The sequence below is a fragment of the Mesorhizobium sp. M0587 genome (assembly GCF_040320945.1).
Taxonomy (GTDB): domain Bacteria; phylum Pseudomonadota; class Alphaproteobacteria; order Rhizobiales; family Rhizobiaceae; genus Mesorhizobium.
The window spans coordinates 111,192-224,007 of the sequence record NZ_JAMYQP010000002.1 but is presented as its reverse complement, the minus strand read 5'-3'; the positions used below and the strand labels follow the sequence as shown (position 1 = coordinate 224,007).

The 112,816-nt window shown below is 63.4% G+C and carries 105 protein-coding genes and 1 pseudogene (2 of these 106 only partly in view); 47 read left to right on the top strand and 59 right to left on the bottom strand.

All coding sequences use genetic code 11. The features are described from left to right. The 4 genes and pseudogenes from NKI49_RS02765 to NKI49_RS02750 form a co-directional block, all read left to right on the top strand. Window positions 1-123: the 3' portion of a GNAT family N-acetyltransferase gene (locus tag NKI49_RS02765; RefSeq protein ID WP_352598455.1), read on the top strand. It extends 870 nt beyond the left edge of the window; only the last 123 of its 993 coding nucleotides appear in the window; the start codon falls outside the window, past its left edge; its stop codon occupies window positions 121-123. Further along, window positions 90-893, top strand: a pseudogene (locus tag NKI49_RS02760) (class I SAM-dependent methyltransferase); the annotation flags it as partial. The gene NKI49_RS02765 and the pseudogene NKI49_RS02760, both read left to right, overlap by 34 nt. 222 nt (window positions 894-1,115) lie before the next feature. Further along, window positions 1,116-1,334 (top strand): hypothetical protein, encoded by a 219-nt coding sequence (locus tag NKI49_RS02755; protein WP_027027909.1) that lies wholly within the window; start codon window positions 1,116-1,118, stop codon window positions 1,332-1,334. A 174-nt stretch (window positions 1,335-1,508) separates the two neighbouring features. Continuing rightward, entirely contained in the window at window positions 1,509-1,685 is a 177-nt protein-coding gene (locus tag NKI49_RS02750; protein ID WP_352598456.1) for a hypothetical protein, read from the top strand. Here the strand turns inward: NKI49_RS02750 and NKI49_RS02745 are convergent, their stop codons facing one another. The 4 genes from NKI49_RS02745 to NKI49_RS02730 form a co-directional block, all read right to left on the bottom strand. After that, window positions 1,686-2,249, bottom strand: coding sequence for a sigma-70 family RNA polymerase sigma factor (locus NKI49_RS02745; RefSeq protein WP_352598457.1), 564 nt, complete (start codon window positions 2,247-2,249; stop codon window positions 1,686-1,688). Between the two features lie 337 nt (window positions 2,250-2,586). Further along, window positions 2,587-3,000 (bottom strand): hypothetical protein, encoded by a 414-nt coding sequence (locus tag NKI49_RS02740; RefSeq protein WP_352598458.1) that lies wholly within the window; start codon window positions 2,998-3,000, stop codon window positions 2,587-2,589. A 161-nt stretch (window positions 3,001-3,161) separates the two neighbouring features. Continuing rightward, on the bottom strand, window positions 3,162-4,478 hold the full coding sequence (locus NKI49_RS02735; RefSeq protein ID WP_352598459.1) for an Nramp family divalent metal transporter: 1,317 nt from the start codon (window positions 4,476-4,478) through the stop codon (window positions 3,162-3,164). 318 nt (window positions 4,479-4,796) lie between these two features. Beyond that, on the bottom strand, window positions 4,797-5,483 hold the full coding sequence (locus tag NKI49_RS02730; protein WP_352598460.1) for a D-lyxose/D-mannose family sugar isomerase: 687 nt from the start codon (window positions 5,481-5,483) through the stop codon (window positions 4,797-4,799). 189 nt (window positions 5,484-5,672) lie between these two features. On the opposite strand from NKI49_RS02730, the gene NKI49_RS02725 reads away from it, so the two are divergent. After that, window positions 5,673-6,731 carry a D-TA family PLP-dependent enzyme gene (locus NKI49_RS02725; protein WP_352598461.1) on the top strand — a complete coding sequence of 353 codons (1,059 nt, stop codon included), beginning with the start codon at window positions 5,673-5,675 and terminating at the stop codon, window positions 6,729-6,731. 50 nt (window positions 6,732-6,781) lie between these two features. On the opposite strand, the gene NKI49_RS02720 is transcribed toward NKI49_RS02725, so the two are convergent. From NKI49_RS02720 to hutI, 8 genes are all read right to left on the bottom strand, one after another. Then, on the bottom strand, window positions 6,782-7,534 hold the full coding sequence (locus tag NKI49_RS02720) for a heme ABC transporter permease (protein WP_352598462.1): 753 nt from the start codon (window positions 7,532-7,534) through the stop codon (window positions 6,782-6,784). 101 nt (window positions 7,535-7,635) lie between these two features. After that, entirely contained in the window at window positions 7,636-9,408 is a 1,773-nt protein-coding gene (locus NKI49_RS02715) for a glucan ABC transporter ATP-binding protein/ permease (RefSeq protein ID WP_352598463.1), read from the bottom strand. A gap of 372 nt (window positions 9,409-9,780) precedes the next feature. Continuing rightward, a complete protein-coding gene (locus NKI49_RS02710) occupies window positions 9,781-18,339 on the bottom strand; it encodes a glycoside hydrolase family 94 protein (RefSeq protein ID WP_352598464.1) in 8,559 nt (2,852 codons plus the stop codon). 266 nt (window positions 18,340-18,605) lie between these two features. Then, window positions 18,606-19,193, bottom strand: a complete 588-nt coding sequence (locus NKI49_RS02705) for a HutD/Ves family protein (protein ID WP_352598465.1) — start codon at window positions 19,191-19,193, stop codon at window positions 18,606-18,608. A gap of 12 nt (window positions 19,194-19,205) precedes the next feature. Continuing rightward, entirely contained in the window at window positions 19,206-20,879 is a 1,674-nt protein-coding gene (gene hutU, locus NKI49_RS02700) for a urocanate hydratase (protein ID WP_352598466.1), read from the bottom strand. 22 nt (window positions 20,880-20,901) lie between these two features. Continuing rightward, on the bottom strand, window positions 20,902-21,720 hold the full coding sequence (gene hutG / locus NKI49_RS02695; protein WP_352598467.1) for an N-formylglutamate deformylase: 819 nt from the start codon (window positions 21,718-21,720) through the stop codon (window positions 20,902-20,904). Window positions 21,721-21,757: 37 nt separating this feature from the next. After that, window positions 21,758-23,293, bottom strand: a complete 1,536-nt coding sequence (gene hutH, locus NKI49_RS02690) for a histidine ammonia-lyase (RefSeq protein WP_352598468.1) — start codon at window positions 23,291-23,293, stop codon at window positions 21,758-21,760. Further along, window positions 23,290-24,525 (bottom strand): imidazolonepropionase, encoded by a 1,236-nt coding sequence (hutI, locus tag NKI49_RS02685; protein WP_352598469.1) that lies wholly within the window; start codon window positions 24,523-24,525, stop codon window positions 23,290-23,292. Before hutI ends, hutH begins: the two co-directional genes overlap by 4 nt. 98 nt (window positions 24,526-24,623) lie before the next feature. Here hutI and NKI49_RS02680 point away from each other — a divergent pair, with 98 nt between their 5' ends. Both NKI49_RS02680 and hutC read left to right on the top strand, forming a co-directional pair. Continuing rightward, on the top strand, window positions 24,624-25,976 hold the full coding sequence (locus tag NKI49_RS02680; RefSeq protein WP_352598470.1) for a formimidoylglutamate deiminase: 1,353 nt from the start codon (window positions 24,624-24,626) through the stop codon (window positions 25,974-25,976). A 2-nt stretch (window positions 25,977-25,978) separates the two neighbouring features. Next, a complete protein-coding gene (gene hutC / locus NKI49_RS02675) occupies window positions 25,979-26,713 on the top strand; it encodes a histidine utilization transcriptional repressor HutC (protein WP_352598471.1) in 735 nt (244 codons plus the stop codon). Window positions 26,714-26,947: 234 nt separating this feature from the next. Here the strand turns inward: hutC and NKI49_RS02670 are convergent, their stop codons facing one another. Continuing rightward, window positions 26,948-27,292, bottom strand: a complete 345-nt coding sequence (locus tag NKI49_RS02670; protein WP_352598472.1) for a RidA family protein — start codon at window positions 27,290-27,292, stop codon at window positions 26,948-26,950. Window positions 27,293-27,645: 353 nt separating this feature from the next. Here NKI49_RS02670 and aztA point away from each other — a divergent pair, with 353 nt between their 5' ends. The 4 genes from aztA to NKI49_RS02650 all read left to right on the top strand — a co-directional run bounded on the left by aztA (window position 27,646) and on the right by NKI49_RS02650 (window position 30,802). Beyond that, the gene (aztA, locus tag NKI49_RS02665) at window positions 27,646-28,464 is read left to right on the top strand and encodes a zinc ABC transporter ATP-binding protein AztA (protein ID WP_352598473.1); all 819 of its coding nucleotides are present in this window, start codon (window positions 27,646-27,648) and stop codon (window positions 28,462-28,464) included. Then, window positions 28,464-29,339, top strand: a complete 876-nt coding sequence (aztB, locus tag NKI49_RS02660; RefSeq protein ID WP_352598474.1) for a zinc ABC transporter permease AztB — start codon at window positions 28,464-28,466, stop codon at window positions 29,337-29,339. The genes aztA and aztB overlap by 1 nt, the downstream gene beginning before the upstream one ends. A gap of 32 nt (window positions 29,340-29,371) precedes the next feature. Next, on the top strand, window positions 29,372-30,313 hold the full coding sequence (gene aztC, locus NKI49_RS02655) for a zinc ABC transporter substrate-binding protein AztC (protein ID WP_352598475.1): 942 nt from the start codon (window positions 29,372-29,374) through the stop codon (window positions 30,311-30,313). Between the two features lie 150 nt (window positions 30,314-30,463). Continuing rightward, window positions 30,464-30,802 (top strand): protein tyrosine phosphatase family protein, encoded by a 339-nt coding sequence (locus NKI49_RS02650; protein ID WP_352598476.1) that lies wholly within the window; start codon window positions 30,464-30,466, stop codon window positions 30,800-30,802. Here NKI49_RS02650 and NKI49_RS02645 read toward each other — a convergent pair. Next, window positions 30,799-31,266, bottom strand: a complete 468-nt coding sequence (locus NKI49_RS02645) for an Lrp/AsnC family transcriptional regulator (RefSeq protein ID WP_027027888.1) — start codon at window positions 31,264-31,266, stop codon at window positions 30,799-30,801. The genes NKI49_RS02650 and NKI49_RS02645 overlap by 4 nt on opposite strands. Before the next feature lie 136 nt (window positions 31,267-31,402). Here NKI49_RS02645 and hppD point away from each other — a divergent pair, with 136 nt between their 5' ends. The 3 genes from hppD to NKI49_RS02630 all read left to right on the top strand — a co-directional run bounded on the left by hppD (window position 31,403) and on the right by NKI49_RS02630 (window position 33,185). Continuing rightward, window positions 31,403-32,515 carry a 4-hydroxyphenylpyruvate dioxygenase gene (gene hppD / locus NKI49_RS02640; RefSeq protein ID WP_352598477.1) on the top strand — a complete coding sequence of 371 codons (1,113 nt, stop codon included), beginning with the start codon at window positions 31,403-31,405 and terminating at the stop codon, window positions 32,513-32,515. 83 nt (window positions 32,516-32,598) lie between these two features. Beyond that, on the top strand, window positions 32,599-32,814 hold the full coding sequence (locus tag NKI49_RS02635) for a type II toxin-antitoxin system Phd/YefM family antitoxin (protein WP_502899454.1): 216 nt from the start codon (window positions 32,599-32,601) through the stop codon (window positions 32,812-32,814). Next, window positions 32,811-33,185 carry a type II toxin-antitoxin system VapC family toxin gene (locus tag NKI49_RS02630; RefSeq protein ID WP_352598478.1) on the top strand — a complete coding sequence of 125 codons (375 nt, stop codon included), beginning with the start codon at window positions 32,811-32,813 and terminating at the stop codon, window positions 33,183-33,185. The genes NKI49_RS02635 and NKI49_RS02630 overlap by 4 nt, the downstream gene beginning before the upstream one ends. Here the strand turns inward: NKI49_RS02630 and NKI49_RS02625 are convergent. From NKI49_RS02625 to hmgA, 4 genes are all read right to left on the bottom strand, one after another. Beyond that, the gene (locus NKI49_RS02625; RefSeq protein ID WP_352598479.1) at window positions 33,164-33,724 is read right to left on the bottom strand and encodes a DinB family protein; all 561 of its coding nucleotides are present in this window, start codon (window positions 33,722-33,724) and stop codon (window positions 33,164-33,166) included. The genes NKI49_RS02630 and NKI49_RS02625 overlap by 22 nt on opposite strands. A gap of 90 nt (window positions 33,725-33,814) precedes the next feature. Continuing rightward, entirely contained in the window at window positions 33,815-34,828 is a 1,014-nt protein-coding gene (locus tag NKI49_RS02620; RefSeq protein ID WP_352598480.1) for a fumarylacetoacetate hydrolase family protein, read from the bottom strand. Between the two features lie 111 nt (window positions 34,829-34,939). Next, window positions 34,940-35,809, bottom strand: a complete 870-nt coding sequence (locus NKI49_RS02615; RefSeq protein ID WP_352598481.1) for an MBL fold metallo-hydrolase — start codon at window positions 35,807-35,809, stop codon at window positions 34,940-34,942. Then, window positions 35,806-37,119 (bottom strand): homogentisate 1,2-dioxygenase, encoded by a 1,314-nt coding sequence (gene hmgA / locus NKI49_RS02610; protein WP_352598482.1) that lies wholly within the window; start codon window positions 37,117-37,119, stop codon window positions 35,806-35,808. Before hmgA ends, NKI49_RS02615 begins: the two co-directional genes overlap by 4 nt. Before the next feature lie 89 nt (window positions 37,120-37,208). Here hmgA and NKI49_RS02605 point away from each other — a divergent pair, with 89 nt between their 5' ends. Continuing rightward, window positions 37,209-37,646: a MarR family winged helix-turn-helix transcriptional regulator gene (locus NKI49_RS02605; RefSeq protein WP_352598483.1), complete on the top strand. Its 438-nt coding sequence runs from the start codon at window positions 37,209-37,211 to the stop codon at window positions 37,644-37,646. 96 nt (window positions 37,647-37,742) lie between these two features. On the opposite strand, the gene tdh is transcribed toward NKI49_RS02605, so the two are convergent. Then, complete coding sequence (gene tdh / locus NKI49_RS02600; RefSeq protein WP_352598484.1) at window positions 37,743-38,777, bottom strand: L-threonine 3-dehydrogenase; 1,035 nt, start codon at window positions 38,775-38,777, stop codon at window positions 37,743-37,745. A 52-nt stretch (window positions 38,778-38,829) separates the two neighbouring features. Then, entirely contained in the window at window positions 38,830-40,017 is a 1,188-nt protein-coding gene (locus tag NKI49_RS02595) for a glycine C-acetyltransferase (RefSeq protein ID WP_352598485.1), read from the bottom strand. Window positions 40,018-40,340: 323 nt separating this feature from the next. On the opposite strand from NKI49_RS02595, the gene NKI49_RS02590 reads away from it, so the two are divergent. Together NKI49_RS02590 and NKI49_RS02585 are read left to right on the top strand one after the other, a co-directional pair. Beyond that, window positions 40,341-42,413: a putative bifunctional diguanylate cyclase/phosphodiesterase gene (locus NKI49_RS02590; protein ID WP_352598486.1), complete on the top strand. Its 2,073-nt coding sequence runs from the start codon at window positions 40,341-40,343 to the stop codon at window positions 42,411-42,413. Between the two features lie 23 nt (window positions 42,414-42,436). After that, window positions 42,437-43,210, top strand: coding sequence for a polysaccharide deacetylase family protein (locus NKI49_RS02585; RefSeq protein WP_502899455.1), 774 nt, complete (start codon window positions 42,437-42,439; stop codon window positions 43,208-43,210). A gap of 34 nt (window positions 43,211-43,244) precedes the next feature. Here NKI49_RS02585 and NKI49_RS02580 read toward each other — a convergent pair whose 3' ends face one another. Next, the gene (locus NKI49_RS02580; RefSeq protein ID WP_352598487.1) at window positions 43,245-43,643 is read right to left on the bottom strand and encodes a MarR family winged helix-turn-helix transcriptional regulator; all 399 of its coding nucleotides are present in this window, start codon (window positions 43,641-43,643) and stop codon (window positions 43,245-43,247) included. Between the two features lie 149 nt (window positions 43,644-43,792). Here NKI49_RS02580 and NKI49_RS02575 point away from each other — a divergent pair, with 149 nt between their 5' ends. Continuing rightward, complete coding sequence (locus NKI49_RS02575; protein WP_352598488.1) at window positions 43,793-44,200, top strand: hypothetical protein; 408 nt, start codon at window positions 43,793-43,795, stop codon at window positions 44,198-44,200. A gap of 130 nt (window positions 44,201-44,330) precedes the next feature. On the opposite strand, the gene NKI49_RS02570 is transcribed toward NKI49_RS02575, so the two are convergent. After that, the gene (locus NKI49_RS02570) at window positions 44,331-46,376 is read right to left on the bottom strand and encodes an oxidoreductase (RefSeq protein WP_352598489.1); all 2,046 of its coding nucleotides are present in this window, start codon (window positions 46,374-46,376) and stop codon (window positions 44,331-44,333) included. 81 nt (window positions 46,377-46,457) lie between these two features. Here NKI49_RS02570 and queF point away from each other — a divergent pair, with 81 nt between their 5' ends. Further along, window positions 46,458-46,919, top strand: coding sequence for a preQ(1) synthase (queF, locus tag NKI49_RS02565; RefSeq protein WP_010915503.1), 462 nt, complete (start codon window positions 46,458-46,460; stop codon window positions 46,917-46,919). Window positions 46,920-46,927: 8 nt separating this feature from the next. Here the strand turns inward: queF and NKI49_RS02560 are convergent, their stop codons facing one another. The 4 genes from NKI49_RS02560 to NKI49_RS02545 form a co-directional block, all read right to left on the bottom strand. After that, the gene (locus tag NKI49_RS02560; protein ID WP_352598490.1) at window positions 46,928-47,536 is read right to left on the bottom strand and encodes a hypothetical protein; all 609 of its coding nucleotides are present in this window, start codon (window positions 47,534-47,536) and stop codon (window positions 46,928-46,930) included. Window positions 47,537-47,540: 4 nt separating this feature from the next. Then, window positions 47,541-48,020: a DUF3828 domain-containing protein gene (locus tag NKI49_RS02555; RefSeq protein WP_352598491.1), complete on the bottom strand. Its 480-nt coding sequence runs from the start codon at window positions 48,018-48,020 to the stop codon at window positions 47,541-47,543. A gap of 96 nt (window positions 48,021-48,116) precedes the next feature. Further along, the gene (locus NKI49_RS02550; protein WP_352598492.1) at window positions 48,117-49,766 is read right to left on the bottom strand and encodes an ABC transporter substrate-binding protein; all 1,650 of its coding nucleotides are present in this window, start codon (window positions 49,764-49,766) and stop codon (window positions 48,117-48,119) included. Window positions 49,767-49,807: 41 nt separating this feature from the next. Further along, window positions 49,808-51,358: a trimethylamine methyltransferase family protein gene (locus tag NKI49_RS02545; RefSeq protein ID WP_352598493.1), complete on the bottom strand. Its 1,551-nt coding sequence runs from the start codon at window positions 51,356-51,358 to the stop codon at window positions 49,808-49,810. A gap of 91 nt (window positions 51,359-51,449) precedes the next feature. Here NKI49_RS02545 and NKI49_RS02540 point away from each other — a divergent pair, with 91 nt between their 5' ends. Further along, on the top strand, window positions 51,450-52,352 hold the full coding sequence (locus NKI49_RS02540) for a LysR substrate-binding domain-containing protein (RefSeq protein WP_352598494.1): 903 nt from the start codon (window positions 51,450-51,452) through the stop codon (window positions 52,350-52,352). Window positions 52,353-52,439: 87 nt separating this feature from the next. Next, a complete protein-coding gene (gene mutL / locus NKI49_RS02535) occupies window positions 52,440-54,326 on the top strand; it encodes a DNA mismatch repair endonuclease MutL (protein ID WP_352598495.1) in 1,887 nt (628 codons plus the stop codon). Between the two features lie 34 nt (window positions 54,327-54,360). Here mutL and NKI49_RS02530 read toward each other — a convergent pair whose 3' ends face one another. Next, window positions 54,361-55,254: a DMT family transporter gene (locus NKI49_RS02530; RefSeq protein ID WP_352598496.1), complete on the bottom strand. Its 894-nt coding sequence runs from the start codon at window positions 55,252-55,254 to the stop codon at window positions 54,361-54,363. 91 nt (window positions 55,255-55,345) lie between these two features. Here NKI49_RS02530 and NKI49_RS02525 point away from each other — a divergent pair, with 91 nt between their 5' ends. Beyond that, on the top strand, window positions 55,346-56,272 hold the full coding sequence (locus NKI49_RS02525; RefSeq protein ID WP_352598497.1) for a LysR family transcriptional regulator: 927 nt from the start codon (window positions 55,346-55,348) through the stop codon (window positions 56,270-56,272). A 39-nt stretch (window positions 56,273-56,311) separates the two neighbouring features. On the opposite strand, the gene NKI49_RS02520 is transcribed toward NKI49_RS02525, so the two are convergent. Beyond that, window positions 56,312-56,896 carry a hypothetical protein gene (locus NKI49_RS02520; RefSeq protein WP_352598498.1) on the bottom strand — a complete coding sequence of 195 codons (585 nt, stop codon included), beginning with the start codon at window positions 56,894-56,896 and terminating at the stop codon, window positions 56,312-56,314. 126 nt (window positions 56,897-57,022) lie between these two features. On the opposite strand from NKI49_RS02520, the gene NKI49_RS02515 reads away from it, so the two are divergent. Both NKI49_RS02515 and NKI49_RS02510 read left to right on the top strand, forming a co-directional pair. Further along, the gene (locus NKI49_RS02515; RefSeq protein WP_352598499.1) at window positions 57,023-57,256 is read left to right on the top strand and encodes a DUF2093 domain-containing protein; all 234 of its coding nucleotides are present in this window, start codon (window positions 57,023-57,025) and stop codon (window positions 57,254-57,256) included. A gap of 29 nt (window positions 57,257-57,285) precedes the next feature. Then, entirely contained in the window at window positions 57,286-57,678 is a 393-nt protein-coding gene (locus NKI49_RS02510; RefSeq protein ID WP_352598500.1) for a hypothetical protein, read from the top strand. Between the two features lie 21 nt (window positions 57,679-57,699). Here the strand turns inward: NKI49_RS02510 and lpxK are convergent, their stop codons facing one another. The 6 genes from lpxK to NKI49_RS02480 form a co-directional block, all read right to left on the bottom strand. Then, a complete protein-coding gene (gene lpxK, locus NKI49_RS02505; RefSeq protein ID WP_352598501.1) occupies window positions 57,700-58,725 on the bottom strand; it encodes a tetraacyldisaccharide 4'-kinase in 1,026 nt (341 codons plus the stop codon). Window position 58,726: 1 nt separating this feature from the next. Continuing rightward, window positions 58,727-60,043 (bottom strand): lipid IV(A) 3-deoxy-D-manno-octulosonic acid transferase, encoded by a 1,317-nt coding sequence (waaA, locus tag NKI49_RS02500; protein ID WP_352598502.1) that lies wholly within the window; start codon window positions 60,041-60,043, stop codon window positions 58,727-58,729. Then, entirely contained in the window at window positions 60,040-60,831 is a 792-nt protein-coding gene (locus NKI49_RS02495) for a lysophospholipid acyltransferase family protein (RefSeq protein ID WP_352598503.1), read from the bottom strand. The genes waaA and NKI49_RS02495 overlap by 4 nt, the downstream gene beginning before the upstream one ends. Window positions 60,832-60,836: 5 nt before the next feature. After that, complete coding sequence (locus NKI49_RS02490; RefSeq protein ID WP_352598504.1) at window positions 60,837-61,082, bottom strand: DUF4170 domain-containing protein; 246 nt, start codon at window positions 61,080-61,082, stop codon at window positions 60,837-60,839. Window positions 61,083-61,158: 76 nt separating this feature from the next. After that, window positions 61,159-61,962, bottom strand: coding sequence for a 3'(2'),5'-bisphosphate nucleotidase CysQ (locus NKI49_RS02485; RefSeq protein WP_352598505.1), 804 nt, complete (start codon window positions 61,960-61,962; stop codon window positions 61,159-61,161). Further along, window positions 61,949-63,292 carry a TldD/PmbA family protein gene (locus NKI49_RS02480; protein WP_352598506.1) on the bottom strand — a complete coding sequence of 448 codons (1,344 nt, stop codon included), beginning with the start codon at window positions 63,290-63,292 and terminating at the stop codon, window positions 61,949-61,951. The genes NKI49_RS02485 and NKI49_RS02480 overlap by 14 nt, the downstream gene beginning before the upstream one ends. A 168-nt stretch (window positions 63,293-63,460) precedes the next feature. On the opposite strand from NKI49_RS02480, the gene NKI49_RS02475 reads away from it, so the two are divergent. Next, complete coding sequence (locus NKI49_RS02475; protein ID WP_352598507.1) at window positions 63,461-63,871, top strand: VOC family protein; 411 nt, start codon at window positions 63,461-63,463, stop codon at window positions 63,869-63,871. A gap of 25 nt (window positions 63,872-63,896) precedes the next feature. Here the strand turns inward: NKI49_RS02475 and epmA are convergent, their stop codons facing one another. Continuing rightward, the gene (epmA, locus tag NKI49_RS02470) at window positions 63,897-64,943 is read right to left on the bottom strand and encodes an EF-P lysine aminoacylase EpmA (protein ID WP_352598508.1); all 1,047 of its coding nucleotides are present in this window, start codon (window positions 64,941-64,943) and stop codon (window positions 63,897-63,899) included. A 123-nt stretch (window positions 64,944-65,066) separates the two neighbouring features. On the opposite strand from epmA, the gene efp reads away from it, so the two are divergent. Both efp and NKI49_RS02460 read left to right on the top strand, forming a co-directional pair. Continuing rightward, a complete protein-coding gene (efp, locus tag NKI49_RS02465) occupies window positions 65,067-65,636 on the top strand; it encodes an elongation factor P (protein WP_027027854.1) in 570 nt (189 codons plus the stop codon). A gap of 331 nt (window positions 65,637-65,967) precedes the next feature. Next, window positions 65,968-66,510, top strand: a complete 543-nt coding sequence (locus NKI49_RS02460) for a dihydrofolate reductase family protein (RefSeq protein ID WP_352598509.1) — start codon at window positions 65,968-65,970, stop codon at window positions 66,508-66,510. Window positions 66,511-66,593: 83 nt separating this feature from the next. Here NKI49_RS02460 and NKI49_RS02455 read toward each other — a convergent pair whose 3' ends face one another. The 5 genes from NKI49_RS02455 to NKI49_RS02435 all read right to left on the bottom strand — a co-directional run bounded on the left by NKI49_RS02455 (window position 66,594) and on the right by NKI49_RS02435 (window position 73,290). Further along, the gene (locus tag NKI49_RS02455; protein WP_352598510.1) at window positions 66,594-67,442 is read right to left on the bottom strand and encodes a patatin-like phospholipase family protein; all 849 of its coding nucleotides are present in this window, start codon (window positions 67,440-67,442) and stop codon (window positions 66,594-66,596) included. Between the two features lie 192 nt (window positions 67,443-67,634). Then, the gene (locus NKI49_RS02450) at window positions 67,635-68,957 is read right to left on the bottom strand and encodes a M16 family metallopeptidase (RefSeq protein WP_352598511.1); all 1,323 of its coding nucleotides are present in this window, start codon (window positions 68,955-68,957) and stop codon (window positions 67,635-67,637) included. Between the two features lie 118 nt (window positions 68,958-69,075). Beyond that, window positions 69,076-70,464 carry a M16 family metallopeptidase gene (locus NKI49_RS02445; protein WP_352598512.1) on the bottom strand — a complete coding sequence of 463 codons (1,389 nt, stop codon included), beginning with the start codon at window positions 70,462-70,464 and terminating at the stop codon, window positions 69,076-69,078. A gap of 137 nt (window positions 70,465-70,601) precedes the next feature. Then, window positions 70,602-71,156: a 16S rRNA (guanine(966)-N(2))-methyltransferase RsmD gene (gene rsmD / locus NKI49_RS02440; protein WP_352598513.1), complete on the bottom strand. Its 555-nt coding sequence runs from the start codon at window positions 71,154-71,156 to the stop codon at window positions 70,602-70,604. 13 nt (window positions 71,157-71,169) lie between these two features. Continuing rightward, a complete protein-coding gene (locus NKI49_RS02435; RefSeq protein WP_352695518.1) occupies window positions 71,170-73,290 on the bottom strand; it encodes a pseudouridine synthase in 2,121 nt (706 codons plus the stop codon). Between the two features lie 182 nt (window positions 73,291-73,472). Here NKI49_RS02435 and NKI49_RS02430 point away from each other — a divergent pair, with 182 nt between their 5' ends. Next, the gene (locus NKI49_RS02430; protein WP_352598515.1) at window positions 73,473-73,922 is read left to right on the top strand and encodes a nucleoside deaminase; all 450 of its coding nucleotides are present in this window, start codon (window positions 73,473-73,475) and stop codon (window positions 73,920-73,922) included. A gap of 33 nt (window positions 73,923-73,955) precedes the next feature. Here NKI49_RS02430 and NKI49_RS02425 read toward each other — a convergent pair whose 3' ends face one another. From NKI49_RS02425 to NKI49_RS02415, 3 genes are all read right to left on the bottom strand, one after another. Beyond that, complete coding sequence (locus tag NKI49_RS02425) at window positions 73,956-74,636, bottom strand: hypothetical protein (protein ID WP_352598516.1); 681 nt, start codon at window positions 74,634-74,636, stop codon at window positions 73,956-73,958. 205 nt (window positions 74,637-74,841) lie between these two features. Further along, on the bottom strand, window positions 74,842-77,817 hold the full coding sequence (gene ileS, locus NKI49_RS02420; protein ID WP_352598517.1) for an isoleucine--tRNA ligase: 2,976 nt from the start codon (window positions 77,815-77,817) through the stop codon (window positions 74,842-74,844). 287 nt (window positions 77,818-78,104) lie between these two features. After that, window positions 78,105-78,917, bottom strand: a complete 813-nt coding sequence (locus NKI49_RS02415; protein WP_352598518.1) for a MipA/OmpV family protein — start codon at window positions 78,915-78,917, stop codon at window positions 78,105-78,107. A gap of 187 nt (window positions 78,918-79,104) precedes the next feature. Here NKI49_RS02415 and NKI49_RS02410 point away from each other — a divergent pair, with 187 nt between their 5' ends. Then, window positions 79,105-79,659, top strand: a complete 555-nt coding sequence (locus NKI49_RS02410) for an HdeD family acid-resistance protein (protein WP_352598519.1) — start codon at window positions 79,105-79,107, stop codon at window positions 79,657-79,659. A gap of 79 nt (window positions 79,660-79,738) precedes the next feature. On the opposite strand, the gene NKI49_RS02405 is transcribed toward NKI49_RS02410, so the two are convergent. Both NKI49_RS02405 and NKI49_RS02400 read right to left on the bottom strand, forming a co-directional pair. Continuing rightward, window positions 79,739-80,719 (bottom strand): bifunctional riboflavin kinase/FAD synthetase, encoded by a 981-nt coding sequence (locus NKI49_RS02405; protein WP_352598655.1) that lies wholly within the window; start codon window positions 80,717-80,719, stop codon window positions 79,739-79,741. A 6-nt stretch (window positions 80,720-80,725) separates the two neighbouring features. Next, a complete protein-coding gene (locus tag NKI49_RS02400) occupies window positions 80,726-81,586 on the bottom strand; it encodes a TIGR01459 family HAD-type hydrolase (RefSeq protein ID WP_352598520.1) in 861 nt (286 codons plus the stop codon). A 253-nt stretch (window positions 81,587-81,839) separates the two neighbouring features. On the opposite strand from NKI49_RS02400, the gene NKI49_RS02395 reads away from it, so the two are divergent. The 3 genes from NKI49_RS02395 (at window position 81,840) to NKI49_RS02385 (ending at window position 86,832) form a co-directional block, all read left to right on the top strand. Continuing rightward, on the top strand, window positions 81,840-83,804 hold the full coding sequence (locus NKI49_RS02395) for a TadE/TadG family type IV pilus assembly protein (RefSeq protein ID WP_352598521.1): 1,965 nt from the start codon (window positions 81,840-81,842) through the stop codon (window positions 83,802-83,804). A 189-nt stretch (window positions 83,805-83,993) separates the two neighbouring features. Further along, window positions 83,994-85,979: a pilus assembly protein TadG-related protein gene (locus tag NKI49_RS02390; protein WP_352598522.1), complete on the top strand. Its 1,986-nt coding sequence runs from the start codon at window positions 83,994-83,996 to the stop codon at window positions 85,977-85,979. Window positions 85,980-86,199: 220 nt separating this feature from the next. After that, on the top strand, window positions 86,200-86,832 hold the full coding sequence (locus NKI49_RS02385) for a LysE family translocator (RefSeq protein WP_352598523.1): 633 nt from the start codon (window positions 86,200-86,202) through the stop codon (window positions 86,830-86,832). 165 nt (window positions 86,833-86,997) lie between these two features. Here the strand turns inward: NKI49_RS02385 and NKI49_RS02380 are convergent, their stop codons facing one another. Beyond that, on the bottom strand, window positions 86,998-87,825 hold the full coding sequence (locus tag NKI49_RS02380; protein ID WP_352598524.1) for a DUF2189 domain-containing protein: 828 nt from the start codon (window positions 87,823-87,825) through the stop codon (window positions 86,998-87,000). Between the two features lie 315 nt (window positions 87,826-88,140). On the opposite strand from NKI49_RS02380, the gene NKI49_RS02375 reads away from it, so the two are divergent. Beyond that, window positions 88,141-88,656 carry a CAP domain-containing protein gene (locus tag NKI49_RS02375; RefSeq protein ID WP_352598525.1) on the top strand — a complete coding sequence of 172 codons (516 nt, stop codon included), beginning with the start codon at window positions 88,141-88,143 and terminating at the stop codon, window positions 88,654-88,656. A gap of 16 nt (window positions 88,657-88,672) precedes the next feature. On the opposite strand, the gene NKI49_RS02370 is transcribed toward NKI49_RS02375, so the two are convergent. The 3 genes from NKI49_RS02370 to NKI49_RS02360 all read right to left on the bottom strand — a co-directional run bounded on the left by NKI49_RS02370 (window position 88,673) and on the right by NKI49_RS02360 (window position 92,162). Beyond that, window positions 88,673-90,205 (bottom strand): DHA2 family efflux MFS transporter permease subunit, encoded by a 1,533-nt coding sequence (locus NKI49_RS02370; RefSeq protein WP_352598526.1) that lies wholly within the window; start codon window positions 90,203-90,205, stop codon window positions 88,673-88,675. A gap of 302 nt (window positions 90,206-90,507) precedes the next feature. Continuing rightward, entirely contained in the window at window positions 90,508-91,686 is a 1,179-nt protein-coding gene (locus NKI49_RS02365) for an HlyD family secretion protein (RefSeq protein WP_352598527.1), read from the bottom strand. Then, entirely contained in the window at window positions 91,683-92,162 is a 480-nt protein-coding gene (locus tag NKI49_RS02360) for a MarR family winged helix-turn-helix transcriptional regulator (protein ID WP_352598656.1), read from the bottom strand. Before NKI49_RS02360 ends, NKI49_RS02365 begins: the two co-directional genes overlap by 4 nt. Before the next feature lie 235 nt (window positions 92,163-92,397). Here NKI49_RS02360 and NKI49_RS02355 point away from each other — a divergent pair, with 235 nt between their 5' ends. From NKI49_RS02355 to NKI49_RS02330, 6 genes are read left to right on the top strand one after another with little or no spacing between them, the layout of a single operon-like run. Continuing rightward, window positions 92,398-93,006 carry a CDP-alcohol phosphatidyltransferase family protein gene (locus NKI49_RS02355; protein ID WP_352598528.1) on the top strand — a complete coding sequence of 203 codons (609 nt, stop codon included), beginning with the start codon at window positions 92,398-92,400 and terminating at the stop codon, window positions 93,004-93,006. Between the two features lie 39 nt (window positions 93,007-93,045). Next, complete coding sequence (locus tag NKI49_RS02350; protein ID WP_502899465.1) at window positions 93,046-94,830, top strand: bifunctional alpha/beta hydrolase/class I SAM-dependent methyltransferase; 1,785 nt, start codon at window positions 93,046-93,048, stop codon at window positions 94,828-94,830. A gap of 5 nt (window positions 94,831-94,835) precedes the next feature. Further along, window positions 94,836-96,158 carry a phosphatase PAP2/dual specificity phosphatase family protein gene (locus NKI49_RS02345; protein WP_352598657.1) on the top strand — a complete coding sequence of 441 codons (1,323 nt, stop codon included), beginning with the start codon at window positions 94,836-94,838 and terminating at the stop codon, window positions 96,156-96,158. Further along, window positions 96,155-96,592: a hypothetical protein gene (locus NKI49_RS02340; protein WP_352598531.1), complete on the top strand. Its 438-nt coding sequence runs from the start codon at window positions 96,155-96,157 to the stop codon at window positions 96,590-96,592. Before NKI49_RS02345 ends, NKI49_RS02340 begins: the two co-directional genes overlap by 4 nt. Beyond that, window positions 96,589-97,251: a lysophospholipid acyltransferase family protein gene (locus NKI49_RS02335; RefSeq protein ID WP_352598532.1), complete on the top strand. Its 663-nt coding sequence runs from the start codon at window positions 96,589-96,591 to the stop codon at window positions 97,249-97,251. Before NKI49_RS02340 ends, NKI49_RS02335 begins: the two co-directional genes overlap by 4 nt. Next, entirely contained in the window at window positions 97,251-98,186 is a 936-nt protein-coding gene (locus NKI49_RS02330) for a phosphatidate cytidylyltransferase (protein WP_352598533.1), read from the top strand. Before NKI49_RS02335 ends, NKI49_RS02330 begins: the two co-directional genes overlap by 1 nt. 149 nt (window positions 98,187-98,335) lie before the next feature. On the opposite strand, the gene NKI49_RS02325 is transcribed toward NKI49_RS02330, so the two are convergent. The 4 genes from NKI49_RS02325 to NKI49_RS02310 form a co-directional block, all read right to left on the bottom strand. After that, window positions 98,336-99,271, bottom strand: a complete 936-nt coding sequence (locus NKI49_RS02325) for a bifunctional helix-turn-helix transcriptional regulator/GNAT family N-acetyltransferase (protein ID WP_352598534.1) — start codon at window positions 99,269-99,271, stop codon at window positions 98,336-98,338. A gap of 130 nt (window positions 99,272-99,401) precedes the next feature. Continuing rightward, the gene (locus NKI49_RS02320; RefSeq protein ID WP_352598536.1) at window positions 99,402-100,547 is read right to left on the bottom strand and encodes an alanine racemase; all 1,146 of its coding nucleotides are present in this window, start codon (window positions 100,545-100,547) and stop codon (window positions 99,402-99,404) included. Further along, a complete protein-coding gene (locus NKI49_RS02315; RefSeq protein ID WP_352598537.1) occupies window positions 100,544-101,824 on the bottom strand; it encodes a D-arabinono-1,4-lactone oxidase in 1,281 nt (426 codons plus the stop codon). Before NKI49_RS02315 ends, NKI49_RS02320 begins: the two co-directional genes overlap by 4 nt. Window positions 101,825-101,890: 66 nt before the next feature. Beyond that, window positions 101,891-103,078 carry an MFS transporter gene (locus NKI49_RS02310; protein WP_352598538.1) on the bottom strand — a complete coding sequence of 396 codons (1,188 nt, stop codon included), beginning with the start codon at window positions 103,076-103,078 and terminating at the stop codon, window positions 101,891-101,893. Between the two features lie 127 nt (window positions 103,079-103,205). Here NKI49_RS02310 and NKI49_RS02305 point away from each other — a divergent pair, with 127 nt between their 5' ends. The 8 genes from NKI49_RS02305 to NKI49_RS02270 all read left to right on the top strand — a co-directional run bounded on the left by NKI49_RS02305 (window position 103,206) and on the right by NKI49_RS02270 (window position 110,359). Then, window positions 103,206-103,832, top strand: coding sequence for a TetR/AcrR family transcriptional regulator (locus tag NKI49_RS02305; RefSeq protein ID WP_352598539.1), 627 nt, complete (start codon window positions 103,206-103,208; stop codon window positions 103,830-103,832). A gap of 136 nt (window positions 103,833-103,968) precedes the next feature. Then, complete coding sequence (locus NKI49_RS02300) at window positions 103,969-104,154, top strand: hypothetical protein (RefSeq protein WP_352598540.1); 186 nt, start codon at window positions 103,969-103,971, stop codon at window positions 104,152-104,154. 182 nt (window positions 104,155-104,336) lie between these two features. Further along, a complete protein-coding gene (gene groES, locus NKI49_RS02295; RefSeq protein WP_006203049.1) occupies window positions 104,337-104,633 on the top strand; it encodes a co-chaperone GroES in 297 nt (98 codons plus the stop codon). A gap of 63 nt (window positions 104,634-104,696) precedes the next feature. Further along, window positions 104,697-106,352: a chaperonin GroEL gene (gene groL / locus NKI49_RS02290; RefSeq protein ID WP_027027821.1), complete on the top strand. Its 1,656-nt coding sequence runs from the start codon at window positions 104,697-104,699 to the stop codon at window positions 106,350-106,352. 412 nt (window positions 106,353-106,764) lie between these two features. After that, window positions 106,765-108,795 carry a pilus assembly protein TadG-related protein gene (locus NKI49_RS02285; protein ID WP_352598541.1) on the top strand — a complete coding sequence of 677 codons (2,031 nt, stop codon included), beginning with the start codon at window positions 106,765-106,767 and terminating at the stop codon, window positions 108,793-108,795. A 26-nt stretch (window positions 108,796-108,821) separates the two neighbouring features. Then, window positions 108,822-109,397 carry a TadE/TadG family type IV pilus assembly protein gene (locus NKI49_RS02280; protein ID WP_352598542.1) on the top strand — a complete coding sequence of 192 codons (576 nt, stop codon included), beginning with the start codon at window positions 108,822-108,824 and terminating at the stop codon, window positions 109,395-109,397. Then, a complete protein-coding gene (locus NKI49_RS02275) occupies window positions 109,394-109,834 on the top strand; it encodes a TadE/TadG family type IV pilus assembly protein (RefSeq protein WP_352598543.1) in 441 nt (146 codons plus the stop codon). The genes NKI49_RS02280 and NKI49_RS02275 overlap by 4 nt, the downstream gene beginning before the upstream one ends. Before the next feature lie 171 nt (window positions 109,835-110,005). Next, entirely contained in the window at window positions 110,006-110,359 is a 354-nt protein-coding gene (locus tag NKI49_RS02270) for a hypothetical protein (RefSeq protein WP_352598544.1), read from the top strand. Window positions 110,360-110,531: 172 nt separating this feature from the next. Here the strand turns inward: NKI49_RS02270 and NKI49_RS02265 are convergent, their stop codons facing one another. The 6 genes from NKI49_RS02265 to NKI49_RS02240 form a co-directional block, all read right to left on the bottom strand. Next, a complete protein-coding gene (locus NKI49_RS02265; protein ID WP_352598545.1) occupies window positions 110,532-111,143 on the bottom strand; it encodes a LysE family translocator in 612 nt (203 codons plus the stop codon). 77 nt (window positions 111,144-111,220) lie between these two features. Beyond that, a complete protein-coding gene (locus NKI49_RS02260) occupies window positions 111,221-111,568 on the bottom strand; it encodes a YkgJ family cysteine cluster protein (RefSeq protein ID WP_502899457.1) in 348 nt (115 codons plus the stop codon). A gap of 4 nt (window positions 111,569-111,572) precedes the next feature. Then, the gene (locus NKI49_RS02255; protein ID WP_352598546.1) at window positions 111,573-111,740 is read right to left on the bottom strand and encodes a hypothetical protein; all 168 of its coding nucleotides are present in this window, start codon (window positions 111,738-111,740) and stop codon (window positions 111,573-111,575) included. Window position 111,741: 1 nt separating this feature from the next. Next, the gene (locus tag NKI49_RS02250) at window positions 111,742-112,149 is read right to left on the bottom strand and encodes a hypothetical protein (protein WP_352598547.1); all 408 of its coding nucleotides are present in this window, start codon (window positions 112,147-112,149) and stop codon (window positions 111,742-111,744) included. Then, entirely contained in the window at window positions 112,149-112,376 is a 228-nt protein-coding gene (locus tag NKI49_RS02245; RefSeq protein ID WP_352598548.1) for a hypothetical protein, read from the bottom strand. Before NKI49_RS02245 ends, NKI49_RS02250 begins: the two co-directional genes overlap by 1 nt. Window positions 112,377-112,687: 311 nt before the next feature. Continuing rightward, window positions 112,688-112,816, bottom strand: partial view of a cold-shock protein gene (locus NKI49_RS02240; protein WP_010915421.1) — the 3' portion only. The gene runs 81 nt beyond the window's last position; 129 of the gene's 210 nt are visible here — the last part of the coding sequence; the start codon falls outside the window, past its right edge — the gene reads right to left on this strand; its stop codon occupies window positions 112,688-112,690.

The following is a 112,816-nucleotide window of genomic DNA, read 5'->3' as shown; positions in this document are numbered from 1 at the left end:
ATCGCCGAGTCGATCCGCGAAGGTGCGCGTGAGTTCGATTTCCTGCGCGGCCAGGAGGCCTACAAATACGGCTGGGGTGCCGTCGACAGATGGACGGTGCGAAGGGTTTGGACGCGAACATGAGCGCGACAGGACCGACATCCGCGCGTCGCCGGACAGCGGTCAGGCTGGCGGTGGAAGACTGCATGGCGGACGGCGCTTGCGCAGAGGCAGTCATCGCCAGGTTGGCGCTGCATCTCGATACGGGGATCGGGGCAGCGGAATTGGCGGAGATCGTGCTGGACATCGATCCGGTCGACGTCCGGGACATAGCAACGCTGCGACGGATCGCCAACGTGCTTCGCCGCAGGCCGGATGTTTTTGCCACGCTGCGGAAGACGGGTGCCGCCGTTCGCCACGAACGCGACAGGGACGAGACGGATGCCGCTGTCGTCAGGCGGCTGGCCTCGGGCTTCGACGCCGCGGCGGCGATTTCGCGAGCGGCAAGCGTGCAGTTGTCATCCCTCGGCGATGATCAAAAGCTGTCGGCCACGACCGCCGAGATCGTCGCGTGGCTGGAAGCGCAAGACTTCACCGGAAGCGGACGAAGCATTCTGGATATCGGCTGCGGCATCGGGCGTTTCGAACGCGCGCTGTCCAAATCCTTCGGCCAGGTGGTCGGTATCGACATATCGCCGCGGATGGTCGCCATCGCCCGCGAGCAATGCGCCGCGCTTGGCAATGTGGAGTTGCGGCAAACCTCCGGCCTCGACCTGGCCGAGTTCGGCGATGCATGTTTCGATTGCGTGCTGGCGGTCGACAGCTTCCCCTACCTGGTGCTGGCTGGCGTGGCCGAGCGGCATTTCGAGGAAATCGCGCGCGTCCTGAAAAGGCCGGGCAGACTGGCCTTGCTGAACTACTCCTATCGCGGATCCCTGTTCTTGGACCGCGCCGACATCCGTCGCCTAGCCGAAACTCACGGATTGCAGGTCGTCATCGATGGCGAAAAGCCCTTTGGGTTGTGGGACGGCGATGCGTTCCTGCTTGCACGGAGCGACGGAACATTACCGCCCAATACCAGTTCGGACGTCGAGCAAGGGGACACCGCGCAGTATCGCCAATCGAAGGAGACCAGCATGGCATCCGGCGGCAAGAAGCACATCGGCAGCGGCAGTCAAGGCAAGGGCACCGGCGCCGGCGCAATGACCGACCTGGCCAAGGATAGGATCGAGGAAAACGCGGTTCTGTCCAACCGGGACAAAAAGCAGCACAGCGAGGAACGCGGGCAGGACGGCAATCGAATCAAGTCCGATCAATACCAGGATCATTCCGCGGACCGATTGCCCGAGGACTGAATGCTGACGCGCCGTTTTGGGGGACTTCGGCCGGGCAAGGAATGAGGAAATAAATCTGTGCAAGGGGGCGGCCGGTGACGGGATCGCGCTGCGCATAAGCTTGCAAAGCCAGGTGCTGGGCACCACACTAAGAGGAGGGGAGCAAAGTGAGGGGCTCACGTCCAAGAGAATAATATGTCTCGTTCGAGCGATGATAGCACAGACCCGCATATCGGCATGGCGGTGGATAGGGAGATTGCCTCTCTGCTGACTGCCATCGAGCAGGAGCAGGTTCCCGATCGATTGACCAAGCTGGCGATCGAACTGCAGAATGCGCTCGTTGAGAAACGTCGGCGTGACGTGAGGAACTAGCTATCTGCGACCATCGACTTCCATGTCGAACTGCCCTTCCGACAGGTGATTTCGTCTTTCCATAAGCGTCTGCAACGAGCTTTCTCCAAGAAATTCGAGGACGTTGGCGCGAGCGCGGTTCAGCCGGCTTTTCACCGTTCCCACCGCGCAACCGCATATCTCGGCCGCTTCCTCATAACTGACGCCCAGAACGCCGATCAGCATCAAGACCTCGCGCTGATGTTCCGGCAGCCTCTGGATAGCGCCGTGGACCTCCTTGCTCTGAACGGACCATTCCTGAGTGGCTTCCGAAATTGGTCTCAGGGATGCGCAGTCAAGCAACCCCGGCGCTTCCCTGGCCGCGGCCTTGGCGCGCGTGTAATAGGTATTGCGCATAATGGTGAAGAGCCACGACTTCATGCGCGTCCCGGGCTCGAACTTATCGATGTTGGCGAGACCCTTGGTCAACGTCTCCTGCACCAGATCGTCGGCATCGTCGGGGACGCGGCAGAAGGTGCGAGCGAACGCCCGTAACGCGGGTATCAGGTCAACGATGGAGATTTCGCCGCTTTCCTGATTGGCCAAAGCATAGCCTCTGGATGACAATGGTCCAGCTCCCAAGAAACCAATATATGAACCCCGCCCCCGCTAAATGCATAGAAGTTTGTATCGTTCCGGGTATTGAAGGTAACTCCTTAGAAAATTGCCCGCCGGCCGAGACATCGGCCGAATCCGGCGTGTTCGCATCGCCTCACCTGCACCTTCTGCGGCTCGGTTCACAGGCTTTGCGCGCGTTTCTTTCGGGGACAATGCACCCGGACGCGTATGGAACGCTGATGACGCTAGGCACCGCGGCTTCGGCCCGGGAAGCAGCCGTCAGGCTGTGATGAACACCACGCCGGTGGCCCTAGATAGACGCAGGCTAGCGGCCGTCTGCTCCGCTGTTCTCTTGCCGCTGCTTCTTCAGAACCTCATCGGTGCCAACCAGCTTCTTCGCCCGGCCGGCGATGGTGGTGGACACCACGGCCGGCGGGTCGCTTGCGGGAAAGGAATCCTCCAGCCCTGCCTGCAGTTGATCCTCCAGCGTTTCCGGCTCTTCCGAGCGACCAGACGTTCTGCGGGTTTCGACCCTCTCCAGCGGCTGTTTCGCGTCCGGCGAAGCGCCGGCCTCCTTGATCCAGCCATAAAGCTGCTCGACCGCGAATTCCTTGATCGTCTCGAAATCGGGCCGCTCGTCCCGCGTTGCCTCGATCTGATCGATCATGGCTTTCTCGAACCGATCGAGACCATCGCTTCCGCACACCCGGGAAAGACGCCGCAACGCCTCGCGCAGCATCATCGGAGCGAAATAAGCCGAAGCCTCCGTCCTGAGTTGCTCCAAACGCTCAGGGGTGGCAGCTTGGAAGTTTGACATGGACAGCCCCTTTCTCTCGCAACTATGTCAACGACGGTTGGCTGCAGATGTTCCACCGCGGCTGAACGTCCTTTCCTGCCGGGTTACATGAACCAGGTTGCCACCAGCCCTGCCGACGCCGCAAAGATCGTTACCGTCGTCACGCCACCCAGGATATTCGTGCTTCTGCTGTTGACCTTGTCGCCCATGATCTTGCGATTGTTGGTCATGATGAGAATGAGGAGCAGAAGCGGAGGCGTTGAAAAACCCTGCACGATACCCGACCAGACCAGGGCCTTCATCGGGTTAAAGCCGAAAAAATTGAGCCCCACGGCCACCAGAGTGATCACGCCGGTCGCCATGTAGAATTCTGGCGCCTGCCGCGGCCTGGCATTCAAGCTGTTCTTCCATCCTACGGCCTGGGCGAAATCGAAGGCGGCGCCGGCCGTCATGACCGGAACCGCCAGGAAGCCGACGCCGATCACGCCGGCTGCGAAGAGAATTCCGGCAGCGTCACCGGCAAGCGGCCGCAACGCTTCGGCGGCCTGTGCCGCCGTCTCGATCTGGGTCTGCCCCGCTTCGTACAGCGTCGATCCCGTCGAAAGGATGATGAAATACATGATCAGATTGGAAAACGTCATGCCGATCAGAATATCGCGCCGAGACCGGCGAAGCTCACCTTCAGTGGCTCCCTTGCGCTCTTCGAGTGTCGTCCTGCCCTCTGCGATCTCCTCCTCCACCTCCTGGTTGGACTGCCAGGTGTAGAGGTATGCGGAAAGCGTCGTGCCGATGATGGCGACGAGTATCGACAGGTATTCGGGGCTGAATTCGATTCTCGGCAGCAGAGTACCCCGCAGGACGGAAGCCGCATCCGGCTTGGCAAGAACGGCTGAAATCACATAGGCGAGCAGAGCCAGCGCCAGCCAACGGAATACGTTGCGGATCAATTTGTAGGATCCGAATACCTGCAGCGCAAAGATGACGAGCGCGACGACAACCACGATCAATGGAGCAGGAAGCGGCACGAACAGGATGATAGCCGCCGCCATGGCGCCAAGATCGGCAGCTGCCTCGACCGTGTTGCCGATCAGCACACCCACCAGAACCGACCATAGCAGCCAACGCGGATAGAAGTCGGAAATGACCTTGAAAAGGCCGCGGCCCGAGACTTGGCCAAGCTTGGACGAGAGGTACACGACGGTGTACATCATCGGAAGGGTGACCGGCGCCGTCCACAAAAGTTCAGGTCCGAACCGGGCTCCGGCGCTTGCGTAGGTGCCAATGGCCGAGCAGTCGTCGTCGGCCGCACCGGTAATCAGTCCGAGGCCCAGGCTGCGGACGATGCCGCCATTCCGCCCGTTCGTTGCTCGGCCAACCCCGTTCGTTGCTTGGCCAACATTGTGACGAGCCCGCCCGGTCATGAAGCAGGCATTTCAGACAGAACCACGAGGGAAACCGGGACGAGCCTCATGACCATCGCTCCAGCCAGATGCCGCCGCAGCGGTCCATGAGCCGCACCAGGATTGGGATTCGAACATCCGATCGAATGTTTTGTTCCCTGATAGTGGCCGTCCCGCACGCCGCGGATTGCCCCAGGCACGACGCCGTCGACGTCATGCTAGCCAGACGTGCCGATCACCTCGTCATGCCTGTGCAGCGAGCATCGAGGAGGCGCCGGGCTGTTGTCATCGAGATGATGGCAATCTTGGCCGGCCTGGCGCCTCAATTCACACCTGAATCTAGCCCAGCCACTTCTCGTAGTCGGACACCAGCAGGTGCACCGGCGCGACATCCTCGTCGATGTTTGAGAAGCGGCCGATCGGATCGCGGAAGACGTTGTCGGTGAGATCGTCGTTGACGGTCGACACCTCGCCGATCAGCACATCCTTGCCCTCGGCCCAGAAGGCATGCCAGACGCCGGGCAGCAGGGTGACGCTCTGGCCCGGATCAAGTTTTAGAAGCCCGCCCGCCGGCAGTCTGTGGGTGGTGCCGTCGACAGGAACCGACACCTCGGCCTTGGGATCGATGCCACCGTCGCGATCGTGCATGAACAGCTCCAGCACCAGCTTGCCGCCGCCACGGTTGATGATGTCCTCGGCCTTGATGTTGTGGCGGTGCATCGGCGACAGCTGGTCCTTGCGCGAGATCATGATCTTCTCGGCATAGAGCATGCCCATGCCCCTCTTCATGTCCTCGTAGCGGCCGTTGCGAACGGTAAACAGGAACAGGCCGAGTTCGTCGAACTTCTCCTGGCCGTAATCGGTGATGTCCCAACCGAGCCGCGAGGTGAACACGGCCGAGGAATCAACCTGGCGCGCCTTCGCCTCCTCCGGAGACCAATAGGCGAAGGGCGGCATGATGTAGCCGAACGAGCGGATGAAAGCGTCGGCTTCGCGGATGATGTCGTTGATGGCGGAGCGTTTCATGATCGTGGTCCTCAGGTGTCGATTTTTCCGACAAATCGCATAGCCGAACGCCGATCCGGTGTCGATCCATCTTGCCTGCACGAACCTGGCGCTTACAGCGCATGGACCACAAACCCGAGCCGCTGGCCGCATGACATCGCGCGCTTTGAGGGCCATAACCCCTGCGGATTTGCCACAGGGTGACAGATGATGCCGACAATCAACGACCTCGATACGCCATCGATCCTGATCGACGTTATGCGCGCCGAAGCCAACATCGCCCGCGCCCAGGCCCATGCCGACAAGAATGGACTGAATCTCAGGCCTCACATCAAGACGCACAAGCTGCCCTATTGGGCAAAGAAGCAGGTCGCGGCCGGCGCCGTCGGCATCACCTGCCAGAAGATCGGCGAAGCCGAGGTGATGGCCGATGCAGGACTGACCGACATCTTTCTTCCGTACAATATTCTGGGCCGCCCCAAGCTGGAGCGGCTTCTGGCGCTACACCGCCGTGTCACCCTGTCGGTGACGGCGGACAGCATGGAGACCGTCGAGGGGCTGGCGGCCACTTTCACCGATACTGGTCACCCTCTTCCGGTGCTGGTCGAATGCGACACCGGCATGGGCCGCTGCGGCGTGCAGACGACCAGTGAAGCGGTTGCGCTGGCAAGGCGGATCGACAAGGCCGCCGGCCTCGTGTTCGGCGGATTGATGACCTATCCGGCCGCCGGCCGCGCGGCCGAGGCCGAAACCTGGCTTGCCGACGCCAAGCGGGCGCTGGCCGCTTCCGGTCTCGCTTGCGAACGCATCTCCAGCGGCGGCACACCGGATATGTGGCGCTCAAACAAGGCATCGGTCGTCACCGAATATCGTCCGGGCACCTACATCTATCTGGACCGCTACCAGGTCGCCAAGGGAGTCGGCAAACTCGACGATTGCGCGCTGACGGTGCTCTCGACAGTGGTCAGCCATCCGACGACAACGCGCGCCATCCTCGACGCCGGCAGCAAGGCGTTGTCCAGCGACACGCTGGGGCTGCCCGATTTCGGTGAACTGCTTGGCATTCAAGGAGCGCGGGTAACGGGTCTGAGCGAGGAACACGGCACCGTCACGCTTTCGGGCGACGGCAAGCTGCACATCGGCGAACGCGTGCGCGTCCTGCCCGATCATTGCTGCGTGGTCACCAACCTGTTCAACGAGGTCAATTTGATCGACGGCGAGACGGTGCTGGAGACGCTACCGGTGGCAGCGCGCGGCCTGATGGGGTGAAACAGGCGCTGCCGTAGCGGGCGAAGTTTTCCGACGCTGTTCGACGGAGTTCAGTTGGCCTGCCGTGCCGCGATACGACGCATGGCGATAATCCGGCGGCGTCGGATTTCGGTGCGCATCGCCATCAGGTGCAGCGCGAAGAACAGCACCGTGAAACCGACAGCCATTACCAGCAGCGGCCACAGCAGGCTGGGGTCGATGGTCGGACCGCCAAGCCGGAACACCGAGGCCGGCTGATGCAGCGTGTTCCACCACTCGACCGAGAATTTGATGATCGGAATGTTGATGAAGCCGACCAGCGTGATGATGGCGGCGGCCCAGGCGGCGCGTCCGGCGTCGTCGAGCGCGCGGGTCAGCGCGATGATGCCGAGATACATCAGGAACAGCACGAAGACCGAGGTCAGACGCGCGTCCCACACCCACCAGGTGCCCCACATCGGCTTGCCCCAGATCGAACCGGTTATAAGCGCCAGCGCGGTGAAGACGGCGCCGATGGGCGCGGCCGATTTCAGCGCGACATCGGCCAGCGGATGCCGCCAGACCAGAGTGCCGAGCGCGGAAACCGCCATCAGCGTGTAGCACATCATGGCGAGCCACGCGAAAGGCACGTGGATGTACATGATGCGCACGGTGATGCCTTGCTGGAAATCCTCAGGCGCGGTGAAGCTCATATAGAGCCCGGCGGCAAGAATGAGGGCGGCAATGGAGGCCAGCCACGGCACGACCTTGTCGGCCAGCCCGACAAAGCGTGTCGGGTTGGCAAGATCCATCCAGCCGGCCAAGCGTGAACTCGTGTCGCTCATGCGGCCTTAAATAGACCGGCAGCGTGGCTGGGGCAATCGAGTGCTGGTGTCGCAGGTCAAGTCTTACCTTCTCCCCCGGGGGAGAAGGTAAACACCGCCTTTTACGCGGCCTCGCCCTGCACTGAGCGGCTGAGGCGGCGAACCTCCTCGTCGTTGAGCAGGCCGCCGGCGCGCAGCAGGCTGGCGAAGCGGCCGTTGCGCAGCGACAATTCGGCGAAGCCACCCATTTCGACCACCTTGCCCTTGTCCATGAACACGACCAGATCGGCGTCGCGAACGGTGGTCAGGCGGTGGGCGATGATGAAGGTGGTGCGGTCGCGCCGCAATTCGTCGATCGCTTCCTTGACGCGGTCCTCGGTTTCGACGTCGAGCGCGCTGGTCGCCTCATCGAGCACCAGGATCGGCGCGTCCTTCAGCACGGCGCGGGCAATCGCGATACGTTGACGCTCGCCACCCGACAGCTGACCGCCGCGCTCGCCGACCACCGTGTCGTAGCCATTGCTCTTGGCCAGGATGAAGTCCTGCGCAGCGGCCGCGTTGGCGGCTGCATGGACCTCGTCATAGGTCGCATCGGCGCGGCCGACCCGGATGTTGTCCTCGATCGAGCGGTTGAGCAGGCCTGCATCCTGGAACACGGTCGCGATCGCATGGCGCAGCGACTTGCGGGTCACTGTGCGGGTATCGACGCCGTCGATCAGGATACGGCCGTTGGACGGCGAGAAGACGCGCTGGAGCAGGTTGATCAGCGTGGTCTTGCCCGCACCCGTCGGGCCGACGATGGCCACGGTCTGACCCGCCTGAACCTCGAAGGACACGTCGTCGATGCCTTGCCCCGAATTGGCGAATTCGAAGCCGACATTCTCGAATCGGACATGCCCGGTGACATTGGTGAGATCGCGCATGCCGTCCGGCTCGGCGGTATCGGCTGCCGAGTCCTCGAGATGATAGAACTCCTCAAGCTTGGCGCGGGCTTCCGAAATCTGGTTGGCGAAAGCCGACATCTGATCGAGCCGGGCGATCAGCAGCGTCGCAAAGCCGGTGAAGGCGATGACGTCACCGATGCGCAGCTGGCCATGGGTGACCAGGTAGGCGCCGATCAAAAGCACAACCATCATCGAAATGGTCGACGACAGGCGATGCAGCGCGTTGGCCATGGCCCACCAGTCGAGCACCGGGTTCTGCGCGTCGAGCAGGTTCTTGACGTAGCGGCGCAGCGTGTCGGCCTCGTGGCCGAGGCGATTGTAGCTCTGCAGCACGGCAACGTTGCTGACCGAGTCGGTCACATGCGCGAACACCTTGTGATAGTGGCGCTCGACGGCGGCCTGGCCTTCCTTGGTCCGCCGCATCACGAGCCGGCCGATGCCGACATAGAGAACGCCAAGCACCAGCAGCACCATCGACATGCGCACGTCCATGCTGATCGCCGTCGGGATCAGCAGGAACAGCGCAACGGCCGTGGACAGGTGCTGACGCATGAATTCGAGCCAGAGGCTGAACAGGGTCTCGACCGCGCGCAACAGCGTGTGCAGGGAATTGGAGGTGCCGCGTTGGTGATGCCAGGCAAGCGGCATGGTGATCACGCGCTCGAACGACTGGCAAAGCACTTCGCTGCGCCGGGCATGGGCAAAGCGATCGGCGCCGCGCGCGACCATGACGAAAGCGATGATGTTGAAGGCACCGAGCCCAGCCCAGAGCGCGAGCGTCGAGAACACCGAGCCGCGGTCGGAGATGGCGTCGATGACCCGGCCGAACATGATCGGCTCCAGGATGGCGATGATGGCCAGCGCGATATTGGCGCCGCAAATCAGCGCAACGCGCTTCTTGTCCGAGGCCAGATAACCCAACGCTCTCCAATAGATCTGCAGAAGTGACACTTCAGCTACTCCGCCAACTTTCTATTGTGCTCAATTTCAATATTGTGCACTGCACCATTTCCTGACACGTAACGGTTGACGCGTCGCAAAACAATGCCCCTCTATCGCTTCCGTTCCCATTTAGCGAACAAAAGATGACGACGATGCGAAATCTGACGTGATCGCCTAACAGTTTGAGATAAAAGGTGAAATGTCAGCCTTGCGGCGAAATAGTGGCAGCAGCCGAGCGCTGCCACATTTTTAATCACGGCGGACTTATACCGCCTGCGCCGAGGAAACGCAGCGGAGCCGCCCCAGGGCGCGCGCAAGTAAACGGTATATTGCAACGCACGCCCTCAAGGGCGCGCGATCGATTGATCTAACGTTCTGATTTCACGCGGGTATCTTGACGACAACCTCAGTCTGGTCACCAGCTTTGGGTTCGAAGGCCGCGGCTTTTGTTTTCGAACCATTGACTTCGAGCGAGATTGTCTTGGCTTTTTTATCGCGGACGACACGGACCTTGATCTCGGCGCCCAGCATCTTGAGCGAAGCCTCGTAGCCATCCCAATGGCTGGGGAGTCTGGGCCGGAACGTGATCTGCTTCCCGCGCCGTTCGATACCCAGTATGCCCTCCACCGCCGCACGGTAGAGCCAGCCGGCCGAGCCGGTGTACCAGGTCCAGCCGCCACGCCCGCCCTTGTCGTCGCCGGCATAGATGTCGGCTGCCACGACATAGGGCTCGACGCGATAGTGCTCGGCCGAAGCCTCGTCGAACGCGTGGGTGACCGGGTTCAACATCGAGAAGCAGCGATAGGCTTCATCGGTCAGCCCCATTTCGGCGAGGGCGATGACGAACCATGTGGCGGCATGGGTATACTGGCCGCCATTCTCGCGCACGCCGGGCGGATAGCTCTTGATATAGCCGGGATCCTTGTCCGTCTTCGAAAAAGGCGGGGTGAACAGCTTGACGATCTTGAGCTTGTCGTCGACCAGCAGCTTGGTCGCCTGCTGCATCGCCGTAGTCGAACGCGCCGGGTCGCCTTCGCCCGAAAGCACGCTCCAGGACTGGGCGATGGAGTCGATCTTGCATTCCTGCGACGCGCGCGACCCCAGCGGCGTGCCGTCATCGAAACTGCCGCGCCGATACCATTCGCCGTCCCATGCGGTGCTTTCGAGCGCCCGCTTCAGCACATCGGCATGCTTTGCCCAGGCCTGCGCGCGCTTGGTGTCGCCTTCGGTCTTGGCGACAGCGGCGAAGTCGCCCAGGGTCTTCAGCAGGAACCAGCCAAGCCAGACACTCTCGCCCTTGCCGTGCTCGCCGACGCGGTTCATGCCGTCGTTCCAGTCGCCGCCGAGGATTAGCGGTAGCCCGGCGGGACTGCTGCGCTTGATGGCAAGGTCGAGCGCGCGCGCGCAATGGTCATAAAGCGACACGGTCTTCTTCAGGACTTCCGGGGTGAAGAATGCATCGTGCTCGCCCTCGCCCAGCGACTGGCCGTCGATGAAGGGCAGTTGCTCCTTGAGGATCGTGGCGTCACCAGTCACCAGCAGGTAGCGAGCCGTGGCATGGGCCAGCCAGACCACGTCGTCCGAGATCATGGTGCGCACGCCCGCGCCGGTGCGGGGCAGCCACCAATGCTGCACGTCGCCTTCGGGAAACTGCCGGCGTGCCGCATTGAGTATCTGGTCACGCGCCAGTGTCGGATCGTGCGACAGCAACGCCAGCGTATCCTGCAGCTGGTCGCGGAAGCCGAAGGCACCACTTGCCTGATAGAAGGCCGAGCGGGCGCGGATGCGGCAGGCAAGGCTTTGATAGGGCAGCCAGTGATTGACCATGGCATCGAGCGCCTTGTCCGGCGTCTCGACCTGAATGGTGTCGAGAAAACCGCGCCACTCCCGCTCGTTGTCGGCCAGACGCTGGTCGAAGTCCTTGGCGCGATGCTTCTGCACGAGACCGATGGCCTCTGGGGCAGAGTCGGCGTCACCGAGCAGCCATAGCAGCGTGACGTCGCCACCGGCCGGAATCTCGACATCGCGGGCGATCGCCGCGCAGGGATCGTCTCCGGCCTCGACACGGCCCGACAGCGCCGCGCCGCTCAGCACCGCCTGCGGAAGCTCGCTGGAACCATGCCGGCCGAGAAACTCCGCACGGTCTGCTGTCACTGAATGAACGCCGGCATCGGCGGCGAGGAAGGCCACCCGCTCGCTGAAGTCGAGCCCATAGGGATTTTGCGCCAGCAACGCGCCGGTGGCGACATCGCGGGACGGGATTATGGTTGCCGCCGTACGCGAGCGATGCCCGCCCAGCACCCATTCGGCATAGGCATAGACGCGCAACCGCGCCGGCACCGAGCCGGAATTCTGGATGCGCAGCCGTGAGATCTTCACCGGGTCGACCGGATCGACGACATGGGTCAGGTCCATCGACAACGGCCCGCGCCTGGAGCGGAAGGTGGAGAAACCCTGGCCGTGCCAGGCCTCGTAGGTCATCGAGGGATCGCGCACCATGGCGGCGATCGGCGAGAACGCCTTGCCGCTGGCCTGATCGTAGATGTAGATGCCCTCGCCCGGCCGGTTCGTGACCGGATCGTTCGACCATGGCGTCAGCTGGTAGTCGCGGCTGTTGCGGCTCCAGGTGAAGGCAGCGCCTTCGGCCGAGGTGTGGAAGCCGAACGAGGCGTTGGAGACGACGTTGATCCAAGGTTGCGGCGTGGTGCGGCGGCCAGCCAGGCGCACGACATAGTGACGCCCATCGCCTTCGAAGCCGCCAAAGCCGTTCCATTGGCCGAGCCCGGTCCCGTCGGCGCGACTATCCTGCTGCGAGGCCGACCATGGTTCCCGCAGGACTGGCAATCCTGCCGGTTGCGAAGCGTCGCGCGCCTGCAGGGCAGCCGCCTCGGCCCTTTCGATCTGATCGAAGATGGTGCCGTTGCGCGTATGCAGGACGATACGGGCGACGGCCAGCAGCGTCTTATAGGTGGTCTCCTCCATCAGATCGCGGCGCACCGCGAAAATGTGCTGGCGCGGACCGAGTTCCTTGCCACGCAAGCGGCTGTTTTCGCACAGCGATTCGACCGCCCGCTGCAGATCCTGGACATAGGAGGACGCCTGCTCGTTGACGACGACGAAGTCGATCATCATGCCGCGGGTGCGCATGTATTCCTGGAAACGTAGCGCCTGGGCAACGATTTCCAGGTCGGCGACATCGCCGATCCTGACCAGAAAGATCGGATAGTCGCCTGAAATACTGGTCGGCCACAGGCTCGATTGCTTGCCCAGCCCCGAGACGATGGATTCGGCCGGGAGCCGCAGGAACGGATCCGGATAGATCAGATAGCGCGCCAGCTTCTGCACATTGGCGGCGTCGGCCAGGCTGAGACCCAAATGGCGGGTCTGCACCTGCGAGCGCGTCCAGGCAAGCATGGCCTGGCGGGCAAAGCTCTCCTGATGGTCGAGCCGGTTCATGGCCTCCACCAGCTCCGCCCGGTTGGCGCCGACGACGGTCCAGAAGGTCAGCGATATCTTCTTGTTGGCGGGCACGCGTACCTGGCGGCGCAACGAGGCGACCGGATCGAGCGTGAAACCGGAATGACCGCCAAGCCTGGCACCGGGGTCGAAGGCGGCGGCGTCGACGATGGTGCGGCCACGGCCGATAAAGGCACGCCTGTCCGTCTCGGCTTCGGCATCGCGTGCCGGCCCCGACGGGTCGGTGACGAAATGCACCATCGTGATATCGGGCTCGCTGGTCTCGCGCTTGCGGCGCGTGGCGAAGATCGCCCCGTTATTGGCGGCGATTTCGGTTTCCACGAACATCTTCGAGAAGGCCGGATGCGCATTGTCGGAGGCCTCCAGTCCCAGCACCAGTTCCGTGAAGGACGTCACCTCGATGTAGCGATCGGCCGGGCCTTCGTTGAACAGGGTCACGCGCCTGCCTTCGCCATTGCCTTCCGAAATGACGATGCATTCGACCTCGGATCGCAATGTGCCGACCGATTTCACGAAGCTTGCCTTGTCGTCGGAGAACAGGGTCTGCGCCTTTTCCTCCGGCGCCTGCTTCGGCTCCGACGTCGCGGACCACCAGTCGCCAGAGGTGGCATCACGCAGGAAGATGTAGGATCCAAGCCGATCCTCGGTCGGATCCGGTTGCCAGCGGGTGACCGAGAGATCGCCCCAGCGGCTGTAGCCCGAGCCGGTCGCGGTCACCATCACCGAATAGCGGCCGTTCGACATCACACAGGTGGAACGCAGCGCCCGCAATGGATCGAGCACGATGCGGGTGTCGGGACTATCGAGCTCGGTCTCGTCCTTTGCCCGCTCGTCCGCTTCGGTCCTGACGGTCGCGGTCGGGATATCGCGCGGCGCCCTCTCCTGCAGCAGCAACTCGGCCGATTCGATCACCGGATCACTATGGAAACGATCACGAAGGCGGCCTTCGAAAATGGCGTCGGCGACCGCCGCGATCGACATGCCCGAGTGGTGAGCCATGTAATTGTGGACCACGGCATGGTTGGTGCCTTCCGGCACACGCTGCGGCGTGAAGTCGACCGCATCGTAGTAGCCGTGGCGGCCAAGCGCGCCGATTTCGCGTAGCCTGGCGAGGTTCTGTACCGCTTCGCGCGGATTGAACTGCGCCGCCAGCACGGTAGCGTAAGGCGCGATCACCGTGTTCTGGCCGAGACCGCGCTTCAGCCCGAGGCCCGGCACGCCGAAATTGGTGTACTGGTAGGTCAGTTCGCGATCGCGGGCATTGTAGGCCGCTTCGGAAATGCCCCACGGCACGTTCTTCTGCCGGCCGTACTGGATCTGGCGCTTGATGATCAGCTTGCTGGTCTGGTTGAGAATGCTGCCTTGCGGTTCCTTCATCACCAGCGGCGGCATCAGGTATTCGAACATCGAGCCGGACCAGGACATCAGCGCGCCCTGGAAGCCGATCTCGACGATCGGGCGGCCAAGCCTGAACCAGTGCTCGGTCGGCAGGTCGCCCTTGGCGATGGCGAACAGGCTGGTGAGCCGGGCCTCCGAAGCGAGAAGATCGTAGCAGCTTTCGTCGAGCTGGTGTTCCTCGACCCGATAGCCGATCGACAGCAGCTTGCGCTCCGGCCGCATCAAAAACGAGAACTCCATCTCGAAGGCAAAGCGGCGCGTGCGCTCGCGCAGGGTCAAAAGCTTGGCGCGCAGCGCTTCGACCGCATTGTCGTCGCTGTGGGCGTCTTGGACATGTGCTTCGCAAGTGGCCTCAAGCCTGGCCGCCCAGTCGACGATGACGTCGCTCTGTGGCGATGCCGCCTCGGTGTCGATGGCGGTGGCCAGCTTGCGGATCTCGCCCGCCAGCACGGCAAGGTTGATCGTGCGGATCGAAGCCATTTCCGGCTGTGCCTTGACCGTTTCGACCGCGCGCCGCATGCCGTCGAGACGATCGGCCAGACGCTGGCGCAGGGGGCGCAACTGGCGGCGATCGTCGGGGAGGTCGTCGAGGCTTTCGGCAAGAATGGTCACCGTGTCCAGAATGCCCTCGAAATCGCCCTGGAGGTGGACGGAAGGCGCCTCCGCCCACTCGGCGCAAGCCGCCGCCACCGCCACCAGATGACCGGCGAGATTGCCGCTATCGACAGCCGAAATGTAGAGCGGATAGAGCGGCTTCAGCGTCGTGGTGTCGTACCAGTTGAACAGATGGCCGCGACTGCGCGGCATGCTCTCTATGGTCGTCATCGTGGCGTCGATGCGGGTGATGGCGTCCGACAGGCTGATCCAGCCGAAATCGCGCGCCGAGATGACCGACAGCAGATAGACGCCGATGTTGGTCGGCGAAGTGCGCGGCGCGACGACGGGCGCGGGGCTTTCCTGGAAATTGTCCGGCGGCAGATTGTGATGCTCTGCCGTCACGAAAGTCTCGAAATAGTGCCAGGTGCGCCGCGCCACCGTTCGCAGCACATGGATGTCGGCCTGCGATATGCGCAGGCGATCCTCGGTTTCAGCCGAGCGGCTGATCCAGCTGGCGATCGCCGGCGAGCCGATCCAGAACAGGGCGAAGAAGAAGGCGACGAAGGCGCCGGTGGAATCGGCCAGCACCGGAATGGCGAGACCGACGAAGCCGATGATCACGGCGCCATGCATCATGCCGTAATAGGAACCGACATCGTTGTCGCCAGCCTTGTGCGCCTGCGAGGCGGTGCGCCATTCCAGGAGGTTCTGGCGGCTGACGAACAGCCGGTAGAGCGTGCGCACGATGGCGTCGCCCATCATCCAGGCATTATGCGCCATCAGCACGATTTTCAGCGCCACCATGGCGGTACCGAAGGCGACATCGCGCGCCAGGGCCGAGAAATGGCCGCGCGGCGTCTGGTCGCCGCTCTTGGGCAGGATGGCGTTGACGACGTCGAAGGTCGGCGCCATGAACAGGCTGAGGATCAGCAAAGCCTGCCATTGCGCGGCCTGCGTGAAGGGCAGCAGGGTCCAGCCCGCGATCGCCGCCATGACCCAGAAGATCGGCGTCAGCGAGCGGCGCAGGTTGTCGACCATTTTCCAGCGCGACAGGGCCGGAACGCCCGAGCGCGGATCGAGGATGAAGCCGAGGAGCTGCCAGTCGCCACGCGCCCAGCGATGATGGCGCGAAGCGTCGACCGAATAGCGGGTCGGGTAGTCCTCGACCAGTTCGACGTCGGTGACCAGCGCGGAACGCGCCAGCGCGCCTTCGAGCAAGTCGTGGCTGAGGATGGTGTTTTCCTCGATGCGGCCTTGCAGGGCGGCCTCGAAGGCATCGACGTGATAGAGGCCCTTGCCGGTGAAGGAACCGTCGCCGAAGACATCCTGATAGAGGTCCGAGACGGCGAACACGTAAGGGTCCAGGCCGCGATTGGCCGAAAACACGCGCTGGAAGAACGATGCCTCGTCGCCGCTGGTGAGCGAGGCGGTGATGCGCGGCTGCAGGATCGTATAGCCGGCGGTGACGATGCGCTTGGTCGCATCGAAATGCGGGCGGTTGAGCGGATGGCAGAGCTTGCCGACGAGGGTTGCCACCGCGTCACGGGTGGTGCGGGTATCGGCGTCGAGCGTCATCACGTGAACGACTTTTTCCGGCAGCGGCACTTCGAGCGGCAGGAACGTGGTGTCGCTGTCGCCACGCAACAGAAGGTCGAGTTCGTGCAACTTGCCGCGCTTGCGCTCCCAACCCATCCAGCATCCCTGCGCGGCATTGAAGAGCCGCCGGCGGTGCAGGATGTAGAAGCGCGGCGCGCCTTCCGAAGGATAGCGGGCGTTGAGGCGGGCGATCTCGGCGCGAGCGAATTCGAGGATCTCGGCGTCGGCCGAGTCGATCTCGGTCTTGCTGTCGGGCCAGTCCGACAGCAGGGCGAAATGGATCTCGTCCGCCAGATTGGCGAGGTGATGCACTTCGATGTTGCGGATGTTTTCCTCGACATCGTCACGCGAGCCGATCAGTGACGGCACAACCACCAGGGTGCGTGCCTCGGGCGGCACGCCGTGCCTGTAGTCAAAGCCGATCAGGCGTGTCGGCTTGAGGAACAGCGAAGCCACGGTGTTGAAAAAAGCAAGCGCGCCTTCGCTCGCCGGCACGGCAAACAGCACCAGCATCAGCACGATCGACGGGACCGACAGGCCGAGATTGGCAAGAGCATTGCCGGAAACGACGAGCAGCAACGCGGTCAGCGCGAAGACCGGCAGGACGATGCCCAGCCACCCGGTCCTGGCGAAGGTGCGCTTGACGGTCTGGCTGATCGTCGGCCGGTAGCCGATAGCCTTTTCAAGCTCCAGCCGGCGTGGGCCGACGAGGAAGAAACCGACGTCGGTATGCGCGGACGGAGCCGCAACGGTATCGGCGTCATCGCCAACCGCCGCATTTTCACTAGCGGCCTCGCCGGCCAGCTCGATCGCCTTTTCGGCGACGCGATACTCCGACAGGTTCGAGCGGCGCGCCAGTTCCTCTATCGCGGTCCGGTACTGATCCCGCGAGAAAAAGTCGAGCGCCGCGAAGTCCGTGCGCTCGCGCAGCACGGTATCGATGCGGCTGACGCCTTCGAACCATACCGTCCAGTCGACGTCGTTGATGAGACGCAGGCCGCGAACGATGTTGCCGGTCGTTACATTGCCGCTGGACAGCGTGTGATGCTCGGAGATGATGATCTCCTCTGCATCGGAGCCGGTTTTCTCAAGCTCGCCTTCCAGCCACTCAAGGGCTTTGCCGGCATTCTGCGACCCGTCGCGCAGACGATAAAGCAGTTGGGTGGCAAAGGTGGTGTCCTGCGCATGCGTGCTGAAATTGGCCAGGATCGCCTGCCGGTCGGCGCTGTCGTCGGTTGCCAGGACCCTGTCGGCCGCATCGTTGGCGATCTGGCGCATCTGGCGAGTGCGGTTGACCCTGACCGCCAGCCGGCGAAGATTTTCGATCAGCACGAAGCGCAGGAGCGACGGCAACGCCCACAGTTCGCCGATCTTCAGAGGCTCGACCGACTGAAAGCCTTGGACGATCGCCTTGAACATCGTCGCCGAGACGGAACTGTCGGAATGCGCCACATAGGTCCAGGCCAGGGCCAGCGCGCGAGGCACGCTGCCGCCATTGGGCAATTTCAGCGTCGGCAGCTGGCGATAAAAGCGGCGCGGCAGGTCGCGCTTGACCTGGAAAATCGTCTCCTCGACCAGGTAGTTGTTGTCCAGCAACCATTGCGCCGCGGGAGTGATCGTTTCTCCCCTGGCCTGCGCCGCGTTGGTCGAACGGTAGACTTCGAGGATCTTCTTGGCGCTGTCGCGGATGCGTGCCTGGAAATCAAACGGCGTCAGGCCGAACACATCCGTGAGATCGCCGTTGGCCAGGCTTTCGCCGAGCTGCCGAAGGCGCTCCTCGGGCAGGAACGTGGATCTGATCGGCTCTTCCGTAACGGCCGGGAAGCTCGCGCTTGTCTTCTCAATCTGTGCTGGGTTCGTCTGAATATTCATTGAAAATTCCGTAAGCGGGCACTCAGCGGCGTCACCGCCACGGCAATGGCCCTAAAACCGATTCAAATGCAATTGGTTGCATGTTCCCACTTGCCGAAAGTTGTCCCCGCACCATGACAGGGCGTCATCTCTCGACAAAACTCAAAGACGAGCGCCCCTCGCTCCCGTCAGCACTGATCGGCGAAGAGAATTCGGGCTTTTTCGTGATGTCGGCGGGAGCTTACGCTATAATTCGCCGGCATCGCGATCATGTTTGGAAACAAGCGTTAATCGTTGCCGGAGATGCCGCCGATACGGATCACGAAAAGCGTCGTGTCGCGGGTGGGCTGGATATGTACGCCGGCGGCGTCTGGACCGGCCAGCAGCGTGTCAAGCGGTCCGAGGCGAACCGGGTCGGCGCCAGCGATGACGACCTCCCCGCTCAGGCACAGGATGAGGGTCGCCCTCGCCTCGGTCCGTATTTCCACCGGCGCCGAAATCACCAGGCGTTCGACGGAATGCATCATACGGCTGCGGCGGGTCATGACGTTGAGGTCGGTGATCGGCCCATCAATCAGCTTGGCCGCGGTCCGCACGTCAGCCGGGAAGGACAGCGGCGCCGTCGCCCTGGTGACCGACGCCGGCGGATGGCCGGCAATATCGAGCACGATGCCCTCGCCTTCGAGCACGGCAAGGGTGCGGTCGATCCCGGCGAATTGCGAGAATGGGCCGCTGCCTTCGACACGCGCCATCGAGACGCGCCAGTCGAAATCATCGAGCCCGGCGTGAGCGGGCGAGATCGCGATCTCCGTCGTCACCCCTCCGCCGTTCTTCCACGGCATCGATTTGTATTCGGCTGCCCGCGTCACGCGCATGGGATCAGCTCATCACCCGAGAATGCCGGGCAGGTTGAGCTGATGCTCCTTGGCGCAGTCGATGGCGATGTCGTAGCCGGCATCGGCGTGACGCATGACGCCGGTCGCCGGATCGTTCCACAACACCCGCTCCAGGCGTTTGGCGGCGGCAGGCGTGCCGTCGGCGACGATGACCATGCCGGCATGCTGCGAGAAGCCCATGCCGACGCCGCCGCCATGGTGCAGCGACACCCAGGTGGCGCCGGACGCGGTGTTGAGCAGCGCATTGAGCAGCGGCCAGTCGGACACGGCGTCCGAACCGTCCTTCATCGCTTCCGTCTCGCGGTTCGGCGAAGCGACCGAGCCGGAATCGAGATGATCGCGGCCGATGACGACCGGCGCCTTGAGCTCGCCCTTGGCCACCATTTCGTTGAAGGCGAGGCCGAGCCGATGCCGATCGCCGAGACCGACCCAGCAGATGCGCGCCGGCAATCCTTGAAAGGCGATGCGCTCGCGCGCCATGTCGAGCCAGTTGTGCAGATGGGTGTTGCCGGGTGTCAGTTCGCGTACCTTGGCGTCGGTCTTGTAGATATCCTCAGGGTCGCCGGAAAGGGCGGCCCAGCGGAACGGGCCGATGCCGCGGCAGAACAGCGGGCGGATATAGGCCGGCACGAAACCGGGGAAGGCAAACGCATTGTCGAAGCCTTCTTCCTTGGCAACCTGGCGAATATTGTTGCCGTAATCCAGTGTCGGCACGCCGGCGTTCCAGAACGCCACCATCGCTTCGACATGCTCGCGCATCGAGGCGCGTGCGGCCTTCTCGACCGCCTTGGGGTCGGACGTCCGTTTCTCCCGCCACTCAGCCAGGGTCCAGCCCTTGGGCAGATAGCCGTTCAGCGGATCATGCGCCGAGGTCTGGTCGGTGACCATGTCGGGGCGCACGCCGCGCCGCACCAGTTCCGGCACGATGTCGGCGGTGTTGCCGACCAGGCCGACGGACTTCGCTTCGCCGGCCTTGGTCCAGCGTTCGATCTTCTCCAGCGCCTCGTCCAGCGTGTCGGCACGCTCGTCGACATAGCGGGTGCGCAGCCGGAAATCGATGCGGTCGGGATCGCATTCGATGGCCAGGCAGCAGGCGCCGGCCATGACGGCGGCGAGCGGCTGGGCGCCGCCCATGCCGCCGAGCCCGCCGGTCAGGATCCATTTGCCCCGAAGGTTGCCGCCATAGTGCTGGCGGCCGGCCTCGACGAAGGTTTCGTAAGTGCCCTGCACGATCCCTTGCGTGCCGATATAGATCCATGAGCCGGCCGTCATCTGGCCGTACATCATCAGGCCCTTTCTATCGAGCTCGTTGAACTTCTCCCAGGTCGCCCAGTGCGGCACGAGGTTGGAGTTGGCGATCAGCACGCGCGGCGCGTCGGGATGGGTGCGGAACACGCCGACCGGCTTGCCGGATTGCACCAGCAACGTCTCGTCATCGGCCAGCGTCCTCAAGGAGGCGACGATGCGATCGAAATCGTTCCAGGTGCGCGTCGCCCGGCCGATGCCGCCATAAACGACCAGCTCGTTGGGGTTTTCGGCGACGTCGGGGTCGAGATTGTTCATCAGCATGCGTAGCGGCGCTTCCGTCAGCCAGGAGCGGGCGCTGATTTCCGTGCCGCGCGGGCTGCGGACTTCGCGGATGTTGTGGCGGGGATTGTTCATCATTGTCCCTTTCGAAGGCCGCGCGTCAGCGCCCGGCCCAGTCAATGGCGGTTTCGAGTATCTGCTTCAGCGTGACGCGGATGGGCGCGGCAAAGGCGGCGTCATAGGGAACCGGCCAATTGTCTGGCGCGCCCCTCTCTTCGGGCTCGCGCATATAGCCGCGGTTGGAGAGCTCCATCTGCAAAGCATGGACACCTTGTTGCGGCTGGCCGAAATGGCGCGTGATCCAGCCGCCCTTGAAGCGGCCATTGACTACGTTGCTCTCGCCGGTTTCGGCCATGATCTGGCCGATCATGGCCTGCAAGGCCGGATCGGCGCTCTTGCCGTCATTGGTGCCGAGATTGAAAACCGGCAGCATGCCCTCGAACAGTCGCGGCAGGACCGAGCGGATCGAGTGGCAGTCGTAGAGGACGATCTTGCCGTGCAGGGCACGCAAGCGGTCGATCTCGGCCTGGAGTGCCGCATGATAAGGCACGAAGTATTTTTCGCGACGTTCGTCGATCTCCGACGGTCCCGGCTCTTCGCCTTCGCGGTAGAGCGGATCGCCGTCGAAGGTTTCCGTCGGGCACAGGCCGGTCGTCGCTTGACCAGGGTAGAGCGAGGCGCCGGACGGATCGCGATTGACGTCGATGACGGTGCGCGAAATGGCGGTGTGCACGACGGTTGCGCCAAGGCCGGCGGCGAAATCATAGAGCTTGTCGATCCACCAGTCGCAGTCGCGACGGCCAAGCCAGGGCGATACTAGCCGGCTCTCGAGACCGGCAAGATCGATGCCGGTGTGCGGGATGGAAACCAGCAGCGGTGCGGTGCCTTGGGTGACGGTGAGCCAGGAAGGCGCGGTCATGAGAAATCCCCCAGCGCTGGCGTTCTAGTATTCGGCCTCATGAGGCAATCCCCGGCAGCGCCACCGCGCTCGCTGCCTTCACCGCCGCACCACTGCGCACCATGGCGATGGCTTTCTCCATGTCGGGATGGAAATGCCGGTCATTGTCGAGATGCGGCACCTCGGCGCGGACCAGTCTGCGCACTGCTTCCAGAGCGTCGCTCGATGCCAGAGGCGCATGGAAATCGCAGCCTTGCGCGGCGGCCAGCAATTCGATGCCGATGATGGCGGTTGCATTCTCCACCATGCCGATAAGCCGGCGCGCGCCATGCGCGGCCATCGAGACGTGGTCTTCCTGGTTGGCAGAGGTCGGGATCGAATCGACGCTGGCCGGATAGGCCTTCTGCTTGTTCTCGGAGACAAGGGCTGCCGCCGTAACCTGCGGGATCATGAAGCCGGAGTTCAGGCCGGGTTTCGGCGTCAGGAAGGCTGGCATGCCGGACAGCGCGGGATCGACCAGCATGGCGATGCGCCGCTCCGACAGCGAACCGATCTCGCAGACGGCAAGCGCGATCATGTCCGCGGCGAAGGCCACCGGCTCGGCGTGGAAATTGCCGCCGGAAAGCGCCGTGTCGTCCTCGGCGAAGATCAGCGGATTGTCGGTGACGCCATTGGCTTCGGTGCCGAGCGTATCGGCCGCCTTGCGCAGCACGTCGAGGGCGGCGCCCATCACTTGCGGCTGGCAGCGCAGGCAATAGGGATCCTGCACGCGCTCGTCGCCGACACGGTGCGATTCCCTGATAGCGCTGCCGGCCATCAGATCGCGCAATGCGTCCGCCGTCTCGATCTGGCCGCGATGCTTTCTCAAGAGATGAATGCGCGGATCGAACGGGGCGTCGGAGCCCTTCGCCGCGTCGGTCGACAAGGCGCCGGCGACCAGCGCCGACTGGTAGAGCACTTCGGCCTCGAACAGGGCGGCCAGCGCATAGGCGGTGGAAAACTGCGTGCCGTTGAGCAGCGCCAGGCCTTCCTTGGCGCCCAATGTCACCGGTTCCAGGTCGTGCGAGACGAAGGCGACCTTGGCCGGGAAACGGCCATGCGGAGTAAAGCATTCGCCGACGCCGATCATGACGGCCGTCATATGCGACAGCGGGGCAAGGTCGCCGGAGGCGCCGACGGAACCTTGCGCGGGCACCACCGGGATGACGTCGTTGGCCAGCATCGCCTCGAGCAACTCGATGGTCTGCGGCCGCACGCCAGAGGCGCCCTGCGCCAGGCTGGCCAGCTTCAGCGCCATCATCAGCCTGCAAACGGCGACCGGCATCGGCTCGCCGACGCCAGCGGCGTGCGACAGCACTATGTTGCGCTGCAAGGCCTCGAGATCCTCCGCCGGGATGCGAACGCTGGCGAGTTTGCCGAAGCCGGTATTGATGCCGTAGACCGGCTGGCCCTTGGCGACGATCCTTGCGACAGCCTCGGCGCTCGCCTTGATCTTTGGCCGGCAGGTGTCGTTCAGTTTCGGCGCGGCACCGCGATAGATAGCGCGCCAGTCGGCCAGCGTCGCATTGCCTGGCTTCAGGGTCAGTTCGGTCATTGTCCTCTCCAGATGCGGGCATGCAGGGGGTTGAAGCCCATGCGATAGACGAGTTCGGCCGGGCGCTCGATGTCCCAGATCGCCAGATCGGCGGATTTTCCGGCTTCCAGCGTGCCGGTTTGTCCCAGCAGGCCAAGCGCACGGGCCGCTTCGCGGGTGACGCCGGCAAGGCATTCATCGACCGTCAGCCCGAACAAGGTCGCCGCCATGTTCATGGTCAGAAGCAGCGATGTCAGCGGCGAGGTGCCTGGATTGTTGTCGGTGGCGACAGCCATCCTGACGCCATGCTGGCGAAACAGGCCGATCGGCGGCTTCTTGGTTTCGCGAATGAAATAATAGGCGCCGGGCAGGATGGTCGCCACGGTTCCTGCCTTCGCCATCGCCACGGCGCCTGCCTCATCGGTGTATTCGAGATGATCGGCCGACAGCGCTCCGTAGCGGGCGGCAAGTTCGGCCCCATGCAGGTTGGACAGTTGGTCGGCATGGAGCTTGACTGGCAGGCCAGCCGCCTTGGCGGCATCGAAGACGCGCGCCATCTGCCCGGGGGAAAAAGCGATGCCCTCGCAAAAACCGTCGACGGCATCGGCCAGCCCCTCGGCAGCGACCGCGGGGAGAATTTCCTTTGTGACCAGATCGATAAAGGCGTCCTTGTCGCCCTTGGCTTCCGGCGGCAATGCATGCGCGCCGAGGAAGGTCGTCCGGATCGTCACCGGCCGCCGTTCGCCCAGTTGGCGGGCGGCACGCAGCGATTTCTTCTCGTTTTCGAGGTCGAGCCCGTAGCCCGATTTAACCTCCACGATGGTTGCGCCTTCGGCGATCAGCGCATCGAGACGCGGCAGCGACTGCGCGACCAGTTCGCTCTCGCTGGCGGCACGTAGCGACTTGACCGAGGAGACGATACCGCCGCCTGCACGGGCAACCTCTTCATAGGTGGCGCCGGCCAGCCGCATCTCGAATTCGTTGGCCCGGTTGCCTGCATGGATCAGATGGGTGTGGCAGTCGATCAGGCCGGGCGTGACCCAGCGACCTTCGCAATCGATCGTTTCGGCGCCCTGGGCAAGCGCCGCGGGCAGCCCCGATTCAGGGCCGGCATAAACAATACGGCCGTCGCGTGCGGCGACCGCACCATGCTCGACAACACCAAGGCCGGCGGAATTCTCGGCCATGGTCGCCAGGCGCGCATTGCGCCACAGACGAATGCCCCCTGCCCGGCTTTTGCTTTCTTCAGCCATCATCTTTTCCGTTTCAATCGGTGGCGATTATGTATATACATATTGAAACGCACTGCAAGTAGCATCATCGCATGTAAGACAGGGAAGCGGAGAGAAAAGTGACCGACATCTTTGCGGAACAGGCGCTCCTTCCCAATGGCTGGCACAGCAATGTTCGGCTCACCTTGGCCAATGGGCGCATCGCGGACGTCGAGCTGAATAGCGCCGCGTCAGCCGACGACGAGCGCCATTCAATCCTGCTGCCCGGCATGCCCAATCTGCACAGCCACGCCTTCCAGCGTGGCATGGCTGGTCTTGCCGAGCTTCGCGGTCCCTCCGCCGATAGTTTCTGGAGCTGGCGCGAGGTGATGTACCGCTTCGCGCTGTCGATGACGCCCGATCAGGTCGAGGCGGTTGCCGCGCAACTCTACGTCGAGATGCTCGAGGCTGGGTTTTCACGCGTCGGCGAGTTTCACTACCTGCATCACGATCGCGATGGAAAACCCTACGCCAATCCAGCCGAAATGGCCGAGCGCATCGCGGCCGCGGCAAGCGAAACGGGTATCGGCCTGACGCTGCTGCCGGTGTTTTACGCACACTCCTCTTTCGGCGGCGCTGCACCGAATGACGGCCAGCGCCGTTTCATCAACGATGTCACTCGGTTCTCCCGGCTTGTTGAGAAAAGCCGCGAATGCGTTCGCACCTTGAATCAAGCTGTCGTCGGGGTCGCCCCGCACAGCCTGCGCGCCGCGACGCCGGAAGAACTCACTGCGGTTGCAGCGATGGCGCCGGACGGGCCGGTCCACATCCACGTTGCCGAGCAGGTGAAGGAAGTCGACGACTGCCTCGCCTGGACCGGCGCGCGGCCGGTCGAATTTCTGCTTGGCCATGCCAAGGTCGACCAGCGCTGGTGCCTGATCCATGCCACGCACATGACCGACGCGGAAACCATCGCCATGGCCAGGAGCGGAGCCATCGCCGGCCTTTGCCCGATCACCGAGGCAAATCTGGGCGACGGCACTTTTGCAGCCCCGCTGTTCAGGGAACATGGCGGCCGCTTCGGCGTCGGCTCGGATTCCAATGTGCTGATCGGGTTGCCCGACGAATTGCGCCAACTCGAATACTCGCAGCGTCTCGCACACCGCGCCCGCAATGTGCTGGCGGTGGCCGGCGGCTCGACCGGGCGCGCGCTGTTCGACGCCGCGCTCGACGGCGGCAGCATCGCGCTTGGTGCCGGCGCGTGGCAGATCGCCGTCGGCGCCTCCGCAGATATGGTCTCGCTCGACGCCAACACTCCCTCGCTGGCCGGCAAGACCGGCGACGCGATCCTCGATGCCTGGATCTTCGCCAATGGCAGCAAGGTCGACTGCGTCTGGGTCCATGGCAACAAACAGGTCAGCGGCGGCAGGCACACAAGGGGCGAGGCGATCGCCAGGCGTTTTCGCAGTGTGATGACGGCGCTTTCGGCGTGAGCATGATCGAGGCAGCGGATGCATACGGCGGCGGCTCGCTACACCAGCGCATCCTGTCCGACATCAGCGACAAGATCCTGTCCGGCGCGTGGGCGCCCGGCCATCGCATACCGTTCGAGCACGAGTTGACGGTCGAATACAATTGTTCGCGCATGACGGTGAACAAGGCGCTGTCGCAGCTTGCCAAGGCCGGACTGATCGAACGCCGGCGCCGTTCCGGAAGCTTTGTCCGTCGGCCGCAGTCGCAAGCCGCGGTGCTGGAAATCCACGATATCCGGATCGAGGTCGAGGCGCTCGGCCTGCCCTACCGTTACGAACGGCTGGCGCAACTGAAGCGGCGCAGCAGCGCCGAGGATCGCGCGCTGCTGGAACTTTCGGCATCAGGACCGGTATTGGCGCTCGAATGCCTGCATTTTGCCGGCCACCGCCCGTTCGCGCACGAACAGCGGCTGATCAATCTCGCCGCCGTACCCGAAGCAGCCGATGAGAAGTTTCTCGACATCGCACCCGGCCCCTGGCTGATCGGCCGCGTGCCTTGGAGCGAGGCCGAGCATCGGATCCGTGCCATTGCCGCCGGCACGCAGATGGCGACTGCGCTGGACATCAAAGCCGGCGCTCCTTGCCTGGTGGTCGAGCGGCGGACCTGGAGCGCTGAACATCCGGTCACCCATGTGCGCTTCACCTATGCAGCCGAGAGCCACACGCTGGTGGCAAGGTTCACGCCGTCACAGGGATAGCCGATCTCCCCCCTTGTGGGGGAGATGTCCGGTCCACCCTCCGCAGCAGCTGCGCTGCAGCTGCGGAGGACGGGCAGGACAGAGGGGGGCGCCGTAGAGTGCCAACCTTCATTTGCCTACCGGGAATTTTGTCCAAGTGGTTTTGATTAGCTGAAAGGCCGGCGGGACAGCGCCCCCCTCTGCCCTGCCGGGCATCTCCCCCACAAGGGGGAGATTGGCAGCTTCAGCGTCGTCTCAGATCGCCGCCGTCACAATAATCTCGACCAGATACTCCGGCCCGGCGAGCTTGGCCTCGCCCGTGGCACGGGCCGGTGTGTTGCCCTGCGGCACCCACTTGTCCCATTCCGAGTTCATCTCGGCAAAGGTGCTCATGTCGGCCAGCCAGATGATAGCCTGCAAGATCTTGGTCTTGTCGGTGCCGGCCTTGGCCAGCAATTCATCGATAGTCGCGAGAATGTCCCTGGTCTGGGCGGCGACGTTGCCGCCGGGCTCGCCGACCTGGCCGGCCAGATAGACGGTGTTGCCATGGATGACGATCTGGCTCATGCGCGGGCCAACATCGATGCGACGAATGCTCATGGGAGTTCCTTCCTTTGTGGTCGCGCCTCTTTAGGGTCGCCACCCGCTTCGGGCAAGACCGCCGCGGCCCAATCTCCTTGGACCAGCGAGGACCAGGAAGCACCAAACGAAAAACCCGCCTGTGCGGCGGGCCGTTGGCGCAAATCTGCACCATGGATAAATATCTACCATAGCTGCACTCACCATGTCAAGAAAAAATTCCTATCGCGCCGGCACCGGCGGTGCTGGCCGTCGTCACGCCTTTGCCAAGCTGCGTTCGGGAGGCCTGGATTGGCTTGTTGACTAATGTAATAACATCACATATCCAAGCCACCGCGGCAGCAGCCGAATTTCGCCGCCTCACGGATACCAAAATGACAAATACCTGCCTGACATTCCGCGACTTGACGCTTGGCTACGGCAGTCATCCAGCGATCCATCATCTCGACGGCACGATCCGCAAGGGTTCGCTGACGGCTGTGGTCGGCGCCAACGGATCCGGCAAGTCGACGCTGATGAAGGGTATTGTCGGGGTGCTGAAGCCGATGGCCGGCGAGGTCATCCGCGCGCCCGGCGTGCGGGCAGCCTACCTGCCGCAGCAATCGGAACTCGACCGCTCTTTTCCGGCGCGGGTGGTCGATCTGGTTTCGCTCGGCCTGTGGCCAAGGCGCGGTCTGCTCGGCCGCTACACCAGGGAGGACCGCGAGTCGGTCGGCCAGGCGCTGATGGCGGTTGGCCTGGGTGGCTTCGAGAAGCGGCCGATCGATACGCTTTCGGGCGGCCAGCTGCAACGCACGCTGTTTGCCCGCGTGCTGCTGCAGGATGCAGACCTCATCCTGCTCGACGAGCCGTTCAACGCCGTCGATGCCAAGACGGTCGGCGACCTGATCGCCCTGATCAAGCACTGGCATGGCGAGGAACGCACCATCATGGTCGTGGTCCATGATCTGGACCTCGTCCGGCAGAATTTCCCTGAAACGTTGCTGCTGGCACGCCAGCCGATCGCCTGGGGCGAGACCAGGGAAACACTGAAGCCGGAGAACCTGTTGCGCGCTCGCCGTTTTCACGAGGCCTGGGAGGAGAATGCGCCCTGGTGCGAGCCAGACGAGCACGCTCATGGTCATGGCCACGATCACCATGCTCACGGGCATGATCACGACCATCATCACGGCGCCGGACCGAGGGCTGCCTGATGGACACGCTTTACGGCCTTTTCATCGCGCCTTTCGCCGATTTCGGCTTCATGCAGCGGGCGCTGTTCGGCTCGCTGATGTTGTCGCTCGGCGCTTGCCCGGTCGGCGTCTTCCTGATGCTGCGGCGCATGAGCCTGTCCGGCGATGCCATGGCGCATGCCATCCTGCCGGGTGCCGCCGCCGGTTTCCTGCTCTATGGACTTGAAATCCTGCCGATGACTATTGGCGGCCTGATCGCCGGCATCGTCGTCGCGCTCGGCGCCGGTGCCGTCTCGCGCTTCACCATCCAGCGTGAGGACGCCTCGATGGCGGCCTTCTATCTCATTTCGCTCGCCATCGGCGTGCTGATGGTGTCGATCCGCGGCTCCAGCGTCGATCTCATGCATGTGCTGTTCGGCACCGTGCTGGCGCTCAACGACGAAGCGCTGACGCTGATCGGCGGCATTGTCGCGGTGACGCTGGTCAGCCTCGGCATCTTCTGGCGGGCACTTGTCGCCGAATGTCTCGATCCCCTGTTCCTGCGCTCGGTCAGCCGGCTGGGCAGCCCGGTGCATTTCATCTTCCTCGGCCTGGTCGTGCTCAACCTTGTCGGCGGCTTCCAGGCGCTCGGCACGCTTCTGTCCGTCGGATTGATGATGCTGCCCGCGGCAGCCGCTCGCTTCTGGACGGCGCGCGTCGAGCCGATGTGCGTTCTGGCCGTGCTGATCGGCTTTGCCTCGTGCATCGCAGGGCTTTTGTTGTCCTATCATGCATCGCTGCCGTCCGGTCCGGCCATCATCCTGTCGGCCGGCGTCGTCTATTTCGCCTCGATCCTGTTCGGCACGCGCGGCATTTTGCGCGCCCGCATCGTCCATCACCGTCATAGAACGGCCTGATATCCATCCCGCCCCCTAAAGGAGACTAGTCCATGCTGAAATCGATCCGCGCCACCTTGGTGATGAGCGTTATAACATTAACCGCTTTTGGCGCATCGTCGGCCTTCGCCGCGCCGCTGAAAGTGGTCGCAAGCTTCACCGTCATCGCCGATTTTGCAAAAAATGTCGGCGGCGACCGTGTCGACATCACCACCATCGTCGGGCCGGATGGCGATGCCCATGTCTACGAGCCGAGCCCGGCCGACGCGGTGGCAATGGCCAAGGCCGACATCGTGCTGGTGAACGGCCTGCATTTTGAAGGCTTCTTGCAGCGGCTGGTCGATGCCAGCGCTACCAAGGCCTCGATCATCACCTTGACCAAGGGCGTGACCGCAATCGATTTCAAGCCTGAATTCGCCGATGCCGACGCGGCCGAGGGTGCCGGCACGGGCGGCGGCAAGACGGTCACCGATCCGCACGCTTTCCAGTCGATCGCCAACACCAGGATCTATGTGAAGAACATCGCCGATGCTTTCTGTGCGGCCGACTCCGAAGGCTGCGTCACCTACCAGACCAATGCCGCCGCCTACACCAAGAAGCTCGATGCGCTGGAAGGTGAAGTGAAGACCGCGATCCAGTCGATTCCTGAAGCAAAGCGCGTCGTCATCACCTCGCATGACGCCTTCGGCTATTTCGAACACGAATACGGCCTGACGTTCCTCGCCCCGCAAGGCATCTCGACCGATTCCGAACCGTCAGCTGCCGATGTCGCCAAGCTGGTCGAGCAGGTGAAGCAGGACAAGGCGGCGGCGATCTTCGTCGAGAACATCACCAACCCACGCCTGGTCGAGCAGATCGCCGGCGAAACCGGCATCAAGGTGGGCGGCACGCTCTATTCCGATGCGCTGTCGCAGCCCGACGGGCCGGCCTCGACCTATATCGACATGATGCACAACAACATCCGTCAGATCAAAGGCGCCATTCTCGGCAGCTGAATCTGAACTGCCAGCCAACCGGGTCGTATCGGCCCGGTTGGATTTTGCGGCGCGTAATGTCTATTTGGCAGAGAATTCCTTCGATGCGGATTGCCGCGAATGGCGGGGAGTGGCAAGACTGGCGCTAAATCAGATTGCGAGGATGCTGCCATGGAATACCGCGAAATCAGCGAGGACTATTCGGTCTCGGGCCAGATCCAGCCGGAGGACATCGCCGCCATCAAGGCCGCCGGCTTCAAGAGCGTCATCTGCAACCGGCCTGACGACGAGCAGCCCGGACAGCCTTCGGCCGATACGCTCAAGGCGGCGGTCGAAGCCGCGGGGCTCGCTTTCCGCTACATCCCGGTGATCAGCGGCCAGATCACGACCGAGAATGTCGAGGATCAGGCCGAGGCGCTGGATGAGTTGGAAGGGCCGGTGTTCGCCTATTGCCGCTCCGGCGCACGCTGCACCAATCTCTATGGGCTGATCCAGCAGTCGAAGGGTTAAATCGGCAGCGCCCCAGTCTCCTTGAGCGTTTCGAGCACGATCGCCGTCTTCACATGCTGCACGGATTCGTGTGGCAGCAGCACGCCGTTGACGAACTCGGACAGCGATTTCAGGTCGGGCGTCACCACTTTCAGGATGTAATCCATCTCGCCGGTCAGCGCGTGCGCCTCCTGCACCTCCGGCAGCCGGGCCACCAGTTCGCCGAAGCGCCGCGCATTGTCGCGGTTATGGGTGGCCAAAGTCACCGAGATGACATTGACCAGCGAGAAGCCGAGTTTGTCGCGGTCGAGGACGGCGCGATAGCCCCTGATATAGCCATCTTCCTCAAGCCGCTGGCGGCGGCGTGAACATTGCGACGCAGACAGGTTCACGCGCTCCGACAGATCGTTATTGGTAAGCCGCGCATCGCCCTGCAAGAGAGCCATTATCTTGCGATCAAACTGATCGATGCGCGTCTCATCCATGACTTTATCCCTCATCATGCACGTTTCTCGCACGAGATGATCATTTCAAGCGTTTGAATGCAAGCACCATGCGCTACCTCCGCGCTATGATGACGTCAGATGGTCTTTTCAGGCCAACCAGCTTCGGAGGAATGCCATGGGTCCCTTCCCGCACGACGCCCCGCCCGCCAAGATCAGCAAGGACAATCCGGCCGGCACCGACGGTTTCGAATTCGTCGAGTTCGCGCATCCGGAGCCGCAGAAGCTGGCCGAGCTGTTCACCCGCATGGGCTATATGGCGGTGGCGAAGCATCGTACCAAGAACATCACCGTCTGGCGCCAAGGCGACATCAACTATGTCGTCAATGCCGAGCCGGGCTCGCATGCGATGAAGTTCGCCGACAAGCACGGGCCTTGCGCGGCCTCGATGGCCTGGCGGGTGGTCGATGCCAAACACGCGTTCGACCACGCCGTCGCCAAGGGCGCCATACCTTACGAAGGCGACGACAAGGCGCTCGATGTGCCGGCGATCGTCGGCATAGGCGGCTCGCTGCTCTATTTCATCGAAACATATGGCAAGAAAGGCTCGGCCTATGACGCCGAGTTCGAATGGCTGGGTAAGCGCGATCCGCGGCCGCAAGGCGTCGGCTTCTACTACCTCGACCACCTCACCCACAATGTCTATCGCGGCCAGATGGACAAGTGGTGGGATTTCTACCGCAACCTGTTCGGCTTCAAGCAGATCCATTTCTTCGACATCGACGGCAAGATCACCGGACTGGTGAGCCGCGCCATCACCTCGCCCTGCGGCAAGATCCGCATTCCGCTCAACGAATCCAAGGACGAGACCAGCCAGATCGCCGAATATCTGAAGAAGTACAATGGCGAAGGCATCCAGCACATCGCCGTCGGCACCGACGAGATCTACGCCGCCACCGACAAGCTTGCCGAGAACGGGCTGAAGTTCATGCCCGGCCCGCCGGAAACCTATTACGACATGTCGTATGACCGCGTGAATGGCCACGACGAGCCGACCGAGCGGATGAAGAAGCACGGCATCCTGATCGACGGAGAAGGCGTGGTCGACGGCGGCACGACCAAGATCCTGCTGCAGATCTTTTCGAAAACCGTGATCGGCCCGATCTTCTTCGAATTCATCCAGCGCAAGGGTGACGAAGGCTTTGGCGAAGGCAATTTCCGCGCGCTGTTCGAATCGATCGAGCAGGACCAGATCAAGCGCGGCGTGATCAAGGTGCAGGCCGCGGAATAATCTGGTCAACTCGGAGTTCTTGCGGCTCGTCCCTTTATGACCTAAATTCAGGTCATAAAGGGTTCTTGACGATGAACGTTCCCATGGCGAAAGCGAAGGCCCAGCTCTCCGAGTTGGTAAAGCGTGCCCAGGCCGGCGAAGAAATCCATCTGACCCGGCATGGAGAGGTTGTCGCGACCTTGAGTGCTCCCGCCCGGCCCGGCGGCAGCAAGCGCCTGTTGGGAGCCCTGAAAGGCCAAATTTGGATATCGGATGATTTTGATGAACTTGGTCCCGAATGGGACGAGTATATTAAATGAGCCGCAAATATCTGGTCGACACTCATATTCTGCTTTGGGTACTCAACGCCGATTCACGTCTTTCGGATCATCATCGCGACATCTTTGTCGCAGGCAAGGACGTGATCGTCAGCGCCATCTCGGTCGCGGAGATTGCCATCAAGAAAGCGCTCGGCAAAGTCACGCTCACAGGCGACATCGTGGAGATTCTGCGATCGAACGGGATTCCAATCCTCGGTGTAAACGAACTCCACGCAGCAAGGCTTGAGCATTTGCCGCTCCATCATCGCGATCCCTTTGATCGTTTGCTTATTGCACAAGCTCAAATCGAAGCTCTGACGTTGGTGACCGCGGATCGGCATTTCTCAGCCTATGACGTTGCACTGGTCTGATTGCCCAGTCCCAGCCGCTCCACCTCGGCACTCCTGAGCCTGAGGTCATAATCGAGTAGGAACTCATCCAGCTGCGGCGGCTTGACCGAGGTGCCGGACAGCATCGCGTGCACCTGGCCGCGATGATGGATGTCGTGCAGGAAGACATGGGCGAGGATATCGCCGATCCTTTCCGGGATCATGCCGTCCCCACGCCGGTCGGTGATGACGCGGCGGTCGAGGTCGGCCTCCGACAGGGCATTGCAGAAGGCGATCAGCCTGCGGTCGAATTCAGTCTGCGCCACCGCCAAATCGGCTGCGTCATCGAAAGGCGCGAAATCGTCATAGACCGCAGCGCCGATACCGCCCTCCTCCAGAAAATCGAGATAGAGAAGATCGACGGCAAGGATGTGGTTGAGCGTCGCCTTGATCGACGGAAAGAAGCTGGTGCGCGCGGCTTCGAATTCACCCGGCTTGAGCTTCAACACGGCTCGGTAAAGCCGGTCGTTCGACCAGAGATTGTTGCCGGCCATGCGCCGCAGGTGATCCAGCAAGGTCATGGCGTCACCCGGCTGACCGCACCAGATACAAGCCCGTCCACACAGTCACAAATCCAGCGATCAACAGCAGCCGTCATTCCATCACTCCTGCTATCGCTCGTATTTCTCGACCCTCTGCTCGATGGCGCCGAAGATCGAGTGGCCGGCCTTGTCCTTCATCTCGATGCGCACCGTGTCGCCAAAGCGCAGGAACGGCGTTTTGGGTGTGCCGGCCTCGATGGTCTCGATCATGCGCAGTTCGGCAATACAGGAATAGCCGGCGCCGCCGGCCGAGACAGGCTTGCCCGGCCCGCCGTCGAGCTTATTGGAGACGGTGCCCGAACCGATGATGGTACCGGCGGCCAGCGGCCGCGTTTTCGCGGCGTGAAGGATCAACGCCGGAAAATCGAAGGTCATGTCGACGCCGGTATTGGCGCGGCCGAACGGCTTGCCATTGAGGTCGGCAAGAAGCGGCAGGCTGACCTTGCCACCGTCCCAGGCGTCGCCCAGTTCGTCCGGCGTCACCGCCACCGGCGAAAACGCCGAGGACGGCTTCGATTGGAAAAAGCCGAACCCTTTCGCCAGTTCCGGCCCGGTGAGCGCGCGCAGGGTCACATCGTTGACCAGCATGACCAGCCGGATCGCGGCACGCGCCTCATCGAGGCTTGCACCCATTGGCACATCGTCGACGATAACCGCGACCTCCGCCTCCATGTCGATGCCGAAGGCCTCGTCGGCCATGCGGATTGGATCGCGCGGCGGAATGAAAGAATCCGAACCGCCCTGGTAGATCAGCGGATCGGTCCAGAAGCTCGCGGGCATCTCGGCGCCGCGCGCTTTCCGCACCAGTTCGACATGGTTCACGTAGGCAGAGCCATCGGCCCACTGATAGGCTCGCGGCAACGGCGAATGGGCAACATGCTCGTGGAAGCGCTCCGACGGGACCGCATTGTTCTCCAGCGATTCCGCGATTGTAGCGAGGTGCGGCGCGACGCGGCGCCAATCGTCGATTGCCGCCTGCAGCGTCCGCGCCAGGAACGAGGCGTCGGTGAAGCGCGTCAGGTCCCGCGAGACGACGACAAGTTTTCCGTCACGCGTTCCGTCCTTCAATGTGGCAAGCTTCATGCGGTTCCCTCTCCTTGTGCAGCATTCCCGCTGCTTTGGTTTCTTGTTTTGCGCGTGATCTTTCCCAAGAACCGGTTCCTCTTTTCGCCGACGCGGTCCTTCGGGTCGGTATCATGCGAGTTCCACAACAAGGCCGTCGCGAGCGATCGTCAAGTCGCCGGACCATGTTTTCCTGACAGCTGCGGTCCAGTCGGCCTCGCCGATCTCGGGATCGTCGGCCGGAATGAGATGATTGAGCACCAGCCTCTTCACGCCGGCATCGCCGGCGATGCGCCCGGCCTCCTCGGCAAAGCTGTGGCTGGCGAGCAGATGGTCTCTAAGCCTTGCGCCGTTGCCGGTCTTGGCCACCAGCCGCTCGATACCTTCTTCCAGCATCGCCTCGTGAACGAGGATATCGGCACCTTCGGCAAACCTGGCGAGCGGCGGAAAGAAGGCTGTATCGGCGGAGAACGCCACGCTTTTTCCGCCATGCTCGAAGCGCAGGGCAAAACAGTCGACCACCGGCGGGTGGTCGACGCGTAGCGCCATCACCTTCAAGCCTCGCTGCTCGACCACCTCGCCTTCGCCGAATTCGACGATCGAAACCAACTCACGAATGTCCGGCCGGCCCTCGTCGGCGATGCGGATCTCGATGTCGAATTCCATCGCCTGGCAAAAGTGCTGCCAATGGTGATCCGTGCCGGGCGGGCCGAACACGCCGACCTGGGTAGACAGACCCGCCGTCCAGGCGGTGTGTATCAGAGGGCCCAGTTCCAGCACGTGGTCGGAATGCAGATGTGTGATGAAGATCAGGTCGAGCGCTTTCAGGCTGAGGCCGGCGTCCGCCAGACCGCGCGTCACGCCAAGGCCGCAGTCGATGACGATGTTTCGGCCGCCAATCCACAGCAGCGACGAACTCGGCCATGGACCGCCCGGCCGTAGTGCCGGGCCGCCTTTCGAGCCTAGAAGCACCAGCCGGTCCAGCGTTGGCGCGCGGCTCAAGACCAGTCGCCCTCGGGCGTGCCGTTGAAGCGCTTCTTCAGGTCGGCCCAGCAATCGATGTAATTGTCCTGCCGGGTTTCCAGTTCGGCGCCGTAGCGGGTCAGCATCTGCGGAAAGCGCGTCTCGAACATGAATGCCATGGTGTTGTCGAGTTTGACCGGTTTCAACGCGGCGCGCGAGGCTTTTTCGAAGCCAGGCGCATCCGGGCCATGGGCCAGCATCAGATTGTGCAGGCTGATGCCGCCGGGAACGAAGCCTTCTTCCTTGGCGTCGTATTGGCCGTGGATCAGGCCCATGAACTCGCTCATGATGTTGCGGTGATACCAGGGCGGCCGGAACGTATCTTCCGCCACCAGCCAGCGCGGCGGGAAGATGACGAAGTCGATGTTGGCGGTGCCCTCCTCGCCGCTTGGCGCCGTCAATACCGTGAAGATCGACGGATCGGGGTGGTCGAACAGCAGAGCACCGACAGGCGAAAACGTAGCCAGATCATACTTGTAGGGCGCGTAGTTGCCATGCCAGGCAACGACGTCGAGCGGCGAATGGCCGAGCTCGGTGACATGGAAATTTCCGCACCATTTCACGATCAGCCGGCACTGCGTTTCCTTCTCCTCGAACCAGGCGCAAGGGGTCTTGAAATCGCGTGGGTTGGCAAGGCAATTGGCGCCGATCGGGCCCCGATCGGGGAGCGTCAGCTTGGCGCCGTAGTTCTCGCAGACATAGCCGCGCACTTCGGCATCGACGAGTTCGACCTTGAACACCAATCCGCGCGGCAGCACCGCGACCTCGCCGGGCCGCAATTCAATGACGCCCATCTCGGTGACGAAGCGCAAGGCGCCCACCTGCGGCACGACCAGTAACTCACCGTCGGCGTTGAAGAAATGGTCGTCGACCATCGAGCGATTGGCGACGTAGACATGGGCCGCCATGCCGGTCTGCCCGAGCACGTCGCCGGCCGTGGTAATCGACCGCATGCCGGCGATGAAATCGGTCGGCTCCTTGGGCATCGGCACTGGGTTCCAGCGATACTGGCCGAGCGCCAGCTCGTGATCGCCGACATTGGGCGCGCTCTTCCACAAGGGATAGGTCGCCGGTTTGAAGCGGCCGGTGTGCTTGACGCTCGGCCGGATGCGGTAGAGCCAGGAGCGTTCATTGGTGCCGCGGGGGGCGGTGAAGGGCGAGCCGGAAAGCTGCTCAGCGTAAAGGCCATAGGCCGGCCGCTGCGGCGAATTCCGCCCTTGTGGCAGCGAACCAGGCAAGGTCTCGGTTTCGAAATCGTTGCCGAAACCCGGCATGTAGGAAAAGGCCATCGCTTCCTCCTCGCGAATGCTTGACCAAATTGGTTTCATTTGTAACCATCGAAAATGTAACTATCAATACCGTTTGCCGGGGGCTGGTCATGGAAATCCTGGAACTCGAAAGCTTCCTGCCCTACCGGCTCTATCGCCTTGCAGACGCCGTCAGCCGCGAATTCTCCAGGATCTACAAGGAGCGCCACGGCCTGACGCGGCCGGAATGGCGCACGCTTTCCGGGCTCGGCCAGCGCGGCACAATGACCGCGACGGAACTCGGCGAGCAATCGGCCATGCACAAGACGAAAGTGTCACGGGCCGTGGCCGAACTCGAGCGGCGGCGCTGGCTGACGCGCACGCCCGATGAGAACGACCGCCGAGCCGAGCACCTGACTCTGACCAAGGCAGGCCTTGCCGCCTATCGCGAAATGGTGCCGCTGGCGAAAGCGTTCGAGCGGGAGCTGCTGGAAAAGCTGACAGCTGGCGAGCGTGCCGCGATCGCGGAAGGATTGGCGGCGCTGGAGAGCGCGGTGAGCGAAGGCTAGGTCGGGAGCAGAAATTGGCATTTTGGCGGGACAGAGCCCCCTCTGTCCGGCAGGACAGAGGGGGCGCGAAGGGTCGCTACGACGCCTCTATCAGGCTTACCAGTCCATCACCACCTTGCCCGAGCTGCCGCTACGCATCGCGTCGAATCCAACCTGGAAATCGTCTACGCCGATGCGGTGCGTGATCAACCCAGAGACATCGAGCGGGCCCTGTACCAAGGCGATCATCTTGTACCAGGTCTCGAACATTTCGCGGCCGTAGATGCCCTTGAGGTGCAGCATCTTGAAAATGACCTTGTTCCAGTCGATCTCGAAGCCGGTCGGCGCGATGCCAAGAATGGCGATCTTGCCGCCATTGTTCATGGTGTCGATCATGTCGCGGAAGGCGGGTGCGGCGCCCGACATTTCGAGGCCGACATCAAAACCCTCGGTCATGCCGAGCGCCGGCATGACCTCGCGTAGCTTCTCCTTCGAAGCGTCGACGACATGCTGGACGCCAAGCTTCGTCGCCAGCGCCAGCCGTACCGGATTGATGTCGGTGATGACAACCTTTCGCGCGCCGACGCACTGCGCCACCAGCGCGCCCATGATACCGATCGGCCCGGCGCCGGTGACCAGCACGTCCTCGCCGACCAGGTCGAAGGACAGAGCGGTGTGAACCGCGTTGCCGAGCGGATCGAAGATCGCGGCGATCTCGTCCGGCACGTCGTCGGGGATCGGCACGACATTGTGCTGCGGGATCGCCAAATATTCACCGAACGCGCCCGGCCGGTTGACACCGACGCCGAGCGTGTTGCGGCACAGATGTCCCCTGCCCGCGCGGCAGTTGCGGCAATGGCCGCAGACGATGTGGCCTTCGCCCGACACGCGCTGGCCGACCTTGTACTCGGTGACCGCGGCACCGAAATCGGCGACCGTGCCGACGAATTCATGACCGGTCACCATCGGCACAGGCACCGTCTTCTGCGCCCACTGGTCCCAATTGTAGATGTGGACGTCGGTGCCGCAGATCGCGGTCTTCTTGACCTTGATCAGCACGTCATTGGGGCCGATCTCCGGTACCGGCACCTCTTCCATCCAGATGCCCGGTTCGGCCTTGGCCTTCACCAGCGCCTTCATCATGTTCGACATTGTTCTGTTCCTTGAATCTCTTGATCCGGAATCGTTTTTTGGGGCGGGCCGTTCAGGAAATCACGCCCAGTTCCTTGCCGATAGTGCCGAATGCTTCCACGGCGCGATCGATGTCGGCGCTGGAGTGCGCCGCCGACATCTGGGTGCGGATGCGGGCTTGGCCCTTCGGCACCACCGGAAAGGAAAACCCGATCACGTATATGCCGCGCTTCAGCATGCGCGCCGCCATCTCTTGCGCCAGGCTCGCGTCACCCAGCATCACCGGAATGATCGGATGGTCTGCTCCAGCCAGCGTGAAGCCGAGCTTGCCCATCTGCGACCTGAACCGCGCCGCATTGGCGTAGAGGCGTTCGCGCAAGTCGTCACCATTGCGGATCAGGTCGAACACCTTGATCGAAGCGCCGGCGATCGCCGGCATCAGCGTGTTCGAGAAGAGATAGGGCCGGGAGCGCTGACGCAGCCAGTCGACCACTTGGCTTTTGCCGGACGTGTAGCCGCCGGACGCGCCGCCCAGCGCCTTGCCGAGCGTGCCGGTGATGATGTCGACCCGCCCCTCGACGCCGCAATGCTCGGCCGAGCCGCGGCCGTTGCTGCCGACGAAGCCGACCGCGTGGCTGTCGTCGACCATGACCATGGCATCGTATTTGTCGGCAAGATCGCAGACGCCCTTGAGATTGGCGATGATGCCGTCCATCGAGAACACGCCATCGGTGGCGATCAATCGGAAGCGGCAATCCTTGGTTTCCTTCAGCCGCGCCTCGAGATCGGCCATGTCGTTGTTGGCGTAGCGGAAGCGTTTGGCCTTCGACAGCCGCACGCCGTCGATGATCGAGGCATGGTTCAGCGCATCCGAGATGATCGCGTCATCCTCACCAAGCAGTGTCTCGAACAGGCCGCCATTGGCGTCGAAGCACGAACCGTAGAGAATGGTGTCATCCATGCCGAGAAATGCGGATATCGTCGCTTCAAGCTGCTTGTGCTCCTCCTGCGTGCCGCAGATGAAGCGCACCGAGGCCATGCCGTAGCCATAGCGGTCGAGCGTCTGCTTCGCCGCCTCACGCAGTTCCGCACTGTCGGCGAGGCCAAGATAGTTGTTGGCGCAGAAATTCAGCACCTTCTGCCCGCCGACCTCGATCTGCGCCGATTGGGTCGAAGAGATCACCCGCTCGGACTTGTAGAGGCCGGCCGATTTCAGCCCCGCAAGTTCGTTGTCGATATGAGAGAGAAATGCCGTGGTCATGGTCGAGCCTCGTTTGACGTGGGCAGACTGTCGTCCCGCCCGCTCGAAAAATCCATCGCAAAAGCGACCGCGTCGGTGGAGGTGCCGCCAACGGGAATGTCATCCGAGCGCGACAGAGGGATACCGGTACGACAGCAGTCGCGAAAGGGGCAGCAGTCGAGGCAAGTCAAATGCGGGCCGGCCGCGAAAGGAGCCGATAACCATCTCGCGATGTTCCGACGCCTCCTCCTTGCCTGTCGGCTGTCGATTTCCAGACCTGTTAACATTTGCAGGTTCATGGTCCTTCTCACAGCAATCCGTTGGCGAGAGGGCCGCCCCCGAAAATGTCGCAGCAGCCGGTGCAAACCGTTTCAGGCAAGCTCATATTGCTGATCAAGGCCGGCTATTGGCTGGCGCTGCTGATCATCGCGGCGATGGTGGTCGCCTCCTTCACACTGCTCCAGCAGATGATGGCCACGCAGCAAAACCACAATACCTTGCTCGACATCGTCAGCACGCAAAAGACGCTGTCGCAGCGCATCGTCTTTCTTGCCGGCGCGACCGGCTCTGCTTCGCGCGACCAGCAGCCGGCGCTGGTGAGCGCGCTCAAGCAGGCCACGGCGGAGTTCGAGACGAATTATGACCTGCTGCTCACACAGACAGCGGTAGATCCGGCATCGCCGGCCAAGCTCGATCCGAAATCGATCGAGAGCGTGCTTTTCGCTAAGCCTTTCCATCTCGACTATTTCTCGGTCGGGCTGATCGCCAATGGCGACCGGCTGGTCTCGGCCTTCGAATCTCAGTTCAATCATCCCGACAATGGCGGCTACAAAGGTGGCGATGAACGCGTCCACCTCGATGCCTCTGTCGCCAACGCAACCTTGTCGGGCTATGCCGCACTTGGCCAGCGCATCAATGCCGAGGCCGATGAGCGCTCCGAAAAACTGCTGTCGCTCCATCGCACGTTGTTCTACGCCACCCTCGGCGTCATCTTGCTGGTGGCGCTGTTCATCTTCAGGCCAATGTCCAACGCCATCCTGCGCAAAACGCGTGAACTGGTCGACGCGCGCAATTCGATGGCCTTCATCGCGGTTCACGACGGCCTGACCGGCCTGCACAACCGCACCTTTTTGACCGACCATTTCGACACGCTCATCAAAGGCGCGCATCGGCGGCGCGAACGCCTCGCGGTGGTCCAGCTCGACCTCGACCGGTTCAAGCAGATCAACGACACGCTCGGCCACGCGGCCGGCGACTATGTGCTGGTCGTCACGGCACAACGTATGCGCGATGCCTGCCGCGCATCGGACCTGTGCGTGCGCCTCGGCGGCGACGAGTTCGTCATGATCCTCAACGGCGCCGGCGGCACCGAGGACATCAACATGCTCGCCCGGCGCATCCTGGTGCACATCAACGAGCCGATCGTGTTTCAGGGCACCACCATCCTTCCGGGCGCCAGCGGCGGCATCGCCGTTTATCCGATAGACGCCGACAACGCGCAGGATCTGCTGGTTCACGCCGACCTGGCGCTCTATTCCGCCAAGAAGATGGGAGGCGGCAACTTCTCGTTCTTCTCCGAGGAGCTACGCCGCGAACTCGATTATCGCAAGCAACTCGAGCACGACATCAGGGTCGCCGTCTCGGAGCGGGCATTCCAGGTTTATTTCCAGCCGCAGGTTTCGCTGACCACCGGCGCGATCAGCGGCGTCGAGGCGCTGGTGCGCTGGAACCATGCCGAGCGCGGCATGATCGCGCCCGGCGAATTCATTCCGGTTGCCGAGAAATGCGGCTTCATGCCGGAAATCGGCCGCATCGTCATCGGCAAGGCGATCAACGAAGCCGCCGAATGGAACCGCGCCGGGATTGCCTTCGGACGGCTTGCCGTCAATGTTTCCGGCACCGAACTGCGCGAGCATGATTTCGATACGTTCCTGTTCGAGACGCTGGAAAAGGCCGGACTGCCGCCACAGAAGCTGTCGCTTGAAATCGTCGAATCCGTCATTCTCGACGACGAGAAGACCGGAATCGCCGCCAAACTGCGCCAGATAAGAGCAGCCGGCGTCCATCTGGAACTCGATGATTTCGGCACCGGCTACGCCTCGCTCAGCCATGTCAACCCGAACGAGATCGACCGGCTGAAGATCGATCGCCGGTTCGTCCAGAACATCCACGAGAATGGCGACAACTCCAAGATCGTGCGCGCCATCACCGAGCTTGCCCGCGGCCTCGGCATCTCGATCGTCGCCGAGGGCGCCGAAACCGAGGCCGAACTCGATTCCCTGATGGCGATCGGCTGCGACCAGGTGCAGGGCTATTCCATCGCCTTCCCGATGCCGCACGACAAGGCGCTGGAATGGCTGACCGCCCGCACGCCGAAGAAGGCCCGGCTGACCGTGCTTCAAGGAAGCCTGGCATAGGCACTTTGAGAAGCAGTCGTCGGATGGCGGTCTGTCGTGATTACAACCGGATATCGCAGCCGGTGACACCGTTTCGGTTTGTACTGGCGGCAGTGTTGATGCTCGCCGTCCCCGCCTACGGAGCGGATCGCACCATCTATCTTACCTTCGACGATGGCCCGCTGAGCGGCACAAGCAACATCCTCGACGTGCTGGAAGCCGAGCAGGTACCGGCGACCATGTTCATGGTCGGCATGCATGCGCAAGCGAGCGCCGCCAGCAAGGCGCTGGTCCAACGTGCCAAACAGCTTCCGTTGGTGACGCTCGGCAACCACAGTTTCAGTCACGCCAACAACCACTACCAGCACTATTACGCCGATACGGAAGGGGTCGTCGCCGACATGTTGCGGGCAAACGCGGTGCTCGGGCTGAAGCCGGTCGTGCATGCTCGTCTGCCAGGGCGCGACGTGTTCCGGCTGCCGTCGATGAACGACACCTCGCTCGGCCTGGCCCAGGAGGGACGAGAGGACCCCGACTACGAATTTGTCGCCGCCTCAGGCTTCTATCTCTACGGCTGGGACCACGAATGGGTACACAAGGACAGCGGCGAGCCGGTGCAGAGCGTCGACCATCTTGTCAGCGAGATCGATCACCTGTTCGGCTACGGCCGTTTCGTCAAGCCCGGCAGGCTCATCCTGTTGATGCATGACGAGATGTTCCAGGACGGTTTCGACGGCAAGACGAAGCTCACCAATCTGATCACTGCGCTGAAGCTGCGTGGCTACGCATTTGGGGCGATCCGGAGTTACGACGAGTGAGCGGCCGAACAGCACTGTAGCCGCCGGAACCATGTCAGGCACCAACGTTAGCCCGCAATGCCGCCAGCACCTGCGCGAACTCGGCCAGGCGCTCGTCGGACAACCCCGTCCGAAGTCGCTTGTCGAACACGAGCGCCGCCTTGCGCAATGTCTCGAACGTCGCCTCTCCCGCTTCCGTCAACTCGACCAGATGAACCCGGCGGTTGACGGGATCGCGGCGGCGCGTCAACAGGCCCTGCGCCTCCATGGCATTCAGATGGTGGGTCAATGTCGCGCCCTGGATGCCGATCATACCGGCAAGCTCGCGCTGATTGGCGAGCTTGCTCGACTTGACCGACAGCAGGGTGAGCCAGACGGGCAGCGTACCGCCGGCTTCGACCAAAGCCGCGTCGAAAGCCTGGGCGACAAGTTTGGCGGTGCGGGCGAGATTCATCCCGACTGGCGGGCGGTCAAAAGGCGTCATGAGCGGACCCTAGAGCAACAAACAGGCCGATGGAACTGGCCGGACTTTATACATTGACATCTAATCGTTAGATATCTACCATTATGGCGAACGGCGGGCAAAAAAGAGGAAATGCGGTCATGCAATATGTCTATATCGTCGTCCTCGGTCTTCATGTCATGGCCGGCGTGTTCTGGGCCGGCACCACCATCGCGGTCGGCCGCGATCCGGAAATCCGGGCGGAACGGTTCTTCCGGCCCCAAATGGGCGCGGCGGGCCTGGTTTTCCTCACCGGCATACTGCTCTGGTATTTCTTCCACGAGGGCCTTTTCGGCCCGATGGAGAAGGTGCTGGCGCTGGGTATAGCCACGGCGTTGATTGCCGCCGGCGTCCAGGGCGCGCTGGTGGGTTCCGCCACCAGGCAGCTTGCCGGCACCGACGCGGCGACGGAAGCCCGATTGCGCGCGAAAATGACCAGAGGCGAGCGCATCGCCGGCGGGCTGCTGGTCATCACGGTGCTGTGCATGGCGACCGCCAGGATGTTCTGAGACGCAGCAATACTCCACAGAATCGTACGTTGTCTGGCGACGAGCCAATGACGTGCGGGCGCGTGGTCATGCCGATGTACACGGGCTCTCGTACGCCGGTCCGGCCGCGCGCCACCAATTTTCGCTAAGGTCAGATCCTCAAGCCGAACCTGATGCCGTCATAGATGGCGGCATGGATGTTGCGCGAAGCGACGGCGTCGCCGATCCTGAACAGGACGAAACCACCTTGCGGGTTGCGCGCGGGAAAGATATCGCCGCCATGGACCAGCCGCTCGTAATCCACCGCCCCGCCATTCTTGGATAGCGGTTTAAGCGACAGATAGAGGTCGTCGAGCGGGGCCGTGCCGTGCTCGACCACGACTTGGTCGACCCTGCGCTCGCCGCGCCAGCCATCGGCGAAATCCGAAGCCAGTTCCGCGACCAGCTGATTGCCCTCGCGCCGCACCGAACGTAGCCGCGTGTTGATGGTGACGGTGACGCCCTTTTCCTGGAAGGCCCTGACATAGGGCACATGGTTCATGCCGCCCATTTCCGGGGCGAAGAAGCGCTCAGGCGAAACCAGCTCCAGCCTTGCACCGCTGTTTGCGATCAATTCGGCGGCGCCCATGCCCTGATGGCCGCCATTATCGTCGTAGAGCAGCACGTTTTCGGCGGGCTTGACGCCGCCGGCCATGATGTCCCAGCTCGAAGTGACGAGATCGTCGCCTGCGGTCAGCGGCGGGTTTTGCGGCAGGCCGCCGGTGGCGACCACCACGACATCGGGCGACAGCGCCAGCACGTCGTCCTTCTCCGCCCACGTATCGTAGCGGATTTCGACGCCGAGCCGGTCGAGTTCGGCCAACCGCCAGTCGATGATGCCGATCAATTCCTTGCGGCGCGGGTTCTGTGTTGCCAGCCGCACCTGGCCACCGGCCTGTGACGAGGCTTCCAGGATCGTGACTTGGTGGCCTCTCTCGGCCGCGACGCGCGCCGCCTCCAGCCCGCCGGCACCGGCGCCGACGACGACGACCTTTCTCCGCGGCCCCTCGGTCTTGACGATGACGTGCGGAATATCGGCCTCACGGCCGGTCGCCGCATTGTGAACGCAGAGCGCCTCGCCGCCTTCATAGATGCGGTCGAGACAGTAGGTGGCGCCCACGCATGGCCGGATCTCATGCTCGCGGCCTTCCATCACCTTCTTGACGATGTGCGGATCGGCGATATGGGCGCGGGTCATGCCGACCATGTCGAGCTTGCCGGTGGCGATGGCATGGCGAGCGGTGGCGACGTCGGAAATGCGCGCCGCGTGGAAGGTCGGGAACTTCGTCGCCGCCCTCACCTCGCCGGCGAAATCGAGATGCGGCGAAGAGCGCATGCCGGTCACCGGGATGACTTTGGTCAGCGCCGCGTCGGTCTCGATCGAGCCACGGATGATGTTGAGGAAGTCGACCTTGCCGGAACCGGCCAGCCGCCTGGCGATCTCGATGCCTTCCTCCTTCGACAGGCCTTTTTCGAAATCCTCGTCAGCGACCATGCGGATGCCGACGACGAAATTTTCGCCGACCGCCGCGCGCACGGCGTCGAGTACCATGTCGGTAAAACGCAAGCGATTGTCGAGCGAGCCGCCGAACTCGTCGTCGCGGTGGTTGGTGGCCGGCGACCAGAAGCCGTCCATCAAATGGCCGTAGGATTCGAACTCGATGCCGTCGAGGCCGGCGGCCTGGCAGCGCTGCGCGGCCGAAGCATAGTCGGCGACGATGCGCTCGATATCCCAGTCCTCGATGGTCTTCGGGAAAGCACGGTGCGCCGGCTCGCGCACCGGCGATGCCGATAGCACCGGCAGCCAGTCGGCCTTGTTCCAGCCGGTGCGGCGGCCGAGATGGGTGATCTGGATCATCACCTTGCAGTCGTGCTCGTGGCAGGCGTCGGCGAGTTCAGCGAGCCACGGCACGATCCTATCGTCATAGACATGCAGGTTGCCGAAGGCGGCGGGACTGTCGCGCGAGACGATGGCCGAGCCGGCCGTCATCGTCAGCGCCATGCCGCCCTTGGCCTTCTCGGCATGATAAAGCCGGTAGCGCTCCTTCGGCATGCCGTCCTCGGAATAGGCCGGCTCATGGCTGGTCGACATCACCCGGTTCTTCAGCGTCAGGTGCTTGAGTTGGTAGGGCTGGAGAAGCGGATCGCTACTGGTCATCGTCTTCCTGCTGGTTCAAATTGTGCTGCACACTTTTCGGTCCGGTGCTAATGAGCGGCAAATTCGAAGGAATAACCGCCCATGATCGACACCAAAACCCTCACCCAGCTCGGCGCTCACGTCGAGACGCCACAGAGCCCGGAAGCAGCGGTCCTGGAAACCGTGCCGTTTTCGCGCGGCGACGGCCCGCCGGCCATCGTGCGCTTCACCTGCCCGGAATTCACGTCGCTTTGCCCGGTCACCGGCCAGCCGGATTTCGCCCATATCGTCATCGACTACGCACCCGACGCGGCCCTGGTGGAATCGAAGTCGCTGAAACTGTTCATGACCTCGTTCCGCAATCACGGCGCCTTCCATGAAGACTGCACCGTGATGATCGGCCGGCGCATCGTGGCGGCGACCAAGCCGCTGTGGCTGCGCATCGGCGGCTATTGGTATCCGCGCGGCGGCATTCCGATCGATGTGTTCTGGCAGACCGGTGCGCCGCCCGAAGGTGCCTGGCTGCCTGACACTGGAGTGGCCCCCTATCGCGGACGCGGTTAACTCGACCATCATTCGCACTGATATTGGCTGAGCGCCCATTCGCCGGTCACCGACAGCAGGTCCGATATCTTCCATTCGCCGCCCACCCTCTTGAATTTCCATTCGAGGCGGTGCGGGTTGCCGGCGGCGACGAAGGCGACGATAACCTTGGCCTGGTCGCCATTGATCGCCTCGAGCGTCCTGAGGCTCTTGTCGATCCCGGCCTTGTCATAGTCCGCATTGTCGAGCGCCATGTTGGGGTCGAGGCACTCGCCCTGCCCGGATTTGCGCAAGGCATCGCTCTTGTCGAGCACGGTCTTCGCCGGATCGGTGAAATGACTGCGCTGTGCCGGGTCGATCTCCAGGCCGGCCTGATCGTAGAATGGCCGCACCACCGCTGTCGGCGATCCCGGCTGGATAGGCGCGGCAGGCTCGCTCGGCGGCCGGGCAGCGGGCGGCGTTGCCGGTTCCACCGCGCCGCCGGGTGCATTTGAAAGTGGCGCCCCGCTGTCGCCCGGCGCCGTGTCGGCCGGGGCGTTCGCCGGCGGCGCGCCAAGCAGCCCCTGCGCAGCGGCGGCGCTCAAAGCCGCCGCCAGCAGGCACATGGTCGATAGTGCCAGGAACAAGCGGCGGGCCATGGCATCACTCCGGATCTTGACCCGCCACGCATTCGAGCTGGCTCAGCGTCCAGTCGCTGGTCTTCGAAGCGATATCCGAGATCTTCCACTTGCCATCGACTTTCTTCAGCGTCCAATGCATTTCGCGTTGGGAATCATCTCCTTCCGGAAAAAGCTCGAAGCTCGCCACCACTTGCGCGGTGTCGCCATCCAGCGTCTCAGACAGTTTCAGGGTCTTAGAGACGGTCTTCTGGTCGAAATCCTGCGCGTCGAGGCCCGGGTCGAAGTCGACACAGGCGACCTGATCCGGATTCTTCTTGATTGCCTGATCGTTGAGGTCGAACAGCTTCGTCACCGGCTCGGTGAACCGATCGCGATATTGTGCGTCGGCCTCGAACTTGACCTCCGGAACGTAGAAGAACCTCACGGCGTCGGATGCTGGTCCGGCAAACGCGGCTGCGGGCAAGGCTATCGAAAGGGCGGCAGCGAGCACTATCAGTCTCATGCAGAATCTCCGGCTTTTGATGGCTTGAGGCGATCAATACCCCGCATCCTGCATATCGGCTTTTTTGCGGCCCATGAAGTCCCGCTGCACCTTGTTTCAGCCGTCCAGCCAGACGTTCTGGAGGTCCATCTCGAAGGTCTGGTGGACAGCGTAGTTCTTCACCTTTTTGTTCATGTGGCTGTAGAGCTTCTGCCAGTAGGGCTGAATGATGACGCCTGAATCCTGCAGGATCTGTTCGACGTCCTTCATCACCTCGCGCCGCTTGGCCACGTCGATGAGCGAAAGAGCCTGCTTGAGCTTGGCGTCGAAATCTGGATTCGCATAGGCCGTTTCGTTCCAGGCCTCGCCGCTGCGGTAGCCGAGCGCCAGCACCTGGACGCCGAGCGGGCGCATGTACCAGATCGTCATCGAATAGGGATATTTCGTCCAGTCGTTCCAGAAGGTCGAGCCCGGCAGCACCGTGCGCTTCACCTTGATCCCGGCATCGCGCAGCTGGCCGGCAATCGCGTCGCCGGTGTTCTTCTGCCAATCGTCCTCGATGGTGATCAGTTCATGCTCGAAGTCGGCCTGTCCGGCTTCCGCCATCAGCTTCTTGGCGCCGGCCGCGTCGCGGGTCTTTTTGGGCAGCGAATAGTATTCCGGATGGATCGGGCTGACATGGTGGTTTTCACCGATGGTCCCTCGCCCGGCATAGCCAAGTTCGAGAACCGCATTGTTGTCGACGGCCATTTGCAGCGCGTTGCGCACCCGCTGATCATCGTAGGGCTTATGCGTGATGTTGGTGCGCGCAACGAGCGTGGTCGCTGTCGCCACCTCGGACTTTTCCAGGCCCATCTTGTCGAGGATGTCTATGAAGTCGGCGGGGCTCTCGAAGTTGAGATCGATCTCGCCGGAATCGAATGCGTTCACCGAAGCATTGAAGTCGGTGCCGTAGTCGATGAACTCGACGCCATCGAGTGGTGCCTCCCCGCCCCACCACTTCCCATTCTCGCGGCGCTTGACGATCGCTTTCTGGCCGACCGAATAGGACACCAGCTCGAAGGGGCCGGTGCCGACCGGTTTTTTGACCGGGTCCGCGCCGTCGGCGTCGAAATTGCGATGGACCACCAGCGCCGGATAGTCGGTGAAGTTCGGGATCAGCGAGATGTCGGGTTCGCTGAGCTTCAGCTTGACGGTGTTGTCGTCGACCTTGGTGATCGCGCCATCCCTGGCCTTGCCGGTCTTGGCGTCGATGAGCGCACCGACGCGTGCGGCCATGGAATTGCCGGCGACACTCTTCTCGCACCAGCGCGTCAGGTTTTGCACCACATCATCGGCACTGAAGGCATCGCCGTTGTTCCAGGTGATGCCCTTGCGCACATGCAGCACGTATTCGGTGGCGTCGTCGTTGATATCCCAGCTTTCGAGCAGCACCGGCTCGAACGTGAATTGTCTGGTATAGCGTACAAGCGGCTCCAGCCAGCAGCGCGAGATGTTCGCCAGTTCCACCCAGTCGTAAGTGCGCGGATCCTTCTGCGCCTTCACCGACATGGATATATGCAGCGTTCCGCCTTTCTTTGGCTCCTGCGCCACCGCCTGGTCCGGCACGGCAAGGCCGATCATGCCGTAGGCAAGGGCCGTCGATGCGCCGAAGGCGCTTGCCAGTGCCAGGAACTCGCGCCGGTCGATCCGGCCTGCGCGTGCTTCTTCGGCCATCGCCTCGATGGCACTCGGAACGCGATCACCATTGCTTCTGAAGAATGTCATTTTTTCCTCCCTTTGTTCGCGTTGGGCGCTCGCCTTCTGCATCAACTGACGCTGTCCGGCAGCCTCTCCTCGCGCCGCGCAATAAAATCCTTGAGGCCATCGGCGATGCCGTCGTCGAGCTTCGGTTCCTCATAATCCGCGAGCATGTTGCGCGCTTTCTCGCGACCACGCGTATCGTGGTCCTTCGCGCCTTCGGCCTTCCACTGTTCGAACGAGTTGAAGTCCATGATGCTGGGCATGAAGAAAGCGGACTCGAAATGTTCCAGCGTGTGCTGGGTGCCGAGGAAATGGCCCTGCGGCCCGACCTCGCGGATCGCTGCCATCGCTTCCTTGAAATCGTCGAACGGGAGCCCGCCCGCATATTTGTACCAGCCGACAAGCTGTTCGCAGTCGGTCGCGAATTTCGAATAGCCGCAGGTCAGGCCGGCCTCGAGCCATCCGGCGGAGTGCCAGATGTAATTGGCGCCGGCGAGGATGGCTGCATGCATCAGCATGTTCGCTTCGTAGCCCGCCTGGGCGTCGTTCAGCTTCGAGCCGACATGAAAGCCCGAGGTGCGCCACGGCAGCCGGTATTTCCGCGCCAGCGCTCCCATCAGATACATCATCTGGGCGGCCTCCGGCGTGCCGCCCATCGGGGCGCCGGTCTTCATGTCCACGGTAACCATGAACTGTCCGTAGATCTGCGGCGAACCCGGACGCAGCAGCTGCGTGAAGGCGATGCCCGCTAGCGCTTCCGCGTTGACCTGCGCCACCGCTCCCACGGCGGATGCCGACGTCGAGGCGCCACAGAGAGCGAAGGGCGCCAGTATCAGCGGCTGGTTATGGCGCGCATAGACCTTCATCGCGTCCAGCATGGTGGCATCCCACACCAGCGGCGAGTTGCAGTTGGTGATCGACACCAGGACCGGGTTGTCGCGGACATAGTCCTCGCCGAACACGATGCCTGCCATGGCCATCGTGTCTTCGGCACGATCCTTGGATGTGACGATGCCCATGAACGGCTTGTCGGAGTGCTTCAGCGCCGAATGGATGATGTGGAGGTGACGCTTCGGCACCGCGATTTCCATCGGCTCGCAGATGATCGAGCTCGACGAATGCAGCGCCGGCGCCATGTAGGCCAACTTGTGGAAATTCTGCAGGTCGGCGAGCGTGCCGTAGCGCCTGTTGTTGTCGAGGTCACGCACATAAGGCGCGCCATACATCGGCACGAAGATCGAGTTGTTTCCGCCCACGCGCACCGAACGCTGCGGATTGCGGGCATTGAGCGTGAATTCCGACGGAACCTTCGAGACGAGCTCCATCAGGAGGGCGCGGTCGATCCGGACTCGTGTCTCAGAGACGTCGGCGCCGGCCGCCTTCCAGATGGCGATCGCCTCGTCGTCACGAAACTCGCACCCCACCTCCTCGAGGATTGCGAGCGACTCCTGGTGGATCAGTTCGACCGCCTCGTCGGGGACCATCTGGTAGACGGGAATCTGGCGAACCAGCGTCGGAAACGACGTCACGGGAGCGCCGCGCAACGCCTTGCGTCCGAGACGACCGCCGCTTCGACGGTTTGCATGTTCGATCACTTCAACGGCCGGTGCGTTCATGGCAGCTCCATCCCACTCTTGGCGCCAACCTAACGAGACAAAATCCTGATGTGACGCTGGAAAATCCTGATCTCTTGTATAAGCTGTGCTTATGCGAAGCCTACGCCACCTCCTGCCTTCGGCCGGCAGCCTGATCGTCTTCGAGGCGGCCGGGCGGCTGTCGAGCTTTACCGCCGCCGGACGCGAGCTCGGCATGACGCAGGCGGCGGTCTCCTACGCCGTGCGCGGGCTGGAAGAACAGCTCGGTGCCCAGCTGTTCCAGCGCCGCCACCGCCAGGTCGTCCTGACGGAAGCGGGCGAGCGTTTCCACGCCGACGTCTCGCTCGGCCTTTCGCACATTCGCAAATCCGCGGAAGATCTGCGCCTGCAAGCCACTGGCGGCCATGTGACGCTTGCCGCATCGACGGCTTTCGGCTCCTTCTGGATGATGCCGCGCCTGCAGCAATTCCGTGACGAATTGCCGGGCATCGACCTGCGCATCCAGACCGCCGATCGCGATCTCGACATCATCGCCGAGGGTATCCCGCTCGCAGTGCGCGGCGGCGAGCCACGGGACTGGGCGGACTACCATTCGTTGCCGCTCGCAGACGAGGAGATCTTCCCGGTCGCCGGCACCAGCTATGTGACAAAGTTCGGCATGCCGGGAACCGTCGCTGAACTGGCCAAGCACCGCCTGATCCATCTCGAGGAGCCCTATCGCGAGGCGGCGAGCTGGGATGAGTGGTTCGAATCGGCCGGCGCCCGCCTCGGCGATACCGCACGCGGCCTGCGCATCAACGACTATGGCCTGGTGATCCAGGGCGTGATGGAGGGGCAAGGCATCGCTCTAGGTTGGCGACACCTTGCGGAGCGGCTGCTGGCGTCCGGCCTGCTGGTGCCGGTAACCGATCATGTGCTGCGGACCGGCAAGGCGTTCTATGTCATCTGGCCGAAGAACCGCGAGCTCAGCGACAATGCCCGCAAGGTGCGGGACTGGCTGGCGGCGCAGGCGTGAGGCGAGAAGGATCCATTTGGTCGCCTTGTCGCGGTCACCGCAATTCACCCCTCCCGCTCGCAAGTCGAATCCGCCTATAGTGCTTCCATGCCCATTCGCCAGCTTTCCGAAACGATGATCAACCAGATCGCCGCCGGCGAAGTCATCGAGCGTCCGGCAAGCGTGGTCAAGGAACTGGTCGAGAACGCGCTCGACGCTGGCGCAAGCAAAGTCGAAATCGTCACGTCGGGCGGCGGGCTGAACCTGATCCGCGTTACCGACGACGGCTCCGGCATCCCCGAAAAAGAGCTGGCGCTGGCGATTGCGCGTCACTGCACCTCCAAGCTCGCCGAGGACATTCACGACATCCGCTCGCTCGGCTTCCGCGGCGAGGCGCTGCCGTCGATCGGCTCGGTGTCGCGGCTGTCGATTCGCTCGCGCACGGCAACAAGTGACGGCGCCGCCGAGATCGGCATCGAAGGCGGCCGTATCTTGCCCGTCAGGCCGGCGGCTGCCAATCGCGGCACCACGGTCGAGGTGCGCGATCTGTTTTTCGCCACGCCGGCCCGGCTTAAATTCATGAAGGGCGAGCGCGCCGAAAGCTCGGCGATCAGCGACGTGGTCAAGCGCATCGCGATTGCCTTCCCCTCCGTGCGGTTCACGTTGGCAGGCTCGGATCGCTCGACACTGGAATTGCCGGCGACGGATGACAGTCCGGAAGGCAGCCTGCGCCGGGTCGCCCAGGTGATGGGCGCCGAATTTCCGGACAATTCGATCGCCATCGACGCCATGCGTGAAGGCGTGCGTCTGACCGGGCACGTGTCGATCCCGTCCTTCACCCGCGCCAACGCGCTGCAGCAATATGCCTATGTCAACGGCCGTCCGGTGCGCGACAAGCTGATTGCCGGCGCCATTCGCGGCGCCTTCGCCGACGTCCTGCCGCGCGACCGCCACGCGGTCACCGTGCTGTTCCTGACGCTCGACCCGGCCATCGTCGACGTCAATGTTCATCCGGCCAAGGCGGATGTACGCTTCCGCGATCCTGGCCTGGTGCGTGGGCTGATCGTCGGCTCGATCCGCCAGGCGCTGGCCGATGCCGGTATCCGCGCTGCGACTTCGGGAGCCGCCGGCATGATGGCGGCATTCCGGCCGGGAGCCGCACCATACAGCCACGGCGGGCCGGCAAACGGTCATCGCAGCTATGAGGCAGCGTACCGGGCTTCAGGCCCCGCCGGTTTCGACCATGGTTTCGATCCGGCACGATCGCCGCAGCGACCGCTCGACATGGGTTTCGAGAGCGCGGGCTTCGGCCATCGCGGTTTGCACGAGAACGACCAAGCTGCGTTCGATGCGGGTCCGCTTGCCAGCGCCGATGCCCGCGCCGGGCAGAGCGAGGCGGCCGAAACGCTGCTCGGCACGGTGCTGGGCGCGGCGCGCGCACAGGTGCACGAGAACTACATCGTCGCCCAGACCAGGGATTCGCTCGTCATCGTCGATCAGCACGCGGCGCATGAAAGGCTGGTCTACGAGGCGCTGAAGAACGCACTGCATTCGCGCCCCGTGCCCTCGCAGATGCTGCTTCTGCCTGAGATCATCGACCTGCCGGAAGAAGACGCCGAGCGGCTGGCTATGCATTCCGAGACGTTGGCGCGCTTTGGGCTCGGCATCGAGCGCTTCGGACCTGGCGCGGTCGCCGTGCGCGAGACGCCGTCGATGCTTGGCGAAACCAATGTCCAGCAACTGGTGCGCGACCTCGCCGACGAGATCGCCGACAATGACACTGTCGAGACGCTGAAGGAGCGGCTGGACAAGATCGCCGCCACCATGGCCTGCCACGGCTCGGTGCGCTCAGGCCGCCTGCTCAAGGCCGAGGAGATGAACGCGCTGCTCCGGCAGATGGAGGCGACGCCCGGATCCGGCACCTGCAACCACGGCCGCCCGACCTATATCGAGCTGAAACTGGCGGACATCGAGCGGCTGTTCGGGCGGCGCTGAAGGACGCGGGCAGCAAACAACTCTCTCCCGCTGTTTATCTCTTCAAGTTCACCACGATCACACCACCCAACGCCAGCGCACCGCCGAGGATGCCGAGCAGCGTCGGCACTTCGCCCAACCAGAAGAAACCGATCAGGGCGGACATGGGCGAGACCAAATAGAGGAAGTTCGAGGCGCGCGCCGCCGGCAGTCGCGACAGCGCGGTCGCCCAGGCGGCATAGGCGATCAGGCTGGGCACGATGCCGAGAAAGATGACGGCGCCGAGGCCAGCGGTGTCGGCAACCGCGGCCTGTGCCAGACCGGTTGGCAGAAAGGGCGACAGGCAGAGCGCGCCGAGCACCATGTTGGACGCAGCGATGGTCAGCGGGTGATGACGGGCGAAGAGCGGCTTCTGGACGATGGTGTTGACGGCCGAGCACAACGCCGAACCCAGCACCAGCAGCGCCCCGGCGTTGAAATGCAGGCCGTGCCCGTCGGCCATGGCGATGATGCCGATGCCGCCGAAAGAGATTGCGGTGCCGAGCCATGCCATCCCGGAGAAACGTTCGCCAAGCAGCGCCATCGCCATGATAGCGGTGAAGATCGGGCTGACATTGATGATGAAGCCGGCGGCTCCCGCCGAGACCGTCAGTTCGCCGAAATTGAGCATTGCGGTGTAGAGCGCCACGAAAATGGCGCCGCCAAAGGCCAGGCGCCACACTTCGTCGAGCCTGGGCAGTGCCGGACGCTTGACCGCAAGAAAAATCGCCGCCGGCACAGCGGCGATGGCAAAGCGCAACGCCCCGAGTTCCAGCGGTCCGAAGGCGGCGAGGCCGGCGCGGATCGCAGGAAAGGCGGACGCCCAGCCGACCACCGTCAGCGCCACGGCGATGGCTGCCCTGGCATCCATCCGCTGTGTCGAATTCAACGTACCCGTCGTCGCGCTCATCTCGCTGTCCTCGTGTTCCTTGGCCTCGCAATGCAGAAAACGCCTTTTCGGGCTGGTTGACAAACGACCAAATCGAGGATCACCTGTGACTATGGATCACAGCTCAGACACGATGGTGCCTCTCGAAACACTGCGCGCCTTCGATGCCGCGGCACGCACCGGGAGCTTTTCGGCGGCGGCCGAGAAACTCAACATCACCCATGGCGCCGTCAGCCGGCAGATCGCCAAGCTCGAGGATTGGCTTGGACTGAAAGTATTCGATCGCGGCGCGCGCGGCGTCTCGCTGACGATCGAGGGCAACCGGCTGCATCTGCGCACGGCGGAAGCCTTCGCGCTGATATCGAGCCATTCCGACCGCTGGGTCGAGCCGCGCGGCACCGCGGTGGTTCGGCTGACCTCGATTCCCTCGGTCAGCGGGTTGTGGCTAATGCCGCGCATGGCGGCGCTGGAGAACAACCCGTCCAAGTTGCGCATCGTGCTCGATGTCGACATCCGCCAGGCAGACCTTGCCGACGAGGGTATCGACCTGTCGATCCGCTGCGGCCGTGGCGGCATTCCGGGCCGCATCTCGGTGCAGCTTTTCGAGGAGCATGTTTTCCCCGTCGCTTCACCGGAACTCGCGCGCGAGATCGGCCGCGGCGACCCTGCCCGGCTGCTCAAATTTCCTCTGATCAACGATTCCGACGCGTCGGCCTGGCGAGCCTGGTTCGCAGCCCAAGGCATGGACTACCGCCCACGCCCGCAGGACCGCCGCTTCGAGGATTACAATCTGGTGCTCGACGCCGCCGCCTATGGACTCGGCATCGCGCTGGCGCGGCCGCCGCTGACCGGGCACCAGCTGAAGTCGGGCCGCATAACGCCCGTCGATGAACGCACCGCGCTCAATCCGGTGTCCTACTGGCTCGACCGGCCGATGGGGCGGCCACGCACCGCCGCCGCCGACCTCGCCCGCCGCATCGCGCAGCAGGCTGGATTGGCGCCAGCGAAGATCGAGGAGTTCATCGAAGCCGAGAGATAAGCTCCCGGACGGCATCCCGAGGACCAGTCGAACCGAAGTTCAGCGAAGCAACAGCAGAACGAACCCGACGACCATGGTCGCCAATAAACCGGTCATTGCCGAAACAAAGCCAATTTTCACCAGCAGGCGCTCGGTGCCCGGTTCCGCGGCATGGGATTGATCGGCCGGCCTTCTCCGTCCAGCCGGCATATCCAAGGCGGCATTGCGCGACACCGGATCCCGGGGTGGGATAAACGCAAGCAATGATAACGCCGCAACCCTGGCGGGAGCGTTGTCGTTGGCCGTTGTCGGAGGCGGCAACACGCCTCGCCTCGTTTCGGCCTCGGGCGTTGCTATTCTCGCCACGACCGTCGTCAGGGCCGCCTCTTCTCTCGTCTCGAGCTGCGCCAGATAGGCCTCGACGATAGCAGCCGAAGCAATCTGCTGCGATTTGGCGGCCACCGGCGCCGCCGGCATGGTCAACAGCGCCGGCGCTGTGCGCTGTGTCAACAAAGAGGGCGTCGGGGGCTGGATCAATTCCTTGACCAGCGCCGTCCTGGCCGGATCAGCCTTCGCCGACGGCGGGGGTTGCGACGTCATCGCCTCTTTGAGCAAGGAAGCCAGGCCGGCGGAAGAAATATCCATCATTCCCCCAACAAAAGCGCTTTTCAGCCTATGACTAGCGCATCAGCGTTGTCTCAGGCTTGCCGCATGCTTGACCTTGCCGGCAATTTGTGGCGATGAAATCTCCATGAACCTCGATACCACCGCATGATGAACCGTTTCGAAGGCCCTGGCGGCAAGGAAGCCCGTATCCGCTACCTCGACGGCGATTTTCAGGTCACCAGCCCTGGCTCGTTCGTGCGCTGCGCGGTGACCGGCGAAAACATCCTACTGGACGAGCTGAAATACTGGAGCGTCGCCAGGCAGGAGCCCTACGTCAACGCCGCCGCTTCGCTGCGCCGCGAGATCGAGCTGCATCCGGAGTTGCGCAAGCGCAGCTAGACCAATCTCTTAATGTTTGCAGATAGAGATTGACGCTGGAATATCAGCTTCGTTCTCTACGTATTCGAGAATGGGGGTTATCGATGGGATGGGCAGTCGAACAATGGGCCGCCATCGGCACGATAGCTGGATCGACTTTCGGTTGGGCAATAGCCAATGCTGTGCGCGCGTGGACCTATTTTCGCGAACAACAACAGAGAGAGTGGGTGCGATTTGGCGAAATTCTCGGCATCCTGAACAATAAGAACTATGAGCACGGCATGTGGGCTCAGCTCGCCGCAATCAATGAACTGCGCTCGCTAAGAACAAAGCGTCCCTTTGTGCTGCGCGTTGCAAGAGAAGCTCGCACCTTTTGGACCGACGGCGGCAACGTGGCAGTGCTTGCAGAACTGGACCATCTCATCCGCGACTTGGAACGCTAATCACAGTTCTGGGAAAGAACCTTATCTCCGCATTTTACGCTGGCGCCAGGCGTCGAGGGTTTCGTCGATGATGCGCTCCGGCACGTGGTCGAGCTCGAAGATCGTGTCGATTTCCAGCACGTCGAGTCGGTCGAGAAAATCCTGTGATGCGCCGTGGCGCAGCCGGGCGGCGTCCTTGGCAGTGGTGATGAGGCCGAGCCCTTCCGCGCGTGCCGTCGCCATCAACTCGGCAAGCTCGTCCTCGGCGTAGAAATGATGGTCCGGAAAGGGCCGAGAGAGCGCCACTTCGCCACCGGCCTCGCGCACCGTGTCGAAGAATTTCGCGGGATGACCGATGCCCGCGAAGGCGAGAAATCGCTTCCCCGCAAATCCGTGCCTGCTGCTTGGCTCGGTATGCGCCTCAAAGATCGGCCGGCCGGCGCGGGCCGCCTGGCGGACTACGGCATCGGCGGCCGCGCCCTCGCCCATCTTCAGCAGCCCGCTTGTGAAGACCAGCTGGTCGACGATCCTGGCCCTGAGCGGCCCACCGGGAATGACGCGGCCGTTGCCGATGCCGTAGCGCGCATCGACCACGACCAGGGCGTAGTCGATATGGATGCGAGCACTCTGGAATCCATCGTCCATGATCAGGAAATCGCAGCCATGGGCCTCGATGAGCAGCCGGGCGCCGGCAGCGCGGTTCGGCGTCACCGCGACCGGCGCATGTTCGGCCAAGAGCAGCGGCTCGTCGCCGACATGCCTGGCGGCGTCGTGATACGGATCGACGATATGCGGCTGCGCGAACGAGCCGCCGTGCCCGCGCGACAGGAAACCGGGATTGAGCCGCATGCGCTTGGCCTGCGTGGCCAGGGCGATGGCGACCGGCGTCTTGCCGGTTCCGCCAACAGTGAAATTGCCGATGCAAAGCACCGGGGCCTCGACCTTCTCGCGCGTGGCGTGGCGCATCCGGCGGCCGGCGACGAGCGCATAGGCGGCCGACAGCGGCGACAACGCCGCCACCCGCCAATCCGGCTCCTCCCACCAGAAGGGTGGCGCTTCGGAGGCCACGTTAACGCCCGTTCGCGCCCTTCAGGCGCGACTTGACGACCAGCGGCTGGATGTAGGGTTCGAGCGACTTCAACGTACGCGCCAGCGCGCCGCGCATCTCGTCGACGGTTGCCGCCCCTGCCGCCATCATCTCGTGGCGAGCGACTTCATTGGTCAGCAGGAAATTGACGGCGCCGGCCAGCATGTCGCGATCGCGCACCAGCTTGGCGCCGCCGCTGTCGAGCAGGCGCTGATAGGCCTCGCGAAAATTCTGCACGTTGCGGCCCGCCAGAACCGCCGTGTCGAGCATGGCCGGCTCAAGCGGATTCTGGCCGCCCTCGGAGGTCAGCGAGCGGCCGACGAAGGCGATCTCGGTCAGCCTGAGATAAAGCCCCATCTCGCCGATCGTATCGCCGAGCAGGATATCGGTGTCGGGCGCGATCCTGTCGCCTTTGCTGCGCCGCGCCACCTTCAGGCCCATGCCGGAAATCTGCGCGGCAAGCGCCTCGGCACGATCGGGATGGCGCGGAACGACGATCGTCAGCAGGCCATGGTGACGTCTGTGCAGCGTCGCGTGGACTTCCGCCGCGACCACTTCCTCGCCGTCGTGGGTGGAGATCGCCGCCCAGGTCGGGCGCTCGCCGATCTGGCGTTTCAGCGCCGCCAGCGCCCGTTCATCGACTGGCGGCGGGTTGGTGTCGACCTTGAGGTTGCCTGACACCGTGACCGGCCGGGCGCCGAGCGCCAGGAAGCGCTCACCGTCGACATCGGACTGCGCAACGACATGAGCGAGATTTTCGAACAGTGCCTCGGCGATGTTGGCCCGTTTCTTCCACGAGGTGAAGGAGCGGTCGGAGAGCCTGCCATTGACCAGCACCTGTGGCACGCGGCGCGCGCCAAGCTCGAGGATGGTCATCGGCCAGATCTCGGATTCGGCGATGATGGCGAGGTCGGGCTGCCAGTGATCGAGAAACCGGCTGACCGCCGGCTTCAGGTCGAGCGGCACATATTGGTGGATGATGCGGCTGCCGAGCCGCTCGTCGGCGACCTGGGCCGAGGTGACCGTGCCGGTCGTCAGCACGATGTTGACGCCGTAATCGAGAATGCTCTCGACCAGCGGTACGACGGCTATGGTCTCGCCGACACTCGCCGCATGGATCCAGATAACAGGCCCTTCGGGACGCGGACGGCCGGCGACGCCGTAGCGCTCGCGGCGGCGGTGACGGTCTTCCTTGCCCCGCGACGTACGCCAGGCAACGTAGGGCCCAACCAGCGGATAGGCTGCCGCGCCGGCGAACCGGTAGGCCGACAGCATGGCGCGCGCCCAGCGGCCACTCATCGCGGACCATCCACGAGGCGGTAAGCCTCGGCCGTCGCGGCGTTGAGCGCGACCGTGATTTCCTGGCGCTTGCGCTCCATCTCCGCATCGTCGGCGTCGGCCGCCACGAAGATCGGGGTGCCGATGACGATCGACGAGCGGCCGAACGGCAGGTTGATGGTGGTCCGGTCCCAACTCTTCTCCAGCACCTTGCGGCGGCTGGTGGTGATGGCGACAGGCAGGAGCGGGCGGCCGGACAGCCGCGCCAGGAGAACGATGCCAAGCCCCGCGTCGCGCGGCGTGCCATGCGGAATATCTGCGATCATGGCGACGTTCTTGCCGGCGCCGAGCGACTTTTTCAGGGCGATGAGCGCCTTGGCGCCACCCTTGTCGAGATGCCTCGCATTCTCACGCCCGCCGGACCCGCGAACCGCCTCGATACCGAATTTCTCCAGCATCAGCGCATTGAGCTCGGCATCGGCACTACGGGAGACCATGGCGACCAACGGCTTTCGCTTGGGGTAGTAGGCTGGCGTAAGCAGATGCTGGCCGTGCCACAGAGCGATGATGCCGGGCTCGAACTGCGCATAGGCACCGCCCGAAAACCGCGCCGAGCCGTCCACGACGCGATTGGTCAGCCGCACGAGCCGCACGAACTGGGCGAACAGGCTGGCAATGGCGTTCTTGACGAATCGCGACTGCGCCAGCGGTTCGCGAATTTTGCGCCAGAAGGTCTTGGTCGCGCGGCTGCGCCCCCTGCCCGTGGGCGCGGCGCCGCCGGCTCGCTCCTTCGCCAGGTCATGCTCCATCGAAGTCAACCGACGGCCTTGTTGTCGGGATCCAGCAGGCGGTGCAGGTGAACGACGAAATAACGCATATGGGCATTGTCCACGCTGGCTTGCGCCTTGGCCTTCCACGCCGCATGCGCGGATTGATAGTCCGGATAGATGCCGACCATGTCGAGCGCCTCGAGATCGCGGAATTCGGTGCCGCCAAGCGTCTTCAGCTCGCCGCCAAACACCAGATGCAAAAGCTGTTTCTTTCCGTCTTCCGCGGCCATGTCGGTCCTTCACATATCGTGAGTTTGTGACAGGTCTAGACCAAAGCCGCCGACTTTGGAACCTTCGAAAACGCTTTCACGCCTCCAGCCCGGCGATGACGCCGGCAAGCACCGCCAGCAGTTCGCCGCTGCCGGCGGCTAGCGTGCCGTGGCGGATCACCTCGCCGGCATAGAGCGGGGCGCGGCCATGCCGGTCGAGCAACTGGCCACCAGCCTCGCGCAGGATGAGGTCGGCGGCGGCAATGTCCCAGTCATGCGCGTTCGGCTTGACGAAGGTGGCATCGAGCGAACCGTTGGCGATCATGGCAAGCCGATAGGCCAGCGAAGGACTGTAAGGCGCCCGCTTCAGCCGCCGCTGCCATTCGGCCGGCATCAAATCGATCAACTGCTTCAGTCCGGAAATCTCGGCCGTGCCGGTCAGTTCGCGAACCGTGATGCGCTTGCCGTTGCGGAAGGCGCCCTGGCCGGGCAAAGCCCAATAGGTTTCGTCCAGCGCAGGACATTCGAGCACGCCGGCGAGCGTGCGGCCCTGCTCGACGACGGCAACACTGACGCACCAGGTGCGCTGGCCCTCCAGAAAGCCGCGCGTGCCGTCGATCGGGTCGACAACGAAGGTCCGTCGCGCCGAAAGCCGCACGGGGTCGTCTACCGTCTCTTCCGACAGCCAGCCATACTCCGGTCGTGCCGCAAGCAGCGTCCGGCGCAGATAGGCGTCGGCGGCGTGGTCGGCTTCGCTGACCGGCGAAGTGCCGCCCTTCATCCAGACTTGCGGGTTTTGACCGAAGTAGCGCATCGCGATGGCACCCGCCTCGCGGGCAGCGTCGCGCAGCAGAGGCAAGTCCTGGGTGGCGCCTGCGGTGGTCAGTTCATGCTCCGGCAAGGGTCATGCCTTCAATCAGAAGCGTGGGAGCGGCAGTGCCGAAATTGCGGTCGAGATCATTCGCCGGCACCATGTTGAGGAACATGGTCTTCAGGTTCGAGGCGATGGTGACCTCCGCGACGGGATAGGCAAGCTCGCCGTTCTCGATCCAGAAGCCGGATGCGCCGCGGCTGTATTCGCCGGTGACCATGTCCACGCCCTGGCCAAACACCTCGGTGACATAGAAGCCGGTCTTGAGCGATCCGATCAGGTCCTGAGGCGAACGCTCGCCCGGCTCGATGGCGAGATTGGTGGAAGACGGCGAGACGGAGGAGCCATTGCGCGCGCCGCGCCCGTTGGTGGTGAGCCCCAGTTCCCGCGCGGCCGATGTCGATAGGAACCAATGGTTGAGCACGCCCTTCTCGACCATCAACAGCTTCTCGCCCTCGATGCCTTCGCCGTCGAACGGACGCGAAGCCTGGCCACGGCGCCTCAGCGGCTCGTCGGTGACGGTGATGGCGGCTGCGGCGACTTGCTTGCCCATCATGTCGCGCAGGAACGACGTCTTGCGCGCGACGGAAGCGCCATTGATGGCGCCGGCAAGATGGCCGGCGATGCCGCGCGCGACGCGCGGGTCGAACACCACGTCGATCGGTCCGGTCGCCGCCTTGCGCGCGCCGATGCGGCGCACGGCACGTTCGCCGGCCTTGCGGCCGATATCCTCGGGCGCATCGAGATCGGCAAAGTGCTGGCGCGAGGAAAATTCATAGTCGCGCTCCATGCCGGTGCCTTCGCCGGCAATGACACTGGTCGAGCGCGAAAAGCGCGAGGCGACATAGTGTCCGAGAAAGCCATGCGAGGTGGCCAGCACCAGTCCGCCCAATCCCGCACTGGCGTTGCTGCCGGCCGAATTGGTGACGCCCTTGACGGCAAGCGCCGCCGCCTCCGCCGCCAGAGCCGCCTCCTTCAACTGATCGGCGGATATTTCGGTGGCGTCGAACAGGTCGAGGTCGCGCGTCTGCCTGGCAAGCAGTGCCGGATCGGCCAGGCCCTGATAGGGATCCTGCGGCGACACCTTGGCCATGGCGACAGCGCGCTCGGCAAGTGCGGTGGGATCGGATGCGGCTGTTGCGGAGACGCTCGCCACTTTCTGGCCGACGAAGACGCGCAGCGAGACATCCTCGCTCTCCGACGCTTCGGTGGCTTCGACCTTGCCGAGACGCACCGACACACCGGTCGAGCGACCGCGCACGGCAACCGCATCGGCGGCATCGGCGCCCGCCTTTTTGGCAGCTTCGACCAGAGCCGTGACGCGGTCGGTCAATTTAGCTGCGTCTGGTGTATCGGTCATGCGCGAGATCCTGCTGTTGCGGCCGGCCCATGGCCGCCGCCCACCATCTATTGTTCCGGTCCGCCTTGTGCAATGGCATAGGCTTCAATCAAAATGCCGCGGCTCACGGTTCGCCGCTCGAACCGTGGCATGGAAACCCGGCCTTATATCCTGCTCGGAGCATTTTCGATGACACTCTTTCACCTCGCCTTTCCGGTCCGTGATCTCGATGAAACCCGTACTTTCTATGGCGAGGTGCTGGGTTGCGCGATCGGCCGCTCGTCGGCGACCTGGGTCGACTTCGACCTTTACGGCCACCAAATGTCGGCGCATCTGCGGCCCGCGCAAGCCGCCAGCGACGGCAAGGTCGACGGCGTCACCGTGCCGATCCCGCATTTCGGCGCCGTGCTGTTGATGGATGACTGGCAGCGCCTGGCCACGCGGCTGGACGCACGAGACGACATAGACTGGCTGGAACGGCCGATGGTCCGTTTCGAGGGGGAGCCCGGCGAACAGGCGACGCTGTTCATCCGTGATCCCTCGGGCAATGCCTTGGAATTCAAGGGCTTTCGCTCATTGGACCAGGTTTTCGCGCATTGACACGGCTTGGCCGCGGCGCGCGGGTTCAAGACCCCGCGACCGGTGTCCAGATCACGTCCTCGATTTTTTGCGCACCGGTCGCCAGCATCGCCAACCGGTCGAAGCCGAGCGCGATACCGCTGGCCTGCGGCATGACGGCAAGGGCGGCGAGGAAATCCTCATCTAGGGGATAACGCTCGCCATAGATGCGCTCTTTCTCGTCCATCTCGATGATAAAGCGCCGGCGCTGCTCGGCCGCGTCGGTCAGTTCGCCGAAGCCGTTGGCAAGCTCGACGCCGCAGCAATAGAGTTCGAAGCGCTCGGCGACGCGCGGGTCTTGCTGGCTCGGCCGGGCAAGTGCTGCCTCGGCGACCGGATATTCGCAAAGAATGGTGGCGCGGCCGATGCCAAGATTGGGTTCGATCTTCTCCACGATCACGCGGCTGAACAGATCGGCCCAGCTGTCGTCAGGCGCGGTGCGCAGGCCGGCGCGGACCAGGGCGGCGTAAAGCGCGTCGCGGTCGGTGCTGCCGTCGGCAGCGACAGTGGCCAACAGGTCGATGCCGGCATGGCGGGTGAAGGCATCCGCCACGGCCAGCCGTTCCGGCTCCGCGAAGGGATCGCAGTCACGGCCACGGAAGGCAAAGCGCATGGCGCCGGCCCTTGTCGCGGCGAGCGCCAGCAGCGCCGCACAATCCCGCATCAGGGCTTCATAGGTCTCCCCCACCCGGTACCATTCGAGCATGGTGAACTCCGGGTGATGCAAGGGGCCGCGCTCACGGTTGCGGTAGACCGGGCCGAGGCTGAAAATCCTGACTTCTCCGGCGGCAAGCAGCTTCTTGCAGGCAAATTCCGGCGAGGTGTGGAGATAAAGCGGCGAACGCGCGCCGTCCGGCCTGACCGCTTCGGTGACGAAGGCCGCCAGATGCGCCTCGTTGCCGGGCGAGACCTGCAGCGCTGCCGTTTCCACCTCGACGAAATCGTGGCGGGCGAACCAATCGCGCAAGGCGGCGGTGAGGCCGTTGCGCAGCATCAGGCGCGGGCGGCGGTCGGCATGGACATGCGGCGTCCACCAGGGCGAAGCGGCGGTCATCGACGGACAGCAGGCATGTCGGTTTGCAGGAGGGGCTGGCGGTTCGCGCCAAGATGCGCTAGGCCCCCATCCAGCGCCGCACAAGCCGGCAAACGCCAATCAACTCTTGCAGGATTTAAAACCGTGGTGAAAGTCATCGCCAGTTCGCTCCGCAAAGGCAATGTCGTCGACAAGGACGGCAAGCTTTATGTGATCCTCTTTGCCGAAAACATCCACCCAGGCAAGGGCACGCCCGTGACGCAGCTCGACATGCGCCGCATCGGCGACGGGGTGAAGGTTTCGGAGCGCTACCGCACCACCGAGCAGGTGGAGCGCGCCTATGTCGAGGAGCGCGAGCACACGTTCCTTTACGCCGACGGCGAAGGCTATCACTTCATGAACCCCGAGACCTACGACCAAGTGGCGGTTTCGGAAAGCGTGGTCGGCGACGCCGCGCCCTATCTCAAGGAAGGCATGCCGGTGCAGGTCTCGCAGTTCAACGGCGTCGCGATCGCGCTGGTGCTGCCGCAGCGCGCCACCTTCGAAGTGGTCGAAACCGAGCCGGTGACCAAGGGCCAGACGGCATCCTCCTCCTACAAGCCCGCCGTGCTCTCCAACGGCGTGCGCACAACGGTGCCGCCGCACATTTCCGCCGGCACCCGCGTGGTGGTAATGACGGCCGATGGGGCCTATGTGGAACGGGCGAAGGACTGAGGCGAGCGGCTGGCACCAAAAACTTCTCAGCCTGACCAGCATTTCGCCGGGCTCGCGACTATCTCACACTAGCCCGGCAGCCATCTCTTCGTGTTCTCCTCCTCATGGTTGTCGTCATCTCCGCACCGGATGCTGCGGTGGACGTGACAGCGATTGCTCCGAGCTGGCCGGAAACGCTCGAAGTTCGTAACATTCCACGCTCATTTGTCCTCTTCCATCCCCTCTCCTCATTGCAGCACCTTTCCTCCTCCCACCGCGCCGCGCTATTTTTCATGCAACGTGTCGCAGAAGGCTCGCGCGGTTCGTCCTCGGACGGAAGAAGGAGAACGCCATGCGAAAACTTATCGTCACCGAATTCATCAGTGTCGATGGCATTGCCGAAGTCGAGAAGCTGCCCAGCGTCACCTGGAACGACGAGATGAACAGGTTCAAGGAGGACGAGCTTGCCGACAGCGGCGCCATGCTTTTGGGGCGCACGACCTACGAGATTTTTGCCGGCTCGTGGCCCATGGAAACCGGAGATTTTGCCGACCGGTTCAATGCGCTGCCGAAGTATATCGCCTCGAACAGCCTGACGGCGCTGGACTGGAAGCCAGCCGAGCTCCTGCAGGGTCGCCTGACGGATGCCGTCAGAACGCTGAAGCAATGCAGCGGCGGCAACATTTACGTGCATGGCAGCCTCAGCGTTGCTCAGGAATTGCTGCGTCACGATCTGGTCGACCGTGTGAGGCTGCTCAGCTATCCCGGCGCCGTCGGCCAAGGCAAGCCGCTGTTTCCGCCCGGCGAGAAAGTGCCGCTCGAGCTGATTTCGGCCACGCCGTTCAGCAACGGCGTTGTGGCGCTCGAATATGCGCCGCTAGCTGCGAAATCGTAAACCGGTTAGGGGCTTTCCTTGGAATCGGGAACAGGCTCTTATCTCTTTGTTTGAATCGGATCTCACCCAGCCTTCTTCCCACGTCACCCCTTGACCGCAGCGCCTTCCCGCGCCTCCACAACCCGCTCCACCTCCCGCTTGAGCTGATCCTTGATGCCAGCCGTCTCGCTCATCAAAGCGTCGATCTTCAGAAAATCGAGCACGCGGTATTTTGATACCGATGGACGGACCAGGATGTCGGGCGGGCATTGTTTGAGCTTGTGGGCGGTGATCGACTGCATCATCAGCTGCGTGGCGCCGAACATCAGGTCGACGGAGGTCGGGCGTTTGCGGTCGACTTCCTCCGGCGCGCCGACCACGTCGACGGCGATGATGATGTCGGCGTCGTTCTCGATCAGGTCGAACGGCACGGGATTGTACATGCCGCCATCGATCAGCAGCCGGCCGTCGCGCGTCACCGGGCGGAATACGGCGGGAATGGCCGCCGAGGCGGCAAGCGCCGAATGCAAGTCACCGTCTTCCAAGACCGCGAGCTTATGGCCGAAGTAGTCGGTCGCCGTCACTTTCAGCGGGATTTTGAGTTCAGCGAAGGTTTCGGGGATGGCGTCGGGCAGGAAGGCTTTCAGGATGCGTTCGACATTGAACTGGCTGAGGCGGATGCCGCCTTGCATCGCTTCCGCGATGGTGCCCGGCCGCGCCCGCCACATGCGGCTCGCCACTTCGGCGCGGCGCCCGAGGATCGAGCGGGCATAGTCGTGGATATCCTTGCCCGTCATGCCCGAAGCCATGCCGGCGCCCATGATGGCGCCGATCGACGAGCCGGCTATCGCCACCGGCCGGATGCCGAGTTCGTCCAGCGCCTCGATGACGTGGATGTGCGCCAGCCCGCGCGCGCCGCCACCGCCGAAGGCAATGCCGAAGCTAGGCGCCATTTTGCATGGCTCCTGCCCGTGGGACCTCCGAATGACCTATTTGTGGTGGAGACCGCCGATTGTCGAAGCCGGCGCCGCCCCTCATCACCCTGCCGGGCACTTCTCCCCGTATAGTGACGGGGAGAAGGGCGCTGGCAGCGACGCTGGCGCCCCTCTTGCTACGCTGACCACTAGCGACATAGGGGCCGACGCTCATCCCTTGCCGGCTCCGGCCAGCGGAGGCCCGACGACCATGATGGTCGGCTCGGCCGAGAGCAGCTTTCTGGCCGCCGCCTTGACCTGATCGAGCGTCACCGCGTTGATGTAGCCGGCGCGGCGCTGCATGTAGTCGATGCCGAGATCGTCGAGCTGAAGCTCGACCAACGTCGCGGCGATGGCGCTGGAGGAATCCAGATTGTTGATGGCGTAGGCGCCGATCAGGTATTTCTTGGTCGCCGCGAGTTCGGCCTCGGTCGGCCCCTCTTCGGCCAGGCGCCTGACCACGTCGCGCACGATGCCGAGCGTCTCGGCCGCGCGGTCGGAGCGCGTACCGGTGGTGATGATCAGCGCATCGGCATGGTCCTGGTTCACCAGTGACGAGTTGACGCTGTAGGCCAGCCCGCGCCTTTCGCGCACTTCCTGAAACAGGCGCGAGGTGAAGGTGCCGCCGCCGAGGATTTCGTTCATCAGCACGGCGGGGAAGAAATCCACCGCCTTGCGCTTCACGCCGGGATAAGCGAGTTGCAGCGACGTTTGCGGCAGGTCGTAACCGATCTCGATATGCTGCCCCAGCAACGGCTCGATGTCCGCTACCGGGGCGAGCGTCTGGTTCTGCGGCAGATCGCCGAACACCATGTCGAGCTTCTTCTTGAGCGTTCCAGCGTCGATGGCGCCGACCACTGCAATGTGCAAGCCGCTGCGCGCGAACACCGCCTTATGCAAGGCTTTCAGGTCATCCGGCGTAATTGCCGCGACACTTTGCCTGGTGCCCTGGTCGGAGCGCGAATAGGGATGGTCGCCATAGATCGCGCGCGCCCACCGGTTCTGGGCGACCGTGTCGGGATCATTCTCGGAGGCAATGATGCCGGACAGGATCTGGGCGCGGATGCGGTCGATCGGACCCTGGTCGAAGCGCGGCTCGTTGACCGCCAGCCGCAGCAGGTCGAATGCCTCGTCGCGCTGCTCGGCCAACATACGCATGGAACCGTAGATGCCGTCGCGGCTCTCGTCGAAGCTCATTTCGCCACCGGCATCGTCGAGCTTGATCTGGAAGGCTTCCGAATCGAGAGGGCCGGCGCCTTCGTCGAACAGGCCGGTCATCAGGTTGGCGAGCCCTTCCTTCCCAGGCGGATCCTGCGTCGAGCCGCCGCCAAAGACGAAACGGATGGCGACGACCGGCACGGAATAGTCCTCCACGAGCCAGGCCGTGACCCCCTTGGACGAAGTGACGGACTGGATGTCCATGGCGCGGGCGGCAAGTGCCGGCAGGACCAGGAACACGATGGAGAGGAAGAGGGTTGCGAAAGCGCCGCGCATCGCGGCAATCGCTTCACTGTACCGGGAGAGGATGCCGGTCCACCCTCCGCAGCTGCAGCGCAGCTGCTGCGGAGGACGGGCAGTCAGGTACGGGGCAGCGCTCAATCTCGTCATCAACTCAATTCTCCGCCTTGGGTTGCGGCAACAAATAGCCCGTCGTCGACCGGGAGAGGACCAGATAGCGCGCGGCAACGGCCTTGACTTCGCCGGTCGTGACCTTGCGGATGCGCTCCGGCCATTGCTGAACATCCTGCACGTTGCCGCCGGTGGCCAGAGTCGCGCCGTAGATATTGGCCATTGACTCCTGCTTGTCGCGGGCAAAACTCATCGACCTGATATAGCGGTCCTTCGCCTTTTCGAGCTCCGCTGGGGTGACACCGTCGCTAGCGATACGCGCCACCTCCGCATCGACCGCCGCCTCGACCTCGGCCAGCTTGGCCTCGCCAACCGGGGCGCCATAGACAGTGAAATTGGTGTCGTCGAGCATCGTGCCGTCAAAAGAGGCCCCCGCACTGGAGGCGATGCCTTGCTTGACGACCAGCGCCTGGTAAAGCCGGCTGCGGTTGCCGCCGCCGAGAATCTCGGCCAACAGGTCGAGCGCTTCGGCCTCGCCTGGCTTGGCGGTGTGGTAGGACGGTACAACCCATTGCATCGAGAAATTCGGCACACTGACACGGGCGTCGGAGAGCGTGACCGTGCGCCTGGTGTTCTGCTCCGGTTCGACCGGGCGAATGCGCGACGGCAAGTCGGGCCCGCGGAGCACCTTGCCGTAGGTCTTCTCGGCCAACGCCCTGACCGTCTCCGGCTCGACATCGCCGGCCACGATCAGCACGGCGTTGTTGGGGCGATAGTATTTGTCATAGAAGGCGACCGCATCGGTGCGGTTCAATTGCTCCATTTCCTGCATCCAGCCGATGACCGGAATGCGATAGGGCTGATTTTGCCATAGCGTGGCATCGACTTCCTCTTCGAGCACGGCTTGCGGATTGTTGTCGATGCGCGATCGGCGCTCTTCGAGGATGACATCGCGCTCGGTCTTGATGACTTCGTCGGTGAGGATGAGGTTGCGCATCCGGTCGGCCTCGAAGCCCATCATCAGATCTAGTGCCGACGGCGCTACCGTCTCGTAGAAGGCGGTGTAGTCGTAGGAGGTGAAGGCGTTGTTGGAGCCGCCAATGTCGGAGACGGCGCGGTCGAATTCACCGGCCGCATGCTGGGTGGTCGCCTTGAACATCAGATGTTCGAAGAAGTGGGCGATGCCGGATTTGCCGGGAGGCTCGTCGGCGCTGCCGACCTTGTACCAAACCATGTGGGTGACGATCGGCGCGCGATGGTCTGGGATGACGACGACTTCCATGCCGTTGTCGAGCAGGAAATCCGTTATCTTGAACTCGGCCGGGACGGTATCGGGCAACACAAGGCTCTCGGCCAGCATGGGCCCGGTCATAAACAAAGCCAGTGAGGTCGCCAGCAGCGTCGTCCGCAACCATTCGGCTCTGAATGTCATCAATGGCTCCGGTTTCTTCGTGGTGGGACGATAGGCGGGGCGCCCGCGACAAGCAAAGTGAATTGTTGGTCGTTTTTGCCCCGCAAACGAGGCCGCAAAGAGGCGCGCTTGGGCAGGCCGAGACCCAAGACGCCCGCTTAGTCAGCCTTGATGAACCGGATCACCGTTTCGCCATAGCTGCGCTCGTCGAGCACCGAAAAGCCGGCACCTGGCTCGAAGGGGGCAGCGGCCACCTCCTCGACCACGCACAGCGCGCCCGGGCGCAGCCATCCGCCCGCCCTGGCCGATTGCAGGGCGCGCTCGCCAAGTCCCTTGCCATAGGGCGGGTCGGCAAAGACGAGCCCGAACGGCGCCAGCGTGCCGGCCTCGCCAAGCGCGGTAGCATCGCGGCGGAAGATCTTGGTACGCCCGGTCAGGCCGAAGGCCTCGACATTGTCGCGGATCAGGCCGCGGCCTTCGGCCGATTCCTCGATGAACACGCCATAGGACGCACCGCGCGACAGCGCTTCAAGACCGAGCGCACCAGTGCCGGCGAACAGGTCGAGCACGCGTGCGCCGTCCAGTTGCTCCGCGAAACGATGCGCCAGCACGTTGAAGACGGCTTCGCGGGTGCGATCGGTCGTTGGGCGGATGGCGCTGCTGCGCGGCGTCGCCAGCGGACGCCCGCGAAACTCACCGCCGACGATCCTCATTTCGTTCTGGGCCTCATCTCGTCCTGGGACCCTTGGGACCGTTGCGCGGCCGCTCGCCGCCCGGACGTTCGCCATGCGGCTTGCCGGCTGGTTTGCCGCCGGGCTTGCCGTAGGACGGCTTGAACGATGCCTTGCGCGCCTTGGCGTCGGCCGCCTTGGCGGCGTCGGCTTCCGCCCTGCCCTTGCCGATCGGCCGAGCGCCCGGCGCCATCCAGACATTGGCCTTGCGCTGGCCCGGCGGCTCGATCGGCCGCTGCTCGCGCTCGGATTTTTTGCCGCCGCCACGAGGCTTGTCGCCGAAGCCACCGCGGGGCTTGTCGCCAAAATTGCCGCGTGGCTTGTCACCGAAGCCGCCGCGTTCCGGCCTTGGACCGCGCTCGCCAAAGCTCTTCTCGGGCCTCTCGGCCCTGTCGGGACTTGTCGACAATTTGCCGAGCGCTTCGTCGCGGCTGCCTTCCCGGCGCTTGCGGTTCTTGATCAACCCGCCTTCGCCGATCGGCCGGCGCTCGCCGTCGCGGGTGAATTTCGGCCGCTCAGGCTCGACCTCACGCGTTTCGGTGCGCCGGACCGGCTTGTTGGAAAATGGCTTGGAAATCTCGGCGTCGAAATTGGCGCCGGATTCCTCGACCAGGCGCTCGCCGAGCTGGTCGCGCAGCACCCGGCCCTTGACCTCCAGCACATGGCCTTCGGGAAGATCCTCGAGCTGGAAGGGTCCATAGGAGATGCGGATCAGCCGCGTCACGTCGAGGCCGAGCGCGCCGAGGATGTTCCTGACCTCGCGGTTCTTGCCTTCGCGCAGGCCGATCGTCAGCCAGGCATTCGAGCCCTGCTCGCGGTCGAGGCTCGCCTCGATGGCGCCATAGAAGACGCCGTCGACCGCAATGCCCTCACGCAGGCCGGCAAGCGCGCTTTCCTCGACCTTGCCGTGGACGCGCACGCGGTAGCGGCGCAGCCAGCCGGTCGCCGGCAGTTCCAGCACGCGTGACAGGCCGCCGTCATTGGTGAGCAGCAGCAGGCCTTCGGTGTTGATGTCGAGGCGGCCGATGGTCATCAGCCGCGGCAGTTCGGCCGGCAGCACGTCGAAGACGGTCTTGCGGCCCTCGGGATCGCGGTTGGTGGTGACGACGCCGGCCGGTTTGTGGAACAGGAACAGGCGCGTGCGCTCGATCGGCGGGATTTCCATGCCGTCGAGGTGGATAATGTCGTCGGGCATCACGTTGAAGGCCGGCGAAGACAGCACCCGTCCATTGACCTTGACACGGCCGGCCGCGATCAACTCCTCGGCATCGCGGCGCGAGGCAAGGCCGGCACGCGCCAGCCGCTTGGCGATGCGTTCGCCGGCTTCTTCCGCAGCCTCCGCCGGACGCGGGCGCGGCTTGAAGCTGCCCGACGCGCCTTGCGGCCGATCGCCAAAATCACGCTTCGGCCTGTCGCCGCCAAAGTCACGCTTTGGACGATCAGCGAAGTCAGGCTTGGGGCGGTCACCGAAATCGCGCTTGGGACGATCGAAACGCCTCTCGCCACTCTCAGCCGCGGCAGGACGATCGCCGCGCGGTGCGTAGGGCTTGCGTGGACCTTCGCGCTTTTCATAGGGCTTACGCTCGCCTTCGGTCGCCATCGGCCGATCGCCGCGCGGTGCGTAGGGCTTGCGTGGACCTTCGCGCTTTTCATAGGGCTTACGCTCGCCTTCGGTCGCCATCGGCCGGTCACCGCGCGGCGCATAGGGTTTGCGCGGCCCTTCGCGCTTTTCATAGGGCTTGCGCTCGCCTTCGGTCGCCATCGGCCGATCGCCACGCGGCGCATAGGGCTTGCGTGGACCTTCGCGCTTTTCATAGGGCTTGCGCTCGCCTTCGGCCGCCATCGGCCGGTCACCGCGCGGCGCATAGGGCTTGCGCGGTCCTTCGCGCTTTTCATAGGGCTTACCCTCGGGACGGGGGCCTTTGTTGAAGGGCCGGTCGCCGCTCTTGAAATCGCGCTTCGGCCGATCGCCTTCAGCAGCCATAGGCCGGTTGCCGCGCGGCGCGTAAGGTTTTTTGGCGCCGAAGGACGGTTTGCCGCCCCGATCGCCTCGCGGAGCCGCCGGTTTCTTGCCCGGGCCTTTTTGGCGCGGAGATTTCTTGTCGTTGTCGTCCATGTGGCCTTTGTCCGTTTGCGCTGCTACAGCGTGGCGCATCCTTTCGGGCGCGCAACGAACGCTGTAGCACTTTTGATTTGGCGCATGATCTTTTCCGAAAATCGAGTCCCGACTTTCGAGGTTATGCGCTCAATAACAGGATCACCGCCGAGTGGCGAGGAGATAATGGGAATGGAAACCGCGTGAAGCGGCCGGATTTCATGGCGCTGGCGCTGGCGGAGGCCGAAGCGGCAGCCTTGCGCGGCGAAGTGCCGGTCGGGGCCGTCGTCGCCGACGGCGCCACGGTTGTTGCCAGTGCCGGCAACCGCACCCGCGAGCTTGCCGACCCGACCGCGCACGCCGAGATGCTGGCGATCCGCCAAGCCTGCCGCAAACTGTCAGCCGAGCGGCTTACCGGGCACGATCTCTATGTGACGCTGGAACCCTGCGCCATGTGCGCCGGCGCCATTTCGTTCGCCAGGCTGCGCCGTCTGTATTTCGGCGCCGCCGACGACAAGGGCGGCGCGGTGGTCAATGGCGTGCGCTTCTTCGCCTCGCCAACCTGCCACCACGCGCCGGATATCTATCCCGGCATGGGCGAGATCGAATCCGGTCTGCTGCTCAAGGAATTTTTCCGCGACCGCCGCGGCTGAACTGCACGCTGCAACCGTCGACTTGACGCGTTTTTACAGCGACGGCAGCCAGTCGAACCAGCCGCTGCCCTTCTTGCCTTCCGCCTCTTTCTTGAGACGGCGTTCTTTCTTGTACTCGTCCTCGCCAAGATCGCCCTGCGGCGCCGTGTCGGAAGCGACGCGATACTGCACTGGCGGCTCGCTGAGATATTTGCGGGTGTTCGGATCACCCTGCTTGCTGTCGGCAAGGCGGCGCTGGATTTCGGCGGCGCGACCCTTGTCGGAATCAGCTGGAGTCCAGCGTGGCGGATGGCTCGAACCCGAATCCGCCATCGCCTTCCTGACCGATTCCGGATCGGTCTGCACATCGTCGACGATCTGCGACTGGTAGTCCGGATCGTCCTGGTGGGCGGTGGCGTCGGCGCGCAGCCGAGCGCGGCGCAGTTCGGGCGATTCGGGCCATTCGGCGCTTGCCGTCTGGATGCTGTCCTGCGGGGCGGGCAAAGCCTCCTTCTGGCCGGGCGCCGGCTTTACCAGCGTCGGACGCGGCTTGTAGTCGATCTGTTCCTTGTGCTTTGGCGCAATGGAAAAGGCACCCGAGAGGTCACCGGCCAGCTGTTCGCCGGCGGTCTTGTCGGTGCCGTAGGTCGGAGAGCCGACGCAGCCGGCCAGAGCGAGGCCCGATGCGACAAGCGGCGCCAACAGCGCAAGGCGCGCGTTATATCTCTCGGTCATGCCAAAAAGTCCCACTCTAGACAGCCTCTCGATCGCCACCGGCCTTGTGTCCGGTCCCCATCGTCCAAGCACTTGCGACGGAAATCCGGCGACAATTTGTCTTCCGGAGTTTCGCGTGTTTACCTCAACCACTCGTTAAGGGCAACGCACGGGCGGATTTGCACCGCCCGGCGTGGCATTTGTGCACCGATATGCGGCACACCCGTCAAAGCCGGCCGAGCGCCTTGAGTTCATGCAGCACGGCAGCGTCGCGCGCCGAAACGTCGGGAAATGCGGGATCCTGCCCGACATCGGCGGTGTAGCGCCAGGAGCGCGCGCATTTGACCAGGCCGCGGTGCTCGGCCTTCTCGACCACCACGGCGACATCCTTGACGTCGTCGAGCGTGAAGGCGTCTTGCGGCGCCTGGCCATGGGCAATGACGAGATCGCTGGTGATCGCCATCTCGGCCATGTCGACGTCCGATATAGCCGCTTCGAGTGCCGCGTCGTTGATCGTGACGACCGGCACCGCCTCCAGCGAGGAGCCGATCACCTTCTGGGCACGCGCGATTTCCAGCGCGCCGGTGACGACGCGGCGCACCTGCCTGACCTTGCGCCATTTCTCCGCCAGCGCGTCGTTGCGCCAGTCCGCCGGGATTTCCGGAAACTGGTCGAGATGCACGGAGACAGCATCCGGATGACGGTCGAGCCAAGCCTCTTCCATGGTGAAGGGCAGCATGGGCGCCAACCACTTCACCAGGCAGTCGAAGAGATGGCGCACCACTTGAACAGAGGCCTTGCGCTTGATGCTCGACGGCGCGTCGCAGTAGAGCGCGTCCTTGCGGATGTCGAAATAGAAGGCCGACAGCTCGACCACCATGAAATCGAGCAGCGCGCGGGTGACGCGCTTGAACTCGAAGGCGTCGTAGCCCTGGCGCACCACCTCATCCAGTTCGGCCAGCCGATGCAGCATCAGCCGCTCCAGCTCCGGCATTACCGCCAGCGGCACCTCCTTGCCGTCGTCATGGGCGAGTGTGCCCAGCATCCAGCGGATTGTGTTGCGCAGTTTGCGGTAGGCGTCGATGTTGGTCTGCAGCACGTTCTTGCCGAGCCGCTGGTCTTCCCAATAGTCCGTCGTCACCACCCAAAGGCGCAGGATATCGGCACCGGACTGCTTGATCACATCCTGCGGCACGACCGTGTTGCCGAGCGATTTCGACATCTTACGCCCGTCCTCGTCCATGGTGAAGCCATGGGTGACGACGGTGTCGTAAGGCGCCCTGCCCCTGGTGCCGCAGCTTTCGAGCAGCGAGGAGTGGAACCAGCCGCGATGCTGGTCGGAGCCTTCCAGATAGACATCCGCCGGCCACTTCAGATCAGGACGGTCCTCCAGCGTGAAGACGTGCGTCGAGCCCGAATCGAACCAGACGTCGAGAATGTCCATCACCTGCTTCCACCTGGAAACATCGTGATTCCCGAGGAAACGCTCCTGGGCTCCGGCAGCGAACCAGGCGTCGGCGCCTTCCTTCTCGAAGGTCTCCGTGATGCGCTGGTTGACGGCCTCGTCCTTCAATACGTTGCCTTCCTCGTCGGCGAAGATGGCGATCGGAACGCCCCAGGCGCGCTGGCGCGACAGCACCCAGTCGGGCCGCTCCTCGATCATGGCGCGAATGCGGTTCTGACCGGCAGCCGGCACGAAACGGGTGGCGTCGATGGCCTTGAGCGCACGGCTGCGCAGCGTCGTGCCGTCGCCAAGGTCCTTGTCCATGTAGACGAACCATTGCGGCGTGTTGCGGAAGATGACGGGCTTTTTCGATCGCCAGGAATGGGGATAGCTGTGCTTCAGGCGACCACGCGCGAACAGAGCGTTGCGCTTGATCAACTCGTCGATGACCGCCTGGTTGGCGTTTCCCTTCTTGCCATTGTCGTCGATGACGCGCGCGGGCCCGTCCTCGCGGTCGGGGCCGAAGCCGGGTGCCTCCCGGGTGAAGAAGCCGGCATCGTCGACGGTGAAGGGGATCACGGTGTCGATGCCGCGCGCGCGCAGCTCGGGCGCCGCGTCCATCCACGCGTCGAAGTCCTCGCGGCCGTGGCTGGGGGCGGTGTGAACGAAACCGGTACCGGCATCGTCGGTCACGTGATCGCCCGAAATCATCGGCACCGGGAACTCGTAACCGCCGCCGAGACCCTTGAAGGGATGCGAAAGCACAAGATTTCCAAGCTGTTCGGCGCTGACGCCGTGTAGGCGGTTCAAGGTGACCTTGGCCTTGGCCTGGCTTTCCTCGGCCAAGCTGTCGGCAAAGATCAGCCTCTCACCCGGCTGCGGACCAAACGCGTTCTCGGCCGCCGTGACTTCATAGAGGCCATAGGCGACGCGCGGCGAATAGCTGACGGCGCGGTTACCCGGGATGGTCCATGGCGTCGTCGTCCAGATGACGACATGGGCGTTCAGCAGATCCAGCGACCGCCCGCTCAGGTCGGGGTTGAGCTCAGCCGGCTGTCCGTCCACGACGTTGGCGACGACGAGATTGGCCACCGGAAACTTGGCCCAGATCGTGTCCGATTCATAATCCTGGTACTCGATCTCGGCCTCGGCAAGCGCCGTGCGCTCGACGACGCTCCACATCACTGGCTTCGAGCCGCGGTAGAGCTGGCCCGACATGGCGAATTTCAACAGCTCGCCGGCGATGCGCGCCTCGGCATGGAAGGCCATCGTCGTGTATGGATTCTGGAAATCGCCGACGACGCCAAGCCGCTGGAATTCGCCGCCCTGCACCGAGATCCAGTGCGCGGCGAAATCACGGCATTCCTGACGGAATTCGTTGACCGGCACCTCGTCCTTGTTCTTGCCCTTGGCGCGATACTGCTCCTCGATCTTCCACTCGATCGGCAGGCCGTGGCAGTCCCAGCCGGGTACATAGTTGGAGTCGTAGCCGCGCATCTGGAACGAGCGCGTGATGACATCCTTGAGGATCTTGTTCAGCGCATGGCCGATATGGATGTTGCCGTTGGCGTAGGGCGGGCCGTCATGCAACACGTATTTCGTGCGGCCGGCCGCACTTTCGCGCAGCTTACGGTAGAGGTCCATGTCCTGCCAGCGCTTGACCAGCACCGGCTCCCGCTCGGGCAAGCCGGCGCGCATCGGGAAATCCGTCTGCGGCAGATATAGCGTCTTCGAATAGTCGATTGTTTCGTCGGTCATTGGTCTGCCATGTCGTGCCCGGCCAGACGGCCCGCGGCGTTGAAGTCATCGCTTTGACGCATGTCGTTTTCCCAAAACCGGGGCCACCTTTGGGCGATATGCATTATGATGTGGAAAAGCGCGAGAGGCCGCGCGCAAGATTCCCGGCGGTTCCAGCGGCGCTCAGGCCGCCCGAAACACCGGGCCGGTAATTCGTATCGCAATGGCGACGGGACGCGAAAAGCTCGTCATTGGAGGGCTTTTAGCGGAGATATGCGCAGGAATAAAGCGTCTCTCGTTCGATTCGCCTACATGGCGAAGTCGAAACGGTAGGTGGTCGACACGCCGACCATGAACTGGTTGCGGTCGCCGCGCTCCCTGACCAGGCTGGAGTCGGCCGCCGGACCTTCCAGCCGCGAATATTCACCGAACAGGCTGGCGGTCATCGGCTCGGTCACCTTCCAAGTCACCGCTCCACCCAGGCCGACGGATTTCAGGCCGCCGCCGGGATTGTACTGGCTCAGCCCCGAGGCCACGGCTTCCTGCGCGTTGACGCCGTAGTAGGCGTCGAAATAGCCGGCCGAGGCAAACGATACGCGCGGCCCGCCAGAAATCCTGACGGTTGGCGTCACATCATAGAAGGCGTCGGCGGCGATATCGGCGACGAAGCCGTTATGAGCGCGGATGCCGTGCCGCAGTTCGGCACGCGCACGTATCCAGTCCGTCGGATAGAATTCGAAGAAGCCGCCCACCTCGCCGCCCCAGCGGACCGGATCGAGGCCCTTGAGCTCGTCGGCATCGCCGTCGTCGCGCGAGAACAGGAACTTGCCGGCCAGGCCAGCGCGAACGCCGTCATCGTCGACAAGCGCCAGCGAGATGTTGTCGTTGCGCGAGGTGAAACGGGCCGCGGGGCCGGCCTTGCCCAGCGAAATGATCGGCGAGGCGCTGAGCAGATACTGTCTGCCGCCCTCGAAATTGGGCGCCACCATGCCGGTGGCACCTACAGTCAGATACCAGTCGCCAGACAGCCAACCGAAAGCGCCCTCACCGGCCTCGGCCGCACCTGAAGCAGCCAGCATGACGATAGCCAAGGCTGCAGAAATCTTTCCGACCGGACTCATGGTTACTCCACTAACACGATGCAACTGTCGTTCAGCGACAGCTTTGAAGAGGTTTTGGTAAAATTTGATTTAAGGACGAGACATCCGGCTCGCATTGCTTGAACCATCGGGCCCGCGTTCGGCTGGACGCGGATCGGCGCCGGGGCTAAGTTGCCGCACCCCTGTGGTCCTCGATGGAGGTGGCGACATGAGCTTGCGCGGCGAGACCCTGAAGAACGCGATTGGCCAGACGCAAGCAAAGTGGGGATGGTTTGTCGGTCTGGGCGTGTTGCTGCTTGTTCTCGGTGGGATCGCCTTCGGCAATCTGTTCATCGCCACCGTGGCTTCCGTGTATGTCGTGGGCTGGCTGATGCTGGTGGCCGGCATCATCGAAATCATGCATGCATTCGGCGTCAGGACCTGGGGCCGCTTCTTCTATTGGCTGCTGAGCGGATTGCTTTATGCGGTCGCCGGATTTTTTGCTTTCGACAACCCGCTGCTGGCTTCGGCGGTGCTGACCTTCCTGCTGGCCGTAGCACTCGTCGCTTCCGGTGTGCTGCGCGCCTGGGTCGGCTATAGCCACCGCCCGGAACGCGGCTGGGGATGGATCGTCGTCGCCGGCATCATCAGCGTGCTTGCGGGGTTGATCATCGCCATGGGTTGGCCGGTCAACAGCTTATGGGTGCTCGGGCTTTTCCTGGCGATCGACCTGATCTTCCAGGGTTGGAGCTTTATCGCCGTCGGCCTGGCACTGAAAAAATAGTTTCTTGCCCGGGCATGATCTTGTCCGAGAACCGGTTCCCACTTTCCGCTGACGCGGAGCTTTGGTTCGGGATCATGCCTTAAAAAGCGATGGCCGCGTCGAGCTGCGAAAGCGGCTTCACGCCGGCCAGCAGCGCCTTGGCCTCGGCTTCGTCTCGCTTCATCTGTGCGACCAGCGCATCGAGCCCGTCGAACTTGATCTCGCTGCGCAGGAAGCCGAAGAACGACACCCGGCAAATCTCGCCATAGAGATCGCCGGAAAAATCGAAGACGAAGGTTTCCAGAAGCGGCGCGCCATTGTCATCGACGGTCGGGCGGCGGCCGAAACTGGCGACGCCGTCATGCAGCGTGCCGTCGGCGCGGCGAAAGCGGACGGCATAGATCCCTTCCTTGAGGGCGGCTTCCGCTGGAAGCCTCATATTGGCTGTCGGAAAGCCGAGCGTTCGCCCGAGCTGCTGGCCGCCCATCACTTCGCTTTCGACGGTAAAGCGATAGCCGAGCAGGCCGGCGGCTTCGGCCACCTCGCCGACGCTGAGCAATTCGCGAATACGGCTCGACGAAACCACTTCGGCACCCTCGTCGCGAAAAGCGTCGACGAGCGTGACGCCGAAGCCATGGCGTTCGCCTGCCGCCATGAGATAGGCGGGCCCTCCCTGGCGGTCCTTGCCGAAATGGAAATCGAACCCGGTCACGGCATGGGTAATGCCAAGCGTCCTCTCCAGCACATCGGTCACGAAAGCTTCCGCCGACAGCGAGGCGAACTCGCGTGTGAACGGCTGCTCGACAAGGGCGGCAAAGCCCAGCAACGACAGGAGCTGCGCCTTCATCGGCGGCGGCGTCAGCACGAACAGCGGCATATCGGGCCGAAAGACCTTTCGCGGGTGCGGTTCGAAGGTCAGCACCAGGGCCGGCACGCCACGCCGCACTGCCTCGGCCAATGCCCGTTCGAGCACGGCCTGGTGGCCACGATGGACGCCGTCGAAATTGCCGATCGCGACAACGCCGCCGCGTAGGCTGGAGGGCAGCGGTGCGATGGCCGAAAGGTGCTGGAAGGCTTCCATCGTCACCTACTGGAGTCTGGGAATGACGGCCACCGGACGATAGCCGTGCCGTTCCAGAAAGGCCCCGAGCCGCGCCAGGTCCGGTTGCAAAGCATCGCCATAGTCGCGGGCATGTATGCCACCCGAGACATAGAGAACGTCGAATCCATTATCGGCGGCGCCCTTCACGTCAGTCATGATGCCGTCGCCGATGGCCAGCACTTGCGAACGCTCGAGCGGCCGCCCAAGGCTCTCGGCAACTTCCTTCATCGCGAGTTCATAGACGGGGGCGTATGGCTTTCCGGCGATGAGCGTGCGGCCGCCGAGTTGGGCATAGTCACGCGCCAAGGCCCCGGCGCACCAGATGATCCGTTCCCCGCGCTCGACCACGATGTCGGGATTGGCGCAGATGAAGGGCAGGTTCCTGGCCCGCAGCCGCCGCAGCAGCTCGGCATAGTCCTCCGGCTTCTCAATCTCGTCATTGAACAGCCCGGTGCAAACGACGCCGGCTGCCTCGAACTCCTCGACTAGCTCGACGTCGAGGCCGTCATACAGGGTCAAATCGCGATCGGCGCCGATGTGGAAGATCTTTCGCGGACCTTCCGCGATCAGCTCGCGCGTCACGTCGCCCGAGGTCACCACACGGTCGTAGGCCGATGGCGGAACGCCGATCGCGCTCATCTGAGCCACGACATCGGCGCTGCGGCGCGGCGAATTGGTGATAAGCACCACGGGAATGCCGGCCGCCCGTGCCGCCGCCAGCGCGGATGCGGCGGCCGGGAAATGCCATTCGCCATTGTGCACCACGCCCCAGACGTCGCAAAAAATTGCCGAATAGGCGTTCGACACGTCTGCGAGCGAGCCGATGATTTCAGGCGAATCCGCCATGCCGTTTCCTTCGATCATGATCGTTGCGAGTGCCGCCGCCGACGCTTCGCCGCAGCCGGTCCGAATTATCCGAACCGGCCCACGCTGTCACCAGCTTTCACCCGCCTGCACCGGACATCCACCACCGTTCACGGGTTGGTTAACGAGCTTTGAAAGTACAGCCTGACCTTGGATATGATCCAGAAACCTGAAATTTAACGATTTATGACACCCTCCCCCGCTGATTATCGATTTGGCGGGGGCAGCTGTGACAATGATCCGAAGATTCGGAAGCGACCGGCGTGGCAATTATGCGCTGATGACCGTGCTCGCCATGGTGCCGCTGATGGGCGCCGTGGCGATCGGCGTCGACTATACGGAAATGGTGCATGAGCGGCAGAGCGCCTTGAACGCCCTGGACGCCGCCGGCATCGCCACCGCCCGGCAGATCGTTGCCGGCGCCAGTGATGCCGATGCCGTGGCCTATGCCAAGAATTTCTTCGAGGCCAATCTCTCGCATATCGATCCAGCCAACACCACGCTGTCCGTGACGCTGCCCAACAACAACACCGGCGGCGGAACACTGAAGCTTTGCGGCACCCTAACCTATAAGCCCTATTTCGAGCCGGCGGCGAGATTGCTGCTCGGCGGCAGCGGCGGCACCACCGACGTCGCGTTCAACACATGTTCCGAAGTGCGTCTGAAGGACACGCTGGAAGTGTCCCTGGTGCTCGACAATTCGGGCTCCATGACGGAACTCGGCAAGGGCTCGAACAAGGTGCGGTTCGACCTCCTCAAGGACGCCGCCAAGCAGTTGGTCGACCAGTTGGCCGGCCAGGCCCAGCAGATGAAGCAGATCACTAAGCCGGTCCAATTCAGCCTCGTCCCCTTCGCCGCCTCGGTGAATGTCGGCGCGGCCAATGCCTCTGCGGCATGGATGGACACGACCGGTATCTCGCCGATCCATCACGAGAATTTCGACTGGACGAACACCATGACCCAGCTGAAATCTCCCTGGGGATCGACCAAATATGCAGAGAATATCGCCGGCGTTTGGTACGCGAAGGGCACCGGTTGGGATGCGACCCAGAAGGACCGGCCGCTGACGCGGTTCTCGGTCTACAACCAGATGAAGCGCGTTGTGACGGTAAGTTCGACGACGACATGTATCGGCTCCGGCAGGAACCAGACTTGCACGACAACGACGACACCATCAACCTATGGCAGCGTTGCGTCCTGGGGTGGATGCGTCGAGTCCCGTCCTTACCCCTACAACATCCAAGATACGGCTGCTTCGGCCGGAACACCCGCAACCCTATTCGTGCCGATGTTCGCGCCCGATGAAACCGACCTTACCGACAGCAGTAGCCGTCCCGCCAACAATAATTGGCATACGGACGTTCCGGCGGGCATACTCGTGCCGCCGGTCACGAGTGCGGAACGCCAGCGCTACATGCCGAAATATTTCGCCGATCCGGGCACCACCGTTACTTCGGGCTTTGGCATGGACGCCGGCCCTAACACCAGCTGCAGCACGACGGCGATCACACCGCTCACCGATGTTTCCACGACAGCCGGGGCAACCACGGTCAAGACAGCAATCGACGCCATGGCCGCTGATGGCGCCACCAACGTGCCGGAAGGAATGTCGTGGGGCTGGAGAACACTCTCCAGCACCGCTCCCTTTACCGACGGCCGGCCCGAGACGGAGAAAGGCAACGACAAGGTTCTGATCGTGCTGACCGATGGCGCGAACACCTATTACACGCCAACGTCGGTGACGGCGCAGAGCTACTCTGGAACCTACTGGAATTCTGGTGGCAACGACCTGGCCGGCAGCAAGGCCATCTACTCGGCTCTCGGCTACGTCGTGCCTTTCAGCAACGGCTACAGCTATGGCCGGATCTTCCTTGGCACCAGCGGCAACGTCAACAAGACCGACTATTCCAATGCCAACTACACAAAAGCGGTGAACGAGCATTTCACCACGCTTTGCAATAACGCAAAAGCCGCTGGCGTCATGGTGATGACGATCGCACTCGACCTGGACACGAGCAACGCGGCCGAAAAAACGCAGATCGATGCGCTGAAAGCCTGCTCATCCGATTCGCGCGTCACCAAGGATCCGACCGACTCGACCAAGCCTATGAAATTGTTCTGGAATTCGACCGGAGCGACGCTGTCCAATGATTTCAAGACGATCGGCAACGAATTGTCCAACCTGCGCATCGTCAGCTGATCGACAAATTCTGAACGCCCCGCCCCGGGGGCGTTCAGTTTGAACGACCCCGTGGCCGCGGCTCCTGGATTGGTTAGCGCTTGGTGAAACGCCGACGAGGCAATCGAGCGGTTTCCCAAACCCGTCCTTCAGCGTTTTGTGGAAAGCTGGCGCCGATCGAGAATCCGCCGGCGGGGGCCGCTGCAAGACATGCATGAAATCTGGCGTCAGTTCTGCCGCGACAGGCGCGGCAACTATGCTCTCGTGACGGTCGCGGCGATGGTGCCGCTCATGGGCGGCGTGGCGATCGCCGTCGACTACACCGAAATGAACCGCGAAAAGCAGATGGTGACGAACGCGCTCGACGCCGCCAACTTCGCCACCGCGCGCCGGCTGACGGAGGGCGCGACCGACGACCAGCTGAGAGCCTACGCGCTCGATTTCTTCAATGCCAACCTGAACGATATCAATCCCGCGAACACGACGCTCAACGTCACCTTGCCAACCAGCACCAGTGGCGGTGGCCTGCTTACGATGACCGCACGGCTTGACTACGCGCCCTATTTCTATCCTGCCTTCGCCCAGCTCGTCGGCAAATCCGCGACCGACGCGAACCAGAAGATCAGCTTCGACGTCACCTCCGAGGTGCGGCTGAAGAACACGCTGGAAGTCGCCCTCGTGCTCGACAATTCGGGATCCATGGTCACGCCCGGTACCGGCTCGGGGCAGAAGCGCATCGATCTCCTCAAGACCGCGGCGAAGCAGTTGGTCGACACGCTTGCCCAGCAGGCCGTGGCAATCAAGCAGGTCGACAAGCCGGTGCAATTCGGCCTCGTGCCATTCGCCGCTTCGGTCAATGTCGGTCCTGGCAACGGCAATGCGTCCTGGATGGACACCGAGGGCCTGTCGCCGGTGTCGAACGAGAGCTTCGACTGGTCGGCTTTGAACGCGGCCGACAAATACGCCCAGCAGGCCAACGGCATCTGGTACAAGCGCGGCACCGGCTGGGGCAGCGAGGAAGGCCAGATGCTGACCCGGTTTTCGCTCTACCGCGACATGAAGGTGGTCACCAACCATGAGCGCGTCGTCAACAGCAAGCGCGTGGTGTGCGACGAATACAACTCGAACAACACCTGCAAACGCACCCACGACGAATACGACTACATCGATTCCTACGGTCCGTTCGCCAGCTGGCAAGGCTGCGTGGAAGCCCGGCCCTACCCCTACAATGTCAACGACACGCCGCCCGCCGGCGGCTCGGCGAACACCGGCATAGGCGTCGGCGATCCGGCAACGATGTTCGTGCCGATGTTCGCCCCGGACGAGCCTGGCAATCACTGGAAGCTCACCCAGGATCCCGACGAAGCCGCGCCGCAAACCTATGGTGCCGTCAACAGCTGGTGGAACGACAACCCTTCAAGCAGCACCGGCCAATCGCGGCTGCGCAACATGGTCAAGTATTTCCAGCCACGGCCGATCGATGCACCGGCGCTGTCGGCCGGCAACGGCCCGAACTACAGTTGCACCACCAATCCTATCACGCCGCTGACCGACGTCAGCGACGCCAACGGGCTCACCGCGATCAAAGCCGCGATCGACCTGATGCAGCCGAACGGCGGCACCAATGTTCCGGAGGGCATGGCATGGGGCTGGCGGGTGGTTTCGAGCCGTCAGCCGTTTACGCAAGGACGTCCGGAAACGGAGAAAGGCAACGACAAGGTGGTGATCGTGCTGACCGACGGCGCCAACACCTATTACACGCCCTCGTCGCTGGGTTATTCCGACCCCGCGGGCTCGAAATCGACCTATGCGTCCTACGGCTATCTTAATCCCGGTTACAACGGCACCTCGGTCGGCCGCCTGTTCATGGGCACATCGAGCGCCATCGGCCAGTTCGACTATTCGAACGGCAATTATACCGGCGCGCTCAACGAACAGATGGCGACGCTTTGCAACAACGCCAAGGCGGCCAACATCATGGTGATGACGGTTGCGCTCGACCTGTCCACGACGAAGGCCAGCGATCTGCAGGCAATCAATGCATTGAAATCCTGCTCGTCGGACTCGCGCTTCCGCAAGGATCCGACGGACGCGAGCAAACCGGCCAAACTGTTCTGGAACGCGACGGGCGCGAGCCTGTCGAACGATTTCAAGGAAATCGGCAACGAACTGTCGAACCTGCGTGTGGTCGGCTGATGCATTGTCTCAAGATTTTCGGTTGGAATATCGACATGCACGAGAAGCAAAGACTGAGAACATGGCGTCAATCCCTTTCAACGTGTGACGCTCCTTAGCCAGGATGGCTTCCCTGGCGCAACGCTTGGCGCCACCAAGCTCTTGCAAGCGCCGGTCGGGGCAGGCACACATCGGCCACTCGCGAGATCGCGCATCATCGCCGCGCGCTGGGGACGAACCGATGCCCGAAACCGCCAATCATCTCGCCTTCGCGCTGGTCTGCCTCGGCATGGTGCTGACGCCGGGTCCGAACATGATCTATTTGATCTCGCGGTCGCTGTCGCAAGGGCCAAAGGCCGGACTGATCTCGCTTGGCGGTGTCGCGGTCGGTTTTCTCTTCTATGTGCTGTCGGCCGCGCTCGGCATCACGGCGCTGCTGCTCGCCGTGCCCTATGCCTACGACGCTCTGCGCTTTGCCGGCGTGCTTTATCTCTTGTGGCTGGCCTGGCAGGCCGTGAAGCCCGGCGGACGCTCGCCGTTCCAGGTGCGCGAACTGCCGAAGGATGGGCCGCGCAAGCTGTTCGCCATGGGCCTGATGACCAATCTGCTCAATCCCAAGGTCGCGGTGCTTTACCTGTCGTTGCTGCCGCAGTTCATCAGCCTCGGCAAGGGCCATGTCCTGTCGCAGCTACTGGTGCTCGGCGCGACGCAGATATCGATCAGCCTGACCGTCAATGCGATCATCGCGGTGACGGCCGGTTCGATCGCCGCTTTCCTTGCCGGGCGGCCATTGTGGCTGGTCATCCAGCGCTGGATGATGGGCACCGTGCTGGCGGCACTGGCGCTGAAGATGGCGACCGAAGCGCAACGCTGAGGGCGAAAGCTTCAAGCGCGGTCTCGCTCTCAGACTAGCCGCCGAAGACTTCTTTCAGAAGGCACGGACGTCGCTTATGGATCGCTCGGCGGCAGCCGCATTGTAGTGCGCGCAGTGACCATGGGCCTTGAAGCGGCCCGGACTCGGTATCGAGGGGCGCGCGCGCTACATCGGCCGTCTTGTCTGTTCCCCCCGCTCCGGTTCGACCACCTTGCGGTAAAGGTGCCAGGTGGCATGACCAAGGATCGGCATGACCACGGCCAGTCCGGCAAACAGCGGGATAGAGCCGATCACCAGAAGTACGGCGACCATCAGGCCCCACAGCGCCATCTGCAACGGGTTGGCCATCACCACCCTGGCAGAAGTCTCGATCGCCGAGACGGCGCCGACATCGCGATCGAGCAGCAGCGGGAAGGCAACAACCGTCGTCGCCAAAACCACCGCGGCGAAGACGAAGCCGGCGGCGTTGCCGGCGAGGATCAGCGTCCAGCCCTTGCTGGTGGTCAGCACCTCACGCACAAAGCTGCCGATCGAAGCCGGCGGCTGGTCGCCGAACAGGCCGATATAGATCGACTGCGCGGTGTACAGCCACAACAGGAACAGGGCCACCAGCATGATGCCGATCACCGCGATTGACGGAATCGCAGGCGAGCGGCGCACGTCGAGTGCGTGCCACCAGGAGGTGTTCATGCCAAGCTCGCGCCGACGGCTGATCTCGTAAAGACCGAGCGCGGCGAACGGGCCGACCAGTGCGAACCCCGACATCAAGGGATAGATAAGCTGGATGGCATTGGCGCCAGACGACGTCCACCGCGTCAGGATCAGGCCGACGATAGGGTAGATCAGGCACAAGAAGACATAGTGCGACGGTTTTGCCCAGAAATCCTCGACGCCGAGGCGCAGCGCGTCCCATAGATCAGACGTGGTGATGTGGCGCACCGAGGGCTGTACATGCATTCCTCGCGCGTCCGCCATGACATGAAAGCCGGCCATAACCTTCCTCCTGTATGTCGGGGACGGTCACCGCCAGGATGGCCGCCCATAGCTGCCCTTCTCGCACAGGCGCTATCCTAGCCGATTTAGGGGCAGTTGTCGCCAAATCCGTGGAACCGGGCGATGTTCGATTTCAAGGCGGGCGCCGGAACTGGCGGGCTCGGCGCCTGGTGGGCGCACACCGAAGACGATCGGACCGGCCGTTCCCCGACCTCGGACGCAAATCTCGATACCGCCGCCTAGAACCTTCGGTTCGGCCGGAATTTTCGTCGCCCTGCCCGGCAAAAGCCATGATCGCCGTTATCTCAGGCGAGCATGACCATTGCGAAAATCGAAAACCACCCGATCCCGAATCCGAACAGGCGCATGCTGCTGAAGGGCGTCGGCCTTGCCGCGCTAGTAGGGCTCGCCGCCTGCGGCACCGTTTCATTGCCAGCCGGCGAAGGTGCCGGGGCCTCCTCCTCCGCCACCAGCACGCTGGCGGGCATCCGCGCCACCGCGGGGTTGGGGCCGCTCGCTCCCGATGCACAGCTGGAAAAAGCGGCACTCCAGCAGGCCGGCTACATGGCCGGGCGCGGCCGCATGAGCCACACCACCGGATGGGGCAAGGATTTCGCCTCGCGCGTCAAGGACAATGGCATTGGCAGGGCGGCCGCCGAGAACATCGCCGAGGGCCGCTTCGACCTTGAGAAACTGTTCGACATCTGGGTGCATTCGCCCGGCCACCGCCGCAACATGCTCGACCCGCGCTTCACCCGCTTCGGCCTTGCCTATGTACGCGACGGCCGCGACAGCGCTGTGCGCTACTGGAGCCTCGTGCTGGGAAAGTAGGCGCTTCCGCCTGCCCTCAATCCATGTGCGCGGCCGGTGCGCCGCCGGCCGGCGCCTGCTTTGGTTTGCGCAGCAGGAAAACGAACGGGATGGCAATCAGCGTCATCACCATGAGTATTTTGAAGTCATTGACGTAAGAGATCATCATCGCCTGAAGATTGACCACGCGATCGATCTGCGACAGCGCCGTCGGATCGCCGCCCGCGGCTGCCGGCGAAACCGCCCAGAGATTGGGATTGAAAGGATTGATGAAGGCGGAAAGCTCGCTGTGGTTGACCTGCGTGTTGCGGACCATCAGGACCGTCACGACCGACACGCCGATGGACGAGCCAAGATTGCGCACCAGGCTGAACAAGGCGGTGGCATCGGTGCGGAAGCGCACGTCAAGCGTGGCGAAGGCCACCGTCGACAGCGGCACGAACACCATTCCCATGCCCAGGCCCTGGATGACGCCGGAGCTGATGATCAGCCAGTTGTCCATCTGCGGCGTGAAGCTGGACATGGTGTAGAGCGATTGCGCGGTCAGCAGGAAGCCGACGACGACGAGGATCCTGGCATCGATCTTGCTCATGAGCCGCCCGACGACGAGCATCGAAATCATCGTGCCGACACCGCGTGGCCCCATGACGATGCCTATGGTGACGGTCGGATAGCCGAAGATGGTCGACAGCATTGGCGGCAGCAGCGACATGCTCGCCAGGATGAGCACGCCCATGACGAAGATGAACGCCAGCCCGGTCACGAAATTGCGGTCGAGGAATATCTTCGGATCGATGAAGGGATGTTCCGCCGTCATCGTATGGATGATGAACACCCAGAAACCGGTTATCGAAAGGCCAAGTTCGATCCAGATCTCGATCGAGGAAAACCAGTCGACCTCGCCGCCGCGATCGAGCAGCAGCTGCAACGCGCCGACGCCGAGCGATATCATGGCGAAACCGAAGAAATCGAAGCTCCGCACCCGCCGGGCAATGGCGGGCAAGTAGGCGGCCATGCCGAGGAAGGCGATGATGCCGACCGGCAAATTGATGAAGAACACCCAGCGCCAGTTGAAATTCTCCGTCAGCCAGCCGCCGAGCGTCGGCCCCAGGATTGGCCCCAGCATGATGCCGGCGCCCCAGATGGCCATCGCCTGGCCGTGGCGCTCCCTGGGATTGATGTCGAGCAAAAAGGTCTGTGACAACGGCACGATCGCGGCGCCGAAGACGCCTTGCATCAGCCGGAAGAACACTATGGATTCCAGACTCCACGCCAGGCCGCACAGCATGGAAAAAACGGTGAAGCCGACCACCGAGGTCAGGAACAGTTCCTTGCGGCCGAAGCGGTCGGCCAGCCAGCCGGTGACCGGCGTCATGATGGCGGCGGCGACGATATAGGAGGTCAGCACCCAGTTGATGTTGTCGGGGGAAGCACCGAGATCGCCGGTCATGGTCGGCAGCGCTACGTTGGCGATCGTGGTGTCGAGCGCCTGCATGATCGTCGCCAGCATGAGCGCGACCGTGATCAGGCCGCGATGCGGCACTTCTTTGAAAGGTTCGGGTGTGCTCATGACGTGGAACTTCCAGCAGGTAACAAAAACGTGTACAACGGGTTTCCGGGCGGCAACGCCTCCGTTGAGAGACCTTCATCGCGGTGGGACGCGATCATCGATGTGGGGGTTACATCGACTGAAAGTCTCGATTGAGCGGATGCCTGCCGCCCGGAAACATCAGGACCGACGGATCGTGGAAGATTTCGGATTCGGTCCAGGCGCAATGCGGTCCGGCCTAAACGCTGATCCTTTCCACTCTTCCATCAGACCAATCCTGCTACTCGCCTCACCCGCCTGGTCTCCGCGGGCTTGGCCTGACTTTACTGCGCGGCCTCGCCGGCCTTGGCGTGACCGAAGATCGACGGCAGACCACGCGCGACGCCGGTGTCGACGGTAACCGTGGCGCTCATGCCGGTGCGCAGCGCCATCTTGGCGTCGGCATCGGTCAGTTCCAGCCGCACCGGAATGCGCTGCGTGACCTTGACCCAGTTGCCGGTGGCGTTCTGGGCAGGCAGCAGCGAGAACTCCGCGCCGGTTCCCGCTCCGATCGCCTTGACGGCCGCTTCGAAGGTCTTGCCCGGATAGGTATCGACCATGATCTCGGCCTTCTGACCCGGCTTCATGTGGGTGAGTTGGGTTTCCTTGAAGTTGGCGTCGATCCAGGTGTCGCCGGTTTCGACCAGCGAAAACAGCGGTGTGCCGGCGCCGACGAACTGGCCGACCTTGAACGACGAGGCCTGGCTTATGACGCCGTCGGCGGGCGCCTTCACCGTCGTCTGCGCCAGGTCGTAGGCCGCCTTGTCGCGCGCGGCGAGCGCGGCCATCACCGTCGGGTGCTTGTCGGTCTCGATGTCGGGATTGCCGCCAAGGGCGGCCTTGGCGCTGATGATGCCTTGCTCGGCAACGGCAAGCTGCTGCTTTGCCTTGTCGAGATCGTTCCTGGCTTCATCGAGCGCGGATTTTGCGTTGATGCCCTTCTGGGCGAGATCGGCGGCGCGGTCGTATTGCGACTGGGCGTAACCGACCTCGCTGACGTCGGACTTCTGCTGAGCCTGAGCCTGGCTGTAGGCGGCACGCAGTTGCTCGACATTGAGACGCGCGGCAGCCACCGCTGCGTCGGCCTGGGCGAGCGCGATCCGGTAAGGCTCGGGGTCGATGGCGAACAGAAGATCGCCCTGCTTCACCATCTGATTGTCCGATATGGCAACCTGAACGATGCGGCCCGCCGTATCCGAGGCGATCGACACCTTTGCCTGCTGCAGATTGGCGTTCTCGGTCTCCTGATAACGCCCGCCGGTGATCCAGACATAGCCGCCGCCGATGGCCAATGCCGCCGGCAGGACAAGCATCAAAAGCAAGCGGCCAATGCGGCGCTTCTTCTTTGGCGCCGGCACCGGCTGCACCGGAGCGACGGCAACGGGAGCAGCGGCCGGTTGTGCCGGCGCTTCCATCTCCACCTTGGGAGTGGCGTTCTCGTCTATCTTGGCTACTGCGTTCATGCTGCTGCGCCTTCCGCATTCTTGATCTTTTCGTCGGACGACGCGTCGTCCTCGGCGAGGTTCCGTGCCATGGTGTCAAGCGCCCTGATCAGGACGCCACGGTCCTCCGGCGAAACGCCGACAAGCGAATCCTCATAGACTTCGCCGGCCAGGCTCTTGACCTCGGCATAGGCGGCGCTCGCCTTGGCGGTCGGGAAAATCATGCGCACGCGGCGGTCGGTGGCATCGGCCCGGCGCTCGATCCAGCCGCCCTCCTCCATCCGGTCGACAAGGCGCGAAACGCTGATCGGCTCGATTTCGAGCAGCTCGGCGAGCCGCGCCTGGGTGACACCCGCTTCCTTGGCGACACGCACCATGAGGCGCCATTGCGCTGAGGAGAGGCCAAGCCCGCTGGCGCGCGTCTCGAAGCGCTTGCGCATCAGGCGCTGCACGTCGTGGATCAAAAATCCCAATCTGTCTATGCCATCTGAAACCATGAGCGACATATATAATAAGCGTGCTTACTATTCAAGGTGCCGCATTGCGCCAGAGGCATGCAAACGTGCATGGCAGCCGCGCGATGCAGTCGTGGTTAGCGGTTGATGAACACCTGGCCGGTGCTATGGCAAGTCGGCATGACGGTGTCCGCTGCATCAAGCGCAATGGGCTATACGCTGGTCGCGTGTGACATATTGATGTACAGCCTCGGGTCAGGATCGGGGGATCAACGACATGCCGACGCTTTACGCTCTCAAGCCGGCTTTCCAGGGCAGGCTGCGGCCGCTGGTCAATCGGCTGGCGGCCATCGGGGTCACCGCAAACAGCATAACCATCCTGGCGGCCCTGATGTCGATCGCGGCCGGGGCGGCCATCGCGATCCTGCATGAATGGCGCTCGCTGCTGCTGCTCGTTCCCGTGGTGATGTTCGTGCGCATGGCGCTGAATGCCGTGGATGGCATGCTGGCGCGAGAACACGGACAGGCCTCGACGCTCGGCATGTATCTCAACGAATTTTGCGACGTCGTTTCGGATTTTGCGCTGATCCTGCCGTTTGCCGCCTTTCCACAGTTCAGCGCATGGGGCGTCGTCGCTTTCGCCCTGACCGCGGTGCTGACCGAATTCGCCGGCGTGCTCGGCATCGCCGCCGGGATCGGGCGAAACTATGCCGGGCCATTCGGCAAGAGCGACAGGGCGCTGGCACTGGGCGTGGTCGCGGTGCTGTGCGCCGCCGGGCTCTGGCCGGTATCCATCGCGCCGCTCGTGTTTCCGGCCATGGCAACGCTTTCGCTGTTGACCGCCATAAACCGGATACGCGCCGGCCTTATTGGCAGCGCCAACTGAGCATCGAGGCTCGCCATGCCGCCAGAGGGAAAGACCATGATGCACGAACCGATCGCCCCCGCGGCCGCGGAAGGCCTCGAGCGGCAAGCGCAAGAGCGGGTCTTCCACAGCCATGACGGGACGGAGATCTTCTACCGGTTCTGGCCGGCAGCTTCCGCCGAGGCCAAGGGCGCTGTGGTGCTCTTCCACCGCGGCCACGAGCATGGCGGCCGCATGGCCCACCTCGTCGACGAATTGCTGATGCCGGACCAGGCCTTCTACGCCTGGGACGCCCGCGGTAATGGCCGCTCGTCCGGCGAGCGCGGCTATGCCCCTTCCTTCTCGGCTCTGGTGCGCGACATCGACTGCTTCATGCGCGAGATCGCCGCCAGGGACGGCGTCGCCACGCAGGATATTGCGCTGATCGCGCAATCCTTCGGCGCGGTGCTCGCCGCCGCCTGGGTGCACGACTATGCGCCGAAACTGCGCGCCATGGTGTTGGCTTCACCAGCCTTCTCGGTCAAGCTCTACGTGCCTTTCGCCAGGGAAGGCATCGCGTTCTGGCAGAAGATCAAGGGCCGCTTCTTCGTCAATTCCTACGTCAAGGCGAAGTTCCTGACCCATGATCCCGTGCGCATCGCCTCCTTCGAGAGCGATCCCCTGATCACGCGGCCGATCGCCTCCAACATTCTGGTCGAACTCTACCAGCATGCGGCGCGCATGGTTGCGGACGCCCGCGCCATCACCGTGCCGACGCAGCTTCTGCTTTCGGGGAGCGACTGGGTGGTGCGCCACGGCCCGCAGCACGAGTTCTTCGTCAATCTCGGCAGCCGCACCAAGGAACGCCATGTGTTGCCGGGTTTCTTCCACGACACGCTGGGCGAGCGCGACCGGGCGCAGGCCCTCGACCTGATCCGGCCATTCCTGGCAAAACAGTTCGCCGCACCGGATGCGCCGGTCGACCTGAAACAGGCGGATATCGCCGGCTACACGCGCGACGAGGCCGACAGGCTTGCCTCACCGCTCGATCCGCTGTCGCCCAAAGGGCTTTATTGGGCATTCAGCCGTGCCTCCATCCGCATGGGCGCCTGGGTCTCGTCGGGCATGAAGGCAGGCGTCACCACCGGCTTCGATTCCGGCTCGACGCTGGATTACGTCTACGAGAACGACGCGCGGGGCGTTACGCGCATTGGCCGCATCGTCGACCGCGTTTTCCTCGAAGCCATCGGCTGGCGCGGCATCCGCCAGCGCAAGCTGCATCTTGAAGAGCTGATCGGCTCCAGCCTGGCGACGCTCGAGGCCACTGGGCGGCCAGCGCACATTCTCGACATCGCCGCCGGCCACGGCCGCTATGTTCTCGATGCAATTGTGAAGAGCCCCGACCAGCCGGCGAGCGTGCGCCTGCAGGACTATTCCGACCTCAACGTCCAGCTTGGCCGCAAGCTGATTGCCGAGCGGCAATTGCCGGCGAGCATCTCGTTCCAGCGTGCGGACGCTTTCGATGCCGACATGCTCGCCGGCGCCGATCCGGCGCCCGATCTCGCCATCGTTTCCGGCCTCTATGAACTGTTCCCGGACAACGCGATGATCGGCCGCTCGCTCGGCGGGCTTGCCCACGCCATGCAGCCGGGCAGCCTGTTGCTCTACACCAACCAGCCCTGGCATCCGCAGCTCGAAATGATCGCCCGCAGCCTGACTTCGCATCGCGGCGGCCAGGCCTGGGTCATGCGCCGGCGCACGCAAGGCGAGATGGACCAGCTCGTCGAAGCCGCCGGTTTCGAGAAGCTCGATCAGCGCATCGACCAGTGGGGCATCTTCACCGTCTCGGTAGCGCGGCGCCGCTGAACAGGATGGTGTCGTCGCTTGCATCCAATGTGCGCCCTGAGCCTTATGGCCGGGTAGTCCTCAGGGCAGCCCTTTGGCTGGCCTTGCTGGCACCGTTCTTCTATCTCAGCTACGGCTTCGCCAACTGGCTGGCGTCGCGGCGCGACCACGTCGGCAGCATCGTGTTCTCCTGGGAACACAACATACCCTTCCTCGCATGGACCATCGTGCCCTACTGGTCGATCAACCTGTTCTACGGCCTGTCGCTGCTGCTCAACGACAGCAGGCAAGGGGTCGACCGCCTGGCCGGGCGTTATCTCGCCGCGCAGATCGTCGCCGTCTCCTGCTTCATCCTGTTCCCGCTCGCCGCGACGTTCGTGCGGCCGGAAACGACCGGCCTGCCAGGCTTCCTGTTTGCCGTACTTGGCGGTTTCGACAAACCGTTCAACCAGGCGCCCTCGTTGCACATCGCCCTGCTGGTGATCATCTGGGACCACTGGCGCCACCGGCTCGGCGGCCTTCTGCCGCTCTGGCATGGCTGGTGCTTCCTGATCGGCGTCTCGGTGCTGACAACCTGGCAACATCATTTCATCGACATCCCGACTGGCGCGCTGCTCGGTTTTTTCGCCCTGTGGCTGTTTCCGCGCGACGGCAAGTTGCCGTTTTCGGGCGCGCGGCCGACCAGCAATGCCAAGGCGCGCCGGCTGGCGCTGTTCTATGCGCTGGGCGCCGTCGTTGCGCTCGCCGGTGCCTGGTTCGGCGCCCTCCTTTCCGCCGTCGCGCTCTTCCTGCTCTGGCCGGCGCTGGCGCTGGCCATCGTCGCCTTCGCCTATGCCGGGGCCGGTGCAAAGGTGTTCCAGAAGAGCGCTGGAGGCCATGTGTTCCTGGCAAGCCGCGTCCTGCTTTGGCCCTACCGGCTGGGCGCCAGGGTGAATGTCGCGATATGGACGCACAAGCTCCAGCCGTTCGTAGCCGTCGTTGACGGTGTCTTTTTCGGCCGTCTTCCGACGGCAAGCGAGGCCAACGGCTTCGGCACGGTCATCGATGTTGCCGCCGAGCTTGAAAAACCGGCGGGAGCGGATTGCCGCTGGATCAGCTTTCCGATGATCGACCTGTTGCCGCCGCCCGTAACGATACGACAGCAGGCAGCCAATGCGCTGGAGAGCGCGCGCCGCGACGGTACTGTGCTGGTCTGCTGCGCGCTCGGCTTCCAGCGCAGCGCCGGCGTTGTCGCCGAGTGGCTGACGGCGACCGGCAGAGCCAAGACGCCGTCGCTTGCCCGCGAGATGCTGACGGCCACCGGCCGGCCGATCCATCTTGCCGAGGCCACGGAGCAGGCGGCGTCATGACGGGCAATGCCGACCAGGAACGCGCCGATCGCTTCGCACGCACGCTGATGCAGCAGGCCGCATGGCCGGCCGCGGTAGTGGCGGCCGCAAATAGCCTCGCGCCCCTGGCCGCGTCGGCGCGCGGCGCCTTCGAGACCTTGCCCGCGGCCATTGCTCTGTCAGTCTCGGCCGCGAGCGCGGTTGCCGTGCTGGCGCTGTCGGCGCTTCTGGTGTTCGACGCGCTATTGTTCCGGCTGATGGCCAGCCACAAGGCTGCCGGTGGTGCGGCGGTAGATGACATGCTGGGGCGCATGCGGCTGAAGCCCTCCCCGTCCACGCCACGCCCGCTCGACGACCGCATCGCCGGCAGCCGCCGCTTGCTGTTCAAGCAGCGGTTCGCCCTGGCCGTGTTCGCCGCGGCGCTTTTGACGGCAGGGTTCTGGGCGCCACTATGAACAAGCTTTCGCTCAAGACCTTCACCTTGCTGCAGACGGTAACCTCCGTCGGCCTCTCGGCGCTAGCCTGGGTGGTGACCGGGGTGCGCCCGATCTGGAACGGCAGCCTGCCCTCCGGCCGACAGCGCATCTATTTCGCCAATCACACCAGCCATGGCGACTTCATCCTGCTGTCGGCCTGCCTGAGCGAGAAGGAGCGCGCGATCACCCATGCGGTTGCGGCCGGCGAGTACTGGGGAAAGTCGCGGCTGCGCCGCTTCATCGCCAAGGACATGCTGTCGTCCGTGCTCATTAACCGGCAATGGACGACGCCTGAAGAAAACCCGATCGAGATCATGCTGTCGGTTCTCGACCAGGGCCATTCGCTGATCCTGTTTCCCGAGGGCACCCGCAACATGACCGGGGGGCCGCTGCTGGCCTTCCGCTCCGGGCTCTACAATCTGTCGATGGCGCGGCCGGAGGTCGAGCTCATTCCGTGCTGGATCGAGAACATGTCGCGTGTGCTGCCCAAGGGCCAGTTCCTGCCGGTGCCGCTGCTGTGCCGCGTCGTCTTCGGCCCACCGGTGGCGGTGGCCCCGGGCGAAGAACGCCGCGCCTTTCTCGAGCGCGCCCACGCCACGCTCCTGGCGCTCAACCCGCGTCCCGAGCGAGGCGATTGATGCGCCACGAAATCTCCATCCTGATCCTCGGCCTGCTGGCGGTGCTGACCACTGCCAGCATTGTCGCAGCCATACTCTCGGTGCGGGCGCCAAAGCCGCTCAGCTCGACGCTGGTCAATCTCACCCAGCGCATCAACGCCTGGTGGGTGATGGTGGCGTTGTTGACGGTCGCCTTCTTTTTCGGCCGCTACGGCATGACAATCCTGTTCGCACTGATTTCCTTCGCGGCGCTGCGCGAATTCGTGACGCTGACGCACACCAGCCGCAGCGACCATTGGGTGCTGCTCGGCATGTTCGGCATCATCATTCCCTTTCAGTACTGGCTGGTATGGACCGCCTGGTACGGGCTCTTCGTCATCTTCATTCCGGTCTACTGCTTCCTGTTGATGCCGGCCATCACCGCGCTGCATGGCGATACCGAACGCTTCCTCGAGCGGATCGCCGCGCAGCAATGGGCGGTGATGATCTCGGTCTATTGCGTCAGCCATGTTCCGGCGCTGCTGACACTCGACGTGCCGGGTTTCGAAGGCCGCACCCTGTTGCTGATCGCCTTCCTGATCATCGTCGTGCAAGGCAGCGACGTGCTGCAGTACATCTTCGGCAAGCTCTTCGGAAAACACCGGTTTTCGCCGAACGTCTCGCCGTCGAAAACCTGGGAAGGCCTGGTCGGCGGGCTGGTGTCCGCGAGCCTGCTCGGTGCGCTATTGTCGTTCGTGACGCCGTTCTCGCCGCTGCAAGCGGCGGGAGTGGCCTTCGTCGCCTGCTCGATGGGTTTTCTGGGCGGGCTGGTCGCCTCGGCCATCAAGCGCGACCAGGGCGTCAAGGACTGGGGCCATCTGATCGAAGGCCATGGCGGCATGATGGACCGTACCGACAGCCTGGTCTTCGCGGCTCCGATCTTCTTTCACATCGTGCGCTATTTCTGGACGGTGTGAGCCGGCGGACCTTGACTGCCGGAGAAAGCCGCCGGCCTCGCGCCAACGGAGGCGGCCAGCGGCTCGCCGACAATTGTCGTGCGAATTGCGCTAATGCCGGCCGCTGGCGGCATTGGGCGTTCATCGCGACGCGCCGGGCGGCAGGCCTGCTACAATTCCAGGTTCCAGTTCTGGCCGACCAGATTCTTGCCGAAAGAGTGATGGCGCTCTTCGTCGGTGAGCTTGAAGCCTGCCGCCTCGTAGATGCGGCGTGCCGAAACCAGAATGTCGTTGGTCCACAAGGTCAGCGTCTTGTAGCCCTTGGCGCGGGCAAAGCCGACGCATTCCTCGACCAACCGCTTGCCGATGCCAAGGCCCCGCGCCGAATGTTCGACATAGAGCAGGCGCAGCTTTGCCACCTCGTCCGACTTGCGCACGAGGAAGACCGAGCCGACGACCTCGCCTTCCCGCTCGGCGATCCAGCTGCGTTCCCATTTGGGGTCGAAGGACTTTACGAATGCGGCGAGAATTTCGGCGACCAGCGCCTCATAGGTCTCGTCCCAACCATAGTCCTGGGCATAGATGAGGCCCTGGCGATGCGTGATCCAGCCGATGTCGCCGACCTGCAAAGGCCGCAACAGATAGGGAACCTTTGGCTCCGCCTTGTCGCCGAGCAGGCGTTGCACCGTGCCCATCGCCTTGACCAGCCTGTCCTGTTCGGCCACCGGAAGCTTGTCCAGCAAGGCCTGAACCTGGTCGTGCGAATCCCGGTTCAGCGGCGCGAAAGCCTTTCGGCCGGCCGCCGTCAGCGCGATCGAGGAGCGCCGCGCATCGGCTTCCGTCGCCTCGCGCTCGACCAGGCCACGCTCCTCGAACTTCTTCAGGAGACGGCTGAGATAGCCGGGGTCGAGCGCGAGGTCGCGCACCAGATCACTGGCGACAAGTCCGTCGCGATGCGCGAGTTCGTAGAGCACGCGCGCCTCGGTCAGCGAGAAAGAGCTCTTCAGCAAGCCTTCGTCGAGCAGCCCAATCTGGCGAGTGTAGAAGCGGTTGAAGGCCCGCACCGCGTCGATCCGTTCCTTGCCTGGCGGATGGTGAATGGTCATTGGCGTTCCTCCTGTCCGGAAGAGGATCAATGATTTATTTGACTTAGTCAAGTAACTGTCGCGGACCGCAAGCTCGAAGCTTGATCCTTTAAAGGCAGGGAAATGCGGAGAACGCTCGCCAAGCGCAGGCTCAGCCCATCGGCAATGCAGGCCAGCGATCGACAACGCGGCCGGCCGAGAACACCGCGATCGAGCCGAAATGCTGCAGCACCGCCTCGCTCTGCGTCGGCCGCAGGAAGGCGTAGTCGCCGGGCCTGACGGTCGCATCCACGGGCAGCCCCATGAATTGCTGGTTGGAGGACAGGCCAAGCAGGGCGTTGGGCTTCATGCCTTCGGGAAATGCCGGTTCAGCCATCCACTTGCCGCCATAGAGATAGCAGCCCTTGCGCGGGAACCGGCCGAGCGCCTGCAGCAGGCGGGTGACGGCCGGCGGGCCCGGCAGCATCGGCTCGACCACTTTCAGGATCGGCGTCGCGATGAAAGCCGCCGGCTGGAAGCCGTCAAGGCCGGGCGTGTCGAAATCACTGGGCAGCACGAAAGCCGAGCCCATCGACACTTCGTTGGCCACGCCGCGACGATGAAGCAGTGCGGTCTTGCTGCCGCCGATGTTCAAAATGTTCCGCTGACCGGCGGCGAGGCAGGCGACGAAGGCGGCGGCCCGCTCCGACGCTTGTCCCAACGCCTTGGCCGGCCCGCCGAACAGGCCGGGAATGTGCGGCGCGTGCGCCTCGTAGGCCATTACGCCTTCGCAACGCAGCCGTTCGTGGGCCGGCAGCGCGTTCAACGCTTTCGACAAGGCCTCGGGATCGGCGAACCCGCCGCGATGCAGCCCGACATCGATCTCGAAAGCGATGCGCAGTTCGACGCCGAGTTCTGCCGCAAGCGCACCGTATTCCGCCAGCCTCTGCTCACTGTCGATCAGCCAACAGATACGCGACCAGTCGGCGGCATCCTTCGACAGCACAGCCCTTGCCGCTTCGACCGGCATCGGCTTGCCGTACAGGAGATCGGCATCGGGAAACGCTTTGAGCACCGCCTCGCTGATTGGTGGGTGGAAGGTCATGAACCGATTTGTACCAAGCGCCTTGCCGAGGTGCGAAAGCAGCGGCAGGCAGGCTAGCGACTTGTCGACCAGCCGCACGGCAAGGCCGGGGTCAAGCCTCTCCTTCACCAGGGCAACGTTGCGATCCAGCCTGTCGCGATCGAGGACCAGACACGGCTGGAAGATACCGGCTGTTCTCAACGCATCCGAAAGAGCGGCGAAATAGGCGCTCATCGTTCGATGCCGAACAGGCTGGCCATATAGGGCGAGACGAAGCGATTTTGCGGGTCGATATCGCGGCGCACCGCCATCGCGTCGTCCCAGCGCGGGTAGAGCTTTTTCAGGTCCGCCGCTTTCAGGCTGTGCATCTTGCCCCAATGCGGCCGGCCGCCATATCTGCGAAAGATCGGCTCGGCCGCGCGCATGAACGGCAATGGATCGTTCGCCGCATCATGGTGGATGGCGATCGAACAGGTAAGCCTGTCGTAGAAGGGCGAAAGCCAGAATTGATCGGGCGCGACCGAGCGCACCTCCATCGGAAAATAGACCTCGGGAAAATGCTTCTCGGTCAGTTCGATGATCTCGGCCAGCGCCTTCGGCCCCTCCTCGAACGGGAGGTGATATTCCATCTCGTTGAACCTGGTCTGCCGATCGCTGGCATAGACGTTCAGCCAGTCCTGCACATAATCCTCGGCCGAAACCTTGGCGACGGCGCCCAGGATCAGCCGGCGGCGTAGCGACGGCAGCCAGGCGAGCCCGGTGCGCAACCGGCGCAGCGTCCTCAAACCGGCCTCGTCCGCCTCCGGCGGCCGCGCGGTGGGTGCGGCGTCGCTCAAGTCGCTTGCGATGAACTGCGCGTAACCGGAAAACGGAATGTAGTAGAACTCGGCCGACCGGTGCGCGGCCATCATCGTCTCGAAATCGCGCAGCATGTCGGCGATCGGCAGCACCCATTTGCGTCGGCGCAACCGGTAGGTCGCGATGTTGTTCAACGTCACTTCGCTGAGCACGCCGAAGGCACCGAGCGCGACGCCGGTGGCGCGGATCATGTCCTGATCGGCGACTCGGGTGAACTCGCGCAATTTGCCGAGCCCGTCGACGACCTGCACCGCTTCCAGTTGCGTGTGATAGGCGCCGAGCGTCGGTCCCGAGCCGTGCGTGGCGGTGCCCAGCGCACCGCCGACCGCCTGGCGGTCGATGTCGCCCATGTTCGGCAGGCCCTGGCCGATGTCTTGCAGCATGCGCATGAGCGGGCCAAGCCGCGTCCCTGCCCGTACGCGCGCCTGATGTTTTTCGGCGTCGTGCGAGACCAATCCCTGGAGCTTCTCCAGCGACAGGATCGTGCCTTGCGATTTCACCAGCGGCGTAAAGGAATGGCCGGCGCCAACGACGCGCAGCGGGCCGGGTGCCGTACGAACCAGATCGCCGAGTTCGCCAGCGTCGGCGGGGCTGGCGATCAGCCGCGGTTCGGCGGTGACGTAGCCCGACCAGTTGCTCCAGGTGTTCGACATTCTTCCAGGCTCAGGCTTTTCGTTGGATCGTGATCTCTTCCGAAAACCGGTTTCCACTTTTCGGGGTCATGGTCTGGCGCGGCGGTGCCGCGACGCGAGGATGAACAGACCGAGCAGCGCCACGCTGGCAACGGCACTGGCGGCGGCGAATTCCGGCACCGGCCGAAAATCCCCGCCGTCGATAAGCAGCGACGCCGCGATCGGTCCGATTGCCAGGCCAAAAAGCTGGGCGGCCGGCACCAGAAGCACGGCCGTGCGCGTCTCGTCTGCGGTGATCGCCAGCCTGATCTGATAAGGCACGATGAACAAGAGAATGAAGCCCATGACCAAAGCGGCGGCCCAGAATGTGGTGAGGCCGGGACCACTGGCAAGAACCAGCGAGCTTGAGAGCGCGACCGCACCGATTGCCGTGATGGCGAGGCGATAATCGATGCGCGCCTCGAACATTGTCGCCGTCATCGCGCCCAGAACCTGCGCCGCAAGGCTGGCCGAGACGATCAGGCCGACAGTGCGCCCATCGATGCCGAACTGGGCGCCAAGCGGCTCCAAAAATGCCCAGACCGCGCCGAAGAACATGAAATAGCAGAAGACCGACAACAGTGCGGCGATCGAGGGAACCGTCAGCACATTGGCCAGATTTTCTTCCTTGGGCAGATCGGCGTAGTCGCCGGGAACGAGAAAGGCGACCGCCAGCGACGCCACGCAAACGGCAGCGAGAACGATGAAGCCGCCGCTCGAACCTGCGGCCGGGATGACGTAGAGCGCCAGCAGTAGCGCCAGGGCGCATTGCGCAAGCGTCTGCATGGTGACGAAGTAGCCACCAATACGCTCGGCGCGGCGCGAACGCGCGATGAGTTCGGTGGCGACCGCGACAAGGCCACCCTCGGCGAGCCCCGCCAGGACGCGGGCCGAAATCAGCATCTGGGGCGTATCGGCGTAGGCCGTCCACCAATTGGCCGCCGCCAGCAGGACCAGAAGGACGGCGCTTTTCCAACGCATGTTGCGGGCCGACAGCAGCATCGCCACGACGGCCGAACCGATGGCGATGGCGATCATCTCGGCGGTGGCGACCAGCGCCAGTTCGTCGCCGGTGACATGACCCTCGGTGTAAAACGCGCCGAGCAGCACGGGTTGCAGCCCGAGAATGAGCAGGCCGACCGAACCGATCCACAACGCCGAGGCAAGCTGCGCGCCCGTCGGATTGCCGACCAGCCAGTCGCCGTTCTCCGCCTGTTTCGCATTCGTCGACCTCAAACGCGCCTCCCCAACGTCCTTGCCGCGCCGCAAAAAAACTGACAATCTGTCAGCATTTCTGGAAACTGATAGTTAATCATGTTTGTTGTCAACCAGAAATTTGGAACCCTCGCGAGAGATCGGGCGCATGAAAGAAGCAAGGCGAACGGCGACCGAGCCCAGGCGCAGACCCAAGCAGGAGCGCAGCCGCGAGCGCATCGACGCCATCTTGTCGACGACGATGCGGCTGATCGGCGAGAAAGGCATCGACGCCGTCACGATGAAGGAGGTCGGCATGCTGGCCGGTGGGCCTATCGCCACCGTCTACCATTACTTTCCCAGCAAGTCGGCGATCCTGGCGATGCTCTATGAGCGCTTTTCAGAGGTCAGCCGCGCACGATTGATTGCGATCATCGCGGACATCCGCGAAGCGAAGGACGTGATCGTGGCCGCCGACCGGCTGCTTGACGACTATCACAGCCGTGTCGCCGGCGATCCTGCCATCCAGGATCTACAGAATGCCATCCAGGCCGACAAGGCACTCAAGAATCTCGACATCGCCGAGACCAGACACCAGGCAAAATTGTTCTGCGACCATGTCACGGTCTTGCTCGATCCGCACAAGCGCGAACAGTTCGAACGCATGGTTCTGCTGATCTTCCAGCTCGCCGGCAGCGTGGTGCGTCTGGCGCTAGCGGAGGGCGAAGCGGAAAGCCGCCGGACCATCGAGGATTATCGGTCGATCATCCACACCCAGTTGCGGCAGTTTCTGTAGAGAAGTTCACCCGTTTCACGGAAACAGCGAACCGCTCCATCTCCTTGTTTTGACGCAATTGCCAAGGGAAAGCGCTGTGCGCTTTCCCGGGAAAACCGCTTCGCGCGCGGCCCTTGCCGCGAGCAGCGGATGGAGCATGGCCTCCATCGGTACCATCGACGTCTATGCGGGTTCGGCAACGACTTATTGCTTCGCGACGCTGGCCATGCTGATAGACGAGGCGGGCAGTTGGTTCGACAATGTGCGCTTCGTGCCGAGCGGCTCCTACCCGCTGGCGGAACGATGCCCGCTTCTGGTGCTTGGATCGCCAAAACGCAGGTAAGCTCATTGTCCTGCGCGGCGCGGCTTCGATCGAGCAAATCATCGCGCCGAGCGCCTTGACTCTCACAGGCCGGCGGCCTATTTCAGCGCCACGTTAGCACTCACCACTCGTGAGTGCTAATTGCATGTCCGGCGTCGCCGGACGGAGGAACTGTTCTCACCGTTCTCATCGAGGAAGAAAAAATGGCAAAGTCGAAGTTCCGCCCGCTTCATGACCGCGTGGTCGTTCGCCGGGTCGAATCCGAATCCAAGACCGCCGGCGGGATCATCATCCCCGACACGGCGAAGGAAAAGCCGCAGGAAGGCGAGATCATCGCCGTCGGCTCCGGCGCTCGTGACGAAGCTGGCAAGCTCGTTCCGCTGGACGTCAAGGCCGGCGACCGCATCCTGTTCGGCAAGTGGTCGGGCACCGAAGTCAAGCTCAATGGCGAAGACCTTCTGATCATGAAGGAATCCGACATCATGGGCATCATCGGCTGAATATCGGCCTCACCATCCTTTAAATCTTCGGGCTTACCCCAAGCCCCTGCCAGGAGTTAAAACATGGCTGCCAAAGACGTAAAATTCTCCCGTGACGCCCGCGAACGCATGCTGCGCGGCGTCAACATCCTCGCCGACGCGGTGAAGGTCACGCTCGGCCCCAAGGGCCGCAACGTCGTCATCGACAAGTCGTTCGGCGCTCCGCGCATCACCAAGGACGGCGTCACCGTCGCCAAGGAAATCGAGCTTGAGGACAAGTTCGAGAACATGGGCGCGCAGATGGTCCGCGAAGTCGCTTCGAAGACCAACGACATCGCCGGCGACGGCACCACGACCGCGACAGTGCTGGCACAGTCGATCGTCCAGGAAGGCCACAAGGCCGTTGCCGCAGGCATGAACCCGATGGACCTGAAGCGCGGCATCGACCTCGCCGTCATCGAAGTCGTCGCGGCGCTCGGCAAGGCTGCCAAGAAGATCAAGACCTCCGAGGAAGTTGCCCAGGTCGGCACGATCTCGGCCAATGGCGACGAATCGGTCGGCAAGATGATCGCGGAAGCGATGCAGAAGGTCGGCAACGAGGGCGTCATCACGGTTGAGGAAGCCAAGACCGCCGAGACCGAACTCGAAGTCGTCGAAGGCATGCAGTTCGACCGCGGCTATCTCTCGCCCTACTTCGTCACCAACGCCGACAAGATGGTTGCCGAGCTCGAGGACGTCTACATTCTCCTCCATGAGAAGAAGCTCTCCAATCTGCAGGCCATGCTGCCGGTTCTCGAAGCCGTCGTGCAGACCTCGAAGCCGCTGCTCATCATCTCGGAAGACGTCGAAGGCGAGGCTCTGGCCACGCTGGTCGTCAACAAGCTGCGTGGTGGCCTGAAGATCGCCGCCGTCAAGGCGCCGGGCTTCGGTGATCGCCGCAAGGCCATGCTGGAAGACATCGCCATCCTCACCGGTGGCCAGGTCATCTCGGAAGACCTCGGCATCAAGCTCGAGAACGTCGGCCTCAACATGCTCGGCCGCGCCAAGAAGGTGTCGATCTCCAAGGAGAACACCACCATCGTCGACGGCGCCGGCAAGAAGGCCGAGATCCAGGGCCGCGTCGCCCAGATCAAGCAGCAGATCGAGGAGACCACCTCGGACTACGACAAGGAGAAGCTGCAGGAACGTCTCGCGAAGCTCGCGGGCGGCGTTGCGGTGATCCGCGTCGGCGGTGCGACGGAAGTCGAAGTCAAGGAAAAGAAGGATCGCGTCGATGACGCCCTCAACGCGACCCGCGCGGCCGTCGAAGAAGGCATCGTTGCAGGCGGCGGCGTCGCCCTGCTGCGCGCTTCGGCCAACATCAAGGCCACCGGCGTCAATGCCGACCAGGCCGCCGGCATCAACATCGTTCGTCGTGCGCTGCAGGCTCCGGCCCGCCAGATCGCGGCCAACGCCGGTGCGGAAGCATCGATCGTTGCCGGCAAGATCCTTGAGAACAAGGGCGCGACCTTCGGCTACAACGCCCAGACCGGCGACTATGGCGACATGATCGCCATGGGCATCGTGGATCCGGTCAAGGTCGTTCGCACGGCTCTCCAGGACGCGGCCTCGGTCGCCGGCCTGCTCGTCACCACCGAAGCCATGATCGCGGAGGCTCCGAAGAAGGAGTCGGCTGGCGGCGGCATGCCTGGCGGCATGGGCGGCGGCGGCATGGGTGGAATGGGCGGTATGGATTTCTAATCCACGCTCCATCAGCCTTCAAATACCGAAAGGGCGCCGAAAGGCGCCCTTTTGCGTTTGAGGCCGCAGTCGTGGCTCGCTGCGCAGGGAGTTTGACGATCACTTCTCTGCCCCTCGGTTCTTGCCCTAACCGCCCGTGCTCACCCCGCGTACTCTCACCGCTTCGCTTTCCGCAATGACGGTATCCATCAGCAGGTCATCTGCCATAAAAGCGTGCAAATGACTTTCTCTTGTGCAGTTCACGAGCGAAATCAGTGGCTTCCATAAGCCTTTGCAATGGATTTGTCGGACAATATTTTTTAAGACATTCGCGACTACTAATGAGCGAGAGCCCGGCTGGGCCGCTCTAAAGTGTGTCAGGTCAACACCGATGCAATTCTTGCGACGATTTTTGCGGAACCGAGACGGCAACGTGCTGATCACCGCGGCACTGGTAATGCCGATGCTGATCGGCATGGCCGCCCTGGTGACCGAATATGGCGGCGCGCTGGTCGAGCGTGTCGACAATCAGCGCATCGCCGACCTGTCGGCCTATGCAGGTGCCCTCGCCTACAATGCGAACAAGTCCACCAATCAGATGACCGCCACCGCCGTCAGCGTGGCGGTGCTCAACGGCGTTCCGGCCGCCAATGTGCAGGTCAGCCTTGTCGCCTCCCCGAAAACGGCCGGCGTCAACGCCGTTTCGGTGTCGATCAATACCTACAAGACCCTGCTTCTGGCACGCGTCTTGAGCGATCGCGAGCAATTGCAGATTTACGCCAGTTCGGTGGCCGAGCTTGGCGCGCAGCCGCAGACACCCGGATGCATGCTTGCGCTTGACGGCACACAGACCGGCATAACGCTGAGCGGCGGCACCGCGATCGCCGCGCAGAAATGCACGGTATCCTCGAACAACACGGTGACCATCCCTTGCGGCACCAGCATTTCGGCACTCGGCGTCAACTACAACTCCGCCGCGGCCCCAAGCCAGCCTTGCAACGGCATCACCGGCCCCAACGGCGCGGCGGCGGTGATCACCAAGAAATCGACCGCCGATCCGCTGGCCGGCAATGCCGCGGTCGCCGCCGCCGGCGCCCGCATTGCCACAGTGGCCGCGCTTTCGACGACGTCCGCGCCGGCGGCGCCGACAACCCTCGTTGGCAACAGCATCGACTTCGGCTGGAACCCAGGCTCCACCAAAAGCCAAGCGACCGTACTCGGCTGCACCGCCACCTGGGCATCGTCATCATCGACCTGGATGCTGGATTGCGGCAGCAAGACAACCGTCAACCTGGGCACCATCACCATCGGCGGCGGTATCAACGTCAACTTCGCCACAGGTGGCGCGGCAACCACGGTTTACAACATTGCCGGTGACCTGACGACGAGCGCCACGACCAATTTCGGCCCCGGCACCTACAATTTCGCCAAGACGCTCACCACTACGGGAAGCACGACTTTCGGAGCCGGCACTTTCAATTTCGGCAACCAAGTGACCACCGCCGGAACCACCACATTCGGCGCCGGCACTTTCAACTTCACCAAGGGACTGACGACCAGCTACGGCACCACGACGTTCGGCGCCGGCACGTTCAAGATCGGCATCAGCGACAATAGTTGCGGCGGCATCGCGCGCGTCAGCCTCTGCAACAGCGGCACCTTGACCTTCGGCGGGCCGAGCCCTTTCGAGCTGCCCGGCGGATTCAACAACACCGGCGGCGCCACGCTCACCTTCGGCTCGGGAACATCCAACAGCTACAAAATCGGCCCAGGCAGCAATGGCGACGCCATCACGCTCGGCGGCGGTTCCAGGACTATCATGGCCGACGCAACCAGTTCGGGCGTGTTCCAGGTGGTCGGCAATGTGAATGGCGGCGGGGGCGGCAGCTGCTTCGTCATACCGGCCACGGCGCAGCACGACATCGCCGGCAATTTCATCGGCTCGGGCGCTATCCTGCTGGGCGCCGGCGTCTACACGGTCGACGGCTATTTCGCGCTCGGCGGCAATGGCGGCGGCAGCGCCGTTTGCAATGGCAGCACGTTCAGCATCAGCGGCACCAATGTGACGCTGGTGCTGTCAGGCAAGGCCAAATCGAACTCGGGAAGTTGCAACGGCTATGTCTTCTGCGTCGCGGCCGGCTACAGCAACATCGTACTCACCGCACCGCAGTCGGGCGCCACCGCCAAGCTCGCAGTGATCGGGCCGATCTCAAGCTCGAACACTGCCGGCGCCACCTTCGCCGAGGGCGGCTCCAACGCCCAGATCTCCGGCGCCTTCTATTTCCCCTACGGCCCGATCGTCATGAATGGCGGCTCCAGTGTGCTGGGCTCGCCATCCGATTCAAGCAAGTGCCTGCAGATGATCGGCTCGCTCATCACGCTGTCGGGTGGCACGGCCGCTGCATCGGAATGCATCGCCGCCTCGAGCACCAGCGCCAGCAGCAAGGTGAGCCTCGTACAATGAGAACTCCGTTTCGCTTCGATCGCTACATGTCCACCATTCGGCATTCTTCATTCATCGACTTCCTGAGGCGCGAGAAGACAGGTGTCTCGGCGGTCGAATTCGCGCTGGTCAGCCCGGTCCTGCTGCTCATCCTTGCCGGGACCGTCGATATCGGTGGTTCGCTGAAAGCAAAATTCGAACTGAGCTCGGCAGTCTCGGCCGGCTCGAACTACGCCTTGCTCAATGGCGACAAGGTCAATTCCTCGGGAGGCAGCGCGCTGGCCGGCAACATCGCCACTGTGGTCACGAGCGGACTGGGCGGCAATGGCGGCAACATTCAGGTCGTCATCAACAACGGCCCGGCTCTCGCGTACGCCGCCAGCACATCCACCGCGACCCAAACTGGCACTGCCGCCAACGCCGACCTCTGCTATTGTCCGGGCAATTCGGGGGCGGTGGTCTGGAGCACGCCGGTAACGTGTGGCAGCATCTGTCCTGCTGGCGGGATCGCGGGGAAATTCGTGACGATCTCGGCGAGCAAGCCTTACGCGCCGCTTTTCGGCGGTTTCGGTATCGTCAACGACGGCAACATCACCGTCCAGTCGGCGGTGCAGCCGCAATGAGGCACGGCCGGTCATTCCTGAGCGACAGATCCGGCGCCAACGCCGTCGAGTTCGCACTTCTGTCGGTGCCGTTGCTGATGGTGCTGATGGGCACCTTCGAGTTTGGCCGCATGTATTGGGCGCAGCATGTACTGGATGAAATCGCCGCGGCAGGAGCACGCTGCGTCGGCGTGCTGCAGAGCGGATGCACGCAAAACGGGGTCTACAACGCCACCACTGCGACGAGCTACATCAGCAACAGGGCAGCAGGCGACGGCATCGTCCTGAGCAGCGCCAACATCGCCGTCAACAACAACACCACCTGTTCGGGCTTGTCAGGCTTTTCGAGCGTCCGGGTTTCCTACACGTTCGCGACCGTGATGCCGGCTTTCCTCGCTTCCCTGGCAAATGGCCCAAACCTCAGCGCTCAGGCGTGCTTCCCTAACCAAGGCGCCTAAAGCGGATTGTCACTTCACGGAAACGCCCTCCGCGCGGCGTCCACGTCGTTTCGTTTTTGTCGCTCCTCAGACTGCGGCACGATGGGCTACGTCAAGGGCCAGGCGGCCTTGCGCTAATCCATATTGACGCCCGAGGACGCCCGACCGTAGTCATATTAGCTACCCCTAAATATGCCGATCTCTGCTAGAATCGAGCGCGATCGCCATTCGACGATCGAGAAAAGACCACTAGGGAGGACCCGTGTGATGAACATCAGAACCGCCTGCGTTGGAGCACTCGCATTGGCTGTCTTCAGCGGCACGGCGTTTGCCGGGGCGCTCGACTCGCCCAAGATGATGCAACCGTTCTTCACCGATTCGAGCATGAAGACGATGAAATCCGACGATGAAATGAAGGCCGCCTGGGCAGCGATGTCCAAGGACGATCAGGCCATGATGATGAAGGAATGCCAGGACGCCGCGATGAGCAAACCATACGCGCCGTTCTGCGAAAAATTGAAGGCTCTCGGTGGCGCAAACAAATGATTGCCGGCTCGCCCCGGCGTTGAAGAGCGGATGAAGGCGAGCCCTGGGCTCGCCTTCTGACTATCCGGGCAGGGATTTTGCGCGGAGACGACAGGACCCGCGAACCGCCCTGTCTCTTCGTTTCTACGCAACTCCAGACGGAAAACCGTTTCACACTTTTCCTGGAGTTGCTCTACCGATCCGCCAGCGCCAGCTTCGCACCGAGCATGACGAAGGCTCCGGCGAAGGTCCGGCGCATCCAGGTCAGCACTTTTGGCCGCGAGGCGACATGGCTGCGGATCGAAGCTGCGAACACGCCATAGCCGACGAACACCACGAAGGTCACAAGCATGAAGACGGAGCTGAGCTCCAGCATCTTCGAAAGCGCGTTGGGTTCGGTGGTGCTGACGAATTGCGGCAGGAAGGCGAAGAAGAAGATCGACAGTTTCGGATTGAGCACGTTGACGAGGATGCCGGTGGCGATCACCTTGCCGGCCGAGCGCGGCGCGACATTGTCCTCGACGCTCAGCCCGCCTTTCTCCTTCAACGTGTTCCAGGCCATGTAGAGCAAATAGGCGACGCCGAGATATTTCAGCGTTTCGAAGGCGAGCGCGCTGGTGTGCAGGAGAGCGGCAAGGCCGGTAATGGCGGCAGCCATGTGCGGGATGATGCCGAGCGTGCATCCGAAGGCGGCAATGATCGACGCCCGAGCCCCGCGCGAAAGCCCGGCGCTCAGCGTGTAGAGAACGCCGGTGCCTGGCGAAGCCACGACGATCAGCGACGTCAACAGAAATTCGATGCTCACGATGGTTTCCTCCGGCGCCCTGCCCCGTTGCAGCGTAGCCAGCAAGGAGGGCGCGCGCAAGCCGCGGTCAGTCGTCGCTAGGAGATAGGCAATCCGAGCGCCGCGCGCGCCGTCAGGCACTCGTCGTCGCCAGGCATGCAGGCACGGCAGACATCCGGGCGCAGTTCATAGATGCCACAGGCGGTCGCCTTGCCGACCTCGCCCGACAAGGCCGAGCAGCGCACGCCGTCACAGCGCATGCCGGACAGGTCGGCCGCTACATATTTTTCCGGGATGCGGTCAAGTTGCGCGTCATCCTCGGTGGAAAAGCGCGGCCACTCTGCCGAATAGGAGCAGCAGGCGCCGCAGCTCTGGCAGTCGAAGGCAGGCACCAGCAAGCCGGGCGGCGCCGGCGCGGCAAGGTTGCGATCGACGTCTTGCGGCAAGGCGCTATTTCTTCTTCCTGGTGTTGCCCTTTGGCGAATCCAGCGGCGACTTGAACAGATCGGTCGCAGCCTCGGCGGCTTCGCCGGTTTTCGGCTCGGCAGCCGGCTTGACCGGCTTTGCAGCGACGGCCGGCGCCGACGGCTGGTCCTTGGCGGAGAATTTTATGGCCATGTCAGTCCTCGTCGGCGAAACGCGATGATGGCGCCCGCGGGTTGCGCAAGCGGCCGATCAACGCCGACACCGCCGTGATGTTCATTTCCTCCGGCGACCAGTTTTTTGTCGCCTCGATGTGATGCGACGCCAGTTCGCGATGCGTGCTGCCGCTATAGGCGGCATCCTGGTAGGTCACCCGCTCGTGGGTCTTGGCGTCTTCCCGGACATATTCGATCAGGTAGTTCGGGCATTCGGCGCGACCGCGCACGCCAAGCCGGACCTGGGCATCGCCATGGGCGCGTTTGCAGCGCTCCAATTTTTCCAGCACGCGCCGGACATATTCGACCGGCTTGTCGAGGCCATCGACCACGTCGGCGATGGTCGAGTCGGCGGCGATCGTCTTCGCGGGTACGCGCTTGGTGGCCATCAGCGTTTGCCCGCCCGCTTCGGCTGGCCAGCCTGAGCAGCAGCGGCCGCCAGCTCGTCGGCTTCCTTTTCCAGGCGCAGTTCGCGCAGCCGGGCAGTCTTTGCCTCGCGGGCCCGACTGACGGCATCCTGTTCGGACACGATGCGGTTCAACGACATGGACTGGGTCCTGGTCTTGCTGAAAATGGACTCGGCCTGATCGCGAGATGTCTTCGAAGTGGCGGTCAAAATCTTTCTCCTGTCCGCAGCGTGATGCAGGAAGGCCGGTCTTCGGCCGAAATCACGCACAAATAAATATGGTTGCCGGTACGAATTGCCCGCCCGACTAACGGCGCGGCGCTCATTCGACCTGTTAGACCGTCCTTAGCACGTCCGAAGGCGCGTGCGGCGTTCTAATTGAGCGTCCAAACGAAAAAGGCCAGGCATGGCCTGACCTTTCGTTGGAGTATCGGGCGTACGGGACGCTCGATGACGCTCCCAGAATTCGCCGTTCACCGGTGCCGGTACATCCGTGGTCACCGGGAAGGCTGAATTCCGAGTTAGGCCGCCTTCAACTGGTCGGCGGACATCTTGCCCGACTTGTTGTCGCGGACCATCTCGTAGCCGAGCTTCTGACCCTCGACGATGTCACGCATGCCGGCGCGCTCTACGGCCGAGATGTGGACGAA

Excerpts from the sequence above, each read along its gene's own strand:
- NKI49_RS02495 (WP_352598503.1), bottom strand. The coding sequence starts at position 60,831 with ATGGAGCATGACCTGGCGAAGGAGCGAGCCGGCGGCGCCGCGCCCACG.
- NKI49_RS02515 (WP_352598499.1), top strand. The coding sequence starts at position 57,023 with ATGATGAACCGTTTCGAAGGCCCTGGCGGCAAGGAAGCCCGTATCCGC.
- groL (WP_027027821.1), top strand. The coding sequence starts at position 104,697 with ATGGCTGCCAAAGACGTAAAATTCTCCCGTGACGCCCGCGAACGCATG.
- aztC (WP_352598475.1), top strand. The coding sequence starts at position 29,372 with ATGCTGAAATCGATCCGCGCCACCTTGGTGATGAGCGTTATAACATTA.
- NKI49_RS02375 (WP_352598525.1), top strand. The coding sequence starts at position 88,141 with ATGACCATTGCGAAAATCGAAAACCACCCGATCCCGAATCCGAACAGG.
- NKI49_RS02305 (WP_352598539.1), top strand. The coding sequence starts at position 103,206 with ATGAAAGAAGCAAGGCGAACGGCGACCGAGCCCAGGCGCAGACCCAAG.
- NKI49_RS02385 (WP_352598523.1), top strand. The coding sequence starts at position 86,200 with ATGCCCGAAACCGCCAATCATCTCGCCTTCGCGCTGGTCTGCCTCGGC.
- NKI49_RS02475 (WP_352598507.1), top strand. The coding sequence starts at position 63,461 with ATGACACTCTTTCACCTCGCCTTTCCGGTCCGTGATCTCGATGAAACC.
- NKI49_RS02365 (WP_352598527.1), bottom strand. The coding sequence starts at position 91,686 with ATGAACGCAGTAGCCAAGATAGACGAGAACGCCACTCCCAAGGTGGAG.
- NKI49_RS02575 (WP_352598488.1), top strand. The coding sequence starts at position 43,793 with ATGCAATATGTCTATATCGTCGTCCTCGGTCTTCATGTCATGGCCGGC.
- NKI49_RS02590 (WP_352598486.1), top strand. The coding sequence starts at position 40,341 with ATGTCGCAGCAGCCGGTGCAAACCGTTTCAGGCAAGCTCATATTGCTG.
- NKI49_RS02445 (WP_352598512.1), bottom strand. The coding sequence starts at position 70,464 with ATGACATTCAGAGCCGAATGGTTGCGGACGACGCTGCTGGCGACCTCA.
- hutC (WP_352598471.1), top strand. The coding sequence starts at position 25,979 with ATGATCGAGGCAGCGGATGCATACGGCGGCGGCTCGCTACACCAGCGC.
- epmA (WP_352598508.1), bottom strand. The coding sequence starts at position 64,943 with ATGACCGCCGCTTCGCCCTGGTGGACGCCGCATGTCCATGCCGACCGC.
- NKI49_RS02255 (WP_352598546.1), bottom strand. The coding sequence starts at position 111,740 with ATGGCCATAAAATTCTCCGCCAAGGACCAGCCGTCGGCGCCGGCCGTC.
- NKI49_RS02280 (WP_352598542.1), top strand. The coding sequence starts at position 108,822 with ATGTCCACCATTCGGCATTCTTCATTCATCGACTTCCTGAGGCGCGAG.
- NKI49_RS02410 (WP_352598519.1), top strand. The coding sequence starts at position 79,105 with ATGAGCTTGCGCGGCGAGACCCTGAAGAACGCGATTGGCCAGACGCAA.
- NKI49_RS02530 (WP_352598496.1), bottom strand. The coding sequence starts at position 55,254 with ATGAGCGCGACGACGGGTACGTTGAATTCGACACAGCGGATGGATGCC.
- NKI49_RS02705 (WP_352598465.1), bottom strand. The coding sequence starts at position 19,193 with ATGCGCGTGACGCGGGCAGCCGAATACAAATCGATGCCGTGGAAGAAC.
- hutG (WP_352598467.1), bottom strand. The coding sequence starts at position 21,720 with ATGACCGCGCCTTCCTGGCTCACCGTCACCCAAGGCACCGCACCGCTG.
- NKI49_RS02570 (WP_352598489.1), bottom strand. The coding sequence starts at position 46,376 with ATGACCAGTAGCGATCCGCTTCTCCAGCCCTACCAACTCAAGCACCTG.
- NKI49_RS02595 (WP_352598485.1), bottom strand. The coding sequence starts at position 40,017 with ATGACCACGGCATTTCTCTCTCATATCGACAACGAACTTGCGGGGCTG.
- hmgA (WP_352598482.1), bottom strand. The coding sequence starts at position 37,119 with ATGGCCTTTTCCTACATGCCGGGTTTCGGCAACGATTTCGAAACCGAG.
- NKI49_RS02415 (WP_352598518.1), bottom strand. The coding sequence starts at position 78,917 with ATGAGTCCGGTCGGAAAGATTTCTGCAGCCTTGGCTATCGTCATGCTG.
- NKI49_RS02480 (WP_352598506.1), bottom strand. The coding sequence starts at position 63,292 with ATGACCGATACACCAGACGCAGCTAAATTGACCGACCGCGTCACGGCT.
- NKI49_RS02400 (WP_352598520.1), bottom strand. The coding sequence starts at position 81,586 with ATGGCGGATTCGCCTGAAATCATCGGCTCGCTCGCAGACGTGTCGAAC.
- NKI49_RS02650 (WP_352598476.1), top strand. The coding sequence starts at position 30,464 with ATGGAATACCGCGAAATCAGCGAGGACTATTCGGTCTCGGGCCAGATC.
- NKI49_RS02545 (WP_352598493.1), bottom strand. The coding sequence starts at position 51,358 with ATGAACGCACCGGCCGTTGAAGTGATCGAACATGCAAACCGTCGAAGC.
- NKI49_RS02720 (WP_352598462.1), bottom strand. The coding sequence starts at position 7,534 with ATGAGCGACACGAGTTCACGCTTGGCCGGCTGGATGGATCTTGCCAAC.
- NKI49_RS02460 (WP_352598509.1), top strand. The coding sequence starts at position 65,968 with ATGCGAAAACTTATCGTCACCGAATTCATCAGTGTCGATGGCATTGCC.
- mutL (WP_352598495.1), top strand. The coding sequence starts at position 52,440 with ATGCCCATTCGCCAGCTTTCCGAAACGATGATCAACCAGATCGCCGCC.
- hutH (WP_352598468.1), bottom strand. The coding sequence starts at position 23,293 with ATGACCGAACTGACCCTGAAGCCAGGCAATGCGACGCTGGCCGACTGG.
- NKI49_RS02350 (WP_502899465.1), top strand. The coding sequence starts at position 93,046 with ATGCACGAACCGATCGCCCCCGCGGCCGCGGAAGGCCTCGAGCGGCAA.
- NKI49_RS02425 (WP_352598516.1), bottom strand. The coding sequence starts at position 74,636 with ATGACCGAGAGATATAACGCGCGCCTTGCGCTGTTGGCGCCGCTTGTC.
- NKI49_RS02370 (WP_352598526.1), bottom strand. The coding sequence starts at position 90,205 with ATGAGCACACCCGAACCTTTCAAAGAAGTGCCGCATCGCGGCCTGATC.
- NKI49_RS02735 (WP_352598459.1), bottom strand. The coding sequence starts at position 4,478 with ATGACCGGGCGGGCTCGTCACAATGTTGGCCAAGCAACGAACGGGGTT.
- NKI49_RS02320 (WP_352598536.1), bottom strand. The coding sequence starts at position 100,547 with ATGAGCGCCTATTTCGCCGCTCTTTCGGATGCGTTGAGAACAGCCGGT.
- NKI49_RS02555 (WP_352598491.1), bottom strand. The coding sequence starts at position 48,020 with ATGAGACTGATAGTGCTCGCTGCCGCCCTTTCGATAGCCTTGCCCGCA.
- NKI49_RS02250 (WP_352598547.1), bottom strand. The coding sequence starts at position 112,149 with ATGGCCACCAAGCGCGTACCCGCGAAGACGATCGCCGCCGACTCGACC.
- NKI49_RS02520 (WP_352598498.1), bottom strand. The coding sequence starts at position 56,896 with ATGGATATTTCTTCCGCCGGCCTGGCTTCCTTGCTCAAAGAGGCGATG.
- NKI49_RS02560 (WP_352598490.1), bottom strand. The coding sequence starts at position 47,536 with ATGGCCCGCCGCTTGTTCCTGGCACTATCGACCATGTGCCTGCTGGCG.
- NKI49_RS02345 (WP_352598657.1), top strand. The coding sequence starts at position 94,836 with ATGGTGTCGTCGCTTGCATCCAATGTGCGCCCTGAGCCTTATGGCCGG.
- NKI49_RS02630 (WP_352598478.1), top strand. The coding sequence starts at position 32,811 with ATGAGCCGCAAATATCTGGTCGACACTCATATTCTGCTTTGGGTACTC.
- NKI49_RS02730 (WP_352598460.1), bottom strand. The coding sequence starts at position 5,483 with ATGAAACGCTCCGCCATCAACGACATCATCCGCGAAGCCGACGCTTTC.
- NKI49_RS02395 (WP_352598521.1), top strand. The coding sequence starts at position 81,840 with ATGATCCGAAGATTCGGAAGCGACCGGCGTGGCAATTATGCGCTGATG.
- NKI49_RS02355 (WP_352598528.1), top strand. The coding sequence starts at position 92,398 with ATGCCGACGCTTTACGCTCTCAAGCCGGCTTTCCAGGGCAGGCTGCGG.
- NKI49_RS02340 (WP_352598531.1), top strand. The coding sequence starts at position 96,155 with ATGACGGGCAATGCCGACCAGGAACGCGCCGATCGCTTCGCACGCACG.
- NKI49_RS02325 (WP_352598534.1), bottom strand. The coding sequence starts at position 99,271 with ATGACCATTCACCATCCGCCAGGCAAGGAACGGATCGACGCGGTGCGG.
- NKI49_RS02315 (WP_352598537.1), bottom strand. The coding sequence starts at position 101,824 with ATGTCGAACACCTGGAGCAACTGGTCGGGCTACGTCACCGCCGAACCG.
- NKI49_RS02390 (WP_352598522.1), top strand. The coding sequence starts at position 83,994 with ATGCATGAAATCTGGCGTCAGTTCTGCCGCGACAGGCGCGGCAACTAT.
- NKI49_RS02525 (WP_352598497.1), top strand. The coding sequence starts at position 55,346 with ATGGATCACAGCTCAGACACGATGGTGCCTCTCGAAACACTGCGCGCC.
- NKI49_RS02755 (WP_027027909.1), top strand. The coding sequence starts at position 1,116 with ATGGCATCCGGCGGCAAGAAGCACATCGGCAGCGGCAGTCAAGGCAAG.
- groES (WP_006203049.1), top strand. The coding sequence starts at position 104,337 with ATGGCAAAGTCGAAGTTCCGCCCGCTTCATGACCGCGTGGTCGTTCGC.
- NKI49_RS02455 (WP_352598510.1), bottom strand. The coding sequence starts at position 67,442 with ATGGCGCCTAGCTTCGGCATTGCCTTCGGCGGTGGCGGCGCGCGCGGG.
- NKI49_RS02275 (WP_352598543.1), top strand. The coding sequence starts at position 109,394 with ATGAGGCACGGCCGGTCATTCCTGAGCGACAGATCCGGCGCCAACGCC.
- NKI49_RS02450 (WP_352598511.1), bottom strand. The coding sequence starts at position 68,957 with ATGCGCGGCGCTTTCGCAACCCTCTTCCTCTCCATCGTGTTCCTGGTC.
- hppD (WP_352598477.1), top strand. The coding sequence starts at position 31,403 with ATGGGTCCCTTCCCGCACGACGCCCCGCCCGCCAAGATCAGCAAGGAC.
- NKI49_RS02380 (WP_352598524.1), bottom strand. The coding sequence starts at position 87,825 with ATGGCCGGCTTTCATGTCATGGCGGACGCGCGAGGAATGCATGTACAG.
- NKI49_RS02750 (WP_352598456.1), top strand. The coding sequence starts at position 1,509 with ATGTCTCGTTCGAGCGATGATAGCACAGACCCGCATATCGGCATGGCG.
- NKI49_RS02585 (WP_502899455.1), top strand. The coding sequence starts at position 42,437 with ATGGCGGTCTGTCGTGATTACAACCGGATATCGCAGCCGGTGACACCG.
- NKI49_RS02550 (WP_352598492.1), bottom strand. The coding sequence starts at position 49,766 with ATGACATTCTTCAGAAGCAATGGTGATCGCGTTCCGAGTGCCATCGAG.
- tdh (WP_352598484.1), bottom strand. The coding sequence starts at position 38,777 with ATGTCGAACATGATGAAGGCGCTGGTGAAGGCCAAGGCCGAACCGGGC.
- NKI49_RS02605 (WP_352598483.1), top strand. The coding sequence starts at position 37,209 with ATGGAAATCCTGGAACTCGAAAGCTTCCTGCCCTACCGGCTCTATCGC.
- NKI49_RS02490 (WP_352598504.1), bottom strand. The coding sequence starts at position 61,082 with ATGGCCGCGGAAGACGGAAAGAAACAGCTTTTGCATCTGGTGTTTGGC.
- NKI49_RS02710 (WP_352598464.1), bottom strand. The coding sequence starts at position 18,339 with ATGAATATTCAGACGAACCCAGCACAGATTGAGAAGACAAGCGCGAGC.
- NKI49_RS02405 (WP_352598655.1), bottom strand. The coding sequence starts at position 80,719 with ATGGAAGCCTTCCAGCACCTTTCGGCCATCGCACCGCTGCCCTCCAGC.
- NKI49_RS02670 (WP_352598472.1), bottom strand. The coding sequence starts at position 27,292 with ATGAGCATTCGTCGCATCGATGTTGGCCCGCGCATGAGCCAGATCGTC.
- NKI49_RS02635 (WP_502899454.1), top strand. The coding sequence starts at position 32,599 with ATGGCGAAAGCGAAGGCCCAGCTCTCCGAGTTGGTAAAGCGTGCCCAG.
- rsmD (WP_352598513.1), bottom strand. The coding sequence starts at position 71,156 with ATGAGGATCGTCGGCGGTGAGTTTCGCGGGCGTCCGCTGGCGACGCCG.
- NKI49_RS02435 (WP_352695518.1), bottom strand. The coding sequence starts at position 73,290 with ATGGACGACAACGACAAGAAATCTCCGCGCCAAAAAGGCCCGGGCAAG.
- hutI (WP_352598469.1), bottom strand. The coding sequence starts at position 24,525 with ATGGCTGAAGAAAGCAAAAGCCGGGCAGGGGGCATTCGTCTGTGGCGC.
- NKI49_RS02580 (WP_352598487.1), bottom strand. The coding sequence starts at position 43,643 with ATGAATCTCGCCCGCACCGCCAAACTTGTCGCCCAGGCTTTCGACGCG.
- NKI49_RS02620 (WP_352598480.1), bottom strand. The coding sequence starts at position 34,828 with ATGAAGCTTGCCACATTGAAGGACGGAACGCGTGACGGAAAACTTGTC.
- NKI49_RS02540 (WP_352598494.1), top strand. The coding sequence starts at position 51,450 with ATGCGAAGCCTACGCCACCTCCTGCCTTCGGCCGGCAGCCTGATCGTC.
- NKI49_RS02645 (WP_027027888.1), bottom strand. The coding sequence starts at position 31,266 with ATGGATGAGACGCGCATCGATCAGTTTGATCGCAAGATAATGGCTCTC.
- NKI49_RS02625 (WP_352598479.1), bottom strand. The coding sequence starts at position 33,724 with ATGACCTTGCTGGATCACCTGCGGCGCATGGCCGGCAACAATCTCTGG.
- aztA (WP_352598473.1), top strand. The coding sequence starts at position 27,646 with ATGACAAATACCTGCCTGACATTCCGCGACTTGACGCTTGGCTACGGC.
- queF (WP_010915503.1), top strand. The coding sequence starts at position 46,458 with ATGATCGACACCAAAACCCTCACCCAGCTCGGCGCTCACGTCGAGACG.
- NKI49_RS02360 (WP_352598656.1), bottom strand. The coding sequence starts at position 92,162 with ATGGTTTCAGATGGCATAGACAGATTGGGATTTTTGATCCACGACGTG.
- NKI49_RS02300 (WP_352598540.1), top strand. The coding sequence starts at position 103,969 with ATGGCCTCCATCGGTACCATCGACGTCTATGCGGGTTCGGCAACGACT.
- ileS (WP_352598517.1), bottom strand. The coding sequence starts at position 77,817 with ATGACCGACGAAACAATCGACTATTCGAAGACGCTATATCTGCCGCAG.
- NKI49_RS02270 (WP_352598544.1), top strand. The coding sequence starts at position 110,006 with ATGCCGATCTCTGCTAGAATCGAGCGCGATCGCCATTCGACGATCGAG.
- NKI49_RS02330 (WP_352598533.1), top strand. The coding sequence starts at position 97,251 with ATGCGCCACGAAATCTCCATCCTGATCCTCGGCCTGCTGGCGGTGCTG.
- NKI49_RS02335 (WP_352598532.1), top strand. The coding sequence starts at position 96,589 with ATGAACAAGCTTTCGCTCAAGACCTTCACCTTGCTGCAGACGGTAACC.
- aztB (WP_352598474.1), top strand. The coding sequence starts at position 28,464 with ATGGACACGCTTTACGGCCTTTTCATCGCGCCTTTCGCCGATTTCGGC.
- waaA (WP_352598502.1), bottom strand. The coding sequence starts at position 60,043 with ATGAGTGGCCGCTGGGCGCGCGCCATGCTGTCGGCCTACCGGTTCGCC.
- hutU (WP_352598466.1), bottom strand. The coding sequence starts at position 20,879 with ATGATGAACAATCCCCGCCACAACATCCGCGAAGTCCGCAGCCCGCGC.
- NKI49_RS02725 (WP_352598461.1), top strand. The coding sequence starts at position 5,673 with ATGCCGACAATCAACGACCTCGATACGCCATCGATCCTGATCGACGTT.
- NKI49_RS02740 (WP_352598458.1), bottom strand. The coding sequence starts at position 3,000 with ATGCTGCGCGAGGCGTTGCGGCGTCTTTCCCGGGTGTGCGGAAGCGAT.